General features: G+C 67.4%; 93 protein-coding genes and 2 pseudogenes. 55 read left to right on the top strand and 40 right to left on the bottom strand.

Going from position 1 to position 95745, the window contains the following annotated elements; translation table 11 throughout:
• Positions 1–297: 297 nt before the first annotated feature.
• Together PLC66_RS08485 and PLC66_RS08480 are read right to left on the bottom strand one after the other, a co-directional pair.
• On the bottom strand, positions 298–2049 hold the full coding sequence (locus PLC66_RS08485; protein ID WP_324539328.1) for a DUF4062 domain-containing protein: 1752 nt from the start codon (positions 2047–2049) through the stop codon (positions 298–300).
• A gap of 297 nt (positions 2050–2346) precedes the next feature.
• On the bottom strand, positions 2347–3162 hold the full coding sequence (locus PLC66_RS08480; protein WP_324539326.1) for an NYN domain-containing protein: 816 nt from the start codon (positions 3160–3162) through the stop codon (positions 2347–2349).
• Positions 3163–3299: 137 nt separating this feature from the next.
• Between PLC66_RS08480 and PLC66_RS08475 the strand changes: the two genes are divergently transcribed.
• Entirely contained in the window at positions 3300–3950 is a 651-nt protein-coding gene (locus PLC66_RS08475; protein ID WP_324539324.1) for a hypothetical protein, read from the top strand.
• Positions 3951–3958: 8 nt separating this feature from the next.
• On the opposite strand, the gene PLC66_RS08470 is transcribed toward PLC66_RS08475, so the two are convergent.
• Positions 3959–4639 carry an SDR family oxidoreductase gene (locus PLC66_RS08470; RefSeq protein ID WP_324539322.1) on the bottom strand — a complete coding sequence of 227 codons (681 nt, stop codon included), beginning with the start codon at positions 4637–4639 and terminating at the stop codon, positions 3959–3961.
• A gap of 158 nt (positions 4640–4797) precedes the next feature.
• Between PLC66_RS08470 and PLC66_RS08465 the strand changes: the two genes are divergently transcribed.
• The 6 genes from PLC66_RS08465 (at position 4798) to PLC66_RS08440 (ending at position 11526) form a co-directional block, all read left to right on the top strand.
• On the top strand, positions 4798–6945 hold the full coding sequence (locus PLC66_RS08465; protein WP_324539320.1) for a bifunctional DedA family/phosphatase PAP2 family protein: 2148 nt from the start codon (positions 4798–4800) through the stop codon (positions 6943–6945).
• Positions 6942–7298 carry a diacylglycerol kinase gene (locus PLC66_RS08460; RefSeq protein WP_324539318.1) on the top strand — a complete coding sequence of 119 codons (357 nt, stop codon included), beginning with the start codon at positions 6942–6944 and terminating at the stop codon, positions 7296–7298. Before PLC66_RS08465 ends, PLC66_RS08460 begins: the two co-directional genes overlap by 4 nt.
• A gap of 49 nt (positions 7299–7347) precedes the next feature.
• Positions 7348–8010, top strand: a complete 663-nt coding sequence (locus PLC66_RS08455; RefSeq protein ID WP_324539316.1) for a response regulator — start codon at positions 7348–7350, stop codon at positions 8008–8010.
• Between the two features lie 69 nt (positions 8011–8079).
• Positions 8080–9417, top strand: coding sequence for an ATP-binding protein (locus tag PLC66_RS08450; protein WP_324539314.1), 1338 nt, complete (start codon positions 8080–8082; stop codon positions 9415–9417).
• A gap of 98 nt (positions 9418–9515) precedes the next feature.
• Positions 9516–10982 carry a DegQ family serine endoprotease gene (locus PLC66_RS08445; RefSeq protein WP_324539312.1) on the top strand — a complete coding sequence of 489 codons (1467 nt, stop codon included), beginning with the start codon at positions 9516–9518 and terminating at the stop codon, positions 10980–10982.
• Between the two features lie 67 nt (positions 10983–11049).
• Complete coding sequence (locus PLC66_RS08440) at positions 11050–11526, top strand: hypothetical protein (RefSeq protein ID WP_324539310.1); 477 nt, start codon at positions 11050–11052, stop codon at positions 11524–11526.
• Positions 11527–11572: 46 nt separating this feature from the next.
• On the opposite strand, the gene PLC66_RS08435 is transcribed toward PLC66_RS08440, so the two are convergent.
• The 8 genes from PLC66_RS08435 to thiS form a co-directional block, all read right to left on the bottom strand.
• Positions 11573–12373 (bottom strand): alpha/beta fold hydrolase, encoded by an 801-nt coding sequence (locus PLC66_RS08435; protein ID WP_324539308.1) that lies wholly within the window; start codon positions 12371–12373, stop codon positions 11573–11575.
• Positions 12374–12403: 30 nt separating this feature from the next.
• Positions 12404–13543, bottom strand: coding sequence for a toxic anion resistance protein (locus PLC66_RS08430; RefSeq protein WP_324539306.1), 1140 nt, complete (start codon positions 13541–13543; stop codon positions 12404–12406).
• 16 nt (positions 13544–13559) lie between these two features.
• On the bottom strand, positions 13560–14495 hold the full coding sequence (locus tag PLC66_RS08425; protein ID WP_324539304.1) for a cobyrinic acid a,c-diamide synthase: 936 nt from the start codon (positions 14493–14495) through the stop codon (positions 13560–13562).
• Positions 14496–14544: 49 nt separating this feature from the next.
• On the bottom strand, positions 14545–15174 hold the full coding sequence (locus tag PLC66_RS08420) for a YbhB/YbcL family Raf kinase inhibitor-like protein (protein ID WP_324539303.1): 630 nt from the start codon (positions 15172–15174) through the stop codon (positions 14545–14547).
• 60 nt (positions 15175–15234) lie between these two features.
• Complete coding sequence (sppA, locus tag PLC66_RS08415) at positions 15235–17085, bottom strand: signal peptide peptidase SppA (RefSeq protein ID WP_324539301.1); 1851 nt, start codon at positions 17083–17085, stop codon at positions 15235–15237.
• Between the two features lie 42 nt (positions 17086–17127).
• A complete protein-coding gene (gene trmB, locus PLC66_RS08410) occupies positions 17128–17871 on the bottom strand; it encodes a tRNA (guanosine(46)-N7)-methyltransferase TrmB (protein ID WP_324539299.1) in 744 nt (247 codons plus the stop codon).
• The gene (locus PLC66_RS08405; protein WP_324539297.1) at positions 17868–18653 is read right to left on the bottom strand and encodes a thiazole synthase; all 786 of its coding nucleotides are present in this window, start codon (positions 18651–18653) and stop codon (positions 17868–17870) included. The genes trmB and PLC66_RS08405 overlap by 4 nt, the downstream gene beginning before the upstream one ends.
• Before the next feature lie 71 nt (positions 18654–18724).
• The gene (thiS, locus tag PLC66_RS08400) at positions 18725–18928 is read right to left on the bottom strand and encodes a sulfur carrier protein ThiS (RefSeq protein ID WP_324539295.1); all 204 of its coding nucleotides are present in this window, start codon (positions 18926–18928) and stop codon (positions 18725–18727) included.
• Between the two features lie 197 nt (positions 18929–19125).
• On the opposite strand from thiS, the gene metX reads away from it, so the two are divergent.
• The 3 genes from metX to PLC66_RS08385 all read left to right on the top strand — a co-directional run bounded on the left by metX (position 19126) and on the right by PLC66_RS08385 (position 22711).
• Positions 19126–20253, top strand: coding sequence for a homoserine O-succinyltransferase MetX (metX, locus tag PLC66_RS08395; protein WP_324539293.1), 1128 nt, complete (start codon positions 19126–19128; stop codon positions 20251–20253).
• 83 nt (positions 20254–20336) lie between these two features.
• Positions 20337–20927, top strand: a complete 591-nt coding sequence (metW, locus tag PLC66_RS08390) for a methionine biosynthesis protein MetW (protein WP_324539291.1) — start codon at positions 20337–20339, stop codon at positions 20925–20927.
• A gap of 101 nt (positions 20928–21028) precedes the next feature.
• On the top strand, positions 21029–22711 hold the full coding sequence (locus PLC66_RS08385; protein ID WP_324539290.1) for a hypothetical protein: 1683 nt from the start codon (positions 21029–21031) through the stop codon (positions 22709–22711).
• A gap of 40 nt (positions 22712–22751) precedes the next feature.
• On the opposite strand, the gene PLC66_RS08380 is transcribed toward PLC66_RS08385, so the two are convergent.
• The gene (locus tag PLC66_RS08380; RefSeq protein ID WP_324539288.1) at positions 22752–23069 is read right to left on the bottom strand and encodes a hypothetical protein; all 318 of its coding nucleotides are present in this window, start codon (positions 23067–23069) and stop codon (positions 22752–22754) included.
• A 105-nt stretch (positions 23070–23174) separates the two neighbouring features.
• On the opposite strand from PLC66_RS08380, the gene PLC66_RS08375 reads away from it, so the two are divergent.
• Together PLC66_RS08375 and PLC66_RS08370 are read left to right on the top strand one after the other, a co-directional pair.
• Positions 23175–24524, top strand: a complete 1350-nt coding sequence (locus tag PLC66_RS08375; RefSeq protein ID WP_503012187.1) for an AmpG family muropeptide MFS transporter — start codon at positions 23175–23177, stop codon at positions 24522–24524.
• A 7-nt stretch (positions 24525–24531) separates the two neighbouring features.
• The gene (locus PLC66_RS08370) at positions 24532–25248 is read left to right on the top strand and encodes a uracil-DNA glycosylase family protein (protein WP_324539286.1); all 717 of its coding nucleotides are present in this window, start codon (positions 24532–24534) and stop codon (positions 25246–25248) included.
• 20 nt (positions 25249–25268) lie between these two features.
• Here PLC66_RS08370 and PLC66_RS08365 read toward each other — a convergent pair whose 3' ends face one another.
• The 4 genes from PLC66_RS08365 to PLC66_RS08350 are packed head-to-tail and all read right to left on the bottom strand — an operon-like array spanning position 25269 to position 28667.
• Entirely contained in the window at positions 25269–26684 is a 1416-nt protein-coding gene (locus tag PLC66_RS08365) for an ATP-binding protein (RefSeq protein WP_324539284.1), read from the bottom strand.
• A complete protein-coding gene (locus tag PLC66_RS08360; protein WP_324539282.1) occupies positions 26672–27334 on the bottom strand; it encodes a response regulator transcription factor in 663 nt (220 codons plus the stop codon). Before PLC66_RS08360 ends, PLC66_RS08365 begins: the two co-directional genes overlap by 13 nt.
• Positions 27334–27696: a PepSY domain-containing protein gene (locus PLC66_RS08355; RefSeq protein ID WP_324539280.1), complete on the bottom strand. Its 363-nt coding sequence runs from the start codon at positions 27694–27696 to the stop codon at positions 27334–27336. Before PLC66_RS08355 ends, PLC66_RS08360 begins: the two co-directional genes overlap by 1 nt.
• The gene (locus PLC66_RS08350) at positions 27693–28667 is read right to left on the bottom strand and encodes a YcjF family protein (RefSeq protein WP_324539278.1); all 975 of its coding nucleotides are present in this window, start codon (positions 28665–28667) and stop codon (positions 27693–27695) included. The genes PLC66_RS08355 and PLC66_RS08350 overlap by 4 nt, the downstream gene beginning before the upstream one ends.
• 198 nt (positions 28668–28865) lie before the next feature.
• Between PLC66_RS08350 and can the strand changes: the two genes are divergently transcribed.
• Positions 28866–29513, top strand: a complete 648-nt coding sequence (gene can / locus PLC66_RS08345; RefSeq protein ID WP_324539276.1) for a carbonate dehydratase — start codon at positions 28866–28868, stop codon at positions 29511–29513.
• A gap of 21 nt (positions 29514–29534) precedes the next feature.
• Here the strand turns inward: can and PLC66_RS08340 are convergent, their stop codons facing one another.
• From PLC66_RS08340 to rpmH, 17 genes are all read right to left on the bottom strand, one after another.
• A complete protein-coding gene (locus PLC66_RS08340) occupies positions 29535–32531 on the bottom strand; it encodes an HD domain-containing phosphohydrolase (protein ID WP_324539274.1) in 2997 nt (998 codons plus the stop codon).
• A 167-nt stretch (positions 32532–32698) separates the two neighbouring features.
• Complete coding sequence (locus PLC66_RS08335) at positions 32699–34873, bottom strand: primosomal protein N' (protein ID WP_324539271.1); 2175 nt, start codon at positions 34871–34873, stop codon at positions 32699–32701.
• Between the two features lie 393 nt (positions 34874–35266).
• Positions 35267–36337 (bottom strand): uroporphyrinogen decarboxylase, encoded by a 1071-nt coding sequence (gene hemE, locus PLC66_RS08330; RefSeq protein WP_324539269.1) that lies wholly within the window; start codon positions 36335–36337, stop codon positions 35267–35269.
• 88 nt (positions 36338–36425) lie between these two features.
• Complete coding sequence (locus tag PLC66_RS08325; protein ID WP_324539268.1) at positions 36426–37883, bottom strand: TrkH family potassium uptake protein; 1458 nt, start codon at positions 37881–37883, stop codon at positions 36426–36428.
• 17 nt (positions 37884–37900) lie between these two features.
• Positions 37901–39304, bottom strand: a complete 1404-nt coding sequence (trkA, locus tag PLC66_RS08320) for a Trk system potassium transporter TrkA (protein ID WP_324539266.1) — start codon at positions 39302–39304, stop codon at positions 37901–37903.
• Positions 39305–39419: 115 nt separating this feature from the next.
• Complete coding sequence (locus PLC66_RS08315; protein ID WP_324539264.1) at positions 39420–40667, bottom strand: sigma-54-dependent transcriptional regulator; 1248 nt, start codon at positions 40665–40667, stop codon at positions 39420–39422.
• An 8-nt stretch (positions 40668–40675) separates the two neighbouring features.
• Entirely contained in the window at positions 40676–42793 is a 2118-nt protein-coding gene (locus PLC66_RS08310; RefSeq protein WP_324539262.1) for a sensor histidine kinase, read from the bottom strand.
• Positions 42790–43401, bottom strand: a complete 612-nt coding sequence (locus PLC66_RS08305; RefSeq protein ID WP_324539260.1) for a DUF4390 domain-containing protein — start codon at positions 43399–43401, stop codon at positions 42790–42792. The genes PLC66_RS08310 and PLC66_RS08305 overlap by 4 nt, the downstream gene beginning before the upstream one ends.
• The gene (gene rsmB, locus PLC66_RS08300; protein WP_324539258.1) at positions 43352–44602 is read right to left on the bottom strand and encodes a 16S rRNA (cytosine(967)-C(5))-methyltransferase RsmB; all 1251 of its coding nucleotides are present in this window, start codon (positions 44600–44602) and stop codon (positions 43352–43354) included. Before rsmB ends, PLC66_RS08305 begins: the two co-directional genes overlap by 50 nt.
• A gap of 183 nt (positions 44603–44785) precedes the next feature.
• Positions 44786–45670 carry a polyamine aminopropyltransferase gene (gene speE, locus PLC66_RS08295; protein WP_324539256.1) on the bottom strand — a complete coding sequence of 295 codons (885 nt, stop codon included), beginning with the start codon at positions 45668–45670 and terminating at the stop codon, positions 44786–44788.
• Positions 45667–46065, bottom strand: a complete 399-nt coding sequence (locus tag PLC66_RS08290; RefSeq protein WP_324539254.1) for an S-adenosylmethionine decarboxylase family protein — start codon at positions 46063–46065, stop codon at positions 45667–45669. The genes speE and PLC66_RS08290 overlap by 4 nt, the downstream gene beginning before the upstream one ends.
• A gap of 112 nt (positions 46066–46177) precedes the next feature.
• Entirely contained in the window at positions 46178–46948 is a 771-nt protein-coding gene (locus tag PLC66_RS08285) for a sulfite exporter TauE/SafE family protein (protein WP_324539252.1), read from the bottom strand.
• A 63-nt stretch (positions 46949–47011) separates the two neighbouring features.
• Positions 47012–48364, bottom strand: coding sequence for a tRNA uridine-5-carboxymethylaminomethyl(34) synthesis GTPase MnmE (gene mnmE, locus PLC66_RS08280; protein ID WP_324539251.1), 1353 nt, complete (start codon positions 48362–48364; stop codon positions 47012–47014).
• Complete coding sequence (gene yidC / locus PLC66_RS08275) at positions 48336–49994, bottom strand: membrane protein insertase YidC (protein WP_324539249.1); 1659 nt, start codon at positions 49992–49994, stop codon at positions 48336–48338. The genes mnmE and yidC overlap by 29 nt, the downstream gene beginning before the upstream one ends.
• 20 nt (positions 49995–50014) lie before the next feature.
• Positions 50015–50224 carry a membrane protein insertion efficiency factor YidD gene (gene yidD / locus PLC66_RS08270; protein WP_324539247.1) on the bottom strand — a complete coding sequence of 70 codons (210 nt, stop codon included), beginning with the start codon at positions 50222–50224 and terminating at the stop codon, positions 50015–50017.
• The gene (gene rnpA, locus PLC66_RS08265; protein WP_324539245.1) at positions 50221–50583 is read right to left on the bottom strand and encodes a ribonuclease P protein component; all 363 of its coding nucleotides are present in this window, start codon (positions 50581–50583) and stop codon (positions 50221–50223) included. Before rnpA ends, yidD begins: the two co-directional genes overlap by 4 nt.
• 1 nt (position 50584) lies before the next feature.
• Positions 50585–50719 carry a 50S ribosomal protein L34 gene (gene rpmH / locus PLC66_RS08260; protein ID WP_002926183.1) on the bottom strand — a complete coding sequence of 45 codons (135 nt, stop codon included), beginning with the start codon at positions 50717–50719 and terminating at the stop codon, positions 50585–50587.
• A 327-nt stretch (positions 50720–51046) separates the two neighbouring features.
• On the opposite strand from rpmH, the gene dnaA reads away from it, so the two are divergent.
• The 5 genes from dnaA (at position 51047) to PLC66_RS08235 (ending at position 58031) form a co-directional block, all read left to right on the top strand.
• A complete protein-coding gene (gene dnaA, locus PLC66_RS08255) occupies positions 51047–52579 on the top strand; it encodes a chromosomal replication initiator protein DnaA (RefSeq protein ID WP_324539243.1) in 1533 nt (510 codons plus the stop codon).
• A gap of 45 nt (positions 52580–52624) precedes the next feature.
• On the top strand, positions 52625–53734 hold the full coding sequence (dnaN, locus tag PLC66_RS08250; protein WP_324539241.1) for a DNA polymerase III subunit beta: 1110 nt from the start codon (positions 52625–52627) through the stop codon (positions 53732–53734).
• A gap of 53 nt (positions 53735–53787) precedes the next feature.
• On the top strand, positions 53788–56289 hold the full coding sequence (gyrB, locus tag PLC66_RS08245) for a DNA topoisomerase (ATP-hydrolyzing) subunit B (protein ID WP_324539239.1): 2502 nt from the start codon (positions 53788–53790) through the stop codon (positions 56287–56289).
• A 233-nt stretch (positions 56290–56522) separates the two neighbouring features.
• Positions 56523–56906: a type I restriction-modification system subunit M N-terminal domain-containing protein gene (locus tag PLC66_RS08240; RefSeq protein WP_324539237.1), complete on the top strand. Its 384-nt coding sequence runs from the start codon at positions 56523–56525 to the stop codon at positions 56904–56906.
• Positions 56907–57119: 213 nt separating this feature from the next.
• Positions 57120–58031: a nucleotide-binding protein gene (locus tag PLC66_RS08235; protein WP_324539235.1), complete on the top strand. Its 912-nt coding sequence runs from the start codon at positions 57120–57122 to the stop codon at positions 58029–58031.
• A 226-nt stretch (positions 58032–58257) separates the two neighbouring features.
• Here the strand turns inward: PLC66_RS08235 and PLC66_RS08230 are convergent, their stop codons facing one another.
• On the bottom strand, positions 58258–58908 hold the full coding sequence (locus PLC66_RS08230; protein WP_324539233.1) for a TetR/AcrR family transcriptional regulator: 651 nt from the start codon (positions 58906–58908) through the stop codon (positions 58258–58260).
• Between the two features lie 340 nt (positions 58909–59248).
• Here PLC66_RS08230 and PLC66_RS08225 point away from each other — a divergent pair, with 340 nt between their 5' ends.
• From PLC66_RS08225 to PLC66_RS08175, 11 genes are all read left to right on the top strand, one after another.
• Positions 59249–60121 carry a fumarylacetoacetate hydrolase family protein gene (locus PLC66_RS08225; protein ID WP_324539231.1) on the top strand — a complete coding sequence of 291 codons (873 nt, stop codon included), beginning with the start codon at positions 59249–59251 and terminating at the stop codon, positions 60119–60121.
• A 30-nt stretch (positions 60122–60151) separates the two neighbouring features.
• Positions 60152–60541 carry a (R)-mandelonitrile lyase gene (locus PLC66_RS08220; RefSeq protein ID WP_324539229.1) on the top strand — a complete coding sequence of 130 codons (390 nt, stop codon included), beginning with the start codon at positions 60152–60154 and terminating at the stop codon, positions 60539–60541.
• An 87-nt stretch (positions 60542–60628) separates the two neighbouring features.
• Positions 60629–61579: a VOC family protein gene (locus PLC66_RS08215; RefSeq protein ID WP_324539227.1), complete on the top strand. Its 951-nt coding sequence runs from the start codon at positions 60629–60631 to the stop codon at positions 61577–61579.
• 62 nt (positions 61580–61641) lie between these two features.
• The gene (locus PLC66_RS08210) at positions 61642–62280 is read left to right on the top strand and encodes a malonic semialdehyde reductase (protein ID WP_324539225.1); all 639 of its coding nucleotides are present in this window, start codon (positions 61642–61644) and stop codon (positions 62278–62280) included.
• Positions 62281–62319: 39 nt separating this feature from the next.
• Positions 62320–63519 (top strand): C4-dicarboxylate TRAP transporter substrate-binding protein, encoded by a 1200-nt coding sequence (locus PLC66_RS08205; RefSeq protein ID WP_324539224.1) that lies wholly within the window; start codon positions 62320–62322, stop codon positions 63517–63519.
• Between the two features lie 30 nt (positions 63520–63549).
• Positions 63550–64134 carry a TRAP transporter small permease subunit gene (locus PLC66_RS08200; RefSeq protein WP_324539223.1) on the top strand — a complete coding sequence of 195 codons (585 nt, stop codon included), beginning with the start codon at positions 63550–63552 and terminating at the stop codon, positions 64132–64134.
• Between the two features lie 5 nt (positions 64135–64139).
• Entirely contained in the window at positions 64140–65450 is a 1311-nt protein-coding gene (locus PLC66_RS08195; RefSeq protein WP_324539222.1) for a TRAP transporter large permease, read from the top strand.
• Between the two features lie 45 nt (positions 65451–65495).
• A complete protein-coding gene (locus tag PLC66_RS08190) occupies positions 65496–65894 on the top strand; it encodes a YciI family protein (protein WP_324539220.1) in 399 nt (132 codons plus the stop codon).
• A 7-nt stretch (positions 65895–65901) separates the two neighbouring features.
• Positions 65902–66378, top strand: coding sequence for a nuclear transport factor 2 family protein (locus PLC66_RS08185; protein WP_324539218.1), 477 nt, complete (start codon positions 65902–65904; stop codon positions 66376–66378).
• A 123-nt stretch (positions 66379–66501) separates the two neighbouring features.
• Entirely contained in the window at positions 66502–68007 is a 1506-nt protein-coding gene (locus tag PLC66_RS08180) for a CoA-acylating methylmalonate-semialdehyde dehydrogenase (RefSeq protein WP_324539216.1), read from the top strand.
• A gap of 135 nt (positions 68008–68142) precedes the next feature.
• A complete protein-coding gene (locus PLC66_RS08175) occupies positions 68143–68997 on the top strand; it encodes a hypothetical protein (protein ID WP_324539214.1) in 855 nt (284 codons plus the stop codon).
• 37 nt (positions 68998–69034) lie between these two features.
• Here PLC66_RS08175 and PLC66_RS08170 read toward each other — a convergent pair whose 3' ends face one another.
• Positions 69035–69949, bottom strand: coding sequence for a LysR family transcriptional regulator (locus tag PLC66_RS08170; RefSeq protein WP_324539212.1), 915 nt, complete (start codon positions 69947–69949; stop codon positions 69035–69037).
• A gap of 104 nt (positions 69950–70053) precedes the next feature.
• Between PLC66_RS08170 and PLC66_RS08165 the strand changes: the two genes are divergently transcribed.
• From PLC66_RS08165 to PLC66_RS08080, 18 genes and pseudogenes are all read left to right on the top strand, one after another.
• Positions 70054–70935: a pirin family protein gene (locus PLC66_RS08165; RefSeq protein ID WP_324539210.1), complete on the top strand. Its 882-nt coding sequence runs from the start codon at positions 70054–70056 to the stop codon at positions 70933–70935.
• Positions 70936–71040: 105 nt separating this feature from the next.
• On the top strand, positions 71041–71667 hold the full coding sequence (gene ycaC / locus PLC66_RS08160; RefSeq protein WP_324539208.1) for an isochorismate family cysteine hydrolase YcaC: 627 nt from the start codon (positions 71041–71043) through the stop codon (positions 71665–71667).
• A 92-nt stretch (positions 71668–71759) separates the two neighbouring features.
• On the top strand, positions 71760–72332 hold the full coding sequence (locus tag PLC66_RS08155; protein WP_324539206.1) for an antibiotic biosynthesis monooxygenase: 573 nt from the start codon (positions 71760–71762) through the stop codon (positions 72330–72332).
• A gap of 427 nt (positions 72333–72759) precedes the next feature.
• Positions 72760–73029: a CopG family ribbon-helix-helix protein gene (locus PLC66_RS08150; RefSeq protein ID WP_324539204.1), complete on the top strand. Its 270-nt coding sequence runs from the start codon at positions 72760–72762 to the stop codon at positions 73027–73029.
• Positions 73029–73307 carry a type II toxin-antitoxin system RelE/ParE family toxin gene (locus tag PLC66_RS08145; RefSeq protein ID WP_324539202.1) on the top strand — a complete coding sequence of 93 codons (279 nt, stop codon included), beginning with the start codon at positions 73029–73031 and terminating at the stop codon, positions 73305–73307. The genes PLC66_RS08150 and PLC66_RS08145 overlap by 1 nt, the downstream gene beginning before the upstream one ends.
• Before the next feature lie 3 nt (positions 73308–73310).
• A pseudogene (locus PLC66_RS08140) lies at positions 73311–73472 on the top strand (DUF3375 family protein); the annotation flags it as partial.
• A complete protein-coding gene (locus PLC66_RS08135; RefSeq protein ID WP_324539330.1) occupies positions 73472–73690 on the top strand; it encodes a Wadjet anti-phage system protein JetD domain-containing protein in 219 nt (72 codons plus the stop codon). The pseudogene PLC66_RS08140 and the gene PLC66_RS08135, both read left to right, overlap by 1 nt.
• A gap of 334 nt (positions 73691–74024) precedes the next feature.
• Positions 74025–74723, top strand: a complete 699-nt coding sequence (locus PLC66_RS08130) for an RraA family protein (protein WP_324539200.1) — start codon at positions 74025–74027, stop codon at positions 74721–74723.
• A 125-nt stretch (positions 74724–74848) separates the two neighbouring features.
• On the top strand, positions 74849–75139 hold the full coding sequence (locus tag PLC66_RS08125) for a hypothetical protein (protein ID WP_324539198.1): 291 nt from the start codon (positions 74849–74851) through the stop codon (positions 75137–75139).
• Complete coding sequence (locus PLC66_RS08120) at positions 75136–76326, top strand: AAA family ATPase (protein ID WP_324539196.1); 1191 nt, start codon at positions 75136–75138, stop codon at positions 76324–76326. Before PLC66_RS08125 ends, PLC66_RS08120 begins: the two co-directional genes overlap by 4 nt.
• Positions 76327–76337: 11 nt before the next feature.
• On the top strand, positions 76338–76907 hold the full coding sequence (locus PLC66_RS08115; RefSeq protein WP_324539194.1) for a DUF4276 family protein: 570 nt from the start codon (positions 76338–76340) through the stop codon (positions 76905–76907).
• A gap of 149 nt (positions 76908–77056) precedes the next feature.
• Complete coding sequence (locus tag PLC66_RS08110; RefSeq protein WP_324539192.1) at positions 77057–78112, top strand: nuclease-related domain-containing protein; 1056 nt, start codon at positions 77057–77059, stop codon at positions 78110–78112.
• A 131-nt stretch (positions 78113–78243) separates the two neighbouring features.
• Entirely contained in the window at positions 78244–78486 is a 243-nt protein-coding gene (locus PLC66_RS08105; protein WP_324539190.1) for a type II toxin-antitoxin system Phd/YefM family antitoxin, read from the top strand.
• A complete protein-coding gene (locus PLC66_RS08100) occupies positions 78483–78746 on the top strand; it encodes a Txe/YoeB family addiction module toxin (RefSeq protein ID WP_324539188.1) in 264 nt (87 codons plus the stop codon). Before PLC66_RS08105 ends, PLC66_RS08100 begins: the two co-directional genes overlap by 4 nt.
• A gap of 38 nt (positions 78747–78784) precedes the next feature.
• Complete coding sequence (locus PLC66_RS08095) at positions 78785–79417, top strand: RluA family pseudouridine synthase (protein ID WP_324539186.1); 633 nt, start codon at positions 78785–78787, stop codon at positions 79415–79417.
• 62 nt (positions 79418–79479) lie between these two features.
• Entirely contained in the window at positions 79480–80340 is an 861-nt protein-coding gene (locus PLC66_RS08090) for an alpha/beta fold hydrolase (RefSeq protein WP_324539184.1), read from the top strand.
• Between the two features lie 33 nt (positions 80341–80373).
• Positions 80374–80826: a gamma-glutamylcyclotransferase family protein gene (locus tag PLC66_RS08085; RefSeq protein WP_324539182.1), complete on the top strand. Its 453-nt coding sequence runs from the start codon at positions 80374–80376 to the stop codon at positions 80824–80826.
• Positions 80823–81344 (top strand): YgjP-like metallopeptidase domain-containing protein, encoded by a 522-nt coding sequence (locus PLC66_RS08080; protein ID WP_324539180.1) that lies wholly within the window; start codon positions 80823–80825, stop codon positions 81342–81344. Before PLC66_RS08085 ends, PLC66_RS08080 begins: the two co-directional genes overlap by 4 nt.
• Before the next feature lie 33 nt (positions 81345–81377).
• Here PLC66_RS08080 and PLC66_RS08075 read toward each other — a convergent pair whose 3' ends face one another.
• From PLC66_RS08075 to PLC66_RS08060, 4 genes are read right to left on the bottom strand one after another with little or no spacing between them, the layout of a single operon-like run.
• The gene (locus tag PLC66_RS08075; RefSeq protein ID WP_324539178.1) at positions 81378–82451 is read right to left on the bottom strand and encodes a hypothetical protein; all 1074 of its coding nucleotides are present in this window, start codon (positions 82449–82451) and stop codon (positions 81378–81380) included.
• A complete protein-coding gene (locus tag PLC66_RS08070; RefSeq protein ID WP_324539176.1) occupies positions 82448–83473 on the bottom strand; it encodes a TIR domain-containing protein in 1026 nt (341 codons plus the stop codon). The genes PLC66_RS08075 and PLC66_RS08070 overlap by 4 nt, the downstream gene beginning before the upstream one ends.
• Positions 83470–83673 (bottom strand): hypothetical protein, encoded by a 204-nt coding sequence (locus PLC66_RS08065; RefSeq protein WP_324539174.1) that lies wholly within the window; start codon positions 83671–83673, stop codon positions 83470–83472. The genes PLC66_RS08070 and PLC66_RS08065 overlap by 4 nt, the downstream gene beginning before the upstream one ends.
• Positions 83666–84142, bottom strand: a complete 477-nt coding sequence (locus PLC66_RS08060) for a hypothetical protein (protein WP_324539173.1) — start codon at positions 84140–84142, stop codon at positions 83666–83668. Before PLC66_RS08060 ends, PLC66_RS08065 begins: the two co-directional genes overlap by 8 nt.
• Positions 84143–84357: 215 nt before the next feature.
• Here PLC66_RS08060 and PLC66_RS22875 point away from each other — a divergent pair.
• The 8 genes and pseudogenes from PLC66_RS22875 to PLC66_RS08020 form a co-directional block, all read left to right on the top strand.
• Positions 84358–85134, top strand: a pseudogene (locus PLC66_RS22875) (TIR domain-containing protein); the annotation flags it as partial.
• 17 nt (positions 85135–85151) lie between these two features.
• Complete coding sequence (locus tag PLC66_RS08050; RefSeq protein ID WP_324539171.1) at positions 85152–85637, top strand: nSTAND1 domain-containing NTPase; 486 nt, start codon at positions 85152–85154, stop codon at positions 85635–85637.
• Positions 85634–86290: a formylglycine-generating enzyme family protein gene (locus tag PLC66_RS08045; protein ID WP_324539169.1), complete on the top strand. Its 657-nt coding sequence runs from the start codon at positions 85634–85636 to the stop codon at positions 86288–86290. Before PLC66_RS08050 ends, PLC66_RS08045 begins: the two co-directional genes overlap by 4 nt.
• A gap of 240 nt (positions 86291–86530) precedes the next feature.
• On the top strand, positions 86531–88510 hold the full coding sequence (locus tag PLC66_RS08040; RefSeq protein WP_324539167.1) for a hypothetical protein: 1980 nt from the start codon (positions 86531–86533) through the stop codon (positions 88508–88510).
• Positions 88511–88693: 183 nt separating this feature from the next.
• A complete protein-coding gene (locus tag PLC66_RS08035; RefSeq protein ID WP_324539165.1) occupies positions 88694–89254 on the top strand; it encodes a DUF2760 domain-containing protein in 561 nt (186 codons plus the stop codon).
• The gene (locus tag PLC66_RS08030; protein ID WP_324539163.1) at positions 89251–91131 is read left to right on the top strand and encodes an Hsp70 family protein; all 1881 of its coding nucleotides are present in this window, start codon (positions 89251–89253) and stop codon (positions 91129–91131) included. The genes PLC66_RS08035 and PLC66_RS08030 overlap by 4 nt, the downstream gene beginning before the upstream one ends.
• A 13-nt stretch (positions 91132–91144) precedes the next feature.
• The gene (locus PLC66_RS08025; RefSeq protein ID WP_324539161.1) at positions 91145–93949 is read left to right on the top strand and encodes an Hsp70 family protein; all 2805 of its coding nucleotides are present in this window, start codon (positions 91145–91147) and stop codon (positions 93947–93949) included.
• Positions 93950–94130: 181 nt separating this feature from the next.
• A complete protein-coding gene (locus PLC66_RS08020) occupies positions 94131–95012 on the top strand; it encodes a bifunctional transcriptional activator/DNA repair enzyme AdaA (RefSeq protein ID WP_324539159.1) in 882 nt (293 codons plus the stop codon).
• 71 nt (positions 95013–95083) lie between these two features.
• Here the strand turns inward: PLC66_RS08020 and PLC66_RS08015 are convergent, their stop codons facing one another.
• Positions 95084–95389: a monooxygenase gene (locus PLC66_RS08015; RefSeq protein ID WP_324539156.1), complete on the bottom strand. Its 306-nt coding sequence runs from the start codon at positions 95387–95389 to the stop codon at positions 95084–95086.
• Between the last annotated feature and the right edge of the window lie 356 nt (positions 95390–95745).

The following is a 95745-nucleotide window of genomic DNA, read 5'->3' as shown; positions in this document are numbered from 1 at the left end:
CCGGCGTCACGAGGCGCTGCCAAAGGATGTTCAGGGTCTTCATGTTGATCGGGATGCTCGTAGGGCAGACGGCAGTGGAATGTCGAGATCATCGGTGTCGGCGCCTTGCGACCCTGACCCGCCGGTCGCTGAAGCGAAGCCTGAGCGGCTCTTTCCCGCGCGAACCCGCCGTTCGCGAGCAACGCCACCATAGCTGGTATGTTTGCGGATGCGTGATGATTCTGTCATTTGGCACGACAACGCTGCTTGTCCAATGTCAATCGGTCAGCCTATAACGCCATCCGACGGCCAGGGCCGCTAGGGCGAAGGCAGCCTCGCCAAGGCAGCATCGAACCAGGCAACGTAATCCTGACTGGGATGCAGCCGCCCGGCCTCCTTCAGTTCCTGAAGAAGCTTGCGTCCCCGCAGCAGAAAGTCGCGCCGCTCCGTGACGGCGAGACCGTCATGATTTCCGAGCTTGCTGTACGAGACGGCGAGATCGACTTGCCACCCGGTGTTGGCCGGATCGCGCCCGGCCAGCGCCTCGGCGATCGCCAGGCTCTCGCGGTACGCGGCGAGCGCGCCCGCGCCGTCGCCCTGGGCCACCAGGACGTCGCCGATCTTCTCGTGGCTCACCGACAGGTCGCGCTGCCACCCGGTGTTGGCCGGATCGCGCCCGGCCAGCGCCTCGGCGATCGCCAGGCTCTCGCGGTACGCGGCGAGCGCGCCCGCGCCGTCGCCCTGGGCCACCAGGACGTTGCCGATCCGGTCGTGGCTCACCGACAGGTCGCGCTGCCATTCGGTGTTCTCCGGATCAGCGCCGGTCAGTTGCTGCGCAAGACGCTGCGCTTCCTGATAGTCGCGCGAGGCATCGGCCAGCGAGGCGTAGCTGCGCGCCCGATCGCCCTGTTCAGTGTGAAACCAGAATGCTGCGTGAAGCGCTTGAGGCCAGTCCGGTTCAATATCAAGGATTTCGGCATACAGGGCACGGGCCTCGGTCGCCTGCGCCTTTGCCTCGTACAGCGCGGCAGTGCGCAGCAGCGGCTCGAGTTCGCTGCGGTTGCGCTCATGGGTGGCTGCGGCACGGGCGCGCACCGACTGAAGGATGGACGTCTTCTGGGCCGCCATGTAGGTGATCGCCTCGTCGACGCCTTGTTCGGCAAGAATTCGGCTCAGTTCCTGGAAGACACTGGTCGAATTGCCCCGTGCCTCGATTTCTGCAAACGAGGTGGCGAGCTCATCGACCCGCATCCGCCGCACGGCGTGGGCAGCGTCGGCCGCCTCGCGCCGCTGCTGCCGTTCGCGCCAGTCGCCAGCCGACTCGGCCTCGGCCAACTCCTGGCGATGGGTTTCCTCGATGGTCGTGAGCAGATGGGCGCGGATTTTCTCCGTATCCACGACAGCGACCTCTTGCACGGTGGACTTCAGGTGTTGGGTCGCCCACCAGCCACCCCCACCCAGCACCAGCAGCCCGATCAAGACGGCGACGACGCCCTTCCACAGCCTGCGCTGCCGGATCTCGTCCGTGCGACGCAGTTCAGCGAGTTCGTCGCGCAGCTTGAGGATGATGTTCTCGAGCGCGGTATCGTCGTTGGCTGTGTGGCGCAGGTGGTTCTCACGAACGAGTCGGTCGCGATACGACTGCTGGAGAGCCTTTCGCTCGGCTTGCCAGTCCTGAACGGCGGCTGGCTCGAGCCCTGCTGCATTCTCAGGAAGATCAAGTTCCGAGGCGGCATGGTCGCGTGCGCAGCGATCGCTGACGAGTACAACCCAGGTCTTCTTCCCTTTACGAAGGGCGTAGAGCAGCTCGAACTGGGTGTACGAAACACGGCCAAACTCGTGATCTGCGTCGGGCGGCTCGGCGCCATACGCGTCGCCGACCAGCTGGATCAGCCCCTCACAGCCGTCAATCTGTTCACGTAGCCATTGGCGCAGCTCCCCATAACCCGTCGGAAAGTCATCCTGCGAAACCGGGTCGTAACCGAGCGTGCGGACCGTGCGGGCCACCGCCTGTCGTGCGGTGCGCAGTTCCGTACTTACGGCAGACAAGAAAATCCTCGGTCGAGTCACAGAATTCTCCTCCCGTGAGCGCACGCATGACGACCGCCATGCAATTCAACTCATCCAATCGTAGTGCGTGCCTGATCCGCGTATTTGCTTTTTCGGCCCGATGCCGCTGCAACTGACTGAGATCTTGAACCGGCGCGGCTTCGAGCAGATTCCCTGAGCCGTACTTTGGGCAAAACGTACTCGATGGCCAAACGGCAGCTGTCCAAGCGGAGCCGCCGCCCCGGCAGCAGGTCCACCCGAGGACCGAAGGACAGCAAGTGGCCGAATGTGTGAATTCGCGTTGAACGCCTCCACCCACTACCCTTTGTTCTTCGCCCGAATATAGAGCACCTTGCTCGTCCCACCCGGCGCGCCCCGTTCCTCGGTCACGAACAGATCCTCCCGCCCGCGTACCAGATCAGACAGCTTCTTGTACCCGTGAAGCCGCGAATCGAAATCCGGCTGGATTTTCTGCAGGTAACTGCCGAATGTCCCGAGGTGAGCCCATCCGGAATCGTCAGCCGATTTCTCGAGCGCTTCCATCAGAAAGTCGGTCGGAAAGGCCGGGCGCGCGATCGCGTTAGCCGACACCGGGGGCACCTCGGGGGCCTCGACCGCGGGCGATGATCCGTTCGCCGACGCAGTGGCTTCGGCCGCAGCAGCCGGCTTGCGCAGCACTTCGGTGAAGATGAACTTGTGGCAGGCGTTGCGGAATGCCTCGGGGGTCTTCTGCTCGCCGAATCCATAGACCAGCAGGCCCTCTTCCCGCAGCCGCACGGCCAGGCCGGTGAAGTCGCTGTCGCTGGTCACCAGGCAGTAGCCATCGAAGCGGCGCGTGTACAGCAGATCCATCGCGTCGATGATCATGGTGCTGTCGGTCGCGTTCTTGCCCGTCGTGTAGGCGAACTGCTGGACGGGCTTGATCGAGTAGCGATTCAGGACCTTCTTCCACGATGCGCTGGTGGGCGAGGTGAAGTCGCCGTAGATCCGCCGGACCGTGGCTTCGCCGAAGCGCGCGACCTCCTCGAGCAGGCCCTCGATGACCCCGGCCTGCGCGTTATCCGCGTCGATGAGAACGGCGAGACGTTTGGCGGGCTCTTCGGCCTCGACCCGGACGACTGTTTTCGGCTGCATGGATCACCTATCGAATTCGACTATGCGCCGAGTATAGTCGGCGCACCCCTGCTTCCGGGCACCCGCGCGATGTGCAAAGCTTCGCCCTGCCGCCGCGATCCTCTGGCGGCGCCCCGGCCGCCCGCAGGAACGCAAGCATGACCCCACTGACCCACGCCCAGCGCCGCGCCACCTGCATCCACGAGGCCGGCCACGCCGTGGCGTTCGCGCTCGGCGGCGTGTCGGTCTATCGGCTGGAGGTCGCCGACGAAGGGGCCGCGGCCTGGCGCACCGACATCCGTAACGGACGCATGTGCACCGGCCTGTGGGGACTGTGCGAGAAGGCGGACTTGGTGCTGCCGCGGCAATTCCTGCGCTGGCTGATGAACGAGGGCTGCCTGCATCCGGACGGCAAGGGTCACCCGCAGCTGTTGCAGCGCGCCGAGGGGCGGGCGCAGGTGGAAGGCTTCAGCGCGCGGCAGCAGCGCGAGATCCGCGCGCAGATGGTGGGCCTGATGGCCGGGCCGGCGGCCGAGCAGCTCTTCCGCGGCGAGACGGTGCGCCTGTGCCCGACGGGCGAGTTCGATGAAGTGCGGCAGGCGGAGGATCTGTCCTGGCTGCTGCCAGCGCGCGACGCGTTCGACCACGCGGCCGCGCTGACGGTGCTCACCTTGCAGCGGCCTGACGTATGGGCCGCAGTCGAGCACGTGGCCGGCGAACTCGAGCGTGCGGGCACGCTCACCCGCGGCCTGCGCGGCTTGCTACCTGCCGCGCTGCCCGGCTGGCCGCCCGACGGCGCAGGGCCCTGAGGCCTCACCTACCGCCCCACCCAGCCGCCACACACCGGGAACACCTGGCCGACGAAGCAATCCGCCGCGCCGCTGCACAGATAGGCCGCGAACAGCGCATCCTCGCGTGCCGACACCAGCCGGCCCAGCGGCACCTCGCGCGCGAGCCGCTCCTGGAAGCGCGGGTTGGCCTGCACCTCCGGCGGGAAATAGGTGGGGTTGTCGACGAAGTTCTGCGCGACGGCATTGACCTGCACGTTGTGCGCGGCCAGCTCCACGCCGATGGCCTGCACGTAGGCGAGTTGCGCGCCGCGCGCGGCACTGTAGGTGGACGCGCGCTTCATGCCGCGCAAGGCGGCGGCGCTGCCCATCAGCAGGATCTTGCCCGCGCGGCGCTCGATCATGCCCGGCGCGGCGGCGCGCACCAGGCGTGGCAGCGGATCCACCAGCGCGGCGAAGACATCCCGCCACTCGGCGTCGGTGACCTCGACGGCAGGCGTCGATGGCGCCTTGATGGCCAGATTGGCGACCAGCACGTCGATGTGCCCGGCCGCGCGGACAACCCGCTCGGCCGCATCCGCCTCGACAAGATCATCGGTGCTGGCGATCACCTCGGCGCCTTGCTCGGCGAAGACCTCGCACAGCACAGGGCCCATGAAGGCGGTCGCCTGGGTGATGAGGACGCGCTTGCCGGCCAATGCGTTTTCCATGATCGGTCTCCCGGAATGCTCTCACGACGGATGCACGCTCAACCTAGGCTGCGCGGGCGATAAAATCCAGCGCCGTTTCGCCGCCCGCATCGACCATGCCGGCGCGCATGAACACGGCAGCGATCCAGCGGACGTGATTCGCACAACAGGCCCCCTCGATGGACAAGTTCTTCGCCGCAATCCTGCCCTCCATCGAGCACGCCCACCTGCTCGGCTACGTGGCGGCTTTCCTGGTCGCGCTGCTCGAGACCGTGATTGTGGCGGGGCTGTTCCTGCCCGGCTCGACGCTATTGCTGCTGCTGGGGGCGCTTGCGGCCCACGGATCGCTGGATTTTGCCTATCTGCTGGGGTTTGCCGTGGCCGGTGCGGCGGCCGGCGATAACCTGAACTACTGGCTGGGACAGCGCTACGGCAAGCAATGGATGTGCAATGGCGTGTGGTTCCTGACCCCGGATCATTTCACGCGGGCACGCCGTTTCTTCGATCGCCATGGGGCGAAGAGCGTCTTTCTCGCGCGCTTCATCCCGAGCGTGAAGGAGATCGCACCACTGGTCGCGGGAACGGTGGGCATGCGCCATGGCAGCTTCATGCTGTGGAATGTCCTCGGCGCGGTCGGCTGGGGCGTGCAGTGGATCGGTGCCGGCTACGTCTTCGGGCATTCGCTCAAGCTGGCGCAGCTCTGGATGTCGCGTGCGGGGATCGCGCTGGTGGCCGTGCTGCTGGCCGGCGGGCTGTTGTGGCTGCTGCAGCGCCATGTGCTGCGCCAGGGTCGGCGCTTGTGGCGATTGGCGGTGTCGCTGAGCCGCTCGATCCGGGCCGGGCTGGCGAGCAATCCCTACGTACGCCGGTTGTTGCGCCGCCATCCGCGCAGCGTGCGCCTCATCGCCCAACGGCTCGACCGCTCGCACTTCTTCGGCTTGCCGCTGACGCTCCTCGGGCTGGCTTTCTTGTACGCGCTCGCCCTGTTCGCCGGCGTGGTCGAGGATGTGCTCACGTCCGACACCATCGTCGCGGTCGATCACGCGGCCGCGCAGTTGATCGCCCGCTACCGCCCGTCGGCATTCATTGCGCCGGTGGCGTGGATCACCAACCTGGGCGCGCCGGCAGTGCTCGGTACGGTGACGATCGCCACCTGCCTGCTGCTGTACTTGCTGAACCGTAGCTTCGCAGCGGTGGGCCTGTTGCTGTCGGTGCTGGGTGCTTCAGTGTTCACCACGCTCGGCAAGCTCGCCTTCCAGCGCCCGCGGCCGGAGGAGGCGGTGCTGTTCGAGCCCAGCCATTCCTTCCCGAGCGGCCACGCCACCTTGTCGGTTGCGGTCTATGCCTTCGTCGGCTACCTGTTGATTCGCATAGCAGCGGGCTGGAACACGCGCGTCAGGCTGTTCTTCGCCACCGCCGGCCTGGTGCTGTTGATTGGCCTCAGCCGCATCGTGCTGGGTGTGCATTATCTGAGCGACGTGTGGGCCGGCTACCTGGTCGGCACGATGTGGTTGATCGTGGGCATCAGCGTGAACGAGTGGCTCGCCGCCAGGGGGCGGATCGCCTGGCATGCGCCGAGCGCCGGGCTGCACAAGGCGATGGCCGCGGGACTGATGGCGGTCGTGGTCGCCGGCGCCCTCGGCTACGCCCTGACCAAACCCCTGTCGGTTCGCACCCCAACGGCGGCAGCGCCCGTTCAGGTCGATCGAGCGCTGCCGGAGCTGGTCCAGGCCGAAGGCTTGCGCGCCACGACGACGATGCTGGGCCGGCCGGAGCAACCGCTGTCCTTCGTCATCGTGGCGCGCGATGAGGACGAACTGCGCGCCCTGCTCAGGCAGGCGGGCTGGATCGCCGCCGACAACCCCACGCCGCGGAGCCTGCTGCGCCTGGCGCGCGAAGGGCTCGATTACACCACCGCGCCCCAGGCGCCGACGCTGTGGAACGATCACCTCAACGAGTTCGCTTTCCAGCAGCCGCTGCAGCGGTCCGCGGGCAGCGCAGTCGCAGCGCTGCGCCTCTGGCGGACTTCTTTCCGACTCGGGCAGCGCGAGGTTTTCGTGGGGGTGGCGCGAGAATACACGGGCGTGCGCTGGGGTATCGTGCACACGGTTGCGCCCGATGTGGATGCCGCGACCGAACGCTTCGTCCACACGCTCGAGACCATGGACCCGACCTTGACGGCTTGCCGCCGCCCTTTCGTCCCGCCGCTGATCGGCACCTATTCGATGGGCGGCAGCTTCTTCACGGCGGGGCAGCTGTGGCTGCTCGATACGGGGACGGGGCCCGATGCAGTGCGACCGTGTGATCCAGACAGCCCGAGGCGATGAAGAACCAGTCCTTTCCCGACAAAGTCCGCAACGCTTGCGCCGGCATCCGCGGCGCCTGGGCGGCCGAGCGCAATTTCCGTATCGAGGTCGGGCTCGGGCTCGTCACCCTCGTCGTGTTCGCCCTCGTCCGCCCCGCCGCGCTGTGGTGGGGCCTGATCGTGCTGTGCATCACCCTGGTGCTCGTCGCCGAGCTGGCGAACTCGGCGATGGAGGCGCTGGCCGACCACCTGCATCCGGAGATCCACCCCAGCATCGGCAAGGTAAAGGACATGCTCGCCGGCATGGTGCTGGTGATGAGCGCCGGCGCGGCGATCGTCGCCGTGCTTGCCCTGTACGCGACGCTCGTGGCCTAGCCACCCGGGCAATGGTTACCCCGCTCCAGATCCTCATGCACCGACCGCCATGCGTCTGCTCCTGATCGAGGACGACCCCATGATCGGTGCCGGCGTGCAGCGCGCGCTGCGCGACGACGGCTACACCGTCGACTGGGTGCGCGATGGCATCGCCGCCGAGCTCGCCATCACCGACCACGCTTACGAGATGGTCCTGCTCGATCTCGGGCTGCCGCGCCGCGACGGCATCACCCTGCTGCAGCGTCTGCGTGCGGCGGGCAGGACGATGCCGGTGCTGGTGATGACCGCGCGCGACACGGTCGCCGACCGCGTGCGCGGCCTTGACGCCGGCGCCGACGACTACCTGGTCAAGCCCTTCGATCTGGACGAACTGGGCGCACGCATTCGCGCCCTGCTGCGCCGCCAGCGCGGCACGGCCACGCCGCTCATCACGCTCGGTGCGCTGCAGCTTGATCCGGCAACGCACCAGGTCACACTCGACGGCACGCCCGTGCGCTTGTCCGGCCGAGAATTCGCGCTCCTGCGCGCCTTGCTGGAAACCCCGGGCAAGCCGCTGTCGCGCACGCAACTGGAAGAACGCATCTATGGCTGGGACGACGACGTCGAAAGCAATGCGGTCGAGGTTCACATCCATGCCCTGCGCCGCAAGCTGGGCCCGCACTGGATCCGGAACCTGCGCGGTGTGGGCTATTTCGTGCCGGCGCAAGCCTGAGCCTGCGGCGCGCCTGCGTGGCGTCCGCTCGCCTGCCACGACCCGCAGCCTGCAGCCCGGGACAAGCCGATGAACTCCCTGCGTCGTACCCTGCTGCTGTCACTGCTCGCCGCACTGGTGGTGGTCTTTCTCGCCGGCGGGCTCGCCACCTTCAGCGCGGCGCGCACCGAGATCGACCACTTGATGGACTACCAGTTGCGCCAGCTCGCACTCTCGTTGCGCGACCAGCAGTTCGGGCCGCCCGTGGCCACCCCGCTTGCCCCGCCCGAGGAGTCGCTCGATTTCGTCATCCAGGTCTGGGACAACAGAGGCGTCAGACTCTATCTTTCCCGCCCGCACGCCACCCTGCCCGCGCTCGCGCAGTTGGGCTACAGCACCGTTCGCACGGCAGAGGGCACTTGGCGCGTGTTCTCGATCCCGCTGCTCGACCGCGTGATCCAGGTCGCCCAGCCGATGTCGGTGCGCAACCGCCTCGCCGCCGACGCGGCATTGCGCATGCTGCTCCCGCTGCTGGCGGTCACACCACTCTTCGGTGCCTTGATCTGGTATCTCATCAGCCGCGGATTGCGGCCACTGGAGCGCCTCGCCCATGACGTCGCCCTGCGCCACCCGGACTCGCTCGACCCGCTGTGCGCCGAGCACGTACCCGACGAGGCGCAGCCCCTGGTACGTGCCCTCAACCATCTGCTCGACCGGCTCGCACAGGCGCTGAGCGCGCAGCGTGCCTTCGTCGCCGACGCCGCGCACGAACTGCGCACACCGCTCGCCGCGCTGCAGATCCAGTTGCAGCTGTGCGAACGTGCGACCGCGCCCGACGCGCGCGCCGCCGCGCTGGCCGAACTGCGTGCCGGACTGCAGCGCACCACCCATCTGGTGCAGCAACTGCTCACCCTGGCGCGACAGGAGCCGGATGCCGCCAATACGGCCGAGCACGAGGACCTGAGACTGGCCGACATCGCGCGGCAGACGCTGGTCGATCACGCGGCGCTGGCCGAAGCGCGCCGCATCGACCTGGGCGCGGACGCGCTCGACGACAGCGCTGTCGTCCGCGGTGATGCGGCTGCGCTGCGCACCCTCGTCGCCAACCTGATCGACAACGCCATCCGCTACACCCCGGAGGGTGGTCGCATCGACCTCGGCGTACGCCGTGACGCCGCCGACACCAAGGATGCGCGCAACTGGCTCGACGTCTGCGACAGCGGCCCCGGCATCCCTGCCGACGAGCGCGCGCGCGTGCTCGACCGCTTCTACCGCGGCGCCGGCCAGGACCAATCCGGCACCGGCCTCGGACTCGCGATCGTGCGCAGCATCGCCGAGCGCCATGGCGCGCGCCTGGTACTCGATACCTCGGCGCTGGGTGGCCTGCGCGTCGCGGTGGGTTTCCCGCCTGTGCCAGCCGCGCACTGAGCCACGCGCCGTCTTAAGTTTCGGTTAAGTCCGCCGGCCTTAATCTGCACCTGTCGCGGGCTGAACGTGCCCGCCCCAGCATCAGGAGGCGGTTAGACATGAAGGCCAGGTTCGTCAAGCTCGGCGTGGTCACCAGCGCCATCGCCAGCATCCTCGTGGGCGCCTACGGCGGCGTCCATTTCGCCCCGGCGGCACATGCCGAGGCCGTTGCAGTCGGCACGCCGTCGCCCATCTCCAGCCCCAGCCCCACCGTCGCGCTGCCCAGCTTCCAGAGCATCGTCGAGCGCTTCGGGCCGGCGGTGGTGAACATCAGCGTCGAAGGCATGGTCAAGACAGCCGCGGCAATCGAGCCGCCCTTCGGGGGTATCGATCCCGAAGACCCATTCCAGGACTTTCTCCGCCGTTTCGGCCCACAGCTCAGATCGCCACCGGGCGAGCAGCTCAGGCGCGGCATGGGCTCGGGTTTCATCGTCAGCGCCGACGGCGTGATCCTGACCAACGCCCACGTCGTCGATAACGCCAGCGTGGTCCGCGTCAAGCTCACCGACAAGCGCGAGTTCGACGCCAAGGTGATCGGTGTCGACAAGCCGACCGACGTCGCCGTCCTCAAGATCGACGCCCACGATCTTCCCACGGTGCCGCTCGGCAACCCCGCGCAGACGCGGGTCGGCGACTGGGTGCTCGCCATCGGCGCGCCCTTCGGCTTCGAGAACACCGTGACGGCGGGCATCATCTCGGCCAAGTCGCGCTCGCTGCCCGACGAGGGCTATGTCCCCTTCATTCAGACCGACGTCGCCATCAACCCGGGCAATTCGGGCGGGCCACTGCTCAATCTCAAGGGTGAGGTGGTCGGTATCAACTCGCAGATCTACAGCCAGTCCGGTGGCTACCAGGGTCTGTCGTTCGCGATCCCGATCGATGTCGCGGCCCGGATCAAGGACCAGTTGCTTGCGCACGGCAAGGTCACCCGCGGCCGGCTCGGCGTGGCCGTGCAGGACGTCAGCCAGGCGCTGGCCGAATCCTTCGGTCTCGATGCGCCGCGCGGCGCCCTGGTGAGCCGGGTCGAGACCGACAGCCCGGCCGAGAAGGCGGGCCTGGAAGCCGGCGACGTGATCCTCAAGTTCGACGGCGAAGCGATCACATCCTCTGCCGAACTGCCGCCCAAAGTCGCCGCAATGACACCGGGCCAGGCCGTCGCCGTGGAAGTCTGGCGCGCCGGCAGTTCGCGCTCGATGACCGTTGCCGTCGGCGAGATGAAGGCCGCGTTGGTCGCCAGCGATGAGACGAGCGCCATCGATCAGGGCCGGCTGGGTGTGGCCGTGCGCCCGCTCGATTCACAGGAAAGACAGGAGGCGGCGACGGATGGCGGCCTGCTGGTTCTCGATGCGGGCGGGCCCGCGGCGCGAGCAGGCATCGCGCCGGGCGACGTGATCCTCGCCGTCAATGGTCGTCCGATCAGCAGCGTCGAAGAGCTTCGCCGCCAGATCGATGGTGCCGGCCGTCACATCGCCCTGCTGATCCAGCGCGACGATGCGCGCATTTTCGTGCCGATCGAACTCGGCTGACACCAAAGGCATCACCCTTTTCAACCACTGTGCGCCGCGCTCTGCACGGCGCCACGAGGAGACATCCATGAAAGGCAAGCGCGGCATCTCGGCTCGAACGATCAAGCGTTTTCTGCAACTGGCGGCGACGACATTCGCGGTCGGCTTCACTGCCGCCCCCGCCCTGGCCGACAGCGACCGCGGCGAGCCGACGCGTACCAGCCGCGAGGACAGCGGGTCGGCAACGCTGGCCGCGGACGAAGCCGCCCTCTTCCAGCACCGCTTCGCCCTGCCCGCGCCGACCGCCCTAGCAAGCAGCGGCCACCGCGGCCTGGCCGACCTGCGCGTGATCGATGCAAGTGGGCGCAAGGTGATGCAGATCGCGCTCGATGGCGACAGCATGGTGGGTCCGTTACCGAATGGCAGCTACACCGTCCTGCTGCGCGCGCGCGGTCTGACCGACGTGCAGCGCATCCGGATTGCGCCGGGCATGGTGTCCTATCTGCACTTCACGACGTCCACAGCGGCACTGGAAACCAGATTGAGGGCATTTGCCGACGCGTAGTCACGGTCCCTGGGCCGAGCGCGAATGCAGGCGCCAGGGCTAGGGGCTAGGCGGCCAGTGCGCTGATGAAGGGCTTGAGCAACTCGATCACTTCCGTCTCCCTTTCCCGGTGCGGCACATGGCGCGTGTCCGCCATGAGTTGCAGTTGCGCCGGCCCGCCGCAGAGTCCGGCGATCAGCTCGGGATGCGCTGACGAACCATATTCGTCGTCGATGCCGTGAATGGCCAGGGTCGGGCATTTGACCTGGGGCAGCACGGGGCGCAGGGACCAGGTTGCAAACGCCGGGTCCAGCCAGGATTCGATCCAGGCATCGAGCACCCACTGGGCCTTTTCGCCGTGGTAGCGCTTGAGTCGCTCGATCTGGACCGGATCCTTGAACAACACCCGCGCCTCCTCGAGCCCCTCGACGGTGCGGTCCTCGACGAAGGCCTGGGCGGATTCGGTAATGAGCCCGACGCAGGCCGCGCCGTGGCGCGCAGCGCAACTCACCGCCATGCCGCCGCCCACGCTGTGACCAAAGACGATGAAGCGTTCGAAGCCGAACTGGCGGACGACGGCGGCAAAGTCGCCTTCGGCCTCGCGGGCGATGAAGTCGAGCGCGAGCGTCGCCGGATGCGGGTCGGAATGGCCGAAGCCGAGGCGGTCGTAGGCCACCACCTGGCGGCCGATGGCCTTGCACAGCGCCGCGGGAAACCCGCGCCACAATTCGACGCTGCCGAGCGAGTCGTGCAACAGGATGATCGGCGCCCGTTGCGCGGGCACTTCGGGTGACCAGGTGCGGACGAAGAGGCGACCGTGAGGACCTTCGACCCAGGAGTCCTGACTCGTGGTGTGTTGATGTTTCATGTTCCTGCCTGAAAAAATTCGGGTGGGTTGTCAGGGTGGCGGCTCGGCCCGGTTGCCTTCGTCCATGCGGCGGATGGCCTGCTCGCCCTGCTGCGCCAGTGCGGCGAGGCGGTCGATCTGGGCGTCGAGCCTGGGCAGGGCCTCGCGGCGGTAGCGCGACAGGTCGTCGATGGCGCCGATCACGTCGGCGAAGGCCTGCTCGAGCTGGCCCATGTCGAGCATGGCCGACGCGGCGCGGGTCTGGATGTCCACGCCCTGGGTGCGCAGCGCCTGGGCGGTGCCGGCGATCAGCGCCGAGGTGGTCTCATTGAGCGCGGCGACGCGGTCGAGCACCAGGCGCTGGTTGGCCAGCCCGAGCGCCACCGTGACGGCGACGTTGAGCGCCGACACGGTGACGTTGATCGCACGATCGACGCCGCGGATCAGCTCGCGGTTGTTGCGGATGACGACCTCGAGCGCGAGCACGCCCTGCTGGCTCACTGCTACCTGCTGCTGCAGGTCGATGATGCGCTGGCGCAGCGGGAACAGCAGCTCTTCCTCGACGAAGGCGCGCCGCGGCGCGGGCAGGGTGGCAGAGGCCGCCTCGCGCGCCAGCCGCCGGTCGATCATGCGCCCGAGTTCGACCTGGCGCTCGAGCTGGGCGAGGATGGCGCGCAGGGACTGCTGATCGTCGGCCAGGGTGAGGTTGTCGCGGCGCAGCATGTCGGCGCCGCCCTGCAGGTCGCCGATGATGGCGTCGAGCGCATCCTGCGCCTTCTCGTATTTCTGGAAGTAGCGCTGCATCGGCTTGCCGACGCCGGGGATGAAGGACAAGGCGCGCGACAGGCCCTCGCCGCTCAGCTTCTGGCGGGCGGGATCGAGCTCCTGCATCTTGTCGCGCAGCGCAATCAGCGCCTGCGCCACCGGGCCGCCTTCGTCGCCCTGGTGGGCGAGCTTGCGGATCGGCGCCTGCAGCATCTCGCTGCGCCAGGCCGCCTGGCGCTGCAGGTCGACGCCCATACTGTCGACCGCCTCGCGCTGGCGGTGCAGCGCCGCCTCGTCCGCGGCGAGGGCGTCACGCACGAAGGCGTCGGCGGTGGCGGCGAGTTCCGGGTCTTCGGGCGCGTCGGCGGGCTGGGACGGAACCGCTTGGCGCGCGATCTCCTCGATCGGGGGCAGGGACAAGCTCATTGCAGCACTCCTCGGTTCAGGGCTGGCGGCCGTACAGGCCGGCGCGCTCGGCGAAGCGGCGCAGCTCCTGCAGCGCCTGCTCCATGTTGCCCGCCGCGGCGCCCTGGCCGCGGCCGGTGTCGATGCGGGCCACCGCAACCGCGACGTCGTCGAGCGCGGTCAGCGCCGCCTCGTTGCCGGCGGCGATCTCGGCCAGCCGGCGCTCGGTCTCGTCGGCAATCGCGAGGCGGCGTTGCAGGGCCTCGCGCTCGGTGGGGTTGAGCCGCGCGGCCTCGCGCCCGAGCCGTTCGCGCACGAAGTCGGCATCCAGGCCGGCACTGCCCTGCACCAGCTCGACCATCGCGCCCAGCCCGGCCGCAGCCTCGCGGCCGACCTCGCCGACCAGGCCGCGGGCGCGCTCGTAGGTGACTTCGCGCGCGTCGAACTTGTCGTCGAGCACATCGAGAGCGCGGTGGTAGCGGGTGAACAGGCGGTCGGCCTGCACCGCGAGGTCGGGCCGGCGCAGGTCGACGAGCTCGCGCTTGACCTCCCACAGCTGCAGCACGACCGCGTCGGCATCGGTGGGGGCGAGCGCCGGGTCCAGGCTCAGCAGGTCGCGCTCGCGCCGCGCCTGGGCCAGCTCGTGGCGCTGCCGCTCGCGGGCGGCGGCGCGATCGCGCCCGGCGCGGGCGGCACGCCAGCGCCGCCAGCGCCGCTCGATGAAGAGCTCCACCGGCACCGCCGCCAGTCCGGCCAGCCAGCCGCCGAGGCTGGCGCCGAAGCCGCCCCACAGCGAGGTCAGGAACAACAGCATCGCCACCGCGGGCATCACCACCGCGTAGCGCAGGATCACCTGCCAGCGCGAGGCCAGCTCCTCGGGCACGACCAGGCGCGGGTCATACAGCCCGGTCACGAACCAGGGCATGAAGGACACCAGCAGGCCAAAGGCGAAGCCCTGCAGGAAATCGAACATCAGGATCTCCGTTTGCCTGGACTAAGGCCCGGCGGCGCCCACCATCGGCTCAAGCCCGCAGCGCCGGGTTGAGCGTGTAGGTGCCGGTGAGCCTGGCCTCGGCGAGCACATGGCCGGCGATCGCGGCGCGCACGTCCTGCCCGGTGAAGCGCCCCTCGACGGCGCAGCGCGGCACATCCAGCGCATACAGCGTGAACACGTAGTGGTGCACGATCTCGTCGTTCCACGGCGGGCAGGGGCCGTCGTAGCCGTGGTAATCGCCCTTCATCGCCTCGTCGCCGGCGAACCAGGCGGTGTAGTCGTTGACGCCGTGGCGCGCGCCGAGCACGGTCTCGGGGCCCGGCTTGCCACCGGGCGTGACCTCGCCCGAGAAGTGGCCGGCATCGATCACACGCAGCTCAGCGGGCAGGTCCACCACCACCCAGTGGAAGAAGTCGACCCGCGCCAGGCTGGCGGGCACGCTGCGCCCTTCCTGGTTCACGTCGTCGCCCTTGCTCGGCACGTCGGGGTCGTGGCAGATCAGCACGAAGGAGCGCGTGCCCGCCGGCACGTCCGCCCACGCGAGCTGCGGGTTGCGATTGGCACCGAGGCAGACGTGGCCTTGCTCGGCCGGGATGCAGAAGGCGAACTCGCCGGGAATGGCGGCACCGTCGGTAAAGCTCTGGCTGGTCAGTTTCAAGGCGGTCTCCTCGCGGGTGGAAGGCGGGCGGTGGTCAGGGGCTGAAGTCAGGGGCGCTCGTCAGGGCGTATCGCACAGGCAGTGCAGATAAAGGTGTTGCGGGTCGTTCCAGCGCAGCAGCTCGGTCGCCGAGCGCTGCATCTCGCCGACCAGGCTGGCGAGCGCGCCGGCGTGGGCCACGCCGCCCGGCCCGCTGGCGAGATCGAGGCCCAGGTCTTCGCCGGCCCGCAGCAGGCGGCGCAGCAGACGTTGCTCGAAGGACTCGCGCGCCTCCGGCCACACCACCTCGTAGTCGGTCACGCCGGCGCGCTGGGCGGCGGCGGCGACGGCCTCGCGCAAGCCGCCGAGCTGGTCCACCAGGCCCAGTTCGGCCGCCGCGGCGCCGGTCCACACGCGGCCGCGCGCGACCTCGTCGACCTCGTCGATCGACATGTTGCGCGCGCTCGCCACCGTTTGCAGGAAGCGGCGATAGCCGTGCTCGATGCTCAACTGCATCGCCTCGGCCGCCACCGGGTCGAGCGGGCGGCGCGGGTCGAGCGCGCCCGCCAGCGGCGCGGTGGCCACGCCATCGACGCCGATGCCCATGCGGCGCAGCGGCTCGGAGAACTCGGGGAACATGCCGAAGATGCCGATCGAGCCGGTCACGGTGGCCGGCGCAGCCCAGATCTCGTCGGCGCCGGCAGCGATCCAGTAGCCGCCCGAGGCGGCCACCGAGCTCATCGAGGCGACGACCGGCTTGCCCGCCTGGCGGGTGAGCGCGAGCTCGTGACGGATCAGCTCGGAGGCCCAGGCGCTGCCGCCCGGGCTGTCGATGCGCATCACCACCGCCTTCACGCTATCGTCCTCGCGCACCGAGCGGATCAGGCGCGCGAAGGTGTCGCCGGCCACCACGCCGGTCGGCTCCATGCCATCGACGATGGTGCCCTGGGCCACGATCACCGCGATGCGGGCGTCCGCCGCGTCCGCTTCCTGGCCGATGAGGGCGAGGTAGCGATCAACGGCGATGCGGCGCACCTCGTCGCCACCGGCGGCAGTGCCAACGGTCTCGATCAGGCGCGCACGCCATTCGTCGCGCGTGCTCAGGCGATCGACGAGGCCGGCCTCGAGCGCGGCCCGGGCGGCATCGCCGGCGCTGGCGGCGAGCGCGTCGCGGATGCCGTTCACATGCGCGTCGACCGCTTCCGGCGTGAGCTTGCGACCCGCGGCGATGTCGTCGCGCATCACCCGCCACAGGCCGTCGAGCAGATCGAGCGAGGACTCGCGGTCTTCCTCCGACATGTCGCTGCGGGTGAAGGGCTCGGAAAAGGACTTGTATTCGCCGACCCGGAACACATGCACCTTGATCCCCAGGTGGTCGAGCGCGCCCTTGAAGTAGGTGCCGTAGCGCGCCAGCCCGCGCAGCAGCACGAAGCCGTCAGCCGACAGATGCACTTCGTCGGCCACCGAGGCGAGGTAGTACTGAGACTGCGTGAAGCGCTCGCCACGCGCCAGTACCGGCTTGCCCGAGGTCTTGAAGTCGGCGATCGCGGCGCGCAGCTCGGCGAGCTTGGACAGCCCGCCGCCGATCAGCTCGTCGGTCTCGATCACCAGCGCGCCGATGCGGCTGTCGTCGCGCGCGGCGTGCACCGCCTCGACGAGGTCGGCCAGCCTGACCTGCCCGGTCGGGGCACCACCGGCGCGCAGCAAGGCCAGCGGCGGCTCGAGCGCGGGCTGCTCGACGATCGCGCCCACCGGCCGCAGCACCAGCGCCGAGCCAGGCTGCACCTCGGGCTCGGGGCGGAAGAAGAAGGCGACGATGACGCCGATGCCGAAGATCATCAGCGCATAGAAGGCGCCACGCACGACGAGGTCGAGCAGGCGCACGAACATGCGCAGCACATTGAAGAGAAAACGAAACAGGCCTCGAATCACGCCTTCAGGTCCTTGGTCGGGTACAGATTGGTCAGCTCGGGCTCAGGCGCCGCGGCGGCGGAACACCAGGTCCCATACGCCATGACCCAGCTTCAGACCACGGTTTTCGAATTTCGTCAGCGGCCGGTAGTCAGGACGCGGCGCAAAGCCCTCGGCGGTGTTCTGCAGCGCAGGCTCGGCCGACAGGATATCGAGCATCCAGTGCGCGTAGTCCTCCCAGTCGGTGGCACAGTGGAAGTAGCCGCCGGGGGCCAGCTTCTGCGCCACCAGGGCGACGAAGTCCGCCTGCACGATGCGGCGCTTGAAGTGGCGCTTCTTGCGCCACGGGTCGGGGAAGAACAGATGCACGCCGGCGAGCGCGCCGTCGGCGATCATGTCGCGCATCACCTCGACGGCGTCGTGCTGCATGATGCGCAGGTTGCTCAGATTGCCCTCGGCGATCAGCTTGCACAGCGCGCCCACGCCGGGCGTGTGCACCTCGATGCCGAGGAAGTCGTGGTCGGGCCTGGACGCGGCGATCTTCGCCGTGGTCTCGCCCATGCCGAAGCCGATCTCGAGGATCTTCGGCGCCTGGCGGCCGAAGACGGCGTCCAGATCGAGCGGCGCCACCCGGTAGTCGATGCCGATCTTCGGCAGCATGTCGTCGAGGTAACGCTGCTGCGCCTCGGACATGCGGCCCTGGCGCAGCACGAAGCTGCGGATGCTGCGGCTGGAGAAGCGGTGCTCGGGGCTGTCGCGGCCGATGATCTCGACCCCGGCCACGGCGTCGTCGCGTACTTCGCTCATGAACCGATCAGCCCCTGGGTCGGCGAGCTGGGGTCGGCCGAATAGAACTTGCGCGGCATGCGTCCGGCGCGGAAGGCCTCGCGCCCGGCCTCGACCGCTTTCTTCATCGCGCTCGCCATCAGCACCGGGCTGCCGGCGGCGGCGATCGCGGTGTTCATCAGCACGCCGTCGCAACCCAGTTCCATGGCGATCGCGGCGTCCGACGCGGTGCCGACGCCAGCATCGACCAGCACCGGCACCTTGGCGTTGTCGATGATCAGGCGCAGGTTCCACGGGTTGAGGATGCCCATGCCGGAACCGATCAGCGAGGCCAGCGGCATGATCGCGCAGCAGCCGATGTCCTCGAGCATCTTCGCCTGGATGGGGTCGTCGGCGCAGTACACCATGACGTCGAAGCCGTCCTTGACCAGGGTCTCGGCGGCCTTGAGCGTCTCGGGCATGTTGGGGAACAGGCTCTTGGGGTCGCCGAGCACCTCGAGCTTGACCAGCGCATGACCGTCGAGCAGCTCGCGCGCCAGGCGCAGCGTGCGCACCGCGTCGTCGGCGTTATAGCAGCCGGCGGTGTTGGGCAGGATGGTGAACTTCTCCGGCGGCAGCACCTCGAGCAGGTTGGGCTCGCCCGGGTTCTGGCCGATGTTGGTGCGGCGGATGGCGACGGTGACGATCTCGGCGCCACTGGCGTCGATCGCGGCGCGCGTCTCGGCGAAGTCCTTGTACTTGCCGGTGCCGACGAGCAGGCGCGAGTTGTAGGCCTTGCCGGCAATGACCAGGGGGTCGTTCATGATGGAAGCCTGTTCTGTACGGATGGGGTGGAAAACAAGAGCATGCGGGCGCAGCGGCCGGCGCCCGGTACTCAGCCGCCGCCGACGGCGACGACGATCTCGAGCCGATCGCCGTCGGCGAGCTTGACCTCGGCATGGCGCGCCTTGGGCACGATCTCGCCGTTACGTTCGACCGCCAGGCGCTTGCCTGCGAGCCCGCGGGCTTCGAGCAGGGCGAGGACGGAAAGATCGGGCGGCAGCGATTCGGACTGGCCGTTGAGGATGACCTGGATCATGGCCTTGATGGGAGAGGATCGAGCGAAAATCTTATCACGGCAGCGGGTTTGACTTTTCCGCGAGCGGGCGCTAACTTCCGCACACCTAGCGCCGATTTGATCAACAGCTTGCGGGCGCTCAACAAATACGGCTAAAGCGAGGGCACCCAGTCCGCGTTTCCAGCCGGCTGGGTTTTTTGTTTTTGCACATGACGAAGATGATCCAACCCCAATCGGTCGGCGTGGTCACGCCGCAGCGGGCCGAGTTTGCGCAGCCGCTCGCGCTGCGCAGCGGCGGCACGCTGGACAACTACCACCTGGTGTACGAGACCTACGGCACCCTCAACGCCGATCGCAGCAATGCGGTGCTGGTGTGCCATGCGCTGTCGGGTTCGCACCACGTCGCCGGCACCTACGCCGACGCGCCGCACAACGTCGGCTGGTGGGACAACCTGATCGGCCCGGGCAAGCCGCTCGACACGCGCAGGTTCTTCGTCATCGGCGTGAACAACCTCGGCGGCTGCTACGGCTCGTCCGGTCCCAACCAGATGAATCCCGCCACCGGCAGGCTGTGGGGGGCGGACTTTCCCTTCGTCACCGTCGAGGACTGGGTCGAGTCGCACGCGCGCCTCGCCGACCGGCTCGGCATCGACAGCTTCGCCGCCATCGTCGGCGGCAGCCTGGGCGGCATGCAGGCGATGTCGTGGGCGCTGCAGTATCCCGAGCGCGTGCGCAACGTCGCGGTGATCGCCGCCGCGCCCAAGCTCACCGCGCAGAACATCGCCTTCAACGAGGTCGCCCGCCAGGCCATCCTCACCGACCCCGACTTTCACGGCGGCCACTTCTACGAGCATGGCGTGGTGCCGGCGCGCGGCCTCAAGCTGGCGCGCATGGTGGGCCACATCACCTACCTGTCCGACGACTCGATGGCGGAGAAATTCGGCCGCAGCCTGCGGCACGGCCGCAACACCTACAGCTACGACGTCGAGTTCGAGATCGAGTCCTACCTGCGCTACCAGGGCGACAAGTTCGCCGGCTACTTCGACGCCAACACCTATTTGCTGACCACGAAGGCGCTCGACTACTTCGACCCCGCCTTCGAGTACGGCGGCAACCTGCCCGCCGCGCTGGCACGTGCCACGGCCGACTTCCTGGTCGTGTCCTTCACCACCGACTGGCGCTTCTCGCCCGCACGCTCGCGTGAGATCGTCTATGCGCTGCTGCACAACAAGCGCAAGGTCAGCTACGCCGAGATCGACTGCCCGGCCGGCCACGACTCCTTCCTGCTCGACGAGACGCGCTATCACAAGCTGCTGTCGGCCTGGTTCGACCGCATCGAGGCATAAATGACACAACCCCCACGCTCTCTGCGTTCGCTGCCCCCCCGAGGGGGCGTCAGTACGCTTGAGACGGCTCGGCGCATACTGATATGACTGCCTACCGCTACGACTATGAAGTGATCACCCAGTGGATCGAGCCCGGCGAGAAGGTGCTCGACCTCGGCTGCGGCGACGGCGACCTGCTGCGCCACCTGATGCAGGTGCGCCAGGTGCAGGGCTACGGCGTCGAGAACGACCCCGACAAGCTGCTGGCGAGCGTCAAGAACGGCGTCAACGTGATCCAGATGGACCTGGAGAAGGGCCTTATCGGCCTCGAGGACGGTTTCTTCGATCACGTCATCATGAGCCTGTCGCTGCAGGCCATGCACAACACCCAGGGCATCCTGGCCGAGATGCTGCGCGTGGGCCGCGAGGCGGTGGTGAGCTTCCCCAACTTCGGCTACTGGCGCCACCGCCAGAGCATCCTCAACGGCCGCATGCCGGTGTCGGAGAGCCTGCCGCACCAGTGGTACAACACGCCCAACGTGCGCTTCTTCACCATCGCCGACTTCGACGCCTTGTGCGAGATGAACGGCATCGCAGTGCGCGAGCGGCTCGCCTTCGACGAGGGCAAGCTGATGCTCGAGGAGCCCAACTTCCTCGCCAGCGTGGCGGTGTATCGGCTGGGACGCAGCGCCTGAGCGACGCGGCCGAGCCGCGTATTGCGCCCCACCAGCAGCCTCTATACTGAGGCGAGGTGGCGCCGCCTGCGCGCCACATCAGCGGGCGGAGGCCGGGCGTCATGGAAGACGGCGGACAGGCAGTCCTCATCGGTACCGGCGCGCTCCCCTTCCTGATCCTGGTGAGCGCCGTCCTCACGCTGCCGGTCGCGTGGCTGTTGCTGGCGCTCTATCGGCGCGCCGTGCTGCGTTCGATGGCACGTCCCAGCGGCGTCGCAGCGGTCGCGAGGGCAGCGGGCGCCCCCAGTGGGGATTCACACGCACTCGCGCACGGGCGCCCACTGACACCCCTGCGGCTCGAATACCTCGCCCCTGCCACCGGCGCCGCGACCGCGCCCCCCGCCGGCATGCGCCGCTCGCTGTGGGCGCTGGGCAGCGTGCATGGGGTCGCCGGTCTGGTCTATGCCCTGACCCTGAGCGGCGCCTGGATGCACTTTGCCTGGGCCGAGGGCGGCTTCGTGCTGGCGCGCTTCCTGTGGCTGCTGTCCTGCTACGCGTGGCCGACCGTGCTCAGCCTTGGCCTCGTCCTCGCCGTCACGCCGGCCCAGCGCCTCGCCGTGGGCATGGCCTACTTCGCCATGGTGCTGGCCTTCGCCGCCTGGGCCCTGGCGCGCAACCCGACGCTGACCGCGCTGGACGTGGCCGCCTTCTGGCTCATCACCAACCTGCCTGCCACCTTGCTGCTGCTCGCCTTCATGCACCGCCGCATCCGCGCCGTGGGCCCGCTGGTGCTGGCCTTCATGGTGGCCGCCGTCACCGGCGCGCAGGTCGCCGTGGCGCTGGCCGGCAGCAGCGAGGCCGCACTCGCCGCCACGGTACGCGTGGGTGGGCTGCTCGGGCTGGGTGGCACCGCCACCTTCTACGCCCTGCTGCTTGCGGGCGCGGCAGTGGCGGCCCTGCTCGGCTGGGCGGGGCTGAGATGGCTGGGACGCCGCCACCTGGCGCGCCGCGCCAGCGACCAGACGCTGACGCTCGAGGCGATGTGGCTGCTGTTCGCCGTGGTGCAGACGGTGAGCTTCGCCTTCGAGGGCGTCGCCTGGATGCTCAGCGGCGTGGTGGCCTTCGCGGCATGGAAAGGGGTGAGCCAGGCCGGCTTTCGCATCGCGGGTCTGGGCCGGGCCTCGGGGCCCGCACCGTCGCTGCTGCTGTTACGGGTGTTTGCACTCGGTGCGCACAGCGAGCGCCTGTTCGATGCGCTCGGCAAGCGCTGGCTGCGGATCGGCAACATCGACCTCATCGCCGGGCCGGACCTGGCGACCAGCGCCGTGGAGCCGCATGAATTCCTCGATTTCGTCGGCGGGCGACTGTCGCGCCAGTTCGTGCGGGACGAGGACGACCTCGCGTGCCGCCTGCAGGCGCGCGCGCTCGGGCCCGACCCGGACGGACGCCACCGCGTGAATGAGTTCTTCTGCCACGACGACACCTGGAAGCCGACGATGCTGGCGCTGGCACGCAGCGCCGACGCCATCCTGATGGATCTGCGCAGCTTCTCGCCGCAGCACCAGGGCTGCCGCTACGAGCTGCAGCAACTGCTCGACTTCGTGCCGGCGGCAAAGCTGGTGCTGCTGGTCGATGCACGCACCGACCGCCGCTTCATGGAAGCCACGCTCGAGACGCTGTGGCGACAGGCGCGCACCGACTCGCCCAACCGTCGTACCGGCGCGCTGCGGCTGCAGGTCATCGAGGACGCAGGCTCACGCACCCTACCGGCCCTGCTCGGGGCCCTGGTGCGCGCCGCTGGGTGAGCGCCCGGCCGTGCGACCCGGGTGCAGCGGGAGAAAGAACTCAGCCGACCACGAAGGCGGCGACGTCGACGCGAATGGCGGGACGGTCGAGCGCGGCGGCGGTGACGGCGGCAAACTTCTTCGCCCACTCGGTACCCTGCTCGAAGCGGCCTTCTCCACCGTACTTGGCGACGTTGAGGATCATGTCGAGCACCAGCACCTTGCCCATCGGGTTCGACGGCGTGCATTCGAGCTCCTCGAACTCGCGCGCCAGCCAGCTGCGCGCCTGATCCTTGGTCAGCGCGGCCACATCGCTGTCGTGCAGCGAAAACTCGTACTCGCGATCGACACCGAAAACGACGGTCACCGTGTAGGACATAAAAAACGAGCTCCTGGAAGGGGAAATTTGCTTTCCGCGCATTGTTGGCGCAGTTGGCGCCGGACGCAAGCAACGTAGCGAATTGTGTAAACCAGCGGGGCGCCGATGATCTGCGATAATGCGCCTCCACGCAACGCCGCCGCCCCCACCTTGTCCTCGAGCCTTTCCTCCCCCCGGACACCCGCCTGGCTCGCCGCCCTGCTCAACCGCCGGATGCTGATCTGCATCTTCACCGGTTTCGCTTCGGGGCTGCCGCTCTACCTGCTGCTCAACCTGGTGCCGGCCTGGCTCAAGACCGAGGGCCTGTCGCTGAAGGCGATCGGCGCCTTCGCGCTGATCCAGTTCCCCTACACCTGGAAGTTCCTGTGGGCGCCGCTGCTCGACCGCTATGGCATCCTGCCCTGGCTGGGGCGGCGGCGCAGCTGGATGTTCGTCTCCCAGCTCGGCCTGCTCGCGTCCATCGCCTGGCTCGGCCAGCTCTCCCCGGTGGACCACCTGGCTCTGGTGGTCGGCCTCACTGCCGCGCTGGCGCTGCTGTCGGCGACCCAGGACATCGCGCTCGACGCCTTCCGCCGCGAGATCCTGCCCGATGCCGAGTTGGGGCTGGGCAACGCGATCCACGTCAACGCCTACCGCATCGCCGGCCTGGTGCCCGGCTCGCTGTCGCTGATCCTCGCCGACCACCTGCCGTGGAGCCAGGTGTTCGTGATCACCGCCGCGTTCATGCTCCCGGGCCTGGCGATGACGCTGCTGGTGAAGGAGCCGCTCGCCGCCGCCGGCACGCCGCGCACCCTGCGCGACGCCGTGGTCGAGCCCTTCCGCGAGTTCTTCGGCCGCCACGGCGTGCAGTCGGCACTGCTGGTGCTCGCCTTCCTGTTCTTCTACAAGCTCGGCGATTCGCTGTGCACCGCGCTCGCCACGCCCTTCTACCTCGACATGGGCTACAGCAAGACCGAGATCGGCGTCATCGCCAAGAACGCCGGGCTGTGGCCGATGGTGATCGGCGGCATCCTCGGCGGCATCTGGATGCTCAAGCTCGGCATCAACCGTGCGCTGTGGATCTTCGGCGTGGTGCAGTTCGTCACCATCCTCGGCTTCGTATGGATGGCCTGGCTGGGCCCGGGTGAGTCCACGCCGGCGCGGCTGGTGGTGCTCGCCACCGTGATCGCTGGCGAAGCGATCGGCGCCGGGCTGGGCACCACCGCCTTCGTCGCCTTCATGGCGCGCAGCACCCACCCGGCCTACACCGCCACCCAGCTCGCGCTGTTCACCAGCCTGATGGCCGTGCCGCGCACCTTCATCAACGCCACCGCCGGCTGGCTGGTCGAAGCGCTCGGCTGGACCAACTTCTTCTGGCTGTGCTTCGCGCTCGCGGTGCCGGGCATGCTGCTGCTGTTCAGGGTCGCGCCCTGGCACGGCGATCGCACTACCGGTGCCCAAGCGGCCGCGGCCTGATTGCCCCATGACCGCTCATCTCCTCATCGACGCCGCACGCACCCTGTCCGCTCAGGTGGACTCGATGCGCTTCGCGCCACCCGTCACCCATGTGTACAACCCGCTCGACTACGCCTGGACCGTGCACCAGCGCTACCTCGAGCGCTTCGGCACCGGGCGCAAGCGCGTCGTCTTCGTCGGCATGAACCCCGGCCCCTTCGGCATGGCGCAGATCGGCGTGCCCTTCGGCGAGATCGCCAGCGCGCGCGACTGGCTGGGCCTCGAGGGCCCGGTCGGCCAGCCGCGCGAGACCAACCCCAAGCGCCCGGTGGAGGGCTTCGCCTGCGCCCGCTCGGAGGTCAGCGGCCAGCGCCTGTGGGGCCTGTTCCGCGCCCGCTTCGGCACCCCCGAGGCCTTCTTCGCCGGACATTTCGTCGCCAACTACTGCCCGCTCGCCTTCTTCGAGGGCGGTCGCAACCTCACCCCGGACAAGCTGCCGGTCGCCGAGCAGCGCCCCCTGCTCGAGGCCTGCGACGCCCATCTGCGCACCCTGGTCGCGGCCCTGCAGCCCGAATGGGTGATCGGCATCGGCAACTGGGCGGAGAAGCGCGCCAGCGAGGCCCTGGCCCGGACTGCCGGGCTGAAGTTCGGCCGCATCCTGCACCCCAGCCCGGCCAGCCCCGCCGCCAACCGCGGCTGGGCCGAGGCGGCGACGCGCCAGCTGGAGGGGCTCGGCATCTGGTGAGCGCCGCGTGGGCGCCACGCTCAGCCGGCCGGTAGGCGCAGCGCGGCGCGCACCCCGCGCAGCGGCGAGGCTTCCAGGGCGATGCTGCCGCCGTAGAGCTCGGCCAGCTCACGCACGATCGCCAGACCGAGCCCCGAACCCGGTGCGTGCTCGTCTGCGCGGGCGCCGCGCGCGAAGACGGCCTCGCGCGCCGCTTCGGGCAGGCCCGGGCCGTCGTCGTCGATGAGCACGTACAGGTGCTCGCCGTCCTGCTGGCAGCGCAGCTCGACCGTGGTCGCGGCCCACTTGCAGGCGTTGTCGAGCAGGTTGCCGAGCATCTCCTGCAAGTCCTGGACCTCGCCGCGGAAGGCTAGCGCCGGCGCGCAGTCGACGATGCGAAGCTGCAGCCCACGCTCGGCGTGGACCTTGTCCATCAGCCGCAGCAGGCCCTCCAGCACCGGCCGCAGTGGCGTGCGCTGGCCCGGCAGGCCGGCCGCGGCGGCAGCGCGCGCACGCGCGAGGTGGTAATCGACCTGGGTGCGCGCCAGCCCGACCTGCTCGGCGACCAGCTTGGCCAGCGCGCCCTCGTCGCCGGCCGCAGCGTTGGCGAGCACGCTGAGCGGGGTCTTCAGCGCATGGGCGAGGTTGCCGGCCTGGGTGCGGGCGCGCTCGACGACCTCGGCATTGCGCGCCAGCACGGCGTTGAACTCATCGACCAGGGGCTGGATCTCGGACGGGAAGCGGCCCTCGATGGCGCTGCGCCGCCCCTGATGGACCGCCGCCAGGGCGTCGCGCAGGCGGGCGAGCGGCGCCAGCCCGAGGCGCAGCTGCACCACCGCCGCGCCCGCCAGCCCGGCGGCGAGCACGCCGAGCGCCAGCACCAGCACGCCGTGCAGGCGCGCCACCGGGGCGTCGACCAGGGCTTCGTTGGCGGCGAGGATCAGGCGCAAGGCCTGCTCGGGACGTTCGGCCGGGCGCAGCACGCGCTCGATCATGCGCAGCGCCTGGCCGTCCGGGCCCTCGACGCGGTGCACGTGGAGCTCACCGTCGGCGAGCGCATCGGCGGGCACGCTCAGCACCGCGTCCCACAGCGAACGCGAGCGCAGCAGCGCGCGCTGCGCAGCGAGCTCGCCGGGCGTCTCGATGCGGTCGATCTGCCAGTACAGGCCGGAATAGGGGCGGACGAAGCGCGGGTCGCTGAGGGCCGGCTCACGCTGCGGCCGGCCGTCGGCATCGAGCGCCAGCGCGGCGGCGAGCTGGTTGAGGTGGGTGCCGAGCTCGGCATCGAGCTGGCGTTCGACGTGCTGCTGGAAGAGCCGCCCCAGGCCCCAGCCGGCGACCAGCAGCGAGGCCAGGATCCAGGCCAGGGTGCCGAGCAGCAGGCGCCGGCGCAGCGAACCTTCTGCGCCGGCGGGCGCGACGCCGCGATCGTCGGCGCAGGGCTTCAGTCCGGGCACGACAGCCGGTACCCCAGGCCGCGCACCGTCTCGATCAGGCCGGGCGGCAGCTTCTTGCGCAGGCGGGCGACGAAGACCTCGATGGTGTTGGAGTCGCGGTCGTAGTCCTGGGCGTAGATATGCTCGGTCAGCGTGGTACGCGACACCACCTCGCCCGGGTGGTGCATCAGATAGGACAGCACGCGCAACTCGTGGCTGGTGAGCGCCAGCGCCTGGCCGGCCACCATCGCCCGGCCACCACGCGTGTCGAGCACCAGCGGGCCGCAGCGCAGCTCGGCGCTGGCCTGGCCGGCGGCGCGCCGGATCAGCGCGCGCAGGCGGGCGAGCAGCTCCTCCATGTGGAAGGGCTTGGTGAGGTAGTCGTCGGCGCCGGCGTCGATGCCGGCGACCTTCTCATGCCACTCGCCACGCGCGGTCAGGATCAGCACCGGCATCGTGCGCCCGGCGGCCCGCCAGCGCTTGAGCACGCTGATGCCGTCCATCAGGGGCAGGCCGATGTCGAGCACCACCGCATCGAACGGCTCCTGCTCGCCGAGATGGCAGGCGTCGCGGCCGTTGTCGGCCAGGTCGACCGCGTAGCCGGCGGCGGTGAGCGCCCGGTCGAGCTGCACCGCCAGCGTGGGTTCGTCCTCGACCACCAGGATGCGCATCAGTCGCGCTCCTTCGTCGCACCCTGGCCGACCCGCCCTTCCAGGCCGAGCACCGTGCCGTCGCGGGCATCGACCTCGAGCTTCAGGATCTCGCCACCGCTGCGGATGAGCTTGATCTCGTACAGCCACTGGCCGTCGTCGCGCTCGAGCTCGACCTCGACCAGCTGCCCCGGATAATCGCGCTCGACGCGCTCGAGCACCGTTCGCAGCGGCAGGATCTCGCCCGACTCCAGCGCCTGGCGCGCGCGCTCGTGGTCGCCGCGATCGCCCGCCAGCGCCGCGCCCGAGATGCCCAGGCCGAGGGCCGCGGCCAGCAGGCACAGGGGGCCCCAACGGCGGCGTGCGAGGTCCTGGGTGCTCATGATCCGCGCACCATCCCGATCACCTGCTGCATGTCGAGCGTGCGCGCCTTGTCCTCGATCTGCGGCAGGTACTGGCTCTGCATGCCCTTCGCGCGCCCGAGCAGCTCGGCATAGCTGTCCTTGAGCAGGGCGGTGCTCATCTGCCGACCGCCGCCGTAGTAACGCCGCGCGACCTGACCGAGCGCATAGGTGGTGGCGAACGAGAACGCCATGCCGGTGGCGGCGCGACCGACGCCGCGGCCAAGGCCGCCGCCGATCTTGCCGAGGAGGCCGCCGATCAGCTTGCGGCCGAACTGCTCGAGGTATTGCGAGCCCATGCCGACACCGACGGTGGCCAGCAGCTCGCGGATGTGGCCCTGGTCGAGCTCGTAGCCATGCGCCTTGCCGATCGTGTAGACGAGACGGATCTGCAGCGGAATGATCGCCATCGACGCCCACGACTGCGGCAGCAGCTCGAGCGCCCCGCACAGGATGGCCTGGTTGAGGATGCGGCGCTCGGTCTCGGCATCGGGCGGCGGCGAGGCCGGCGCCGGTATCGCTTCGACGGCCAGCGGGGTGGGGCTGGCGACGCTGGCCGGTGCGGCGGTCTCGGCGAGTTCGGCCATCTCGCCGGCCTGCTCCTCGATCGGCGCGGTGAGCGCGGCGTCCAGGCCGAGGGCCGACGCCAGCGTGTCGAGGAAGTCCCGCTCTGCAGCGCTCAGGTGGCCGTCCGCATCGCAGACGCACACCGCCATCTCGTAGGCGAGCTGGCGATGGGCGGGATCGGTCAGTGGCGCCACCGCGTCCTGCAGCCGCAGGTGCTTGAGCAGCACCTGCTGGTACAGGCCGGCGAGACCGGCAGCGCCGGAATTGCCGACGAGGGACTCGGCTAGCTGGCGGATCTGCTCGCGCTCGCGCGCGTCGTGGGCGCCGTCGGCGAAGGCGGCAAGAAGGCCGATGGCGAGGATGGCTTGTTGCTGTTCGGGGCTCATGCGGGTCTCTCTGCAGGCAATGCGGTCAGGGGCGGCTTGGTGGCGCAGCGGGCAGCCGTGCGCCGGATGCAATGCGATTCTTCCACGAAAGGGCTGAACGCGACATGAACGCAGCGCCCGCGGCCGCGCTGGCAAGGGCAGAGGCGACTGTTCATAATTGGCGCCCCTGAGTTCAAGTCCGACGCAGCCAAGCCCACCATGTCCCACTCGATCGAGCACCTCTTCACCAACAACAAGAACTGGTCAGAGCGCATGCACGCCGAGGACCCGGAGTTCTTCGCCCGCCTCGTCAACCAGCAGTCGCCGCAATACCTGTGGATCGGCTGCTCGGACAGCCGCGTGCCGGCGAACCAGATCGTCGGCCTGGCGCCGGGCGAGATCTTCGTCCATCGCAACATCGCCAACGTGGTGGTGCACACCGACCTCAACGCGCTGTCGGTGATCCACTATGCGGTCGAGTTCCTGCGCGTCAAGCACATCCTGGTGGTGGGCCACTACGGCTGCGGCGGCGTGAAGGCGGCGCTCAATGACAATCGCACCGGCCTCACCGACAATTGGCTGCGTCACATCCAGGACGTGCGCGACCGTCACCTCGAACGCCTCGACCGCCTCGAGGACGCCAGCGCCCGGCTCGACCGCCTGTGCGAGCTCAACGCCATGCACCAGGTGGTCAATGTGTGCCAGACCTCGATTCTGCGCGAGGCCTGGCAGCGCGGGCAGCACGTCACCGTGCATGGCTGGTGCTACAGCCTGCACGACGGCCTGGTGCGCGACCTCGGCGTGAGCGCCGGCAGCCGCGAGGAAGCGATGGACCTGTACCGCGACGCTGCCGGCCGCATCGGCTGAGGCTGCCGGGCGCCGGCGTCCTCAGCCGGCGGGAGTGGCGGCAAGCAACGCGTCCGCGTCGACCGCGTCGATCTGGGCCGGCTCCATGAAGCGCTGCGCATAGGCGAGGTAGGCTTCGGAGCGCACGAACAAGGCGAACAGATCCGGATCGACATGGCCCTCGCGCGCCATGCGCGCCATGATGGCGAGCGATTCGGACAGGGTCTTGCCGCGCTTGTAGGGGCGGTCGCGCGCGGTCAGCGCCTCGAAGATGTCGGCGATCGCCATCATGCGCGCCATCGGGCTCATCTGATCGGCAGTCAGGCCCTTGGGATAGCCGCTGCCGTCCATCTTCTCGTGGTGGGAGGCGGCCACCTCGGGCACCGTGACCAGATGGCGCGGAAAGGGCAGCTGGCGCAGCATGATCTCGGTCTGGATGATGTGGGCGTTGATCAGGTAGCGCTCTTCCTCGGTCAGCGTGCCGTAGCGCACGCCAAGGTTGTGCAGTTCTCCCAGGTCCAGCTGCCAGCGCGGCACCTTCATGCGAAAACCCCACGGGTTGTCGGCGTCAAAGCAGTCCTCGGGGCGGCGCGGGAAGCGATGTTCCGGGCGGTCGGCGAGCACGGGCTCGGCGTGCGGCAGGGCGGGCGGCGGGACGCTGGCCTTGCGCGCCGCCTCCTCGTGCGACAGGCCGATGCGGTCGTCCAGGGTGCGTGTCCAGGTCCGCGCGGCGATGCGCTGCAGGCGCTCGACGTCGGCCTCGGCCATCGACTCGCTGCCCTGGTTGCAGCGCGCGACGAAGGCGAAATCCTCGTCCAGCGCGGCGAGCTCCGCATCGCGCACCTGCTTGCGCGCACTCGCATCGGCCCCGTCCAGGATGTCCTGCAGGCAGCGCAGCTCGGCCTCGCGCTTGAGGACCTCGAAGCGCATCCGCAGCTCGTGGATGCGGTCGTACAAGGCCTGCAGCTTGGTCGCCTTGTCGACGACGTATTCGGGCGTGGTGATCTTGCCGCAGTCGTGCATCCAGGCGGCGACGCGCAGCGTCTCCCAGGCGTCGTCGTCGAGCTTGAAGTCGGCGAAGGGCCCGCTTTGCGCCTCGCAGGCGGCCTGGGCGAGCAGGCGGGCGAGCTCCGGAACGCGCGCGCAGTGGCCGCCGGTGTGCTGGCTCTTGGCGTCGATGGCACCGGCGATCATGCGTATCAAGGCCTCGAACAAGGTCTTCTGCGCCGCGATCAGGGCGCGCGCCTCGAGCGTCACCGCCGCCGAGCCGGACAGCGCACCGACGAAGGCCAGGCGGTCCGCATCGGCCGGCGCATCGAGCAGCAGCAGCATCGCGCCGACGAGTTCGTCCTGACGGTTGAGCAAGGGCACGCCGATGGCGTGCGATGCCCCGAGCGCGCCGGCCTGCACCTGCAGGCCGAGCGCGGCAAGGTCGGCCTCGGTCAGCGCGGCCGTGCGCACGTCTCCGGCGGCGAGCGCGCCACTCAGCAGCGGCCCCAGCGCGTCGAGCGGACGCGCCGCATGGGCCTGTTGGCCGGGGACGGGCGCGCGCTGCCACTGCCCGGCCTCGGCGTCGGTTGCGGCCCACGGCGCGGTATCGGGCAGCGGCCGGCCCTCGCCATCGAGCGTCGCCACCGGCGCCAGGTGACCATCGCTGGCGAGGTAGAGCACGCCGCCCAGGGCCTGGGTGACCGACAGGGTCTCGCCCAGCAGGCGCGGCAGCAGACGGTCGAAGTCCGCCTCGCCGGCCACTGCCGTATTGAGCTCGAGAAAGCGACGAATGGTGCGCCGCATGGCGTCCATGGTGTCGCCCAGCAGCGCCACCTCGCGGATATACGATCGGGTCACCCCGACCTGGCCGAAGTTGAAGCGCCGAATCGCATCCGCCTCGCCCGCGAGCACGCGCAGCGGACTGGCGATCTGGCGCGCCAGCAGCCACGCCAGCGGCACCGCGATGCACAGCACGAGGGCAGTGACCGCAAGCGCGGCATCTCGCTGCCGGTGGGCGGCCGCCATCAGCTCCTGCTCGGGAATCGCCATCACGATGAGCTGCGAGAGGGCATCATCCACCCGCAGCGCCGCGGCACTGACCAGCCAGGTCTCGCCGCCGGCAAAGACCGAGCGCACGATCGAGCGCTCGGGAGCGGCCAGTGCCGCGGCGATGAGGCCGTCCTGGCCGGCAAAGGCCGGGTGCGCCGAGGCCGCCAGGCTCAGCAGGCTGGGGGCGCCGTCCTCGTCGAGCAGGGCAGACGGCAGGTCCGGATCGTCCTGCGCCACCACCCGCCCCGCGGCGTCGACCAGCGCCAGGCGCGTGCGCGGCGTCACCTTCTGCCGCGCCAGACCCTCGCCCAGGGTATGCAGGCGGATGTCGGCGCCGATCACCACCTCGCTGCCGACGACCCGTCGCGCCAGCGTGACACCGACCTGGTGGTCGGAGAAGAAGGGATAGGGCGGCGTGACCAGCACCTCGCCGCTTTGTGGCGCATTGCGGTGCCAGTCGCGGCGGCGCGGATCGAATTCGGCGGGATACTGCGGCTGCGCCACCTCGGCGAGCAGGCCCAATTCGGCGTCGAAGAACAGGTAGCGGCCGTCTAATACAGCGCCGTCGCGGTCGATGCTCTGCACGAGGTAGGCAGCCTGCGGCGGCGCGCCGAAGCGCGACCGTTCCGCGTCGCTGGCGAGCCGGCGGGTGAAGAAGAACTGGCCATCGCCGTAACCGACGTAGATCGACGACAGCGCCGTCGAGCCCTGCAGCACGGCACGCACCGCCGGCAGGCGCTGCAGCCGCTGCTCGAGCGTCGCGGCCTGGGCGAGCACGTCCTGCTGCAGCAGCCTGAGCGCCATGTCCGCCGGCAGCACGAGCCGGTGCAGGCTGCCGCGCACCTCGCGGTTGATGCGCAGCGACAGATCCTCGGCCACGTCGGCCATCATGTTGCGCGTCAGGTGCTGGCCGATCACGCCAAGCATCCCGCCGACGAGCAGGATGAGGCCGAGGGCCAGCGCCACGACATGCAGGTGCAGGGGGAAAGCTCGGGGCATGGATGGCGCTCCGTTCAAAGCGTTCGATCGGGCCCGGACGCCGCCGCACGCAGGCGGGCGGGTCGGGCAGCGCGTCCTGGGCGGCCATCATGCCGCATCAACGCCCGAGATGGGTAGCCCAGGCTGGGGCGCCGTCCAGGGCGCGCGGGCCGCATCGGGCCCGGTCCTCACACCTCGAGCGGGTCGACGTCGATCTGCCAGCGCAGCTCGCGGGCGGTGCGCTGGCGGTACAGCAGCGCCAGCCATTCGGCGAGGAAGGCCTGCAGCGGGCCGCGCTGGTCCGCCTCCACGAGCAGCTGCGCGCGCTCCCGTCGCGCCAGGCGCGTCATGCGCATCGGCACCGGATCGAAGATGCGCAGCCCCTCGGGGGCGCGCTCCTGCGCCAGGCCGCGGGCATGGCGCAGAAACTCGACGGCGACATCGAGCGCGGGCGCATCGGCGCGCAACATGGCCTGGTGGGTGAAGGGCGGAAAGCCTGCGCTGCGACGCTCCTGCAGCGCCATGCGGGCGAAGGCGTCGAAGTCGTGGCGGGCCAGGTGCTGGTAGAGCGGGTGCGCGGGGTATTCGGTCTGGATCAGCACCTCGCCCGGCAGCGCACCACGCCCGGCGCGGCCACCGACCTGCATGAGCTGCTGGAATAGACGCTCCGGGGCGCGGAAGTCGGCCGCATGCAGCGAGGCGTCGGCGGCGATCACACCGACCAGGGTCAGCTTGGGGAAGTCGTGGCCCTTGGCCATCATCTGGGTGCCGACGAGGATGTCGGCCTCGCCCGCGGCGATGGTGTCGAGCAGCGCCTCCCACTGCTTGCGGGTGCGCGCCGCGTCGCGGTCGACCCGCAGCACGCGCGCCTGCGGGAAGAGCTCGGCCAGCCGGGCCTCGATGCGCTGGGTGCCACGACCGAAGGGCTGGATGTCCTGGTTGCCGCAGCTCGGGCAGGCCGGCGGGATGGGGCCGTCGCAGCCGCAATGGTGGCAGCGCAGGCGGCGGTCGGCGAGGTGCACGACCAGGTTGGCCGAACAATGCGGACAGCGGCTGACCCAGCCACAGGCGGGGCAGGACAGCACCGGCGCATAGCCGCGGCGGTTGAGGAACACCAGGCTCTGCTCGCCGCGCGCCAGACGTTGCGCGAGGGCGGCCTGCAGCGCCGGGCTGAGCCCCTCGTCGAGCTTCAGGCGGCGGGTGTCGATGCAGCGCACGACCGGCAGGCTGGCGGCGAGCGCGCGCTGGCTCAGGGTCTGCAGCGCATAGCGCTCGCGCCTGGCGTGGTACCAGGTCTCGAGCGAGGGCGTTGCCGAGCCGAGCACGATCGGCACGTCGCGCTGGCGCGCCCGCCACACGGCGACGTCGCGCGCCGAATAGCGCACCCCCTCCTGCTGCTTGTAGGAGGCGTCGTGCTCCTCGTCCACCAGGATCAGGCCGAGTCGCGGCAAGGGCGCGAACACCGCCAGCCGCGTGCCGAGCACGATGTCGGCGCGGCCGGTGAGCGCCTGCACGAAGCCGCGCGAGCGCGCCCCATCGGCGAGGCCGGAATGCAGGCTGACGACGTTGGCGGCGGCAAAGCGCTGCGCCACCCGCGCCTCCAGCTGGGGGGTGAGGGCGATCTCGGGCACCAGCATCAGCACCTGCCGGCCCTGCGCCAGCATGCGCGCGGCCAGGCGCAGATAGACCTCGGTCTTGCCACTGCCGGTGACGCCATGCAGCAGCCAGGTCCGGAAGCCGGGGCCGGCCTGATCGACGGCGTCCACCGCTGCGGCCTGCTCGGCGGTCAGGGCCGGCAGGGCGCCGGTGGCATGAGGATCGCCGGCATCGACGACCACCGCCAGCCAGCCGCGGCGCAGGAGTTCGCCCACCGCCTCGCCGCCCGCCATGTCACGCACCATCGCCCGCCGCCACGGCCCCGCGCCGGCGGCGAGGGCTTGCAGCAGCGCCAGGGCCTTGCTCGGACGGCGCGGCGCGGCGAGCGCCTCGCGACCCGCGGCGGCAAGCGCAAGCAGCGGATCCTCGTCCTCGGCGCTGACCCCGTCGGCACGACGCAGGCCAGGCGGCAGGGCAAGGGCCACGACCTCGCCGATCGGGGCGTGGTAGTAGCGTGCGACGAAGCCGACGAGCTCCAGCCAGTCGGCTGGCAGCGCCGGCACGGCACGCTGGATGTGATGCACCGCCTTCAGGCGCGTCGTGTCGACCTCGGCGGCCTCGGCTAGGGCGACGATCAAGCCGGTGCGTTCGCCGCGTCCGAAGGGCACCTTTACACAGCGGCCGACATCCGCCTCGGACGCATCTGCCGCCGCGTAATCAAACACTTGCGGCAAGGGGATGGGTAGGGCGACGCGGACGATGGCCATACGGAAATGGGGATGCGACGAGGGAATGCCGAAAAGTCAGAGACTTGGCCGGTTCTGCTGAGATTGGCCCGAGAAAATCGACGCCAAGCCTATGGACTGAAATGCGGCTGTCGGCTTGTCCACAAAACCTGTGGATAAGTTTGTGGGCAAGCTGGGTGAATCGCCCTCAAAGCGGCGCAGAATCAGGCTTTTAGTCACATTGCCTTAACATTGCGCAAGTTATATTTTGTTTATTTTCAAACACTTATAAAACATAGCGCATAAGCCGCCCCGTTCTGGGGAAATTGAGCACCGGAACGGCCGGATGTGCATAAGTCAAGCCCTGATAACGCAATTTTTGCCTTGACAGACCGCGGCGGCCGTAGCGCAAACGGCCGCCGCACATCGACCCGCTCAGCCTTGGGCGCGCAGCTTGCGGCTGTGCTCGTGCACCGTATCCACCAGCACGGTGACGCTCTCGGGCGGGGTGTATTGCGAGATGCCATGGCCGAGGTTGAAGACGTGGCCCGGATGGTTGCCGAAGGCGTCGAGCACACGCCGGGTCTCGGCGGCGATCACCTCGGGCGGGGCGAACAGCACGTTCGGATCGAGGTTGCCCTGCAAAGCCACCTTGTCGCCGACCAGCCGGCGCGCGCGGCCGATGTCCATCGTCCAGTCGAGACCGACCGCATCGCTGCCGATGGCGGCGATCGACTCGAGCCACAGGCCACCGCCCTTGGTGAACACGATGTTGGGCACGCGCTGGCCGTTGCGCTCGCGGATCAGGCCGGCGATCACCTGCTCGAGGTAGCGCAGCGAGAACTCGCGGTAGGCGGCCTCGGACAGCACGCCGCCCCAGGAGTCGAACACCATCACCGCCTGCGCACCGGCCTCGATCTGCGCGTTGAGGTACTTCACTACCGCCTGCGCGGTAACCTCGAGGATGTGGTGCATGAGGTCGGGGCGGCTGTAGGCCAGGCTCTTGACCTTGCGGTAGTCGTCGGACGAGCCGCCCTCGACCATGTAGCAGGCCAGCGTCCACGGGCTGCCGGAAAAGCCGATCAGCGGCACGCTGCCGTCGAGCGCGCGACGAATCTCGCTCACCGCGTCCATCACGTACTGCAGCTCGGCATGCGGGTCGGGCGCGCTCAGGTTGCGGATCTCCCACTCGTCCTTGAGCGGGCGCTCGAAGCGCGGCCCCTCGCCCTCGGCGAAGTACAGGCCCAGTCCCATGGCGTCGGGCACGGTGAGGATGTCGGAGAACAGGATCGCGGCGTCGAGGTCGTAGCGCGCCAGCGGCTGCAGCGTGACTTCGCAGGCCATCGCCGGGCTCTTGCACAGGTTCAGGAAGTTGCCGGCACGACGACGGGTCTCGCAATACTCGGGCAGATAGCGGCCGGCCTGGCGCATCAGCCACAGCGGGGTGTAGTCGGTCGGCTGGCGCAGCAGGGCGCGCAGGAAGGTGTCGTTCTTCAGTCGGCTCACGTCGAGTCCTCTTGGGCGGGCAGTCAGGGTCAAGCCGTGATTATCGCCTGTCCCGCGCCACAAGGGGGTTGTCGGGGATCAAGGGGCCTCAGCGCCGCCAGAAGGTGGGCGTGAGCACGACGAGGAAGGTGAAGATCTCGAGGCGGCCGAGGATCATCGTGAAGGACAGCACCCACTTGTGGATGTCCTCCAGCCCCTGGTAGTTGGAGGCTGGGCCGACCAGGCCGAGCCCGGGACCGGTGTTGTTGAGGCAGGCGACGACCGCCGAGAACGCGGTGACCAGCTCCAGGCCGGTGGCCGACAGGATAAGCGTCAGGCTCACGATCGACACCATGTACATGAAGCTGAAACCCAGCACCGCGTGCAGGATGGTCTCCGGCACCGGCTTGCGCCCGAGGCGCACCGGACGCACCGCATGCGGGTGCAGGCTGCGCACGATCTCGCGGAACACCTGCTTGTACAGGATCATCGCGCGCATCATCTTGATGCCGCCCCCGGTCGAGCCGGAGCAGGCGATGAAGCTGCCCAGGAACAGGATCCAGATCTGCGCGAACATCGGCCACACGGTGTAGTCGTAGGTCGACAGCCCGAGCGAGGTCGAGATCGACACCACATGGAAGGCGACGTAACGCAGCGTCGTGCCGACATCGGCGTGGGCGTCGAAATGCGCCAGGTAAGCAGTCAGCAGCAAGGTGCTGATCGTGAGCACGCCGAAGTAGAAGGGAATCTCGGGGTCGCGCAGGTAGGGGCGGGGCGAGCGGCGCACCAGGGCGAGGTAGTGGGTGGCGTAGTTCAGCCCGGCGAGCAGGGCGAAGACGATGGCGACGATCTCGACGTTGAGATTGCCAAAGTGGCCGAGCGAGGCATCCTTGTTCGAGAAACCGCCCAGGCCGGCGATGGTTAAGGCATGGATCACCGCATCCCAACCCTCCAGGCCGGCCCACCACAGCGACAGGCCGCAGGCGATGGTGAGCAGCACGTAGGTCACCCACAGGCCCTTCGCGGTCTCGGCGATGCGTGGCGTGAGACTGGCGTCCTTCATCGGCGTCGGCACCTCGGCCTTGTACAGCTGCCGGCCGCCGATGCCGAGCAGGGGCAGGATCGCCACCACCAGCACGATCACGCCCATGCCGCCGATCCAGTGCATGAAGGTGCGCCACAGGTTGATCGAGACGGGCAGGTCGTCCAGACCGGTGAGCACGGTGGCGCCGGTCGCGGTGAGGCCGGAGACGGCCTCGAAGTAGGCGTCGGTGAAGCGCAGCTCGGGGATGTAGGCCAGCAGGGGCAGGGCGCCGAACAGCGGCAGCACCACCCAGGTCGAGGCCACCAGCAGAAAGCCATCGTGCACCCGCAGGTCGCGCCGCTTGGCGCGGGTAGCGAGCCACAGCAGCAGGCCGGCGACAACGGTGACGAAGATCGCCTGGTCGTAGGCCAGGGTCGCACCATCGTCGAGCACCACCGAGACCGTCAGCGGAAACCCCATCAGGAGGCCGAAGATCATGATGATCAGGCCGAGCGCGTTCAGCGCGGGGTAGTAGGCACGCATGGGGAGAGGTCCGGGAGTCAGAGGAAGGTGAAGCCGACCTGGAACAGCTTCTCCACCTTGCGCACGAGCCGCTTGTTGGTGCAGAACACGATCACGTGATCGTCCTGCTCGATCACGGTGTCGTGGTGGGGCATGATCACCTCGCGCCGCAGCACGCGGCCCTCGTCATTCTTGATGTTGCGCACGACGACGCCGATGGTCGCCCCCTTGGGCAACGCGATGTCCTCGATCGGGCGGCCCACGACCTTGGAGTCCTTGCGGTTGCCGTGGGCGATGATCTCGAGCGCCTCGGCCGCGCCGCGGCGCAGGCTGTGCACCGCCACCACGTCGCCGCGGCGTACGTGGGCGAGCAGGGTGCCGATCGAGGTAAGCGCCGGCGAGATGGCGATGTCGATCGGCCCGCCCTGCACCAGATCGACATAGCTCTTGCGGTTGATCAGCGCCAGCGTGCGCCGCGCACCCATGCGCTTGGCGAGCGAGGCCGACATGATGTTGTCCTCCTCGTCGTTGGTCAGCGCGACGAACAGGTCGGTCTCGTCGATGCCCTCGCTCTCGAGCAGCTTCTCGTCGGTGGAGTCGCCACGCAGCACGAGCGCATGCGACAGGTGCGAGGCCAGCATGTCGGCGCGGCCGCGGTTGAGCTCGAGGATCTTGACGTGGTAGTTGTCCTCGATCGACTGCGCGAGCCGAAAGCCGATGTTGCCGCCGCCGGCGATCATGATGCGGCGCATCGGCCGGTCGGAGCGGCGCAGCTCACCCATCACCTTGCGGATATGCACGGTCGCCGCCAGGCAGAAGACCTCGTCGCCCGGCAGGATGACGGTGTCGCCTTCCGGGATGATGGGCAGGCCGTCGCGATAGATCGCGGCGATGCGCACCTCGACGTTGGGCAGGTGAAAGCGCAGCGCCTTCAGAGGGTGGCCGACCAGCGGCCCGCCCTCGAAGGCGCGCACGCCGATTAGGCTGACCACCCCGTCGGCGAACTCGAGCACCTGCAAGGCCTCGGGGAAGGCGATCAGGCGCTTGATGTAGTCGGTGACGACCTGCTCGGGGCAGATCGAGAAATCGACCGCGAAGTTGCTGTCGTCGAGCAGCTCCGGGTAATCGACGTAGTCGGTCGAGCGCAGGCGGGCGATGCGCGTCGGCAGGTTGTACAGCACCTTGGCGATGCGGCAGGCGCACAGATTGGTCTGGTCGGACTGGGTGACGGCGATGAGCAGATCGGCATCCTCCGCACCGGCTTCCCTCAGCACCCGCGGCGAGGCGGCGTTACCGCATACGGTGCGCACCTCGAGACGATCGCGCAGGACGTCGAGGTACTCCTCGCTGGTATCGACGAGCGTGATGTCGTTCGCCTCGGATACCAGGTTTTCGGCCACCGACGTGCCCACCTGGCCGGCACCGAGAATGATGATCTTCACCCTGAATTCCCGACTCTTTGTGAGGAGCTGATTCTACGCTCGCGAAGAGGCCGCCGACAGCGCATGTTGCAACGCACCAAATCGGCATGCCGACGTGCTCCCGGACCGCCCGCGCTCAGTGCTCTTCGTGCCGGCGCCCGGCCTGGAGACCAAGCTGCTTGAGCTTGCGGTACAGGTGGGTGCGCTCGAGTCCGGTCTTCTCGGCGAGGCGGGTCATGTTGCCGCCCTCCAGGCGCAGGTGGTGCTCGAAGTACATGCGCTCGAAGGCCTCGCGCGCCTCGCGCAGGGGCTGATCGAGCGACACGCCGCAGGCCCCCGCAGCGAGGTCGGGCGGCAGCAGGCGACGCACCTCGCCAGCGCCGATCTCCTCTTCCAGCGTGCCCAGGGCGAGCGACTTCACCGCCGCGCGCAGCTCGGCGTAGCCGCCCGGCCAGGGCAGGTTGCGCAACTGGTTGAGCGCTGCCGTGGAGAAGCGGCGCAGCGGCACCTCGCCCGCCTCCACCAGATGCAGCAGGAGCTGGCTAGCGAGCTCCGGCAGGTCGTCACGCACATCGGCCACCGACGGCGGCGCCAGGCTGACTTCGAACAGACGGCTCAGCAGTCCCTCCTCCCAGCCCTCGCCCACCAGGCCATCGAGGCTGCGATCGGTCGCCACCACCAGGCGCAGGTCATAACGCTCGAGGCGATCGAGGGCGAAGGCGAGATTCTTCTGCTGCGCGCGCGACAGCCGCGCCAGTTCGCCGACGAACAGCACGCCGCCCTGGGCGGCCTGCAGCTGGCCGATGTCGAGCGGTGTGCTTACGCCCGCCAGATCCAGCCAGGGCGCGTTGGCGGCCTGCACGCTGCGGCCCACCAGCTCGGCCAGGCTGCCCGGGCCGACGCGCAGCAGCAACACGCGCGAGCTGTTGCTGATCTGCTCGAGCCGGCGCTTGAGCTCGCGCAGCGGCACCGAGCGTGTAAACGCGGCCAGGGTCAGCGGTGCCGGCGTACCGGGTGCCTGCGGCCGCTGCAGCCCGCGCTTGACCGCGGCGAGCAGCTTCTGCAGCGCAATCGGCTTTTCCAGGTAGTCGATCGCACCGATGCGGGTCGCCTCGACCGCGGTGTCGATGGTGCCATGGCCGGACATCATCACCACCGGCATGTTGAGCTGGCCGTTGGCCGCCCACTCCTTGAGCAAGGTGATGCCGTCGGTGTCGGGCATCCAGATATCGAGCAGCACCATGTCCGGCCGCACCGCATTGCGCGCAGCGCGCGCGGCGGCCGCATTCTCGGCGAGCAGGATGTCGTGCCCCTCGTCGCGCAGGATCTCGGAGAGCAGCTCGCGGATCCCGATCTCGTCGTCAACGATCAGTATTTTTGCCATTGCGTTCGTCAAACTTCCGTGTGTTCGGCCAGCCGCAGGCGGATGCGGACTTCCGCACCACTGGCATCGCGATTGGTCAGGCGGACGTCACCCCCGTGCTCGTCCACGATCTTCTTCACCATTGCCAGGCCCAGACCGGTACCGCGCGACTTGGTGGTGAAATAGGGTTCGAAGGCGCGCGCCAGCACCTCGGCCGGAAAGCCCGGCCCGTTGTCTCGGAACAGCAGCACCGCGCGCTCGCCCTCGCGCCGGGTCAGCACCCGGACCTCGCCATCGTCCATGCCCGCCAGCGCGTCCTGGGCATTCTGCAGCATGTTGTGGATCACCTGTCGCAGTTGGCTGGGGTCGCCCTGCACCAGCGGCAGGTCGGCGGCGAGCTCGGTGCGCACATGCACCGCCGAGCTCTCGTACAGGTGCAGGACCTCGCGGATCAGCGCGTTGACGTCGAGCGCCACCAGCGTCGGTGCGGGCAGCCGCGCATAGTCGCGGAAGGCATTGACCAGATTCTTCATCGCCTCGACCTGGTTGACGATGGTCGTGGTCGCGCGCTCGAGCATCTCGCGCCCGTTGTCGTCGAGGCGGTCGGCAAGCTTGAAGGCGAGCCGCTCGGCCGAGAGCTGGATCGGGGTCAGCGGGTTCTTGATCTCGTGCGCGAGACGGCGCGCCACCTCGGCCCAGGCGGCGGTTCGCTGCGCGGCGACCAGGCTGGAGATGTCGTCGAACACCACCACCAGGCCGCCGCCCGTCGCCGCCGGCAGGCGCGAGCCGTGGATCAGCAGGCTGAGCGGCGAGCTGTCCTTCACCGGCAGCTCGACCTGCGTCTTCCAGTCGCCATCATGGGTGGCGAAGCCATCGAGCAGGGTCTCGCGGAACGCCTCCAGGCGCGGCCATTCGGTCAGCCTGATGTCCTCGAAGCCGGCGAGGTCGTCGTCGAGGATCTGCAGCGCGCCGTGGTTGGCGGCGCGCAGATGACCGTCGGCCGAGAAGGCGAGCACCCCGGTGGAGAGGTTGGCGAGCACGCTCTCGAGGTAGGCGCGGGCGGCCTCCACCTCGGCGCGGTTGCGGTCGGCGGCCGCACGGGCATCCTGGAGCTGGTGGATCATGCGGTTGAAGGACTGCGTCAGCACGCCGAGCTCGTCCCGCGCCGGCAAGGCCTGGCGCGGGCTGTAGTCGCCCTCGGCCACCGCCTGCGTACCCTCGGCCAGGATGAGCAGCGGCGCGGCCAGGCGGCGGGCAATCAGGAAGGCCACGGCGAGCGCGGTCAGCAGCGCGAGCAACAGGGTCAGGCTGAGGGTGATGGTGTAGATGCGCTTCAGGCCGCTGCGTCCGAGCGTGAGTTGCTGGTAGTCGCGGTAGGCCTCCTGCACCGCCTCGGCATTGCGGCCGAAGGACTCCGGCACGGGCTGCGTCAGCATCAGCAGGTTGGGTTCGCCCGCCAGCGTGCGCAGCGGAATCGGTGCGATCACGCGGATCTGCAGACGCCCATCGGGTCGGCTATCGACGGTCTGCAGATGGCGACTCTGGCGCGCCTGACGCAGTTCGGCCGACGAGGGCAGCTCGGGGATCAGGCCCTGGGCCTGGTCTGCCGCAGTCGCCAGCAGCTGGCCGTTGGCGGTGAGGATCGTGGCGCTGCTGATGCCGGCCTGCTCGCGCAGGCGGTTGAGCAGGCTGGCCGCGCCCGGCCCCACGCCCTCGAGCTCCAGCACCATGTCGTCGGCCTTGTCGCGCACCTGGCTGGCGAGGTAGTCGAGGGCGTTCTGGCCGAGCGCGATGCCGCCCTCGAGGGCAGAGTCAACGCGCACGTCAAACCATGACTCGATACTGCGCACCATGAACTGCAGCGACACCGCATACACCACCACGCCGGGCACCACACCCATCAGGGCGAACATCAGCACGAGACGGAACTTCAGGCGCGAGCCGAACTCCCGGCGGCGATATTCGCGCCACAGCTGACGCAACTGCACGCCCACCAGGCCGGCCATGGCCACCGCAACCGCCCCATTGAGCGCGAGCAGGAAGGGATAGCTGCCGGCAAACAGCTCGGTGTTGGCGCTTGCCGAGGTCAGCAGAAAGAGCGAGATCCCCGCCAGCGCGGCGACCACGACGAGGTAGATATGCTTCATTGGAAACCAGGCGCCCCGGGCAGGAAGGTCCAGCGCAGCCAGTCCGTGCCCAGGTTCCAGTCACGGCTGCCGATGGCCGTAACCTGGAAGGGCTTGGGTAGCTGGCTGGTGTCGAGCCGGAAGCGCACCGCCACCTGGTGCGACACGCCCGCCTCAAGCGTGTCGAGGTCGGCCACCTGCCAGTTGCGCACCCGCCGCATGGTCAGCACGGCCGCGTCGAGCGAATCGAAGCTCTGGTGAAAGCTGCCAATCGACAGCCGGTAGCTGCGCGTGATCGCGTGGTAGTACAGCCGGTACTCGAGGCTGCGGTCGACCACCACCCGATTGAACCAGTACCAGCGCGGACGCTCGATGACGAGCTCGGTGGTGAAGTACAGCGACACCCCGCGCGACACGGCATCGACCAGGCGCGAGTTGAGCTCGATGTCGATGTCGGCGTTGAGCACGTAGCCCCCCTCCCCGCGCACGATCTCGGCGCTGCGAATCACCCCGTCATCGGCGCGGACGAGTGCGGCGAAACAGATCAGCAGAACGAAGGCGACATGACGCAGCAGACGTTCAAGCCTGCTTGCGCAGAAGGGCGTAATAGAAGCCGTCATGTTCGGCATTGGGGAGCAGCTTCAGATCGGGATGGCCGCAGGGCGCAAGGCGTTCCGCGTCCGCATGGCGGGTGCAGAAACGGGCGATCTGTTCGGCGTTTTCCTCGTCGAAGACCGAACAGGTGACGTAGAGCATTGTGCCACCCGGGGCGAGGGTCTGCCAAAGGGCGTCGAGAATTTCCGCCTGCTGTGCGGCAAACTGCACGATATCCGTCTCGCGACGCAGCCACTTGATGTCGGGGTGGCGGCGCACCACGCCCGAGGCCGAACAGGGCACGTCGGCGAGGATACGATCGAAGGGGCGCCCATCCCACCAGCGCGAGAGCTGACGACAGTCGGCGACCTTGATCTGTGCGCCAAGACCGAGGCGCGCGAGATTGCGCCCGATACGCTCGGCCCGCCCCGCGTCGAGCTCGAGCGCCAGCAGCTCGATGTCCGCCGATTCGAGCAGATGGGCGGTCTTGCCGCCCGGCGCGGCACAGGCGTCGAGCACCCGCTCGCCCGCCTGCGGCGCGAGCAGGCGCGCCGCCCATTGCGCCCCGGCATCCTGCACCGACACCCGCCCTTCGGCGAAGCCCGGCAGGCGGGCGACCGCCACGGGGTGGTCAAGCAGGATGGCGTCGTTCTCCAGCCGACGCGCAGCGATGCCTGCGGCGTCGAGCTCGGCGAGCATCTTGTCGGGCGTGCTGCGCCGCGCGTTCGCGCGTACGGCCATCGGCGGACGCTCATTGCCGCTGGCGAGCACCGCCTCCCAGCCCTCGCCGGCTGTCGTGCGCACGCGCGCAATCCACCACGCCGGAAAGCCGTGGCGGGCCTCCTCGTCGGCCTGCGTCCACTGCGCCCATTTCGCCTGCTGGCGCAGGGCATTGCGCAGCACCCCATTGACCATGTTCTTGAGCGCAGGCATCGACACCGCGGCCGCCTGCACCGCCTGATCCACGACGGTGTGCGCCTGTTCCGGCCTCTGGCGCAGCCGCAGCAGGGCCACCAGCAGCAGCGCATGGATCACCGTGGGCGGCGGCGAGCGCAACAGGCGGTCGAGCACGACATCGCCGTGCCTATAGTCGCGCAACGTGGACCACGCAAGGTCGCGGACAGCACCGCGTGACGCATCGGACCAGGCCGGATGCGCAGCCATCAGGCGCTCGAAGGCATCGGTGAGGTTACCGCCCTCGAGCACACCCGCCACAAGGGAGGCGGCGCGGACCATGGCGAGGGCCAGACTGTCTTCAGCCAGAACAGGCGCGGGCGCTGCGACGGGACGCCGCAGCGCCGGTCGCGCGGCACGAGGGGTGGCGGTTTGACGGGACGCCGCCGGGACGGCGCGCCGACCCGGCTTGGGGGAGGAAGTCACGATGCAGGGTCCGGGGAGGCGTCGCCGCGCCCGCGCTGATCAGGCGAGCAAGGCACGCAAGTGGTTGGGGAAGGCAAACTGCGCGCGATATACGGCTGCGTTCAGATGCTGCAGGCGGGCGATGCCGCGGGCGGCGAGACGACGATCGACCTCGGCTTCGTCGAGGCCCAGCGGGTCGAGCGAGTCAGACGCGGTCGCCAGCCCCCACAGGCTGCCGTAGAGCGGAATGTACAGGAAATAGGGCCGCACACAGGCGAACACCTGGCGCAAGCGCTCGACCAGCGCCCTCACCCGCTCGGGCTGGAACACCGGCGTGCCGATGTGCAGGCTCAGTGCGCCCCCTGTGGTCAGCAAGGCACGGCAGGCACGGAAGAAGTCCTCCGCGTACAGCGCCTCGGCGGGACCGACCGGATCGGTGAGATCGAGCACGATCAGGTCATAGCGATCGCGGGCCGCCGGCCCGTCCTCATGCACGTACTTCATGCCGTCGCCGATGCGGATGTCCACCCGCGGATCGTCGAGCGCGCCGTGATGCACGGCATCGAAGTAGCGCCGCGCAATGTCGATCACCTTGGCATCGAGCTCGGCAATCACGACCTTTTCCATGCCTGGATACTTCAGCAGCTCCTCGGCTGAGCCGCCATCGCCGCCGCCGATGATCAGGGCGCGGCGGGGACCCGCATGGGCGAGCCCGGGCACGTGGATGATGTTCTCGTGATAGTAGAACTCGTCGCGCTCCGAGGTCATGAAGCAGCCATCGAGGCGGAACAACCTGCCGAAGCGCGGCGTGTCCCACACCTCGTAGGACTGCCACTCCGACTCCCCGCGCTCAAGCAGGCGGCCGGCCTGCAGGAAGTAACCGGCATCCGTGGACAGGGACTCGGACAACACACCGTCCGGGAGGGCACTCACCGTCGTGGTCATGAGGCGACGGCCTCATTCACCGGCAAGCGCCCGCGGATGACCTCGTGGCGAACGACCTCCTGCGGCGCCAGGGCGCCGATCACGCGCTGGAACACCTGGCGGGCGCGACCGCTGTTGTCACGCGAGAAATTGCAGACATAGACGTCAAGCGTGGCATCACCGGTCTCGGGCCAAGTGTGGATGGCCAGATGAGACTCCGCCAGCACCACGGTCCCGGTCACCCCAGCCGCCTCCCCCTGTTCATCCAGGAACTGATAGAAGTACGCGCCCAGTGGCGTGAGGCCCGCCTCGTTGCACTGGGCCACGCACAGGGCCTCGAGCCGCTCGCGCTCGATGAGCAGTCCAGGCTCGGACTGGCAGGAATAGATATCCGCGATGAGATGAAGTCCGTTCATTTCCCCGATCTTGTTGGTTCATGAGTGAGACCTGCATTTTATCATGAGCGGCTAATGCAATATTTTTGCAAAGATATTTGCGGCGATGTTTCACGTGAAACATCCGACAGCCTCAGCGCAGGAAGGTGTCGTAGCTGAGACGGGCAATCAGCACCACAACCACCCCAAGAAACATCTTGCGCACAAAACCGACACCGTGCTTCAGCGCCATGCGGGAGCCCAGGATCGCCCCGGTCAGGTTGCAGGCCGCCATCACCGCAGCGAGCTTCCACATCAACTCGACATTGCCCACAAAGAACGCAATGGCAGCGGCATTGGTCGCGACATTGAGAATCTTCGCCGACACCGAGGCGCGCAGGAAGTCCATGCCCAGCAAGCGGATGAAGAGGAAGATCAGGAAGCTGCCGGTGCCAGGGCCGAAGAATCCGTCATAGAAGCCGATCGAGCCGCCGATCGCCAGTGCAAGCAGCACCGAGCGCCAGCCATGCTCGGGCTCGACCGACACCGAGCCCAGACCCTTGCGCACGAAGGTATAGATGGCCACCAGCACCAGTAAGACGAGGATCAGCGGGCGCAGGATGGCCGGATCGAGATAGGCGACTGCCTTCGCGCCATACCACGAGCCCACCAGCGCCGCGAGCGCACCCGGTCCGGCGACGCGCCAGGGAATCGCCACCCGCCGGCTGTACTGGATGGCGGCACTCCCGGTGCCGATGACGCTGGCGAGCTTGTTGGTACCGAACAGGGTAGCGGGCGCAGCCTGCGGAAACGCGGTGAACAGCGCCGGCAGCTGGATCAGTCCGCCGCCCCCGACGATGGAGTCAACGAAGCCCGCAAACAGCGCCGCCAGACCCAGCGCAAGAAAGAGAAACTCGATATCCATCGGCAATGTTTCACGTGGAACAAGAAAGCCCGGGTGCTGGCCGCACCCCGACCACAGGCAGGCTTACTTGCCGATGCAGAAGCGCGAGAAGATCACGCCCAGCAGGTCGTCTGCGCCAAACTCGCCGGTGATCTCGCCCAGACACTCCTGAGCGAGGCGCAGCTCCTCGGCAAAGAGCTCGAGCGCACCGACCTGCCCCCCCGCCTCGCACACATGCTCCAGCGCGCGGCGCAGCGCCTGCAGGTGGCGCTCGCGCGCCAGGACCACATCTTCTCCATGCGCATGCCAGCCGGCCACGCGGAGCAGCTCGGCCCGCAGCAGATCGATGCCCTCGCCCGTGCGCGCCGAGACATGCAGGCTCACGCGACCTTCGTTCTCCTCGCGCAAGGCCGGGCCGTCGCGCAGGTCGATCTTGTTGATGACGGTGATGCGCTCGACGCCATCCGGCAGCCGCTGATCGATCCCGTTCTCGCTGCGCCCGCCTGAGCCCGCCTCAAGCAGATGCAGGATCACATCCGCACGCTCGATCTCGCGCCAGGTGCGCTCGATGCCGATGCGCTCGACGATATCCGCGGTTTCGCGCAGACCCGCGGTATCGATGATGTGCAGCGGAATGCCTTCGATCTGGATCGTCTCGCGCACGGCGTCGCGCGTGGTGCCGGCGATGTCGGTCACGATCGCCCGCTCCTCGCCGGCGAGCCGGTTGAGCAGGCTCGACTTGCCCACATTCGGCGCGCCAACGAGCACCACGTTCAGGCCACTGCGCAGCAGCGCCCCTTGCCGCGCCCGGTCGAGCAGGATCTCGAGCTCGGCGCGAATGCCCTCCAGCCGCGGCAGGGCCCGCGCGCGCTCGAGGAACTCGATCTCTTCTTCAGGAAAGTCGAGCGTCGCCTCGACCAGCATGCGCAGATCGACAAGGCGGTCGACGATGCGATGGACTTCTTCGGAGAAGCGCCCCGACAGCGAGCGCACCGCCGAACGCGCCGCAGCCGCCGTCGAAGCCTCGATCAGGTCAGCGACGCTCTCGGCCTGCGCCAGGTCGAGCTTGCCATTGAGGAAGGCGCGCCGCGTGAACTCCCCGGGCTCGGCCAGGCGAGCCCCCAGCTCGATGCAGCGCTCGAGCAGCAACTGCATCACCACCGGGCCGCCATGGCCCTGCAACTCGAGGATGTCTTCGCCGGTGAACGAGGCCGGCGCGGGGAAGTACAGCAGGATGCCTTCGTCGATGATTCGGTCTGCCGCATCGACGAAGCGGGTGAAGTGCGCCTTGCGCGCTTGCGGCCGCCGGCCGCACAAGGCCTCGGCGAAGGCGCCCAGCGCCGCACCCGATACGCGAACGACGCCGATGCCTCCGCGGCCCGGCGCCGTCGCGATCGCGGCGATAGTATCAGGCGCTCTTGCCGGCTGCCTTTCCACTCTCGATCATCCGCGTGATCTGCCACTGCTGCGCAATCGACAGCAGGTTATTCACCACCCAGTACAGCACCAGGCCGGACGGGAACCACAGGAACATGAAGGTGAAGATGATCGGCATCGCCATCATCACCTTGGCCTGGATCGGATCCGGCGGGGTCGGGTTGAGCTTCATCTGCACCAGCATGGAGGCACCCATGATGATCGGCAGGATGAAGTAGGGGTCCTTCGCCGACAGGTCGGTGATCCAGCCCAGCCAGGGCGCGTGGCGCATCTCGACGCTGCCGAGCAGCACCCAGTACAGCGCGATGAACACCGGGATCTGCACCAGGATCGGCAGGCAGCCGCCGAGCGGGTTGATCTTCTCGGTGCGGTAGAGATTCATCATCTCCTGCTGCATCTTGGCCTTGTCGTTGCCGTACATCTCCTTCATGCGCTGCAGACGCGGGCCGAGCACCCGCATCTTGGCCATCGACTTGTAGCTGGCGGCCGACAGCGGGAAGAAGACCAGCTTGATCGCCACCGTGACCAGGATGATGGCCCAGCCCCAGTTACCGGTCAGGCTGTGGAACCACGACAGCACCCAGAACAGCGGCGCGGCAATCACCGTCAGCCAGCCGTAGTCGACCACGAGGTCGAGGCCGGGCGCGATGCCTTCGAGCTTGTCCTGCTCCTGCGGGCCCGAGTACAGGCGCGAACCGATCGTCACCGTCGCACCCGGCTCGATCGTCGACACCGGCACGATGATGCCCGCCGAGTACATTCCGCCCCCGATCGGGCGCGCGAAGTATTCACGCTGCACGCCCTGCTCGGGCAGCCAGGCACTGACGAAGTAATGCTGCACCATCGCCACCCAGCCATCGGTGGCGGGCGGCGGCACCTTGCCCTTGCCGCTGTCCAGATCGCCGAAGTCGACCTTCTGGAACTTGCCGGCTTCGGTAAAGAAGGCCGGGCCGGTGAAGGTATGCACGCCGAAGGCCTCGACCTGCTCGGCCGCGACGCCGTCGCGGGTGAGCTGGAAGTAGGCGTGCGGCGAAACCGGCTGACCGCTCTCATTGACGATCTCGTAGGCGACGTCGATCAGGTAGCTGCCGCGGTGGAAGCTCATGACCTTGGTGACGCGCAGGCCATTCTGTTCCGGCGCCTGCAGGCGCAGCTCGACGCGATCCTCACCATCCTTCAGGCGCAGCTCGCTCGCCGGCAGCTCGAACAAGGTCTTGTGCGTCGGCAGGCCCTCGCCGATCAGACCGGACTGGGCCGCGTACTGGTGGCGCGAGCCGTCGTCGAGCAGCACGAAGTTGTCGTCGCTCTTGCCGCTGGCGCGGTGGTTCTTGAGCTCGAGCCGCACGATGTCGCCGCCCTGGGCAGAGACCTGGGCGCGGATCATGTCGGTCTCGACGACCACGCGGGCGGCCGCCGTCGCTGCGGCCACCTGCTGCTCGCCCGGTACGGCAACCTGACCCGGACTAAGGCTCGCGGACGGCGTCGGCACCGCTCCATCGGTGGGTGCGGCGGCGCCGGCGACCGGCTGTTGCGCCACGGGCGCGGGCTGGTTGTGCTTGATCCAGCCATCCCACAGCATCACGAGGGCGAAGGAAAAAACCAGGAAGAGGATGAGGCGGCGTTGATCCATCGGATTCGTTCTGTCTCAGGTCAGGGAACGGGATCATACCCGCCCGGATTGAAGGGGTGACAGCGTCCCACCCGTCTGGCGGCAAGCCAGCCGCCACGTAGCGCACCGTGGCGTTGGATCGCCTCGATCGCATATTCGGAACAGGTCGGATGAAACCGGCAATTGCGGCCCAGCATGGGACTGATCGCGTAGCGATAGAACCGCAGCAGGGCGAGCATCAGGGTCTTCATTGCCGGGGCAGCCTTTGCAGCAAAGCAAGCAGGTCGAGATTCAGCTCGGCACGCGTCGCCTTGGCAACCGGCGCGTGCAGGCGCACGACCAGGTCCATCGGCGGCAAGGCCTCACGATGGCGCCTGAAGATTTCACGCGCAATACGCTTGACCAGATTGCGCACCTTGGCGCGCTTGGCCAGCTTCTTCGCCACGACCACGCCGAGGCGGGCCGTATCGAGCGCGTTGGGGCGGTAATGCAGCATGTAGAAGCGCCCGCGCAGTGCCCGCCGAAAAGCAAAAACGGATGAATACTCATCCGTTTTGTGCAATCTGTGAGCGCTGCGGAAACCCTGATCAGCGCCCGTGGGCAGCGTCACCTCAGACAGCGAGGCGATGACGACCCTTGGCACGACGTGCGCGGATGACCGCACGGCCGCCACGGGTCTTCATGCGGACCAGAAAGCCGTGGGTGCGCTTGCGACGGACAACGGAGGGCTGATAAGTGCGTTTCATGATCGACTGCCAGTGTTAGGTCAAACGCGAGAGTTAAAGGGATAATCCCATGTTTGTCAATAAGAATTTTTGCCAGCCCCTGTGGATAAGTCCGGCCTCGGCGGTTAGAATGGAACGCTTTCGTACCTCCCTCCCGTGCCGCAGTGTATCGCCTGCGGCCTGGCAAATGTCGCCACTCGAGCGCAAAGAAGGTACCTCGCCCCCAGAATGCACGCCACCGACCGTCTTTCGCGTAAGCGCAGCGGCGGCTGCGCCACCCTCGACATCGCTGCTGCCTGCCCCACATTGCCCCTGACCCAGACCCCGCCCAGCCAAGCCCATCCCGCCGTGAGTCAAGATTTCTGGTCCTTCTGCCTGTCACGCCTCGAGCAGGAACTGCCGCAACAGCAGTTCAGCACCTGGATCAAGACGCTGCAGGCCGAAGTCGGTGAGGCGGGCGGCTGGCGGCTGGTCGCGCCCAACCGCTTCGTGCTGCAATGGGTGCGCGAGCGCTACCTGCGCCGCATCCTCGAGCTTGGTGAGGAGTTCAGCGGCGTTCCGCTGCAGGTCGAGCTGCAACTGCCGGCGGTCGGCAGCACCCGAGCGCCGCGCAACAACAGCAAGGCGGCCGAATCGCCCAGCACCGTCGCCGCCGCAACCAGCCCGCCTCCGACCGCCTCTCTGGCCCCCACCGCAGCCGCAACGCAGGCACAGGGCGAGCCCACAGCGGCCGTGTTCGCCGAGAGCGCCGCCGACACCACCCCGGCTGCCGCCGCCGCGCCACGCGCCCGCCGCGCCGCCGCCAGCAGCGCGCAGGGCAATGACGGTGGCTCGCTGAGCGGCATCGAGCTCGCCTACGAGAAGACCCGCCTCAACCCGGACTTCACCTTCGACACCCTGGTCACCGGCCGCGCCAACGACCTCGCCCGCGCCGCCGCCATGCAGGTGTCGCAGAACCCGGGCACCTCCTACAACCCGCTGTTCGTCTATGGCGGCGTCGGCCTGGGCAAGACCCACCTGGTGCACGCCATCGGCAACGCGGTGTTCAAGCACAACCCGCGCGCGGTCATCCGCTATGTGCACGTCGAGGACTACTACGCCGACGTGGTGCGCGCCTATCAGCAGAAGAGCTTCGACGCCTTCAAGCGCTACTACCGCTCGCTCGACATGCTGATCATCGACGACATCCAGTTCTTCAATAACAAGAACCGCACGCAGGAAGAGTTCTTCCACGCCTTCAACGCGCTGACCGAGGCGCGCAAGCAGATCGTCATCACCTGCGACACCTACCCGAAGGACATCCAGGGCCTGGAAGACCGCCTGATCTCGCGCTTCGACTGGGGCCTCACGGTGCAGATCGAGCCGCCCGAGCTCGAGATGCGGGTCGCCATCCTGAAGAAGAAGGCCGAGGCGCTGCGCGTCAATGTCGATGACGACGTCGCCTTCCTGATCGCCAAGAACCTGCGCTCGAACGTGCGCGAGCTCGAGGGCGCGCTCAACAAGGTGGTCGCCTACGCCCGCTTCCACGGCCGCCAGATCGGCCTCGAGGTGGCCAAGGAGGCACTCAAGGACCTGCTGCACGCGCACAACCGCCAGCTCTCGATCGAGCACATCCAGAAGACGGTCGCCGACTACTACAAGATCAAGGTCGCCGACATGCACTCGAAAAAGCGCACGCGCGTCATCGCGCGCCCGCGCCAGGTGGCGATGTGGCTGGCCAAGGAACTGACCCCGATGTCGCTGCCGGCGATCGGCGAGGCCTTCGGCGGCCGCGACCACACCACCGTGCTGCACGCCTGCCGCACCATCACCGAGCTGCGCCTCGGCGACCACCAGCTCAACCACGACGTTCACGTGCTCACCCAGGTCCTGCGGGGCTGAGCGCACATCCCACTTCCGATCAACCCAACGACCTGATCTGACGCCATGCTCTTGCTCACCACCACCCGCGATGCGCTCCTGGCCCCGCTGCAGTCGGTTGCCGGCATCGTCGAAAAGCGCCACACGCTGCCGATCCTGTCCAATGTGCTGATCGAGAAGCATGGCGACCAGCTCACCATGCTCGCCACCGACATCGAGATCCAGATCCGCACCACCACCGGCGGCCACATCGGCGGCGAGGACGCCGCGATCACCGTCGGCGCGCGCAAGCTGCAGGACATCCTGCGCGCCCTGCCCGACTCGGCCGAGATCAGCCTCACGCTCGACGACAAGCGTCTCACCGTCAAGGCCGGCCGCAGCCGCTTCCAGCTCCAGACCCTGCCCGCCGCCGACTACCCCAGCCTGAACCCGCCGGTCGACGCCACCGCGCGCCTGTCGATCGGTCAGCGCGCCTTCAAGCGCCAGCTCGCCCAGGTGTCGTACGCGATGGCGCAGCAGGACATCCGCTACTACCTCAACGGCCTGCTGATCATCGCCGACGGCGGCGAGCTGCGCATGGTCGCCACCGACGGCCACCGCCTCGCCTACGCCGCGTCCGAGCTCGACGCGCCGGTCGAGCAGCGCAGCGAGGCCATCCTGCCGCGCAAGACCGTGCTCGAACTCGCGCGCCAGCTCGCCGACAACGACGACCCGCTCGAGATCGTGCTCGCCGGCAATCAGGCGGTGTTCCGCTTCGGCGCGATCGAGCTCGTCACCAAGCTCATCGACGGCAAGTTCCCCGACTACGAGCGCGTCATCCCGCAGGCCCACCCCAAGCTGGTGAGCTTCGAGCGCCAACCCCTCCTCGCCGCGCTGCAGCGCGCGGCCATCCTCACCAATGACAAGTTCCGCGGCGTGCGCATGGTGCTCGAGGACGGTCTCCTGCGCATCGCGTCGACCAACGCCGAGCAGGAAGAGGCGATGGACGAGCTCGAGATCGACTACCACGACGACAAGCTCGACATCGGCTTCAACGTCACCTACCTGCTCGACGTGCTCAACAACCTTGCCTCCGAGACGGTCGACTGGCGCTTCAACGACGGCAACTCCAGCGCCCTGATCACGCTGCCGGGCAACGACAAGTTCAAGTACGTCGTGATGCCGATGCGCATCTGAGCCAGCAGCCGCCTTACCGCAGCACCCGTTCTTTACGAATCACCGAGATGACCATGTCCGAACCGCAAGATCAGCCCACCGCGTCCGCCAAGGCGCACGAAGACTACGACGAAACCAGCATCCAGCAGCTCGAAGGCCTGGAAGCGGTGCGCAAGCGCCCCGGCATGTACATCGGCGACACCTCCGACGGCACCGGTCTGCACCACATGGTGTTCGAGGTCGTCGACAACTCCATCGACGAGGCCCTGGCCGGCCACTGCGACGACATCGTCATCACCATCCATGCCGATAACTCGATCTCGGTCACCGACAACGGTCGCGGCATCCCGGTCGGCATCAAGATGGACGACAAGCACGAGCCCAAGCGCAGCGCGGCCGAGATCGTCATGTGCGTGCTGCACGCGGGCGGCAAGTTCAACCAGAACAGCTACAAGGTGTCCGGCGGCCTGCACGGCGTGGGCGTGTCCTGCGTCAATGCGCTGTCGAAGTGGATGCACGTCACCGTCGCCCGCGACGGCAAGCGCCACCTGCTCGAGTTCGAGCGCGGCAAGCCGCAGAACCGCGTCATCGAGGTGGTCGACGGCGTCGAGGTCAGCCCGCCGCGCGTCATCGGCGAGACCACCAAGCGCGGCACCAAGGTGCATTACCTCGCCGACGACGAGATCTTCGGCACCGTCGAGTATCACTACGACATCCTCGCCAAGCGCCTGCGCGAGCTCTCGTTCCTGAACAACGGCGTCAAGATCCGCCTCATCGACCAGCGCACCGCCAAAGAAGAAGACTTCGCCTTCGCCGGCGGCGTGAAAGGCTTCGTCGAGTACATCAACCGCGCCAAGACCGTGCTGCACCCCAATGTGTTCTACGCCCAGGGCAGCACCCGCATTCCCACCGGTCATGGGCACGAGGCGGAGCTGAGCGTCGAGGTCGCGATGCAGTGGAACGACAGCTACCAGGAACAGGTGCTGTGCTACACCAACAACATCCCGCAGGCCGACGGCGGCACCCACCTCACCGGCCTGCGCGCGGCGATGACCCGCGTCATCAACAAGTACATCGAAGAAAACGAGATCGCCAAGAAGGCCAAGGTCGACATCACCGGTGACGACATGCGCGAGGGCCTCGCCTGCGTGTTGTCGGTCAAGATGCCCGACCCCAAGTTCGCCAGCCAGACCAAGATGAAGCTGGTGTCCTCCGAGGCCCGCCCGGCGGTCGAAGAAGTCGTCGCCAACAAGCTCAGCGACTTCCTGCTCGAGAACCCGATCGACGCCAAGACCATCTGCAACAAGATCGTCGAGGCCGCGCGCGCCCGCGACGCCGCCCGCAAGGCGCGCGAGATGACGCGCCGCAAGGGCGTGCTCGACGGCGTGGGGCTCCCCGGCAAGCTTGCCGACTGCCAGGAAAAGGACCCCGCGCTGTGCGAGCTCTACCTGGTCGAGGGCGATTCCGCAGGCGGCTCGGCCAAGCAGGGCCGCGACCGCAAGTTCCAGGCGATCCTGCCCCTGAAGGGCAAGATCCTCAACGTCGAGAAGGCGCGCTTCGACAAGCTGCTGCAGAGCCAGGAGATCGCCACCCTGATCACTGCGCTGGGCACCAGCATCGGCAAGGACGACTACAAGCCCGAGAAGCTGCGCTACCACCGCATCATCCTGATGACCGACGCCGACGTCGACGGCGCGCACATCCGCACCCTGCTGCTCACCTTCTTCTACCGCCAGATGCCCGAGCTGGTCGAGCGCGGCCACATCTACATCGCCCAGCCGCCGCTCTACAAGATCAAGCACGGCAAGAGCGAGATGTACATCAAGGACGACAACGAGTTGTCGAACCACCTGCTGCGCCTAGCCCTCGACGGCGCCGTACTGGTCCCGCGCGAAGGCGCCGACCCGATCGGCGACGAAGCCCTCGGTGGCCTGGCACGGACCTACCTGCTCGCCGAAGCCGTCACCCGGCGCCTGGCCAGCTACATCGACCCCGAAGTGCTGCAGGTGATGCTGGCGCATGACATCGAGGTCAGCCTCGACGACGAAGCCGCCGCCCGTGCCTCGGCCGAGCGCATCCAGCCGCACCTGCCCGAAGACCTGCAGATCTACGCCGAATACCACGACGAGACCGAAGGCTGGCGCCTCACCATCGAGCGCCTGCACCACGGCAACCGCAAGTTCGGCTGGGTCGAGCACGACTTCCTGGTGTCCGGCGACTACCGCGCCATCCGCAACGCCGCCGAAGCCATCAGCGGCCTCATCGGTCCCGGCGCCGAGATCCGCCGTGGTGAAAAGCGCCAGACCGTCACCCGCTTCGCCGACGCCATCAAGTGGATGCTGGCCGACGTCGAACGCGGCATCAGCAAGCAGCGCTACAAGGGCCTGGGCGAGATGAACCCCGAGCAGCTGTGGGAAACCACCATGGACCCGGCCGTGCGCCGCCTGCTGCGCGTGCAGATTGACGACGCCATCGCCGCGGACGAGATCTTCACCACGCTGATGGGGGATAACGTGGAACCGAGAAGGGCGTTCATCGAGAGCAATGCGCTGTATGCGCAGAACATCGATGTGTGATTTTTGTAGCAGCGACCATAAACTGGCAAATGGCTAGCCAATTATTGGCAGACGGCCAGCCAGGGGCGGGCGAATCCGATGGGTTCCCCGCCCTTTTCTTTTGGCTGCTACAGACGAGAAGCCTTGCCCTGACTGGGCTCCCGAGCGTATGCGCGATCGCCTCAATGACATGTACGTTCCCCACGAGCGCTACAATCCCTCTGTCTGCGACCACCACCGATCACTCCTGAGAAATGTCCCTCGACCTCAACCAGCTTGAAACCCGGCTATGGGCGGCAGCAGACCAACTCTGGGCCAACACCGGCCTGAAGCCCTCGGAGTTCTCAAACCCGGTTCTCGGCTTGATCTTCCTGCGCTACGCCGAGAAGCGGTTCCACGAGGCCGAGGCCAAGCTGATCGAGAGCGGGCTGGGTGTGTCCGAGATCGAGAAGTTCGACTATCAGGCCGAAGGGGCGCTTTTTCTTCCCGACAACGCCCGCTTCTCCTACTTGCTCGATCTCGCCGAAGGCCAGGATCTGGGCAAGGCGGTCAACGAAGCCATGGCGGCGGTCGAGGCCGAGAACGAGGAGCTGAAGGGCGTTCTGCCGCGCTTCTACGGAAGGCTCCCCAATCCGTAGTAGTTCTTGGCCACGCTTCCCCCTGATCGTACTTCGCCTTTCAGCCAGCCTCAGCGCTGAACTATAAGTAGATAAGGGCCGCCCCGAATTCAAGGGATATGCGTCACCGGCACGCACGCCCGAAATGCAAGGTCATGCTGTCAATACCTCGCGCGACCGGGCTCTCCCAGGTTATCGCCAGCGGGGAGGCCAAACAGGCAGGGGGCCCGAGTCATGAGTGTCACGCGCCGTATCTACGTCAGCCTCCCCGCCGACCCATGGCTGCCGCCGAATCTCAACGCCCTCAAGTGGGGCATCGTCGACGAGATCGCCAAGCTCGGCTTCACGCCGGAAATCTTCACCAACCCGAGGGGCCAGCCCGGGCTGGCGTCCGCGAAGGCATGGAATCCGCGCGATGCCGACGAGATCGCCCGACGCTGCGTGGGCGCGGCCGTGCTGGGGATGCCGCGCTGGCGTTTTCGTGACGGTGATGGCCAGGACGTGCTGCTGCCGACCGAGTTCAATCATTACGAGGGTGCGCTCGCCCGAACCCTGGGCCTGCCCACCCTCGTGCTGGTGCAACGGGACGTGCTGCGACGCGTCGTGTTCGACAGCAGCTTCGGCGGCTATGTCGGCCAGTTTCCAGCCGATGCCGAGCTCGGTTGGCTGCACACCGACGAGTTCCTCGTCCCCTTCAAATACTGGACCGATCAGCTCCGTGAGCGTCGCGACATCTTTCTCGGTTACTGCAGCAGCTCAGCGTCGACGGCGGCGCAGATCAAGCGCTACCTCGCGAGCCAGAGCGCGAGCGTGCTGGACTGGCAGAGCGACTTCATTCCCGGCCGCACGATCATCGACCAGATCGAGGAGGCAGCTTCCCGCTCGATTGCCGGCATCTTCCTGTTCACCAAGGATGACGATCTCGCCAACCCGAGCGAGGCCCACCAGTCGGTGCCGCGCGACAACGTCGTGTTCGAGGCGGGCTACTTCAGCGGCCTCAAGGGCAAGCGCAACGTGCTCATCGTTCGCGAGGCCGGCTCGAAGATGCCGGCCGACCTCGGCGGCGACATCTACGCGGCGCTGATGGACCGTAACGACATCGCCCCGATCGAGCGAACGCTGGCCGCGTTCATCGGTGCAATCTAGATCAGCTGCCGACCACGCCGATGGCGAGTGCCCGCACCGCGCGGGCGATCCCAAACTCTGGAGTACCGGATGGCACTCGCCCTGTCGTGCGCCATCTTCGCGTGACACTGCCTTGCGAACCAAACGGGAATTCGCGCAGCACTCGATGTATTGGCCCGAAGTGCTTACATCGGGCGCGACGGGCTCAGGGGTATCAACCGCCCCAAGGGCGGAGCACGGGAACTGCCTACGAAGCAGCGATCCCCTTCATGAAGATGGCGATCGTCTCATTCATGCGTTCATCGCGCTCCATCTGCGTGGGTGAGTCGAGCAGCCCCAGCAGGCACCTTAGCTGGAAGTCCGCCGTGAGCGCATCCAGAAAGATCCTGGAGCGCTGCTGGGGATCACCCGGCGTGACGATTCCCACCTCGCTCGCCCATTTGAAGTATTCGGCAAGACACCGGTACGACGTCGTCGGGGCCGCAAGGAAAAAGGTACGGGCGGCCTCCGGCGCCCGGGTAGCCTCCGCAACCACCAACCGGTGGAGCGCCAGCGTGCGGGGCGCAAGCAGGACGTCGAAAAAGGTCTGCGCCGTAGCGCCGAGCGCCTCGCGCAAAGGCCTGCCCACGAGCACCAGGCGCGTCAGCGGGGTGACGATCTCCTCGCAGAGTCGGTTGACGATCGCCGCGAACAAACCGTCCTTATCGCCGAAGTAGGCATAGAGCGTTCGCTTCGAGCCGCCGACACGACTGATTACGGCGTCGAGGGTGACGCCGCTGTAGCCACTATCGAGAAACAGGTCCGCTGCCGCAGCCACGATGGCTTCGCGTTTTCTTTCCTGAGCGGTCATATCAGAGTTCGTTGTCAAGTGATTGTTGTCACGGTCATGCACCGTCATGTCGATCCTGCGAAGAGCGAGACTCCCCAGCGGTCGGTTTGTTTGCGCCCTCATCCCGGAAGCGACGCGACGCCGTGGGTCATGGCCGATCGGGCCGAATGCTAGCACCTCGATGCCATACGTATGCAAATCCGTGGGCTGAGAAAGGCATTGTCCTCGATTCGCCGACGTGGGACAGGGTGTCGCCATTGAGCGCTCGCGACAGAATCACGAGTCTCCGGCGAGCGCGTTGACCATTGTCAAGAAATCTGTTGACAAGCTGAAGACGCAGCCGTACGCTTTCTAAACGGTACGGTACAGTACCGTACCCATCAGACCAGCGATACCTTAGGAGAGACACATGCGCTTCATCGCCTTTGAACAGGATGGCATCAGGGGACTGGGTGCCGAACGCAACGGGCAGCTTCGAGGCCTACTCGCCACCGATCCAGACTACCCGGGCCATCTCCATGACCTGATCCGAGGCGGTCACGTCGCAATCTCGCGCGCGCACCGTCTTCTCGAAGCGGGCGAGACCGTCGACCGCGACCGCATTCGCTATCTGCCTCCAATCGAGCGCCCCTCCAAGATCGTGTGTGTCGGCCTCAACTACGCCGACCACACCCGGGAGAGTCCATACGAGCAGCCGAGCTACCCCACCTTCTTTCCGCGTTTCGCATCCAGCCTGATCGCGCACGGTGACGCGTTGGTGCGCCCCTCGGTGTCCGAGCAGTTCGATTTCGAGGGCGAGCTGGCCGTCATCATCGGCGTCGGGGGACGCCACATCGACCGGGCGAAGGCCCTGGAGCACGTCGCCGGCTATTCGATCTTCAACGAGGGGTCGGTGCGCGACTTCCAGTTCCTGTCCCCCCAGTGGACTGTGGGAAAGAACTTCGACGGTACGGGCGCATTCGGACCGGTTTTCGTCACCGCCGATGAGCTGCCTCCGGGCGCTTCCGGCTTGCGTCTGCAGACCCGGCTGAATGGCGAGATCGTTCAGGATGGAAATACCGCCGACATGATCTTCGATGTCGCGAACCTCATCTCGACCCTCAGTGTCGCGATCACCCTTGAACCCGGCGACGTCATCGTCACCGGCACGCCGGCTGGTATCGGGTGGGCTCGGAAGCCGCCGCTTTTCATGAGGCCGGGCGACGTTTGCAGCGTCGAGATCGAGGGCATCGGAACCTTGATCAATCCGGTCGACGACGAAGCGCTCGGGCGCTCGGCCTGAATCCAAGTGGCGACATATCGAGGACTTGCGATGGACATCCAGACAGAAGCGCAATTGACCACTTTTCGTGGCCCGTCAGACCGGTTCGCCGGCATGGTCTGGCTCGACGAGCTTGCGACCAATCCGAACGTCGACCTTCACGCCTACCGCGTCAATTTTGCCCCTGGGGGCAAGACCGCATGGCACACGCATGAGCGCGGCCAGCTACTGCTGGTCGTATCCGGCAGTGGTTACGTGCAGAAACGTGGTGAGCCAATGCGGGAGATCCATGCCGGCGACGTCGTGACGATCGGCCCCGGCGAGGAGCACTGGCACGGAGCGACCGATGACAAGTTCATGTGCCACATCGCCGTCCAGCATGCCGCAACCGATGAAGCCATCACCTGGCTCGCCCATGTGGGCGCAGGTGCTGCCGACTAGGACTGACCCTAAAGCCCGCCCTCGCACGCAATCAGCGTGAAATGTGGTGGCGATCGAGGGCGGGCTCCAGTGAGGAGACAGATTGTGTTGAATATCAGGGATATCAATCACGTTGTGTACCGACATCGTGATCTGGATGAAGTCGAACGCTTCATGACCGATTTCGGTCTGGTCCGCGCAAGCAGGACTGAGCACCAGCTGTACATGCGTGGTGCGGGCCCCGTTCCCTACGCCTATGTCGCGGAGCAGGCCGAAAGCCCGGAATTCGTCGCCGTGGCGTTTGCGGTAGAGCGTGCCGAGGATCTGAGCCTGGCGCGGACACTGCCGGGCGCCTCGGCAGTTGAATCCCTCCAGGGACCTGGCGGTGGCCATGCCGTCACGCTGCACGATCCGGCAGGACGCAGGGTTCAACTTGTGCACGGCATCGAGCCGGTCGCATCACTGCCCATGCGCCCGGCATTGAACTTGAACTCGGCGACGCTCAAGCGGCGCTTCGGTGAAGTTCAACGGCCTCCGCGCGCACCGGCCCAGGTGCTCCGATTGGGTCACATCGCGCTCGGTGTGAGCAACTTGCGCGCCTGCCTGGACTGGTACACGCAGACCTTGGGGCTCTTGCCGTCCGACTTCGTGGTCGACGAGAGCGACAAGTCCGACCCGCATGCGGCCTTCCTCCGTCTGAATCGTGGCGACGAATGGACAGATCACCACACGGTGGCGCTGTTTCAGTCTGCGGCAGATCACGTGCATCACGCATCGTTCGAAGTGCAGGACTTCGACGCGCAGCTCCATGGCAATGCCTGGCTGTCCTCTCAAGGCTGGTCACCGGTGTGGGGCGTGGGACGCCATGTACTCGGCAGCCAGATCTTCGATTATTGGCGTGATCCGTCGGGGAACGTCGTCGAGCATTTCACCGATGGCGACCTGTACCAGCGTGACTCGCCCCTCGGGTACACGCCCGCTAGCGACGACAGCTTGTACCAGTGGGGGCCCTCCATGACCGTCGAGCATTTTCTGGGCAGTGCGCTCACCACGCGATAGCCGTCAATCGGCTACCGAAGCGGCCATCAGCGCAGCGCAACACAAGACAACAAGGAGGAGATATGGAGACAAATAAACTGGCCGACGCCTGCCTGGATCAACTGTTCAGGATGGCGCGCAGCCACAACGCCTGGCAAGACCGAAAGGTTGACGACGACCTGCTCGTGGAACTTTATGAATTGATGAGGTGGGGGCCCACCAGCGCAAACGGGTGTCCAGCAAGAGTCGTCTTCTTGCGCACACCCGAGGCGAAGCGCCGCCTCCTGCCCGCTCTGAGCCCGGGCAACATCGACAAGACGCTGTCCGCGCCGGTGACCGCCATCATCGCCTACGACACGCGGTTCTTCGACCATCTGCCGACCCTGTTTCCGCACAACCCGTCGGTGCGCGACTGGTTCGAAGGCAATCCGGAGCTGGTGCAGGTGACGGCACTGCGCAACAGCTCGTTGCAGGGGGCCTATTTCATCATGGCAGCCCGCGCACTGGGGCTCGACTGCGGCCCGATGTCGGGGTTCGATCATGAATTCGTCGATCGGGAGTTCTTCCCGCCGGAGACGGGCCCGAAACGGCTCGATCTCGAGGCCGGGTCGGGTGGCCACGTGAAATCCAATTTCCTCTGCAACCTGGGCTACGGCGATCCCGCAAAACTCTTCCCCCGCAGTCCTCGCCTGAGTTTCGCGCAGGCCTGTACGTTGCTCTGACCGCCGGCCGCGCCTGGCCGTAACCAACAGGCGAATTCCATGCAGAGCACTCTCACGTCGCGGCAAGCCGCCGACGGGGGCACGCTCGTCCATGAAAAGAACGATTCGGAGACAAAAATGATCAGCAAACTCAATGTCGCGGCCGGCCTGGCCGTGCTGCTTGCGGCCTGCACGCCCGCCACCGAAAACGATCCTGCCGCCACGAAGGCGGCGGCGGAGGGACAGACTTTCCGACTTTCCGTGGGAGCGAGCCACCCTACCACGCTCCCGTGGGTCGGCGTCATTTCAACGCACTTCGTTCCAGAGGTGTCTCGACGCGTCGAGGCGCTCGGGAAGGGCTATTCCATCGAATGGCAAGAGGCATATGGCGGGCAGCTCTACAAGGCAAATGCGACCTTGAGTTCTGTCGCCGACGGAATCGTCGATATCGGCTGGGTCTTCAGCAATCTGGAAGGCGCGAAGCAGCCGCTCAGCCAAGTCACCATTTATGCGCCGGCAGTAACGGATGACCCGCAGCTGATGATGAGCGTCTTCAACGAACTCAACGACACCGTTCCGGCGCTGAAGGATGAATGGGAGCGGAACAACCTCGTCTTCCTCGGGGCCTGCAGTGGCGACCCCTACCACATGTTCACCACCTTCCCCCTGCGGTCCATTGCGGACCTTGCCGGTCGAAAAATCTCCGCGCCGGGGGTCCTTGCGTCATGGATGCGTGGCACAGGGGCCGTCGCGGTCGGTGGCGCGATGACCACCTATTACACCGACATGCAGACCGGCCTCTCCGAGGGGGCCTTGTCGCTCACATCGGGCGTCATGAGCATCAAGCTGCACGAAGTTGCACCGTATATGGCCAAGGTCAATCTGGGGGCGACTTATTTTGGCGCGCTGGCAATCAACAAGAATACCTGGGATCGGCTACCGCCGGAGATTCGCACGATTCTGAAGGAGGTGGGAAGGGAATACTCGCGCAAGCTCGGCGATGCGGTGATGGCGAGCTACGAGCAGGCGCTGGAGTGGATGCATGAGGAGGGACCCAAGCAGCAACGCGCGGTCAGCGTAATCGAATGGTCGCGCGACGAGCGAGCCGCCTGGGTCAATGCAATGCCGGATATCGCAGCCGAATGGGTTGCCGCCAATGAGGCCAAGGGACTTCCAGCCCGCGAGGTCATGAAGACTTACCTGACCGCCATGCGCGAGCGCGGGGCACAACCCCTGCGCAATTGGGATCACGGGCTCTGAGCACGTTTGTGTCGATATCGGAGGTGGAACATGGTCCCGAATCAAAATGGAGCCGCCGCCACGGAGAGTCCATCCGTGCCGGCCAGATCCCTCGTCGCCCGGTGCGAGTCGGGCTTTGGAAAGTTGGTGGACGCACTCAATGGCGCTGGATCGTTGTTGATCTTCGCCGTGATGGTCCTCGTCGGCTGTGACGTGCTCGGGCGCGCCTTGTTCGGCACGCCGATCTATGGCGTCGCCGAATTGGTTGCGCTCTCTGTTGTGGCGATCGTCTTCCTGCAACTCGGAAGTGCCTTGCGCCACCAGCGCATGACGCGTGCGGACCTCTTTCTCGAGTCGTTCATGCGCCGACGCCCGCGCGCCGGCCTGATCCTCAGTGCGCTTTTCAATCTGGCTGGCGTCGGCGTCTGCATCGCCATGGCCTTGGCGACGGGCCCGCTGCTCGTCCAGGCGTGGTCGCACGGCCAGTACATCGGCGTCGAAGGCCTGTTCAAGGCCGAAACGTGGCCGGTACGTCTGATCGTCATCGTCGGCAGCAGTGTCGCTGGCATCCAGTACCTGCTCCTCGCATGGGCGGACATGCGTGCCTGTGCCCGAACCACGACTTCATCGGAGTGATCGTCATGTCCGGAATCGAAATATCCATGCTTGCCATCGTTCTGATGCTGGCCCTGATCTACCTTGGCATGCATGTAGGCGTCGCCTTGATCCTGATCTCGTTCGGCTGTGTGTGGCTGATGCGCGATATCGAAATCGCGAATCGAATGATTGCCGCAGCCGTCAACGATTCGATCAGCGATTATCTGTACGGCGTGGTCCCGCTCTTCGTGCTGATGGGGATGTTCGTCTCGGTGTGCGGTGTGGGGCGCGACACGTTCGACGTCGCCGGGTGGCTCCTCCGTCGTCTGCGAGGCGGCCTGGGCATGGCCACGGTCGCGTCAAATGCCGCCTTTGCCGCAATCACCGGGGTCAGCATCGCCTCGGCGGCCGTATTCACCAAGATTGCGGTGCCCGAGATGATGCGCCACGGCTATACGGCACGCTTTTCGGTCGGCGTAGTCGCGGCCAGTTCCGTCCTCGGGATGCTCATCCCCCCCAGCCTGCTGATGATCGTCTATGGGGTGCTTGCAGAGACGTCGATCGGAAGCCTGTTCATCGCCGGCATCATCCCGGGGTTGCTCCTCGCCGCCCTCTTTTGCGGGCTGATCATGATCATGGCGCGCTTCCAGCCCGGCTTCGTCGGCACGGAGGTCGGCAACGCATCATCCGAGGCGCGGGAAACGCTGAAGTCGGCAATGAAGAAGGCCGCACCGATCGTTGCTCTCATCGCCCTGGTGCTCGGCGGCTTGTACGGCGGGCTGTTCACCCCCATCGAGGCAGGTGCGGTCGGGGCATTCGGTGCCCTGGTTCTGTCGCTGATCCGGAGGCGACTGACGCCAGGCAAGTTCTGGCGTGTATTGGTCGAGACCGGCCACGTCTCGGTCGCCGTGCTTTTCCTGATCATGGCCGCAAGCCTTTACAGCCGCATGCTGACGATGACCGGCTTGCCCGGCGCAATTGCCGGATTCATGTCCGACCTTGGAATGGGCGAATACGCCTTCCTGCTCGCCTATATCGCGCTCGTCCTCGTGTTGGGTTGCATCCTCGATTCCGTCTCGATCCTGTTGATCGTCGTGCCGATCGTCGTCCCAATCGCGCAGGCCTTCGGTATGGACCTGATCTGGCTGGGCATCATCACGATCGTCGCGGTGGAGGTGGGGCTGATCACGCCACCGTTTGGCATCTCCGTCTTTACGGTCAAGGCCACCCTCGACGACAAGACGATTGGCATTCGGGAGATCTTCAGGGGCGTCATGCCGTTCGTGGCCTGCATGCTGTTTGCACTGGCACTGCTGGTCGCGTTCCCGCAACTGAGCACGGCCTTGGTGAAGTAGACCATCGAATAGCGGTCAATCGACCTGGAATATGAGGAGACAAGCATGGGTAATCAATACCTGGACGCGGCGCAGATCGTCGCCCTGTGCGGCGAGAAGGGCTTTCTCGCGCGGCAACTCTATCTTGTGCATACCCGCCCGGTAGCGGGTCTGGATGCAGTAATGGACTGTCTGGAAGAGCACCTCGCATATCAAGTGGCGCTCGAGCGGCGGGGGGTCCTGTTTGCTGCGGGTCCGATCTTCTCCGATGACGGCCAACGTTGGAGTGGCGAGGGATGTGTGGCCATTCGCGCGGGCAGTCTCGACGAGGCAAGGGAGATCGCTGCGCTGGATCCGATGCACGCGCGCGGCGCACGGCGATTCATCGTTCAGCCGTGGCTGGTGAATGAAGGGTCCGTGACGATCCGAGTCAATTTCTCCGACGGCAGCGGCGCGTTTGTGTGAGGGGCTCATGAGGGGTGATGAACCTGCTCGTGCAAGGGCGGACATCCGATCGGAAACAGAATCGCATCTTGCAGGGCTGTCAGGCGATCTGATTCGGCTTGAGATCCGAGGCGTCGATCAGCGCCGACGGATTGCGATGAAGCAGGGCGACATCGCAGCGCTATCCAGAATTCTGCATCCCGACCTGAAGTACGTGCATTCGGACGGCTCATCCGACTCCAAGGCGTCCTACGTGGACGGCGTCTCAAGCGGCAAATGGATCTACAAGACCGTCGATGTTGTAGAGACGAAGATCTCGATCGACCGCAAGACTGCCCAATTCGTCGGGGTCGCTCACATCGAGGTCATCCTTGCAGGAAAGCGCTCGTCGATTGATTGCGGATTCACTGCAGAGTGGGTTCTGGAAAGTGGGGAATGGCAAATGCGATCGTGGCGTTCGATCCCCATGAATGCGATGAACGAAGGAGGGCGAGCGGACGAATAGACCAGTTAGCAGTGGAGCTCGGCATCGGGTAGCACCATAACGTGCTCGAGCCGCATTGGGATTCAGATAGATCAAGGCGGCGTCCTGTCGGCCCGCCGTTTCAATCATTCGGAGGAGAACTTCATGACGAGGATACTTACGCATTTCATCGGCGGCCTTGAAGTAGAGGGTGCCAGCGGTCGCTATGGCGACGTTTTCAACCCGGCGACCGGCAAGCTCGATGCCCGTGTGCCGTTGGCAACGGCGGACGAGGTCAATGCCGCCATCGCATCCGCGCGCGAAGCCTTTCCGGCATGGGCGGCAACGACGCCCTTGCGCCGGGCTCGCATCCTGGCCAAGTTCAAGAGTCTGCTCGAGGCAAACGCCGACAGGCTCGCCGAGATCATCTCGGCAGAGCATGGAAAGGTGCATTCGGATGCGCTGGGCGAGGTTACGCGCGGGATCGAGGTGGTCGAGTTCGCGTGCGGGGCACCCCATCTGCTGAAGGGCGAGGTGACGGAGAACATCGGCACGGGCATCGATTCGCATTCGCTGCGCCAGCCGCTGGGCGTTGTTGCCGGAATCACCCCGTTCAACTTCCCGGCCATGGTTGCGCTGTGGATGTTCCCGGTGGCGCTGGCTTGCGGCAATACCTTCGTGCTCAAGCCGTCGGAGCGCGATCCCTCGGCTCCGTTGCTGCTCGCGCAGCTGCTCAAGGAGGCCGGCCTACCCGATGGCGTGTTTTCCATCGTGAACGGGGACAAGGAGGCGGTCGACGCCATCCTCCATCATCCGGACGTGCAGGCCGTCAGCTTCGTCGGGTCGACGCCGATTGCACGTTACATCTACGCGACAGGGGCGGCCAACGGCAAGCGCATCCAGGCGCTCGGTGGGGCAAAGAACCACATGGTGGTAATGCCCGACGCCGATCTGGAAAAGGCGGCCGATGCCCTCATGGGGGCGGCCTATGGCGCGGCCGGCGAGCGGTGCATGGCAATCTCGATCGCGGTAGCGGTGGGCGATGAAGTCGCCGATGCACTCGTCGCCCGCCTGGCCCCACGGGTACGTGAGATCAGGATCGGGCCCGCCACACAGCGCAATGCCGAAATGGGCCCTCTGGTCTCAGGCGCGCATCGCGACAAGGTCAGATCCTATATCGATTCGGGTGTCGCCGAGGGGGCACATCTGGTCGTGGATGGGCGCGATTACCGAATGGAGCCAGGGCAACACGAGCAGGGCTACTTCCTCGGTGGGACACTCTTCGACCGCGTTACGCCCCAGATGCGGATCTACCGGGAAGAGATCTTCGGCCCGGTGCTGGGGGTGGTCCGGGTAAAGACCTATCGGGAAGCCGTCGAGCTGATCAACGCCCACGAGTATGGAAACGGCACTGCGATCTTTACGCAGGACGGCGATTCGGCCCGCATGTTCGCGCATGAGATCCAGGTGGGCATGGTGGGCGTCAATGTACCCATCCCGGTCCCGATGGCCTTCCACAGCTTCGGCGGATGGAAGAACTCCCTGTTCGGTGATCACCACATGCATGGCCCCGAAGGCATCCGCTTCTACACGCGACTCAAGACGATTACCTCTCGTTGGCCGACTGGAATTCGCACCGGAGCGGATTTCGTCATGCCGACCATGAGCTAAGCGCATCCGTCGCGAACGGTTGCCGACTCTGTAGCCGTTCCTTCTCACAACCTGATGGTTCCGCGATGGGCGAGTTTCTCGCGCCCAGGGCATCGCTCGCCCATCGCACCCAAAAACAGACAGCAGGAGACAAGCATGATTCGAAGCACGATCCGAGGCGCAGCGCTAGCCGCCGTCCTCGCCATGATTCCAGGCGTTTCGTTGGCCGCAACGTGGAGCGACACCTTCATTGGCTATCGCTACGGAACGCAATTCACCGAGCCGAACATCAAGTCGGACATCAAGAAGCACATTGTTCAGTTCGGTCATGCAAGCGGCTACGCGTATGGCCAGAACTTCATGAATCTGGACGTCCTCCTGTCCGACAAGGCAGACCCGGCACAAGGCGGCGACACCGGCGCAACGGACGTCTATCTGACGTACCGACATCAGCTGCATCTTGGGAAGATACTGGATCGGTCATTCGCCTTCGGGCCCGTCAAGGAGGTGGCGATCACGGCGGGTTTCGATCTAAGCACCAAGAATACTGCGTTCGCGCCCCGCAAGCGCATGGCCGTGCTCGGCCCGACCCTGAAGTTCGACGTCCCCGGCTTCCTGGACCTGAGCCTGCTCTACACGGTCGAACGTAACAACTGTGGCCTAAGCGTGTGCAGTACCGCGCCGAACCACAACAGCCACGGCTTCGATCCCTACCTGATCCTCAATGCCGCCTGGGGCATCCCATTCCATGCAGCAGGCATGCCGATGAAGTTTCAGGGTTTCATGAACTACATCACGCCGAAAGGACGGGACTACTTCAACGTCAAGACAAAAGCGGAGACCTTGGTCAGGACCTCGGTCATGCTCGACGTCGGGCAGATGGCCTGGGGGGCGAAGAATACGCTGTGGCTCGGCGTCGGATACGAGTATTGGCAACACAAGTTTGGCAACCACGGGAAACCGGGGGTCAACACGCGCTCGCCAACGCTTCAGCTCGAACTGCATTTCTAAGCGGATCGGCCTTCGTCCGGTGCGAGCAAGCAGCCAGCTAGTCTTCGTCAAGAGCCGCGTAGCCCGCCGCAAGGTGATCGATCAAGGACCGAACGGCGGGCAGCAGACCGCGCCGCGACGGGTAGACGACGTGAATGATCTCCCTGCGCGGCACCCAGTCCGGCAGCGGCCTCACCAGGTCACCACTGGCGAGGTCGTCACAGACCATCAGCGTAGGCAACTGCACGATGCCCACCCCAGCGAGTGCCGCACGCCGCAGGGCGATCATGTCGCTCGTGATGAAACGCGGACGATGACGCTGCACGACTTGCGCCCCGTCGGGTCCGAACAGCGTCCATACGGGGTCGTCCTGGGGCGGGCCGAGGGCCAGACTGGGGTAGGCGATCAGGTCAGCAGGCCCGGCCGGTGGGCCGAGACGGGCGACCAGCGCCGGGCTGGCCACCAGGCACTGGCTTCGATCGGACAGGACGCGCAGCACGAGATCGCTGTCCTCAAGGGGGGGTGGGCGGACGCGAACGGCGAGATCGAAGCCTTCGGTGACGAGCGATACGCGCCGATTGGTCGCCTCGAGATGAATCGATACCAGCGGGCAGGCCGCCATGTACTCGGCCAACATGCGGCCGACATGTGCGTGCAACAGCGCGATGGGGCAGCTCAGGCGGATGGTGCCACGCGGCTCGGCACGCGTTCGCTCGATCGCCTCCTGTGCAGCCTCGGCCTCGACCAGCATCGCGCGGCAATGTTCGTAGTAGGTCCGACCCACCTCGGTCACCGAGAAATGACGGCTCGAGCGCTGGATCAGGCGTACGCCGAGCCGCTCCTCGAGCAGCCCAATTCTGCGGCTGAGCTTCGACTTCGGAATACCGAGTGCGCGGCCGGCGGCGGCGAAACTGCCGTGATCGACCACGCGCACGAAGTAATGAAGATCGTTCAGGTCCTGGACCGGAGTCATCGTTCTATCCATGTGACGCTGCAACCGAATCTTGCCATCTATGGGATGTGTCGACTCGATTCTATAGTTGATTCACGCAATGAGAAGGCAGCCAGGAGAACATCATGAAGCGCATCACAGGGCTCTACAGCGCACCGACATCGCATTGGGTCGGCAATGGCTTTCCGGTCCGATCACTGTTCAGCTATGGGAGTCACGGCAAGCTCTTGAGCCCCTTTCTGTTGCTCGACTATGCGGGGCCGGTCGAATTCGAAGCGGGGGCTGAGCGTCGCGGCGTCGGCGCTCATCCCCACCGTGGGTTCGAGACCGTGACGATCGTCTATCGCGGCGAAGTGGCCCACCGCGACTCGACCGGCAAGGGGGGCACGATCGGGGCTGGCGACGTGCAATGGATGACCGCCGGCGCGGGGATCCTGCACGAGGAATACCATGGCGAGACCTTCGCCCGGACCGGGGGCACGCTTGAGATGGTGCAGTTGTGGGTGAACCTGCCGGCACGGGCAAAGATGGCGCCGCCCGCCTATCAAGCGATCGCGAACGCGACGATTCCGCAGCTCAGCCTGCCAGATGATGCCGGGCTCGCCCGGGTTATCGCCGGGCAACTCCTCGGTCGCATCGGCCCCGCCCGGACGTTCACACCGATGCACGTCTGGGATCTGCGCTTGAAGGCCGATCGCAGGGTCGAGCTCCCCCTGCCCGACGGCTGGACAGCTGCGCTCGCCGTCCTGCACGGCACGGTGCGCGTCAATGAGGATGTGATAGCGCGGGCCGCACAGGTCGTGGTGCTCGATCGTGTCGGTCACGACGTCGTCATCGAGGCAAACAATGAGGCTACTGTCCTCTTGCTCGCGGGCGAACCGATCGACGAACCTGTTGCCGGCTATGGTCCATTCGTCATGAATACCGAGGCCGAGATCGAGCAGGCAATCGCCGATTTCAGCGCGGGCCGCTTTGGCCACCTTTCCGCCTCGAGTCACGACTTCTGAATCGGTGCCCGGCAATTGCTGGATACCTTCGCGGTCGGCCAATGCTGGTCCCGACAGGGGCGCTTGGTTGGCCATTTACCCTGAGAGAGAAGAAGGAGTTTCATCATGAGCAAGCCCTACGTCCGCCTCGACAAGAACAACGCCGCCGTGCTGCTGGTCGATCACCAGGCCGGCCTGTTGTCGCTGGTGCGCGACATCGATCCCGACCGCTTCAAGAACAACGTGCTCGCGCTCGCCGATCTGGCCAAGTATTTCGGCCTGCCCACCATCCTCACCACCAGCTTCGAAGAAGGCCCCAACGGCCCGCTCGTGCCCGAGCTGAAGGAGACCTTTCCGGAGGCGCCCTACATCGCCCGCCCGGGCCAGATCAACGCCTGGGACAACGCGGACTTCGTCCAGGCGGTCAAAGCCACCGGCAAGAAGCAGCTCATCATCGCCGGCGTCGTCACCGAGGTCTGCGTCGCCTTCCCGGCGCTGTCCGCGCTCGAGGAAGGCTTCGAGGTCTTCGTGGTCACCGACGCCTCGGGCACCTTCAATGAACTGACCCGCGACTCGGCCTGGGATCGCATGTCGGCCGCCGGCGCCCAGTTGATGACCTGGTTCGGGGTCGCCTGCGAACTGCACCGTGACTGGCGCAACGACATCGAGGGCCTGGGCACGCTGTTCTCGAACCACATCCCCGACTATCGCAACCTCATCACCAGCTACACCACGCTCACCAGCGGCAAGTAAGGCGCGGGCCGTTGCGGCGGCCCCGAGCCGCCGCCTGCCCGACGGCCGGTCCGTGCGCTGCGCACCGGCCGCATCCCACGGAGGAGTTTGCGATGGATCACAACGAACAGACGGACGCGGCCGCTGCAGGCCCGGTCACCGGCATCATCGTCCACCATCCGCGCGTCGAGGCGCGCGCGGCCTACGAAAGCTGGCTGCTGGAGATCCGTGAGGCCTGCCGTCACTTTCCCGGCTATCTCAGCACCGACGTGGTGCGCCCGGCGTGCGAGGACGATGGCTACACCGTCATCATCCGCTTCGCGGGGGTCGAGCAGCTCAAGGCCTGGATCGAGTCGGACGTGCGGCGCGAGTTCCTGCAGCGCATCGAGCCCGCGCTGGAGAAGGGCGACCGCTACGTGATCCGCACCGGGCTCGACTTCTGGTTCGCGCAACCGTCCACCGTCACCCCGCCCAAGCGCCACAAGCAGTTCCTGCTCACGCTGTCGGCGATCTTCCCGCTCACCATCGTCGTACCCTGGGTGCTCGGCCCGCTGCTGCGGCTGCTCGACGGGCCGGGCGGTTTCCTGCTCGGCAAGCTGCTCGTCGCGGCAGCGATCGTGTTCCTGATGGTGTTCGCGATCATGCCCCACTACACCCGGCTGGTGGCAAAGTGGCTGTACCGTTGATTTGCAATATCCGGCTTAGCAGGAACGCGGCCCGAAGAGTTCGCTCCCAGTCGCACAAGCTGCGACGCTCGTGTACCGACCGCCCTGCGGTGACGCGATACGCGCCATCGGTCGCGCCAACGGAACGGCTTGCAATCTCGACCCTCTCAGATATACCCATAACTGTGTATTTTTAAACACTTTTCTTCACTTGATCTGTCCAAGAATTCAGCTTGCCAATTTATGCCGACATCTCTGCCAATAATTGAAGAGCAAACTGGGTGGGACGCCTGTAGATCAAGGGGGGCTGTTTGCCAGTTTATGCCCTCCGCTACAATTTCTTGCCTGATTCAGTTTCAATCACTATGATTTTTTCAGGATCAAACTGAATAGACAGCACGGCACTGGAGGGCCTCCAGACGCCAGCTTCCAATTGTTGAGGCTCAGAATGACGCAAGCCGCAACCAAAGTGTTCACCGCTCACGTGCCGCTCCCGCTCGCCGAGAAGGTCGATCAGATGGCCGCGAGGCTGGAGCGCTCGCGCGGCTGGATCATGAAGCAAGCGCTCTCCGCCTGGATCGCCCAGGAAGAGGAGCGCGATCGCCTGACCCAGGAGGCGCTCGCCGATGTGGACGCCGGTCTCGTCGTCGACCATCTCGCGGTGCAGGCCTGGGCCGACAGCCTGGGCAGCGACCAGCCGCTGCCGCTGCCACGCTGATGGAGCTGAGATGGACCAGCAAGGCGCTCGCCGATCTGGCGCGCCTGCATGAGTTCCTGGCGCCGGTGAACAGGCAGGCCGCCGCAAAGGCGGTACAGGCGCTGACCAAGGCCCCGACCATCCTGCTGAGCAACCCGCGCATCGGCGAACAGCTTTTCCAGTTCGCGCCGCGTGAGGTCCGGCGGATCCTGGTCGCGCAGTATGAGGTGCGCTACGAGATCCGCGACTCGGTCATCTACGTCCTGCGGCTGTGGCACACCCGAGAGGACAGCGCCTGAGCCATGCCCCTCGAGTTCGCCACCCTCGACGCCCTGCGCAGCCACCACCCCGCCTGGCGCCTACTGCGCTCGGACCATGCGCCGCTGGTGGCAAGCTTCCTGCATCGGGTCTTCGTCACCCCCAACGTGCGCGGCATGCCGGCGGCGGACCTCGCCGCGCCACCCTGCTCGCACATGAGGCGCTGTGGGGCCGGGAAGACAGCCCGCGCACGGCCGACGTCTCCCGCCTCACCGCCGACGAGTGCAGCCCGTACGAGGAGCTGCGCGACCATCGCATCCGCCCGTTGCTGCGCCTGAAGCGGGAGCACATCGGCTTCGCCTGGCAGGAGAAGGCGCTGAAAGTCGTCCAGTCAGCGGGTGATTTTCAGCCATCTGGTGGTTGATTTTCATCCAAATCATGCTGCTGCCGGCGCTGGCCGATTCGATCGCCAGGTGCACGGAGATCGTGCCGCTCACGCCGCTGTCGTGCGCCGAGCGTGCCGGCGACCCGCAACGCAATCGCCCCCGAATGGCTCTTCGACGGCGATCTCGGCGCCCCATCCATTGCCGCCCTGCGGGCGCGACTTCTTCATCGACACCCTGCTCGCCGGTGGCTTCCCGGAAGCCGTCGCCCACAACACCCCGCGCCGCCGGCTCACGGAAGTTGTCGACACCCGGCACCAAAGGCCCAACTGCGGCACGGTGAGCTATCCTGCGAGAGAAACCAGGAGGCGCCCGATGATCAACAAAACCATCCAACGCCCGCCTGCCGATATCGTGGCGGGCTTCAGGAGCCTGCTTTCGCACGACTCGATCACCTGCGCGCTGTCGGACTGCATGGGCCGCTTCAATGCGATGACCGCCGACATGAAACCCCTGTTCGACGGCATCCGCTTCGTCGGCACCGCGGTCACCGTGAAGACGCTCGCGTCCGACCTGGCCGCCGCCTTCAAGGCGATCGACCTGAGCCAGCCCGGCGACGTCGTGGTGATCGACGCCCACGGATCGGTGAATACCGCCTTCTGGGGCGAGAACATGACCCTGTCCGCGCTCAATCGCGGCGTGGTCGCGGCGGTGATCGACGGCGCCTGCCGTGACGTCGAGGAGATCCGCAAGCTCCGGTTCCCGGTGTTCAGCAAGGGCATCGTGCCCAACGTCGGCGCCATCGCCGGCTACGGCGAGGTCAACGTGCCGGTCCAGTGCGCAGGGGTGGCGGTTTCGCCCGGCGACGTCGTGGTTGCGGATGGCAACGGCGTGGTGGTCGTGCCGCTGGCCGACTCGGGCGACACTCTCTCGAAGGCCCTGCATTTGCTGGGAACCGAGCAGCTCGTCCAACAGAAGCTCAAGGCGGGGGCGACGATCGGCGAACTGGTGGACGTCGATGCGATCTTTCGCAGCACGTTCTCGTACCAGAACAAGGCCTTGAAGCGAGACTGAAGCCGGCAGTTGTCGATCCCAGGCGCAAGCCACCCGCTTGCAGCGGGCGCTATTGCGTCAACTTTGGGGAAAGCGCAGGCGTTCGCGTTAAAGTCCAATCTGTTTGTCCTGCCACCCCACTGCTCATGACGCCCGAAGCCAAAGCCCGCAGCCGCATCGACGCCCGCCTTGAGCAGGCCAGCTGGGCCGTGCAAGGCATGCAGCAACTGAACCTCGGCGCCGCCCGGGGCGTTGCAGTGCGCGAATACCCCACCGACAGCGGCCCGGCCGATTACCTGCTGTTCGTCGAACGCCAGCCGGTTGGCGTCATCGAGGCCAAGCGCGACGAAGCGGGCGACCACATCACCACCGTCGAATCCCAGACCGCGCGCTACGCCGTCGCTAACCGCCGCAGTCCATCCAAGGTCCGTTCATGAAAATCGAATCCATCCGTCTCAAGAACTTCAAGGCCTTCCGCGATGTACACCTGAAGGACATTCCAGCCTTTCTGGTGGTGGTCGGTGCAAACGGGTCAGGGAAATCGACGTTGTTCGACGTGTTCGGCTTCCTGCACGACTGCCTGAAAGGCAATGTCCGACAAGCGCTCGACAAGCGCGGCCGCTTCGGCGAAGTGCTGAGCCGCGGTTGCGATCCGAAGAAGGACACGATCCTCATCGAGTTGCAGTACCGCATGGAGATCACTGGCGTCGAGCGGCTGGTGACGTACTCGTTGGAAATCGGCGAGCGCCAAGGGCTGCCGGTGGTCTGCAAGGAGCTGCTGCGTTACAAGCGCGGCCGCTACGGAAGTCCCTACCACTTCCTCAGTTTTGCCGAGGGCGAAGGCTACGCGATCACCAACGAGGAAGACTTCAACAAGACCGACGAGGAACTCGACCGCGAAACCCAACGGGTTGCGCCGGACACCCTTGCGATCAAAGGTCTCGGGCAATTCGAGCGTTTCAAAGCCGCCAATGCCTTCCGCAGCCTGATCGAGAACTGGCACGTTTCCGATTTCCACATCAGTGCAGCACGAGGACGCAAGGACGCCTCGGGGGCAATGGAGCACCTGTCGGAGACCGGCGAAAATCTACCCTTGGTGGCTCGTTATCTACATGAGCAGCACGCCGATATCTTCAGCAGAATCCTTGCGACGATGACCAAACGGGTCCCCGGCGTGACTTCGGTCGAACCCAAGCTGATGGATGATGGCTACCTCACGCTGCGTTTTCAGGATGGCTCGTTCAAGACACCTTTCCTCGACCGCTATGTATCCGACGGCACCATCAAGATGTTCGCGTATCTGGTGCTGCTGCACGATCCGAAGCCGCACCCCTTGTTGTGTGTGGAAGAACCGGAGAACCAGCTTTACCCGCAGTTGATGCCTGAACTCGCAGAGGAATTCCGGAGCTACGCCAATCGTGGCGGACAGGTGTTCGTATCCACTCATTCGCCGGATTTCCTGAACGCCATCGAACTCGACGAGGTGTATTGGCTGGTCAAGAAACAGGGCTACTCCGAGATTCACCGAGCGCGCGACAATGCACAAATTGCCGCTTACGTCGCTGAAGGTGATCAACTCGGCTACCTGTGGAAGCAGGGCTTCTTCGACGGGGTCGATCCGTGATGAGGGAGCTCGTGTTTCTGCTGGAAGAGCCGTCGGCCAAAGCCATGCTGGAATCCCTGCTCCCACGGATGCTGAAGGAAGACACCCGCTTCCGCTGCATTCCGTTCGAAGGCAAGCAGGATCTGGAGAAGCAACTGACTCGCCGCATTCGGGGGTACCAGAACGAACGCGCGCGCTTCATCGTACTGCGCGACCAGGACAGCCACCCCGACTGCACCGCGGTGAAGCAAGGTTTGCTCGATCTATGCGAGAAGTCCGGAAAATTTGCGCGATGCCTTGTGCGCATTGCTTGCCGAGAGCTCGAAACTTTCTACCTGGCCGACCTGCAGGCCGTCGAACAAGCCCTTAAGATCGACGGATTGAGTCGGCATCAGAACAGCAGGAAGTTTCGATCCCCGGACGGACTCGGCAGCCCCAGCCGAGAGTTGAAGACCTTGACACGCAATCGCTACGAAAAAGTCGCGGGCTCTCGGGAAATCGGCAAACACCTGCAACTCGACAATGCCCGCTCCGCGAGCTTTCGCAATCTCATCGCAGCCATCCGGCGTTGCGAAGACGAACTACTGCAGGAAGCAGTGTGAGTCCGTCTTTGTTCGAAGCAGATGGACAAGCTCGGCAAGGAGGAACACGTCACAGTCGCCCACCCGTCACCCCGATAACATGTGCATTGCCTCCAATGCAGGGAACATTCCGCCGGTCGACCGATGGGAGAATCCCGCCCTCCAGACTCATGATCCTGAAAGAAATCGACAGCAAAGACGCGCAACTCGCCGAGCTCGAGGCTTATCTCGCCACGCCAGGCATCCCAGCGGCCACACGAACACAAATCGAGCGGGAACTGAAGATCTTCCGCGCCGGCATCAAGGGTGAGCGCGAATCCGCCTACGACATCGATTTCTACAGCGGCGCGAGCAAGAATCGCATCGTCATCCACGATCTGCACATCGAGTACAACGGCCGGGTCGCCCAGATCGACCATCTGATTCTCAACCGCCTGCTCGAAGTCTATGTGCTCGAGACCAAGCACTTCAGTGAGGGCGTATCGATCAACGAGCAGGGCGAGTTCTCGATCTGGTTCGCCGGTAAGCCGCGCGGCATCCCCTCGCCGCTGGAGCAGAACGAACGCCACATCGCGGTGCTGCAGGACGTCTTCAAGACACTCGACATGCCCACACGCCTGGGCATCCGGCTTCAGCCAAGCTTCGAGTCACTGGTGCTGGTGTCGAAGAATGCACGCATCGGCCGACCGGACAAGTTCGATACGCGCCGCGTCCTCAAGTCTGACCAACTGGAGCGCTGGATCACCAAGAACATCGACTCGGGATCGCCGCTGATGATGGCCAAGGTCGTCAGCGTGGAGACCCTGACTGCCATCGCCCGCCAGCTCATCACACTGCACCGGCCGATCACGCCGGATTACCGGGCGAAGTTCGGCATCAGCGAGGAGATGCTGCGTCCAGCCTCACTTCCGCCTGCTACCACACTAGCGCCGCTCGAGCCGACCGAGTCCCCCACGCCACCTCCCACGCCCGAAACGGAACAGGTCGTTGCAGAGGCCACAGGCGAAACCACCGCAAGCTCCAGCAAACTGACCACTTCCAAGCTCGCCAAGGCGTTGAACCTCAAGACACCCGAGCTGACCGAGCGCTTGGTCGCCCACGGCCTGCTGGAACTGCGCGAGGGCAAGACCTACATCACCGCAGCAGGCAAGGCGGCGGGCGGAGAGTTCCGCATGAGCCCGAAGTTCGGGCCCTACTTCCTGTGGCCGGCGGATCTGGCGGTGTGACGAGGCGGGCCCTGGGCTGCCCTACGTTCCGGCCACCTTGCCACGATGAATCTCGGCGCAAGCAAGACGAACTCCAGACTTGACGGTACGTACGCAAGCGCGTACGTTTTCCCCATCGAAGGAGACCAGCCATGACCACGCTGACCGCGTCCGAAGCACGGGCCAACCTCTACCGCCTCATCGATCAGACCGCGGAGTCCCATCAGCCAATCCACATCACGGGCAAGCGCACCAGCGCCGTCCTGCTCTCCGCGGAGGACTGGCAGTCCATCCAGGAGACGCTTTACCTGCTTTCCATTCCGGGGATGCGCGAATCCATCAAGGAGAGCATGGCCGAGCCGCTTGACGAGAGCACCCGGGAGCTTGACTGGTGAGCTGGCAGCTCGTGTTCTCGAAGCACGCCCAGAAAGACGCGAAGAAGCTGGCGGCGGCCGGCCTGAAGTCAAAGGCCCAGGACTTGCTCGCGATCCTGGCAGATGATCCCTTCCACAAGCCCCCGCCCTACGAGAAGCTCGTGGGCGATCTTGCCGGGGCTTACTCGCGGCGCATCAACATCCAGCACCGCCTCGTCTATGAGGTCTTCGCCGAAGAGCGCGTGGTTCGGGTCCTAAGGATGTGGTCGCACTACGATTAGGAGCGCTGCCTGCTGCCCTCTCTCCGACCTGCCTCACCATGCCCACCCTCGTCCATCTCGACGACGACCTGCTCATCGTCGACAAACCCGCCGGCCTGCTCTCCGTGCCCGCCCGCGGCACCGACCGCCAGGACTGCCTCGCCACGCGCGTTCAGGCCCTGCAACCGGACGCCTTCATAGTCCATCGCCTGGACGCCGCCACTTCCGGCCTGGTGTTGTTCGCGCGCGGCCTCGAGATGCTGCGACGCCTCAGCCTCGCCTTCGAGCAGCGCACGGTGGGCAAGGAATACGTCGCGGTGGTGCACGGGCACCTGGCGCAGGATGAGGGCGAGATCGACCTGCCGCTCGCCGAGGACGCCGCCCACCGTCCGCGCCAGATCGTCGACCCGGTGCACGGCCGGCGCGCGCTCACGCGCTACCAGGTGCTGGCGCGCCTGGGCGAGGGCGCCGAGGCCTGCACGCGCGTGGCGCTCAAGCCGGTGACCGGTCGCGCCCACCAGTTGCGCGTGCATCTGCTCGCGCTCGGCCACCCGATCCTGGGCGATCCGCTCTACGCACCGGCGGACGCCGCCGCACGCTGCACGCGCATGCACCTTCACGCCCGCCGCATCGCCTTCATCCACCCCCGCACCCGGGTGCCCCTGCAGCGCGAAAGTCCGGTACCGTTCTGAGAGCACGGCCCAGCCACACCGGATCGCGGCACGCGTCCACCCCCACCTCGAAGGAGCGCCAAATGGACTTCATGACCGGCCTCGAGCGCCGCACCCTCAAGGCGAACGGCATCCGCATCAACCTCTGGGTCGGCGGCGACGGCGCGCCGGTGCTGCTGCTCCACGGCTGGCCGCAGACCGCGCAGATGTGGCACAAAATCGCGCCGCGCCTGGCCGCGCACTACACCGTCGTCTGCCCCGACCTGCGCGGCTATGGCGACAGCGACAAGCCGCGCGACGGCTACGACAAGAAGACCATGGCGCGCGACATGCACGAGGTGATGCGCGCGCTGGGGCATGAACGGTACGCGCTGATCGGCCACGATCGCGGCGGCCGCGTCGGCCACCGCCAGGCGCTGGACTACCCCGAGGCCGTCACCCGGCTGTGCGTGCTCGACATCGTGCCCACCCACACCGTGTTCTCGCAGACCGAGCGCCACCTCGCCGCCGCCTACTGGCACTGGTTCTTTTTCCAGGCGCCCGACCTGCCCGAACTCATGATCTCCGCCGCGCCCGAGGCCTTCCTGCGCCACGTGTTCCGCGCGCTGTCCTACCGCATGGGCGCGATCGAAGAGCCGTTGATCCAGGAATACCTTCGCGCCTTCACCCTGCCCGGCACGATCCGCGCCACGCTCGAGGACTACCGCGCCGCGGCAAGCCGCGACTTCGAGGACGACACGCGCGATCTCGCCCTGCGCGTACGCTGCCCGCTGCTCGCCATCTGGGGCGAGTTCGGCAAGATGCACGACCTCTTCGACGTGCTTGCGACCTGGCGGGAAAAAGCCGACCAGGTGAGCGGGCATCCGCTGCCCTGCGGCCATTTCATCCCCGAGGAGGCGCCTGCGGAGCTGCTTGCCGACCTGCTGGCCTTCCTGCGCGCCTGATCTCACGCGCACCATCGCAGTGCCCACCCAGCCATGAACCGCACCGACACCGATCCCCACGCCCCCACCGCCTGCTTCACCTACGGCTCGCTGATGTGCGAGGACATCATGGCCGCCGTCTGCGGCGCCCGCGCCGATCACCGCCCCGCCACGCTCCGGGGTCATCGCCGCCATGCAGTGGTCGGCGTGGCCTATCCCGGCATGGTGCCCAACGCCGATCATCGTGTGCAGGGCGTGCTCTACCTCGACCTGCCGGACTCGGCCTGGCCGCGCCTGGATGCCTTCGAGGGCGAGGAATACGAGCGCCGCCTCGTCGACGTCGTAGCGGACGACGGCGCGCGCATACGCGCCTGGACCTACGTCTTCCGCCCCCGCTTCGCCCACCGCCTCGCGCCCGCCGACTGGGACTTCGCGCACTTCCTGCGCGAAGGAAAGGCGCGCTTCGTGTCCGACTACGTGGGCTTCGACACCCTGCCGGCGCGATGACCACCCGCCGCACACCCGCCTACCTCGCCGGCTACCCGCCCGCGCTCGTGCACCAGGTGACGAGCGTGATCGAGCAGGGGCGCTTCGCCGCCGCCCTGCGCGCGCGCTACCCCGATGCCCATGCGGTGCGCTCGGACAATGCCCTCTACGACTACGTGCAGGCGCTCAAGGCCGCCCACCTGCGCAGCGCGCCGCCGCTCGGCAAGGTGCGCTTCGACAACACGCTGCACGTGATCCGCAACGCGCTCGGCACCCACACCGCGATCTCGCGCGTGCAGGGGTCGCGCCTGCAGGCCAAGCGCGAGATCCGCATCGCCACGCTGTTCCGCAACGTGCCGGAAGCCTTCCTGCGCATGATCGTCGTCCACGAGCTGGCCCACCTGCGAGTGCGCGAGCACGACAAGGCCTTCTACCAGCTCTGCCTGCACATGGCGCCGGATTACCACCAGGTCGAGTTCGATCTGCGCGCCTACCTCAGCTATCGCGACGCCGGCGGCGCGGCGCTGTGGGGGGCCTAGCCCAGAGATCGCACAAAGTCGTGCGCGTGGTCCTCAGGCAGCCAGCTGAACGAACTGCTTGTTCTCGATCAGCCCCTTGTGCACCAGCGCTGCCGCGCGGCGCATGTCGCGCGTTTCCAGCAGCGCCCGGGTCTCGATGTCGTCAAGGCCGGTCTGCAGGGCGTGAGGAAGGCCGCCCCGGGCGTTCTCGATCGCCACCCTGAGCCGCGCCAGCCCGGTCTCGGTGTCGAGGATGCCGAAGGGCAGCGGCTGTGGGCCTTGCAGTTTCCTGATCGCTTGGAGGTGGGGCGCGTGGGCGAGGTGCCAGTCAGCGTGGAGCGTCTCGGGCAGCGGCGTGCCCGGCGGCGCGAGCAGCGCATTGGCGATCACCTCTGCAGCACCGCCGAAGCCGCCCAGCAGGTAGAGGGGGATGCCGCGCTCGAGCGTCAGCAGCACCTCCTCGAAAATCCCCGGTAGGAAGCCGCTGTAGCCTGACATCCTGCCGCCGAGCACGATGCGCACCGACACCGGCGGGACCCATTCCGTGCGCGGTACGTCCGGGCTGCTCAGTGCCAGCCCGTCCATCGCCATGCGGCGCATCGCGCTTAGGCAGATCGCGCTGTTGAGCGGCACCCGGTGCGGGGCATGCGTCACGTCATGCTCGGGGTCGAAATCGCCGTCCGGGATCAACGCATCGAAGGCGATGCCCGCCATCGCCTGGTCGATGCGGATGATGCGGCAACTGTTGATCCAGCGCGCCTCGATCACCGGCGTGATGCGCAGATAATGCGGCCACGCGCTGTAGTTGTAGAGCCGGCCGATCGGCAGCCCATCTTCGTCGGCATTGCCCGCCTGCTCGCGCTCGGCCGCCTCGTCCTGTTCAGCACTGACCAGCCGCAACAGGTCGTAGGTGAAGTTGTCGCTGCGCTCCTGCAATCGCCCGCCATAGGCGAGGCTGGCGCCCTGGCGCAGCAGCGGCCGGGCGAGCAACACGAGCAGTTCGCGCAGATGTTCCAGCCCGAAGCCGCGGGACAGCAGCGGCGCACGCTCGTAGGACAGAGACAGCGCTATCAGGCGACGGGCGCTGTCGCGCGAACGATAGCGTGCGGCCTTCATAAGGAGGTTCATGAGCTCATCCGATCGAAGCTGAAGAATTCGACCTCGGGAAAGTAGTCGGTCAGCGTGTCGAGCTCCAGCCCGGTCAGGCCGCGGCCGGGGTAATACACCTGAAGCCCAGGCCTTGCTCGCCGGACGCGCGGGATATGCAGCAGCGAGGTCGGGTCGGGCAGCCAGTTGAGGACGACATGGTTACGTTCGTCGGGAACGGTCTCGCCCAGGGTGCGATGGAAGGCGGCGAGCAACACGTCGCGCAGCACCGTGGTGACAATCTGCTCCTCCTGGGCAGGGACGCCTTCCGACCAGCGGATCGAGGCGGTGTTGCCCAGCTCCGGCATGCCCGGCGTGTGGGTGCCGCCGGCCAGCGCGTCCACCACCAAGGTCGGATTGAGCAGCCAGCGTTCAGCCTTTCGCCCGCGGGCGGGCAGCTTCAGCGGCCGCCGAAAGAGCGAGAACTCGCGCCGGCACCAGGGGCGGCGCGCATATTCCGCGCTGCGTATCGCGATCAGGGCCGCACTTTGCGTCGGGCCCGACACATTGCTCTCGAGCACATGGCTGAAACTCGAGCCGTATGGAATGTCGTTCTCGTCGTAAAACGCGGCGAGCTGGGTTTGGCTGTAGATGTAGTCGCGGATGCTGCGCGCCGGAGCAGTGCCGTCCCTTTTTGCATGGCTCAGGAAGATCTTGACCTTGGGACGCGCAAGGTCACGCGCCGGACCGGCCGCCAGCCCCGCCGGCACGTCGTCCGGCCGCAGAAGCAGGTCGCACAGGGTCTCGGTGAGCTGCTTGAGCAGCGATCGGCTCACGGTCTCGAGCACCTCGTCGGCCCAGGGCTGTGCGGTGCCGCTGGTCGGCACGCCCGTCGGCCGCAGGAAGTTGAGCGCGTGCAGCGCCACTGGCCCGTTGTAGGCGGTGGCATCCAGCGCGACTGGCAGGCAGACGCGGCTCGCCCCGGTCTGCTCGCGGGCGAGCTGGCCGATCCAGTGGCGCCAGGCGGGGTCGGCGATCATGAAGGCGTCGATCAGCAGGATCACCACCTGCAGGTTACTGCCGGTCGCCGGTGCCGGGGGGCTAGCCGACGACGTGCGCTGCTCGCCCGGCAGCGGCGGTAGAAGACCTGCGGCCCCAGGCCGTTGCCCGGCCGCAGCCAGCCGTAGATCCGCGTCGCCAGTGCCTCGCCCGCTTCGCAGCGCGGATGCCACAGCACGTACATTTCCGGGATCAGACTACTCATACTCCTCCTCACCAGCCATCGGCGCGACGTCGGCGATCGCCGCGAGCACGCAGGCATACGCCAGCATGTCCCGCCGCACCGCCTCCAGATCCTGCCTGAACAGTGCCAGCGAGGCCTCGTCCGGCGTCGTCGTGTCGGCGAACTGCGGGTGCCAGCGCGTCAGGAAGGGTCGCAGGATGTGGTTCAGCACCGCGATGCCGATACGGGTGAAGGCCTGCGCGTCGCGCCCGTAGCGCTTCATGATGTCGCGCGCGCTGGCGAACAGCGAATGCAGGCTCTCCAGCGCGCTTGCCTCCACGCCCTGGCCGGGCGGCAGCGGCTGGGTGCTGATGCGCGTCGCGAGCTCGATGTAGAGCTCCCAAGCTGCGTTGCGGTCAGCCTCGTGGGGCGCGAATTCCGCGTCGACGAAACCACCCTCGAGCTTAAGCTTCGCTAATCCCCACTCGCCCAGGAGGTATTTCCACTTCATTGCTGTCCCCTCCGCGCCGCGCCGCCGCGCTCGACGGCCGGCGCGCCCCCGTGCTTCAAGTCCAGTATAGATAGCAGTGGCGCGTCCGCCCGCCCCGAACCGCGTCAACGGTCCTCACCGGGGCGTCGCGGCAAGGGCGACGGACGCTGCAGGCGTGCCACCGTCGCCCTTGCCTGCACTATCATCACGATGACAGGCGGCCCAGGAGTTCCGCGATGCCAGATAAGCCACCGCGCGTATTCATCAGCTATGCCCAGGAAGGTGAAGCGCATTCGGACTGGGTGCGAGCGCTTGCCGACGCGTTGACGCGCGAAGGCATCGAGGCGGCGATCGACCAGCGCGTGGAATGGCCCGAGAAGGGCTGGCGCCCCTGGATGAGCGAGCAGATCGCCGCAGCGGATTGGGTGCTCGTGGTATGCACCTCGGCGTATCGGCGGCGCTTCGACGACAACGCAGAGGACACGCTTCCGCAGCGGCGTGGTGTGCGGTGGGAGTCGCAGCACATTACCCAAGCGCTGTACGACGGCAAGTTCCGGAACCGCCGCTTCGTACCAGTGCTGCCGCCGACGGCCGATGACGATGATGTTGCCTTTGCACTGCGGGATTACCGAAGGTTCCGATTGGGAGAGACGTTCGAGATTCACGACGACGATCGCGACCATGAAGGATTTACCGCCCTCTACCGCCTGCTGACCGGGCAGCCGGCGTATCCGGCACCCAAGCCCGGGAACCTCCGCCGACTCGCTCCATTGACGGCGGGTGCAGAGTCTCAGTCGGTCGCCGAGTTGGAAACAACGCCCCTGCCTGCGGCGAACATCCCGAACCCTTACCCTGGCCTCGTCGCCTTCACCCCCGATCGCCAGCGTTTCTACTTCGGCCGGGACGAGGACATCCCGCGCGTGGTCTCCCGACTCGCCGAGGGTCGGTTCGTCTGCGTGATCGGCAACTCGGGCACCGGCAAGTCGAGGAGCGCGATCGGGAGCGGAGCATCGCCACTGCGGCAGCACCGGTGGATAAGCTCATCGACGCCAAACCGGCCCGTGCGACGGCCTGTGCTCACCTCGTCGCCGAGCTTGCGAGCGTGGTGGAGGGGGTCGCGATTCGCCGCACTGCCGAGGTGGTGGCGCTGCGGGCCGATGCGGAAGTCGCCCCCCTCATCGATGCGATGCGTACGCAGGGCCTGCTGACCGACCCCGACGAGGCCCATGTCGCGATAGCGCACGAGGCCGTGTTCACCCACTGGCCACGGCTGAAGGACTGGCTGCAGCATTTCGCCGTGAAGCTCGATCTGCGCCGCCAGGCGGCGCTGGCGGCGCGCGACTGGTACAAGGCGGTGGAAGCCGAGCGGTGCGCTCCGCAATCCTTACGCCGGCGGGCAAGCGATGTCCTGCGCTGGGGCTGGACGACGCCGGGCTCCCGGACATCGTCTGGGAGCGCATCGCTGAGAGCGGTGAGGTCACCCTGGAAACCAAGCCGCCCCGAACTTTCACAGTGACGCCGTTCTGGATTGCGCGTTATGCGGTCACCTGGGCGCAGTACCGGGCCTTCATCGATGCGGCTGATGGATACCAGGATGCGCGCTGGTGGGACGGTCTGAAGCTGGAAGAGCAGCCGGGCGACCCTCTCTGGGCGTTCGCGAACCATCCGGCGATCAATGTCTCCTGGTACGACGCGATGGCGTTTTGCCGTTGGCTGAGCGCCCGATTCGCGCTTGAACAGGGCGAGCAAGTGCGACTGCCAACAGAATGGGAATGGCAATGGGTTGCGCAGTCGTGCGCGGCAAGACTGCCATACCCGTGGGGTGAAGACTGGAACGCTGCCCGGACGAATTCAGACCAGGCGGGACTGGGGAGAACGGTCGCAGTCGGGCTCTACCCACTTGGTGGCCCTGCAGGCAGGAAGGTCATGGACCTAGAGGGCAACGTCTTGGAATGGTGTCTGAACGAGTACAGGTTGCCGGAGATGGTTGGATTAGCGGGGCAAGGAGCGTGGCGAGTGTTGCGCGGCTGTTCGTGGCTGGCGGAGGATCCGGACGAATGTCGTGCGGCCAGTCGCCAAATGGGCATGCTCGACTACCGCGGCACCCACGTCGGCTTTCGCGTGTGTCGTGGCGTCCCCGTCGAACCGAAGCACGCCGACGCGCGGTGACGTTGACCATTGAGCGTCGCACCGCCCAGCAGAGCATCGATCAGGTTCAAGCATTCGCGGTTGGACACCGGCGCGATGGCCGACTACGGTGTGAATCAGTAGTCGCGCCGAGGTCCTCCGTGCCGGCGACGCACTAGGTGCCGCAGCGCACACGGCCCCGTTGCTGCCGTGCGCATGCAGACAACCTTCAATGGATCACCGATTGCGAGCAGTTCGGCTCGCAATCAAGGAAGACTGACCATGGACGCGCTGCTGTGCCTGGTGGGGCTCTGCGACGCCGCGGCGCAAGCGATCGATACGGTCGGCGAGCTCGCGGATTCCGCCGCAGCCGTGGCCGGCGCGGATGTGCCGTCCCCCGCCGACAGCGCCGCCGCGGACGCCGGCCAAGCCTCGGACACGGGCGCCGAGATTGGGGACGATGGCTTCGAGCGTGAGTTCAACCTGGCGTTGACCTGGTTCGGCATCGTCGTCATCGTGCTCGCCCAGTTCGCCGCGCCTCGGGTGCTCCTTCGCTACCGCCGGCGCCTGACCGGCTTCATGCAAAAGGCCTCGCACGAGGGCCGCCGCGACGATGCCTCCCGCGACTGGGACACCACCGCCCTGCTGCTCGGCATCGAACGCCAGCGACGCGCGGTGTTGCAGGTGCTGGTCGGCGTCGTGCTGCTGTACTCGGTCGCCGCGGCGCTGATCTACGGCTGGCAGTTCGACGACGCGGTAGACCACGCCCTGTCCATGTCGGTGTCCTTCTTCATGTTCGCCAGCTTCAGCGCGCCAGTCGTGCTGCTCGGCGTCTCCGCATCCAACTTCGCCCGCCTGTTCTGGGTCTGGGTCGGCCCGGCGGCGTTCGCGGCAGCGGCCATGCAGAGCATCATCGCCACCACCGTGGATCCCGATCTGGAGCGCGCAGCCATCGTCTGGGCCCTGGCGGGCGTGCTGCTGCTCACCGCCGCCGCCGTCGCCGTGCGCCAATGGGCGCCCGCAGCGCTATGGCACTGGCTGCGCGCCCGGCGCTGGCGTGTCGGCTCGGTGCTGCTGCTGGGCTTCTTCATCGTCCTCGGCGCGCTGGCGCCGGAAGGCGATGTGCGCAGCAATGCCTTCGAGGCCTTCCTGATGCTGCTGGCGGGCTGCACGATCGCGCTGGTGGCGATCACGCTGTGCTACTACACGCTGGTCGACCGCAGCAAGCGCATCGTCGTGCCCCTGATCGCGGCGGCGCTGCTGGCGGTGGTCGCCGCGGCCACGGTGTTCGCGGTGCTCGCCTTCGAGGCGTTCGAACCGGGCCCGGCGATGGGCTTCGTGCTGGCTGCCGCGGCGCTCGGCTTCGGCCTGCTGACGGCCAGTTTCCTGCTCAGCTGGATCCGCCTTGCCTACGTGCAGAAGCTGTTCAGCGACGCTCAGTTCCAGGTCTTTTGCTGGATGATCGCCATCGCCGGCATCGTCGTCAGTGTCGAGACGCTGACCAGCGGCGAACCGCTGTGGGGCGGCATCAACCTGCGCCTGCTCGGCGCCACCGGCCTGGCCCTGCTCGCCTACTGGCTGCTGACCCGTTATGGCATCCGGCCGCTGGACAGCAACAAGCGGCTACTGGTGCTGCGCGTCTTCGCGCAGGACGAGCGCGGCGAACGGCTGCTCGACGAGCTCGAGTACCGCTGGCGCTTCATCGGTCCGATCGTGCTGATCGGCGCCAACGATGTCGCCGGCCGCACGATCGACCCGGCGAAGGCCGCCGACTACCTTCGCGGCAAGCTGAGGAACGCCTTCGTGGCGGACAGCCGCGCTCTGCACAAGCGCATGGCGGCAATCGATGAGGCACCTGACCCCGACGGCCGCTACCGGGTCAACGAGCTCTTCTGCTTCGACGACACCTGGAAGGAGGCCGTGCAACTGCTGCTCGACTCGAGCGACGCGATCGTGCTCGATCTCAGCGGCTTCACCGCAGCGCGTCGGGGCACCGCCTACGAGCTCGGCCTGCTCGCGGCGAGTGGGGCGCTCGCGCGCACCGTGCTCCTGATCAGCGCCGAAACCGACCTCGCCGCCGTGCGTGCCGCGCTGCACCTGCCCGACGACGGCCCGCTACCGGCCGGCGGCGTGCTCGAGGTCGACCACCGCCTCGACGGTGACAAGGTCGTCACGGCGCTTGTGCAGGCGGCACGCCGCATGCCCACGGGCACGCCGGCCAGCGGGCTCGAACGAAAGAGTCCGCTGGAGGTGGCCGCATGAAGGCGATCAACGGGAGGGCGGGGGCAGCTGCCCATTGAGGCAGGGCGCCCATCGGCGGTCATCGCGGAAATGATCGGGGAATGATGGGCCGCCAATCGGCCGTCGATCGGCCGTCACAGTAGGGCTCCATCCTCATGCTGGGTTATATTGCAACGCAACAGACCTAGCGAAAGGATCGTTCCCATGGCCTCCACCCCACCCTCCTTCTTCCGCCGCATCGGGCTCGCCCTGTCCGTCCTGTTCAACGCCGAGCTCGCCGCGAAGCTGCAGCGCGTGCGGGGCGAAGGCGAGCCGCCCGCGGACGAAACGCCCATCACCCCCGTGGCACCCGTCGCCGAACCGCAAGCCGTCATCGTGCGCGAGACCACGCCGGAAGCCGCGCTGCAGCTGCTCGGCCTGCTGCAGCGCGAGGCGCGCTTCGTCGACTTCGTGCAGGAAGACGTCACCGCCTATGCGGACGCCGACATCGGCGCCGCCGCGCGCGTGGTGCACGAAGGCTGCCGCAAGGTGCTGCGCGAGCACTTCGACATCGAGCCGGTACGTTCCGAACCGGAGGGCAGCCGCATCACCCTGGCCGAAGGCTTCGACGCCGCTGCCGTGCGCCTCACCGGCAAGGTGGTCGGCAAGCCGCCCTTCACCGGCAGCCTCGGCCACCGTGGCTGGCGCGTCGCCGACACCCGGCTGCCGAAGCTGGCCGAGGGCCACGACGCCAGCGTGATCGCCCAGGCGGAGGTGGAGCTGTGAGCGCCGCCCGCTACGCTATCGGCATCGACCTCGGCACCACCCACTGCGCGCTGTCCTACGTCGATTTCGAATCCAGCGACGGCGAGGCCGCCGCGCAGCAGGTGCTGCAGATTCCCCAGCTCAGCGGCCCCGGCAGCGTCGAGGAGCGCCCGCTGCTGCCGTCCTTCATCTACCTGCCGCACGCCGACGAGCTCGCCGCGGGCGACCTCAGCCTGCCGTGGTCGGCAGAGCAGGATCACGCCGTCGGCGAGTTCGCCCGCAGCCGCGGCGCGGCCACGCCGATCCGCCTCGTCGCCAGCGCCAAGAGCTGGCTGTGCCACCCCGGCGTCGATCGCCGCGCCGACATCCTGCCCGCCGAGGCGCCAGCCGAAGTGGCGCGCATCTCGCCGCTGACGGCCTCGGTGCGTTACCTGTCGCACCTGCGCGAAGCCTGGAACGCCGCCCACCCCGATGCGCCCTTCGACGCCCAGGACATCACCGTCACCATTCCCGCCTCCTTCGATCCGGCCGCGCGCGAGCTCACCGCCGAGGCCGCGCAGGCCGCCGGCTACCCGCGCCTGACCCTGCTCGAGGAGCCGCAGGCCGCGCTCTACAGCTGGATCCAGCGCAGCGCCGGGCAGTGGCGCAAGGAGGTAAAGCCCGGCGACCTCATCCTGGTGGTCGACGTCGGCGGCGGCACCACCGACCTGTCGCTGATCGCGGTGCTCGAGCGCGACGGCAACCTGGAACTGCACCGGGTCGCGGTCGGCGAGCACATCCTGCTCGGCGGCGACAACATGGACCTCGCCCTGGCTTACGCCGTCACCCGCAAGCTCGCCGCGCAGGGCACGCGGCTCGACCCGTGGCAGACACGCGCGCTCGCCCACGCCTGCCGCGCGGCCAAGGAGGCGCTGCTCAGCGACTCCGGGCTCGACGCCGTGCCGGTGGTGGTGCCGAGCCGCGGCTCGAAGCTGATCGGCGGCTCGATCCGCACCGAAGTCAGCCGCGACGAACTCGGCGCCACCCTGGTCGAAGGCTTCTTCCCGCAGGTCGCGGTCACCGAGCAGCCAATAAGCCGCGCCCGCACCGCGCTCACCCAGCTCGGCCTTCCCTATGCGCAGGATGCGGCGATCACCCGCCACCTGGCCGCCTTCCTGACCCGCCAGCTCGGCGCCACAGCGGAGCTCGAGGATTTCGCGGCCCAGCCCGCGGACGCCCGCTTCCTGCATCCGACCGCGGTGCTGTTCAACGGCGGCGTGCTCAAGTCCGAGCTGATCTCGGAGCGCGTGCTGGACATCCTCAACGCCTGGCTCGAAGCCGACGGCGCGCCGCCCGCGCGCCTGCTCGGCGGCGCCGACCTCGACCTCGCGGTGGCGCGCGGCGCCGCCTATTACGGCTATGTGCGCCATGGTCGCGGCGTGCGCATCCGCGGCGGCACCGCGCGCGCCTACTACGTGGGGGTGGAGTCGGCGATGCCGGCGATCCCCGGCATGGAGCCGCCGCTCGAAGCCCTGTGCGTCGCGCCCTTCGGCATGGAGGAAGGCAGCGAGGCGGCCCTGCCCGCGCAGGAGTTCGGCCTGGTGGTGGGCGAGCCGGTGCGCTTCCGCTTCTTCGGCTCCTCGGTGCGCCGCCAGGACGAGGTCGGCACCCTGCTCGACTTCTGGGCCGACGACGAGCTGCAGGAACTCGAGGAGATCGAGGCCACGCTGCCGGCCGAAGGCCGCAGGCCGGGCGACATCGTGCGCGTGAAGCTGCACGCGCGCGTCACCGAGACCGGCACGCTCGAGCTCGAGGCCTTGCCGGTGGACGGCAGCGCACGCTGGAAGGTGCAGTTCGACGTGCGCGGCGAGGGCGCCAACGCGGGCAGTGACGCCCAGGCGGACGACGACGCCAGCTAAGGAAAGCCCCGCCGTGGCGCGCTACACCGTCGGCATCGACCTCGGCACCAGCAACACGGTCGTCGCCTTCGCCGCCGAGGGCGACGAGCGCATCCAGTTGCTGGCGATCGATCAGCTCGTCGGCCGCGGCGAGGTCGCGGCGCGCCCCTTGCTGCCTTCGGTGCGCTACCACCCGGCCGCCGGCGAGCTCGCTGCCGCCGACCTGCGACTGCCGTGGCCGGGGGCCGCGCTGGCCGACGCGCCCGCGGCGGTGATCGGCCACTTCGCGCGCGAGCTCGGCGCCCAGGTGCCGGGGCGCGCCGTCGCAAGCGCCAAGAGCTGGCTGTCGCACGCAGGGGTCGATCGCAACGCCGCCATCCTGCCCTGGGGCGCGGACGAGGATGTTGCCAAGGTGTCGCCGGTGACGGCCAGCGCGAGCTACCTCGCCCATGTCCGCGCCGCCTGGAACGCCCACCATCCGGACGCGCCGCTCGAGGCGCAGGACATCGTGCTTACCGTACCGGCCTCCTTCGACGAGGGCGCGCGCGCGCTCACCGTCGAGGCCGCGCGCCGCGCCGGCCTGCCGCGGCTGCGCCTGCTCGAGGAGCCGCAGGCGGCCTTCCACGACTGGCTGTTCCGCCACCGCGACCGCCTCGCCGACGAACTCGCGGCATCGCGCCTGGTGCTGGTGTGCGACGTCGGCGGCGGCACAACCGATCTCACGCTGATCCAGGTCGAGGCGGCCGCCGATGAGGGCCGCCCGCCGCGCCTGACCCGCATCGGCGTCGGCGACCACCTGATGCTGGGCGGCGACAACATGGACCTCGCGCTCGCCCACCTCGTCGAGCGCCGCCTCGCCGCCCAGGCGGGTGCCAGCGGCGAACGCCTGTCCGCCGCGCGCCTGTCGCAACTGGTGCAGCGCTGCCGGCTGGCGAAGGAGCAGTTGCTGGCGGCAAACGCCCCCGAGCAGGTTACGGTGACCCTGCTCGGCGCCGGTTCCCGCCTGATCGGCGGCGCGCGCTCGGCCGAGCTGAGCCGTGACGAAGTCGAGCGCCTGGTCGTCGACGGCTTCCTGCCGCTCGGCGGCGCCGACGAGCTGCAGCAGCGGCGCCGCGCCGCGATCGTCGAGTTCGGCCTGCCTTATCCCGCCGACCCTGCGATCAGCCGCCATCTGGCCGCCTTCCTGCAGCGCCACGCCACGGTGGCGCGCACCGCACTCGGCGTCGCGGCCGACGGCGACGACCGGCCTCCGGTGCCCGACACCCTGCTGCTCAACGGCGGCGCCTTTCGTGCTCCCGCCCTGGCGGCGCGACTCGAGGCGCTGCTCACGCACTGGCGCGGCATCGCCCCGCGCGTGCTGCACAACGACGAGCCCGATGTCGCCGTCGCCCGCGGCGCGGTGGCCTTCGCCCTGGTGCGCGGCGCGCGCGCCGGGCTCGGCCCCGGCATCGGCGGCGGCGCGGCGCGCAGCTACTTCCTGCTGCTGGACGAGGCGGGCAAGGCCGCGCGCGCAATCTGCGTGCTGCCGCGCGGCACCGAATCGGGCGTCGAGGTGGCACTGCCCGAGCGCCGCTTCGCCCTGCGCCTGGGCCAGCCAGTGCGCTTTCACCTCGTATCCTCGACCCGCGACACGGCCTGGCCGGCCGGCGCACTGGTCGATGTGGACAGCGACGACTTCATCCGCCTGCCGCCGCTCACCGCCCGCCTGCCGCCCACCAGCGCCGGCCGCCGGGAGAACGTCGAGGTACGCCTGGTGACGACCCTCACCGAGGTCGGCACGCTCGAGATGCAGTGCGTCAGCACCGACGACGACGCGCGCCGCTGGCAGCTCGCCTTCCAGGTGCGCGCCGAAGCCGCGGCGGATGGCGCCGACAGCGCCGAGGCGCCCGGCCCCGCCATCCATCCGCGGCTGGCGCAGGCGCTCGCCCTGATCGACGACACCTTCGGCGGCCAGGCGCGCCAGCTCGAGGCCAGGGACGTGCGCCAGCTGCGCGGCCGCCTGGAGCGCGTGCTCGGCCGACGGGATGACTGGGACATGGCGCTGCTGCGCACCCTGTTCGACGCCCTGCTCGAGCGCGCCCGCCGCCGCCGGCGCAGCGCGGAACATGAGCGCACCTGGCTCAACCTCGCCGGCTACTGCCTGCGCCCCGGCCTCGGCGCGGCGCTCGACGACTGGCGCATCGACCAGCTGTGGGCGCTGTTACCGCAGGGCATACAGTACGTGCAGGACAGCAACAACTGGAGCGAGTGGTGGACGCTGTGGCGCCGCAGCGCCGGCGGGCTGGACGAGGACCGGCAACTGCAGATCCTGGAGGTGCTCGCCGGCCATCTCGAGCACGCCGATGCCGCCCGCCGCCGCGGCGAGGCGGTGCAGGGCAGCTACGACGACATGGTGCGGCTGGCCGCCTCGCTCGAGCGCGTGCCGGTCATGCACCGCATCGAGGTCGGCCGCTGGCTGCTCGAGCGCCTGCAGCGCCCGGCCGAGAAAGCCCACACCTGGTGGGCGCTCGGCCGCGTCGGCGCGCGTGAATCGCTCTACGGCAGCGCGCACAACGTCGTGCCGCCCGACATCGCCAGCGAGTGGCTCGCCGCCGTGCTCGCGCTCGACTGGAAGACCATCGAGCCTGCCGCCTTCGCCGCCGCCCGGATCGCCCGCCTCACCGGCGACCGCACGCGCGACCTCGCCCCCGCGCTGCGCGACGAGGTCGCCCGCCGCCTCGCCGCGATCCGCGCCCCGCAGAGCTGGATCACCATGGTGCGCGAGGTCGTCGGCCTCGACGAAGCCGACCGCCGACGCAGCTTCGGCGAAGCGCTGCCGCCCGGGCTGAAGCTGCTCTGAGCCGCGGCGAAGCGCGGCGACGCATCCGGCCTGAATCAACCAGCTCCGCAAGAATCGGATTGATCGCCGGCACTGCGCCCGGATACTGGGACCCGACGCCCGCCGCCGAGCCTTTCCATTGCGCGCGGCGCAGCGCCGGCCACCCGCTGCCGCTCGCCCACGCCCGAACCGGAGTCAGTCCATGTCCGCCGACGAAACCGCCTCGCGCCACTACGCGATCGTCGCCCGCGCGATCGCCTTCATCCGCAGCCACGCCGGTGGCCAACCTTCTCTGGAGGAGATCGCCGCCGCGGTCCACCTCAGCCCCGCGCACCTGCAGCGCGTGTTCGCGGCCTGGGCCGGCATCTCGCCCAAGCGCTTCCTGCAGTACCTGACCAAGGAATACGCCCGCCAGCAATTGGCAGATTCCGCGAATCTGCTCGACGTCACCCTCGACGCCGGCCTCGGCAGCCCGAGCCGGCTGCACGAGCTGATGGTGAGCTGCGAGGCGATGACGCCGGGCGAGATCAAGGCCGCCGCGCGCGGCATCGACATCGGCCACGGCATCGCTCCGACGCCCTTCGGCGACGCGCTGGTGGCGTGGACCGCGCGCGGCGTGTGCCATTTCGCCTTTGGCACCGGGGACGAGGCAAGCCTGCTCGCCGAACTGCGCAGCCTGTGGCCCGCGGCGACCCTGCAACGCGACGACGCGCAGGCGCAACGCTGGATGGAGCGGATCTTCCCGGCGGTGCCGACGCGCGGCCGCGTCCATCTGGTGCTGCGCGGCACCAACTTCCAGGTCAAGGTGTGGGAGGCGCTGATCCGCATCGAGCCGGGCCGCATCCTCTCTTACGGCCAGCTCGCCCGCGAGCTCGGCATGCCGCGCGCGCCACGCGCCGTCGGCAGCGCCCTGGCGGCCAACACGATCGGCTACCTGATCCCCTGCCACCGCGTCATCCGCGAGCGCGGCGAAGTGGGCGACTACCGCTGGGGCAGCGCGCGCAAGCTCGCCATGCTGGGCCGGGAGGCGGCCCGCCATGGCGAGCGGGCGAGCGCCTCGCCCGCTCCGACCGGTGCCGCGTAAGGCGTCGTCGGGTCGGGTCGCATTGAAGCCCGTCCTTGCCCCGGCATGGAGCGCGGCCCCGGGTCGATGGCTCAGCCGAGCGGTGCGCGGTCGATCGCCGACAGCGGCGCATTGACCTCGAACAGCTTGGCATTCACCTGCGGGACGCCGAATCCCAGCAGGCGCGCGCGATGCATCTCCAGGTAGCGCTCGGCATTGGCACGATCGGCAAACAGGTAGATGCCGCCGGCCTCGTTGGTGTCACGGTTCTCGGTCCAGATCTTCCACAGCAGCCCCGGCTCCTGCGCGATCGACTGTGCGAGCCCCTGCATGGCCTGCGCCATCTCGTCGCCCCAGGGGCCGGAATACGGGAAATCCACTTGCAGCAAGACAGCCATCATGAGCTCCTGAAAATGCGCTTACGGATGGGCAGGACAGGCCCTGCTCCAATCGAGACGATGCGTGCCGGCACAGAGCCTGCCGGGCATGCCGTCGAAATTCTAAGCCCTGCATGCCGTAGCTTCCCCGGCTTCCCTGGTGCACGACCGCCGCCGCCCGTTCTGATGCGATCGCACCACACAGGCGGTCACAGGGCCGCCAGCATGCGGCCCGAGGTGCGACAATCCCGCCCCTGCCCGCGCCCGTATCGGGCACGGAAAAGATCAGACAACATTCAAATTCGAGGGCAACACACGATGTCTAGGGATGCTCTGATTTATTCAGAGCCGGTAAAATACTGAGGTCATAAACCGCG

It is taken from the genome of Thauera sp. (assembly GCF_035444905.1).
Taxonomy (GTDB): Bacteria; Pseudomonadota; Gammaproteobacteria; order Burkholderiales; family Rhodocyclaceae; genus Thauera.
Note: the sequence above shows the minus strand (reverse complement) of the source record. Positions and strands in the feature narration are given on the sequence as shown.

Excerpts from the sequence above, each read along its gene's own strand:
- PLC66_RS08480 (WP_324539326.1), bottom strand. The coding sequence starts at position 3,162 with ATGCAGCCGAAAACAGTCGTCCGGGTCGAGGCCGAAGAGCCCGCCAAA.
- PLC66_RS08475 (WP_324539324.1), top strand. The coding sequence starts at position 3,300 with ATGACCCCACTGACCCACGCCCAGCGCCGCGCCACCTGCATCCACGAG.
- PLC66_RS08470 (WP_324539322.1), bottom strand. The coding sequence starts at position 4,639 with ATGGAAAACGCATTGGCCGGCAAGCGCGTCCTCATCACCCAGGCGACC.
- PLC66_RS08465 (WP_324539320.1), top strand. The coding sequence starts at position 4,798 with ATGGACAAGTTCTTCGCCGCAATCCTGCCCTCCATCGAGCACGCCCAC.
- PLC66_RS08460 (WP_324539318.1), top strand. The coding sequence starts at position 6,942 with ATGAAGAACCAGTCCTTTCCCGACAAAGTCCGCAACGCTTGCGCCGGC.
- PLC66_RS08455 (WP_324539316.1), top strand. The coding sequence starts at position 7,348 with ATGCGTCTGCTCCTGATCGAGGACGACCCCATGATCGGTGCCGGCGTG.
- PLC66_RS08450 (WP_324539314.1), top strand. The coding sequence starts at position 8,080 with ATGAACTCCCTGCGTCGTACCCTGCTGCTGTCACTGCTCGCCGCACTG.
- PLC66_RS08445 (WP_324539312.1), top strand. The coding sequence starts at position 9,516 with ATGAAGGCCAGGTTCGTCAAGCTCGGCGTGGTCACCAGCGCCATCGCC.
- PLC66_RS08440 (WP_324539310.1), top strand. The coding sequence starts at position 11,050 with ATGAAAGGCAAGCGCGGCATCTCGGCTCGAACGATCAAGCGTTTTCTG.
- PLC66_RS08435 (WP_324539308.1), bottom strand. The coding sequence starts at position 12,373 with ATGAAACATCAACACACCACGAGTCAGGACTCCTGGGTCGAAGGTCCT.
- PLC66_RS08430 (WP_324539306.1), bottom strand. The coding sequence starts at position 13,543 with ATGAGCTTGTCCCTGCCCCCGATCGAGGAGATCGCGCGCCAAGCGGTT.
- PLC66_RS08425 (WP_324539304.1), bottom strand. The coding sequence starts at position 14,495 with ATGTTCGATTTCCTGCAGGGCTTCGCCTTTGGCCTGCTGGTGTCCTTC.
- trmB (WP_324539299.1), bottom strand. The coding sequence starts at position 17,871 with ATGAGCGAAGTACGCGACGACGCCGTGGCCGGGGTCGAGATCATCGGC.
- PLC66_RS08405 (WP_324539297.1), bottom strand. The coding sequence starts at position 18,653 with ATGAACGACCCCCTGGTCATTGCCGGCAAGGCCTACAACTCGCGCCTG.
- thiS (WP_324539295.1), bottom strand. The coding sequence starts at position 18,928 with ATGATCCAGGTCATCCTCAACGGCCAGTCCGAATCGCTGCCGCCCGAT.
- metX (WP_324539293.1), top strand. The coding sequence starts at position 19,126 with ATGATCCAACCCCAATCGGTCGGCGTGGTCACGCCGCAGCGGGCCGAG.
- metW (WP_324539291.1), top strand. The coding sequence starts at position 20,337 with ATGACTGCCTACCGCTACGACTATGAAGTGATCACCCAGTGGATCGAG.
- PLC66_RS08385 (WP_324539290.1), top strand. The coding sequence starts at position 21,029 with ATGGAAGACGGCGGACAGGCAGTCCTCATCGGTACCGGCGCGCTCCCC.
- PLC66_RS08380 (WP_324539288.1), bottom strand. The coding sequence starts at position 23,069 with ATGTCCTACACGGTGACCGTCGTTTTCGGTGTCGATCGCGAGTACGAG.
- PLC66_RS08375 (WP_503012187.1), top strand. The coding sequence starts at position 23,175 with ATGATCTGCGATAATGCGCCTCCACGCAACGCCGCCGCCCCCACCTTG.
- PLC66_RS08370 (WP_324539286.1), top strand. The coding sequence starts at position 24,532 with ATGACCGCTCATCTCCTCATCGACGCCGCACGCACCCTGTCCGCTCAG.
- PLC66_RS08360 (WP_324539282.1), bottom strand. The coding sequence starts at position 27,334 with ATGCGCATCCTGGTGGTCGAGGACGAACCCACGCTGGCGGTGCAGCTC.
- PLC66_RS08355 (WP_324539280.1), bottom strand. The coding sequence starts at position 27,696 with ATGAGCACCCAGGACCTCGCACGCCGCCGTTGGGGCCCCCTGTGCCTG.
- PLC66_RS08350 (WP_324539278.1), bottom strand. The coding sequence starts at position 28,667 with ATGAGCCCCGAACAGCAACAAGCCATCCTCGCCATCGGCCTTCTTGCC.
- can (WP_324539276.1), top strand. The coding sequence starts at position 28,866 with ATGTCCCACTCGATCGAGCACCTCTTCACCAACAACAAGAACTGGTCA.
- PLC66_RS08340 (WP_324539274.1), bottom strand. The coding sequence starts at position 32,531 with ATGCCCCGAGCTTTCCCCCTGCACCTGCATGTCGTGGCGCTGGCCCTC.
- PLC66_RS08335 (WP_324539271.1), bottom strand. The coding sequence starts at position 34,873 with ATGGCCATCGTCCGCGTCGCCCTACCCATCCCCTTGCCGCAAGTGTTT.
- PLC66_RS08325 (WP_324539268.1), bottom strand. The coding sequence starts at position 37,883 with ATGCGTGCCTACTACCCCGCGCTGAACGCGCTCGGCCTGATCATCATG.
- PLC66_RS08315 (WP_324539264.1), bottom strand. The coding sequence starts at position 40,667 with ATGGCAAAAATACTGATCGTTGACGACGAGATCGGGATCCGCGAGCTG.
- PLC66_RS08310 (WP_324539262.1), bottom strand. The coding sequence starts at position 42,793 with ATGAAGCATATCTACCTCGTCGTGGTCGCCGCGCTGGCGGGGATCTCG.
- PLC66_RS08305 (WP_324539260.1), bottom strand. The coding sequence starts at position 43,401 with ATGCCGAACATGACGGCTTCTATTACGCCCTTCTGCGCAAGCAGGCTT.
- rsmB (WP_324539258.1), bottom strand. The coding sequence starts at position 44,602 with ATGGTCCGCGCCGCCTCCCTTGTGGCGGGTGTGCTCGAGGGCGGTAAC.
- speE (WP_324539256.1), bottom strand. The coding sequence starts at position 45,670 with ATGACCACGACGGTGAGTGCCCTCCCGGACGGTGTGTTGTCCGAGTCC.
- PLC66_RS08290 (WP_324539254.1), bottom strand. The coding sequence starts at position 46,065 with ATGAACGGACTTCATCTCATCGCGGATATCTATTCCTGCCAGTCCGAG.
- PLC66_RS08285 (WP_324539252.1), bottom strand. The coding sequence starts at position 46,948 with ATGGATATCGAGTTTCTCTTTCTTGCGCTGGGTCTGGCGGCGCTGTTT.
- yidC (WP_324539249.1), bottom strand. The coding sequence starts at position 49,994 with ATGGATCAACGCCGCCTCATCCTCTTCCTGGTTTTTTCCTTCGCCCTC.
- yidD (WP_324539247.1), bottom strand. The coding sequence starts at position 50,224 with ATGAAGACCCTGATGCTCGCCCTGCTGCGGTTCTATCGCTACGCGATC.
- rpmH (WP_002926183.1), bottom strand. The coding sequence starts at position 50,719 with ATGAAACGCACTTATCAGCCCTCCGTTGTCCGTCGCAAGCGCACCCAC.
- dnaN (WP_324539241.1), top strand. The coding sequence starts at position 52,625 with ATGCTCTTGCTCACCACCACCCGCGATGCGCTCCTGGCCCCGCTGCAG.
- gyrB (WP_324539239.1), top strand. The coding sequence starts at position 53,788 with ATGTCCGAACCGCAAGATCAGCCCACCGCGTCCGCCAAGGCGCACGAA.
- PLC66_RS08240 (WP_324539237.1), top strand. The coding sequence starts at position 56,523 with ATGTCCCTCGACCTCAACCAGCTTGAAACCCGGCTATGGGCGGCAGCA.
- PLC66_RS08235 (WP_324539235.1), top strand. The coding sequence starts at position 57,120 with ATGAGTGTCACGCGCCGTATCTACGTCAGCCTCCCCGCCGACCCATGG.
- PLC66_RS08230 (WP_324539233.1), bottom strand. The coding sequence starts at position 58,908 with ATGACGGTGCATGACCGTGACAACAATCACTTGACAACGAACTCTGAT.
- PLC66_RS08225 (WP_324539231.1), top strand. The coding sequence starts at position 59,249 with ATGCGCTTCATCGCCTTTGAACAGGATGGCATCAGGGGACTGGGTGCC.
- PLC66_RS08220 (WP_324539229.1), top strand. The coding sequence starts at position 60,152 with ATGGACATCCAGACAGAAGCGCAATTGACCACTTTTCGTGGCCCGTCA.
- PLC66_RS08210 (WP_324539225.1), top strand. The coding sequence starts at position 61,642 with ATGGAGACAAATAAACTGGCCGACGCCTGCCTGGATCAACTGTTCAGG.
- PLC66_RS08205 (WP_324539224.1), top strand. The coding sequence starts at position 62,320 with ATGCAGAGCACTCTCACGTCGCGGCAAGCCGCCGACGGGGGCACGCTC.
- PLC66_RS08200 (WP_324539223.1), top strand. The coding sequence starts at position 63,550 with ATGGTCCCGAATCAAAATGGAGCCGCCGCCACGGAGAGTCCATCCGTG.
- PLC66_RS08195 (WP_324539222.1), top strand. The coding sequence starts at position 64,140 with ATGTCCGGAATCGAAATATCCATGCTTGCCATCGTTCTGATGCTGGCC.
- PLC66_RS08190 (WP_324539220.1), top strand. The coding sequence starts at position 65,496 with ATGGGTAATCAATACCTGGACGCGGCGCAGATCGTCGCCCTGTGCGGC.
- PLC66_RS08185 (WP_324539218.1), top strand. The coding sequence starts at position 65,902 with ATGAGGGGTGATGAACCTGCTCGTGCAAGGGCGGACATCCGATCGGAA.
- PLC66_RS08180 (WP_324539216.1), top strand. The coding sequence starts at position 66,502 with ATGACGAGGATACTTACGCATTTCATCGGCGGCCTTGAAGTAGAGGGT.
- PLC66_RS08175 (WP_324539214.1), top strand. The coding sequence starts at position 68,143 with ATGATTCGAAGCACGATCCGAGGCGCAGCGCTAGCCGCCGTCCTCGCC.
- PLC66_RS08170 (WP_324539212.1), bottom strand. The coding sequence starts at position 69,949 with ATGACTCCGGTCCAGGACCTGAACGATCTTCATTACTTCGTGCGCGTG.
- PLC66_RS08165 (WP_324539210.1), top strand. The coding sequence starts at position 70,054 with ATGAAGCGCATCACAGGGCTCTACAGCGCACCGACATCGCATTGGGTC.
- ycaC (WP_324539208.1), top strand. The coding sequence starts at position 71,041 with ATGAGCAAGCCCTACGTCCGCCTCGACAAGAACAACGCCGCCGTGCTG.
- PLC66_RS08155 (WP_324539206.1), top strand. The coding sequence starts at position 71,760 with ATGGATCACAACGAACAGACGGACGCGGCCGCTGCAGGCCCGGTCACC.
- PLC66_RS08150 (WP_324539204.1), top strand. The coding sequence starts at position 72,760 with ATGACGCAAGCCGCAACCAAAGTGTTCACCGCTCACGTGCCGCTCCCG.
- PLC66_RS08145 (WP_324539202.1), top strand. The coding sequence starts at position 73,029 with ATGGAGCTGAGATGGACCAGCAAGGCGCTCGCCGATCTGGCGCGCCTG.
- PLC66_RS08130 (WP_324539200.1), top strand. The coding sequence starts at position 74,025 with ATGATCAACAAAACCATCCAACGCCCGCCTGCCGATATCGTGGCGGGC.
- PLC66_RS08125 (WP_324539198.1), top strand. The coding sequence starts at position 74,849 with ATGACGCCCGAAGCCAAAGCCCGCAGCCGCATCGACGCCCGCCTTGAG.
- PLC66_RS08120 (WP_324539196.1), top strand. The coding sequence starts at position 75,136 with ATGAAAATCGAATCCATCCGTCTCAAGAACTTCAAGGCCTTCCGCGAT.
- PLC66_RS08110 (WP_324539192.1), top strand. The coding sequence starts at position 77,057 with ATGATCCTGAAAGAAATCGACAGCAAAGACGCGCAACTCGCCGAGCTC.
- PLC66_RS08105 (WP_324539190.1), top strand. The coding sequence starts at position 78,244 with ATGACCACGCTGACCGCGTCCGAAGCACGGGCCAACCTCTACCGCCTC.
- PLC66_RS08095 (WP_324539186.1), top strand. The coding sequence starts at position 78,785 with ATGCCCACCCTCGTCCATCTCGACGACGACCTGCTCATCGTCGACAAA.
- PLC66_RS08090 (WP_324539184.1), top strand. The coding sequence starts at position 79,480 with ATGGACTTCATGACCGGCCTCGAGCGCCGCACCCTCAAGGCGAACGGC.
- PLC66_RS08085 (WP_324539182.1), top strand. The coding sequence starts at position 80,374 with ATGAACCGCACCGACACCGATCCCCACGCCCCCACCGCCTGCTTCACC.
- PLC66_RS08080 (WP_324539180.1), top strand. The coding sequence starts at position 80,823 with ATGACCACCCGCCGCACACCCGCCTACCTCGCCGGCTACCCGCCCGCG.
- PLC66_RS08075 (WP_324539178.1), bottom strand. The coding sequence starts at position 82,451 with ATGAACCTCCTTATGAAGGCCGCACGCTATCGTTCGCGCGACAGCGCC.
- PLC66_RS08065 (WP_324539174.1), bottom strand. The coding sequence starts at position 83,673 with ATGAGTAGTCTGATCCCGGAAATGTACGTGCTGTGGCATCCGCGCTGC.
- PLC66_RS08060 (WP_324539173.1), bottom strand. The coding sequence starts at position 84,142 with ATGAAGTGGAAATACCTCCTGGGCGAGTGGGGATTAGCGAAGCTTAAG.
- PLC66_RS08040 (WP_324539167.1), top strand. The coding sequence starts at position 86,531 with ATGGACGCGCTGCTGTGCCTGGTGGGGCTCTGCGACGCCGCGGCGCAA.
- PLC66_RS08035 (WP_324539165.1), top strand. The coding sequence starts at position 88,694 with ATGGCCTCCACCCCACCCTCCTTCTTCCGCCGCATCGGGCTCGCCCTG.
- PLC66_RS08020 (WP_324539159.1), top strand. The coding sequence starts at position 94,131 with ATGTCCGCCGACGAAACCGCCTCGCGCCACTACGCGATCGTCGCCCGC.
- PLC66_RS08015 (WP_324539156.1), bottom strand. The coding sequence starts at position 95,389 with ATGGCTGTCTTGCTGCAAGTGGATTTCCCGTATTCCGGCCCCTGGGGC.